At 65.1% G+C, this 113291-nt stretch carries 104 protein-coding genes (2 of these 104 running past the window's edge); 43 read left to right on the top strand and 61 right to left on the bottom strand.

The window, feature by feature from the left end; all coding sequences use genetic code 11:
- From ilvN to miaA, 3 genes are all read right to left on the bottom strand, one after another.
- Window positions 1–417, bottom strand: partial view of an acetolactate synthase small subunit gene (ilvN, locus tag K408_RS0116365; RefSeq protein WP_024339628.1) — the 5' portion only. The gene continues 126 nt to the left of window position 1, outside the view; 417 of the gene's 543 nt are visible here — the first part of the coding sequence; its start codon is at window positions 415–417; the stop codon falls past the left edge of the window.
- 24 nt (window positions 418–441) lie between these two features.
- Entirely contained in the window at window positions 442–2217 is a 1776-nt protein-coding gene (locus K408_RS0116360) for an acetolactate synthase 3 large subunit (RefSeq protein ID WP_024339627.1), read from the bottom strand.
- Window positions 2218–2546: 329 nt separating this feature from the next.
- Window positions 2547–3500, bottom strand: a complete 954-nt coding sequence (gene miaA, locus K408_RS0116355; RefSeq protein WP_024339626.1) for a tRNA (adenosine(37)-N6)-dimethylallyltransferase MiaA — start codon at window positions 3498–3500, stop codon at window positions 2547–2549.
- Between the two features lie 11 nt (window positions 3501–3511).
- Between miaA and serB the strand changes: the two genes are divergently transcribed.
- A complete protein-coding gene (gene serB / locus K408_RS0116350) occupies window positions 3512–4417 on the top strand; it encodes a phosphoserine phosphatase SerB (RefSeq protein ID WP_024339625.1) in 906 nt (301 codons plus the stop codon).
- Between the two features lie 141 nt (window positions 4418–4558).
- Here serB and K408_RS0116345 read toward each other — a convergent pair whose 3' ends face one another.
- The 12 genes from K408_RS0116345 to K408_RS0116290 form a co-directional block, all read right to left on the bottom strand.
- The gene (locus K408_RS0116345) at window positions 4559–6076 is read right to left on the bottom strand and encodes a Do family serine endopeptidase (RefSeq protein WP_024339624.1); all 1518 of its coding nucleotides are present in this window, start codon (window positions 6074–6076) and stop codon (window positions 4559–4561) included.
- 142 nt (window positions 6077–6218) lie between these two features.
- Window positions 6219–6425: a DUF2065 domain-containing protein gene (locus K408_RS0116340; protein WP_024339623.1), complete on the bottom strand. Its 207-nt coding sequence runs from the start codon at window positions 6423–6425 to the stop codon at window positions 6219–6221.
- A 71-nt stretch (window positions 6426–6496) separates the two neighbouring features.
- Entirely contained in the window at window positions 6497–7393 is an 897-nt protein-coding gene (gene hflC / locus K408_RS0116335) for a protease modulator HflC (RefSeq protein WP_024339622.1), read from the bottom strand.
- Window positions 7390–8529: an FtsH protease activity modulator HflK gene (gene hflK, locus K408_RS0116330; protein ID WP_024339621.1), complete on the bottom strand. Its 1140-nt coding sequence runs from the start codon at window positions 8527–8529 to the stop codon at window positions 7390–7392. The genes hflC and hflK overlap by 4 nt, the downstream gene beginning before the upstream one ends.
- A gap of 153 nt (window positions 8530–8682) precedes the next feature.
- Window positions 8683–9192 (bottom strand): dihydrofolate reductase, encoded by a 510-nt coding sequence (locus K408_RS0116325; protein ID WP_024339620.1) that lies wholly within the window; start codon window positions 9190–9192, stop codon window positions 8683–8685.
- Complete coding sequence (locus K408_RS0116320) at window positions 9192–9677, bottom strand: GNAT family N-acetyltransferase (RefSeq protein ID WP_024339619.1); 486 nt, start codon at window positions 9675–9677, stop codon at window positions 9192–9194. The genes K408_RS0116325 and K408_RS0116320 overlap by 1 nt, the downstream gene beginning before the upstream one ends.
- A gap of 6 nt (window positions 9678–9683) precedes the next feature.
- On the bottom strand, window positions 9684–10478 hold the full coding sequence (locus tag K408_RS0116315) for a thymidylate synthase (protein ID WP_024339618.1): 795 nt from the start codon (window positions 10476–10478) through the stop codon (window positions 9684–9686).
- 172 nt (window positions 10479–10650) lie between these two features.
- Entirely contained in the window at window positions 10651–11631 is a 981-nt protein-coding gene (locus K408_RS0116310; RefSeq protein WP_024339617.1) for a tripartite tricarboxylate transporter substrate binding protein BugD, read from the bottom strand.
- 140 nt (window positions 11632–11771) lie between these two features.
- Window positions 11772–13286 carry a tripartite tricarboxylate transporter permease gene (locus K408_RS0116305; protein ID WP_024339616.1) on the bottom strand — a complete coding sequence of 505 codons (1515 nt, stop codon included), beginning with the start codon at window positions 13284–13286 and terminating at the stop codon, window positions 11772–11774.
- 7 nt (window positions 13287–13293) lie between these two features.
- Complete coding sequence (locus K408_RS0116300; RefSeq protein ID WP_024339615.1) at window positions 13294–14055, bottom strand: tripartite tricarboxylate transporter TctB family protein; 762 nt, start codon at window positions 14053–14055, stop codon at window positions 13294–13296.
- A 94-nt stretch (window positions 14056–14149) separates the two neighbouring features.
- Window positions 14150–14680, bottom strand: coding sequence for a chromate transporter (locus K408_RS0116295; protein WP_024339614.1), 531 nt, complete (start codon window positions 14678–14680; stop codon window positions 14150–14152).
- A complete protein-coding gene (locus tag K408_RS0116290; protein ID WP_024339613.1) occupies window positions 14677–15273 on the bottom strand; it encodes a chromate transporter in 597 nt (198 codons plus the stop codon). The genes K408_RS0116295 and K408_RS0116290 overlap by 4 nt, the downstream gene beginning before the upstream one ends.
- 567 nt (window positions 15274–15840) lie before the next feature.
- On the opposite strand from K408_RS0116290, the gene K408_RS0116285 reads away from it, so the two are divergent.
- From K408_RS0116285 to K408_RS0116245, 9 genes are all read left to right on the top strand, one after another.
- Complete coding sequence (locus tag K408_RS0116285; protein WP_024339612.1) at window positions 15841–16359, top strand: SspB family protein; 519 nt, start codon at window positions 15841–15843, stop codon at window positions 16357–16359.
- Between the two features lie 87 nt (window positions 16360–16446).
- Window positions 16447–17880 (top strand): class II fumarate hydratase, encoded by a 1434-nt coding sequence (gene fumC / locus K408_RS0116280; RefSeq protein WP_024339611.1) that lies wholly within the window; start codon window positions 16447–16449, stop codon window positions 17878–17880.
- 275 nt (window positions 17881–18155) lie between these two features.
- Window positions 18156–18344, top strand: coding sequence for a DUF4169 family protein (locus K408_RS0116275; protein WP_024339610.1), 189 nt, complete (start codon window positions 18156–18158; stop codon window positions 18342–18344).
- Window positions 18341–18592, top strand: a complete 252-nt coding sequence (locus tag K408_RS0116270; RefSeq protein WP_024339609.1) for a ribbon-helix-helix domain-containing protein — start codon at window positions 18341–18343, stop codon at window positions 18590–18592. The genes K408_RS0116275 and K408_RS0116270 overlap by 4 nt, the downstream gene beginning before the upstream one ends.
- A 115-nt stretch (window positions 18593–18707) precedes the next feature.
- Window positions 18708–18983 carry a FeoA family protein gene (locus K408_RS0116265; RefSeq protein ID WP_024339608.1) on the top strand — a complete coding sequence of 92 codons (276 nt, stop codon included), beginning with the start codon at window positions 18708–18710 and terminating at the stop codon, window positions 18981–18983.
- 37 nt (window positions 18984–19020) lie between these two features.
- Entirely contained in the window at window positions 19021–20892 is a 1872-nt protein-coding gene (gene feoB / locus K408_RS0116260; protein WP_024339607.1) for a ferrous iron transporter B, read from the top strand.
- Window positions 20893–21088: 196 nt separating this feature from the next.
- Window positions 21089–21586, top strand: a complete 498-nt coding sequence (locus K408_RS0116255; protein WP_024339606.1) for a GNAT family N-acetyltransferase — start codon at window positions 21089–21091, stop codon at window positions 21584–21586.
- 234 nt (window positions 21587–21820) lie between these two features.
- Complete coding sequence (locus K408_RS0116250; protein WP_024339605.1) at window positions 21821–23335, top strand: ATPase domain-containing protein; 1515 nt, start codon at window positions 21821–21823, stop codon at window positions 23333–23335.
- Window positions 23332–25038 carry an ATP-binding protein gene (locus tag K408_RS0116245; RefSeq protein WP_024339604.1) on the top strand — a complete coding sequence of 569 codons (1707 nt, stop codon included), beginning with the start codon at window positions 23332–23334 and terminating at the stop codon, window positions 25036–25038. The genes K408_RS0116250 and K408_RS0116245 overlap by 4 nt, the downstream gene beginning before the upstream one ends.
- Window positions 25039–25084: 46 nt before the next feature.
- Here the strand turns inward: K408_RS0116245 and K408_RS0116240 are convergent, their stop codons facing one another.
- The 4 genes from K408_RS0116240 to K408_RS0116225 form a co-directional block, all read right to left on the bottom strand.
- Complete coding sequence (locus K408_RS0116240) at window positions 25085–25327, bottom strand: hypothetical protein (protein WP_024339603.1); 243 nt, start codon at window positions 25325–25327, stop codon at window positions 25085–25087.
- Between the two features lie 18 nt (window positions 25328–25345).
- Window positions 25346–26464, bottom strand: a complete 1119-nt coding sequence (locus K408_RS0116235) for a DUF2336 domain-containing protein (protein ID WP_024339602.1) — start codon at window positions 26462–26464, stop codon at window positions 25346–25348.
- 270 nt (window positions 26465–26734) lie between these two features.
- Complete coding sequence (locus tag K408_RS0116230) at window positions 26735–30361, bottom strand: AsmA family protein (protein ID WP_024339601.1); 3627 nt, start codon at window positions 30359–30361, stop codon at window positions 26735–26737.
- 188 nt (window positions 30362–30549) lie between these two features.
- Window positions 30550–31779 carry a cytochrome P450 gene (locus K408_RS0116225; protein ID WP_024339600.1) on the bottom strand — a complete coding sequence of 410 codons (1230 nt, stop codon included), beginning with the start codon at window positions 31777–31779 and terminating at the stop codon, window positions 30550–30552.
- 131 nt (window positions 31780–31910) lie between these two features.
- Here K408_RS0116225 and K408_RS0116220 point away from each other — a divergent pair, with 131 nt between their 5' ends.
- Window positions 31911–32522 carry a TetR/AcrR family transcriptional regulator gene (locus K408_RS0116220; RefSeq protein WP_024339599.1) on the top strand — a complete coding sequence of 204 codons (612 nt, stop codon included), beginning with the start codon at window positions 31911–31913 and terminating at the stop codon, window positions 32520–32522.
- Window positions 32523–32588: 66 nt separating this feature from the next.
- Here K408_RS0116220 and K408_RS42750 read toward each other — a convergent pair whose 3' ends face one another.
- On the bottom strand, window positions 32589–32915 hold the full coding sequence (locus tag K408_RS42750; protein ID WP_057196595.1) for a hypothetical protein: 327 nt from the start codon (window positions 32913–32915) through the stop codon (window positions 32589–32591).
- A 371-nt stretch (window positions 32916–33286) separates the two neighbouring features.
- Between K408_RS42750 and K408_RS0116200 the strand changes: the two genes are divergently transcribed.
- The 3 genes from K408_RS0116200 (at window position 33287) to K408_RS0116190 (ending at window position 34205) form a co-directional block, all read left to right on the top strand.
- Window positions 33287–33553 carry a hypothetical protein gene (locus K408_RS0116200; protein WP_024339598.1) on the top strand — a complete coding sequence of 89 codons (267 nt, stop codon included), beginning with the start codon at window positions 33287–33289 and terminating at the stop codon, window positions 33551–33553.
- On the top strand, window positions 33546–33842 hold the full coding sequence (locus K408_RS0116195) for a hypothetical protein (RefSeq protein ID WP_024339597.1): 297 nt from the start codon (window positions 33546–33548) through the stop codon (window positions 33840–33842). The genes K408_RS0116200 and K408_RS0116195 overlap by 8 nt, the downstream gene beginning before the upstream one ends.
- 84 nt (window positions 33843–33926) lie before the next feature.
- Complete coding sequence (locus tag K408_RS0116190) at window positions 33927–34205, top strand: DUF1488 family protein (protein ID WP_024339596.1); 279 nt, start codon at window positions 33927–33929, stop codon at window positions 34203–34205.
- 25 nt (window positions 34206–34230) lie between these two features.
- Here K408_RS0116190 and rpsU read toward each other — a convergent pair whose 3' ends face one another.
- Window positions 34231–34506, bottom strand: coding sequence for a 30S ribosomal protein S21 (rpsU, locus tag K408_RS0116185; protein ID WP_024339595.1), 276 nt, complete (start codon window positions 34504–34506; stop codon window positions 34231–34233).
- 442 nt (window positions 34507–34948) lie between these two features.
- On the opposite strand from rpsU, the gene K408_RS0116180 reads away from it, so the two are divergent.
- The 3 genes from K408_RS0116180 (at window position 34949) to K408_RS0116170 (ending at window position 35770) form a co-directional block, all read left to right on the top strand.
- Complete coding sequence (locus K408_RS0116180; protein WP_024339594.1) at window positions 34949–35158, top strand: cold-shock protein; 210 nt, start codon at window positions 34949–34951, stop codon at window positions 35156–35158.
- A 97-nt stretch (window positions 35159–35255) separates the two neighbouring features.
- On the top strand, window positions 35256–35498 hold the full coding sequence (locus tag K408_RS0116175) for a hypothetical protein (protein ID WP_024339593.1): 243 nt from the start codon (window positions 35256–35258) through the stop codon (window positions 35496–35498).
- 59 nt (window positions 35499–35557) lie between these two features.
- A complete protein-coding gene (locus K408_RS0116170) occupies window positions 35558–35770 on the top strand; it encodes a hypothetical protein (RefSeq protein WP_024339592.1) in 213 nt (70 codons plus the stop codon).
- A gap of 34 nt (window positions 35771–35804) precedes the next feature.
- On the opposite strand, the gene K408_RS0116165 is transcribed toward K408_RS0116170, so the two are convergent.
- The 5 genes from K408_RS0116165 to K408_RS0116140 form a co-directional block, all read right to left on the bottom strand.
- Window positions 35805–36041, bottom strand: a complete 237-nt coding sequence (locus tag K408_RS0116165; protein ID WP_024339591.1) for a DUF6894 family protein — start codon at window positions 36039–36041, stop codon at window positions 35805–35807.
- 249 nt (window positions 36042–36290) lie between these two features.
- Window positions 36291–36635 (bottom strand): hypothetical protein, encoded by a 345-nt coding sequence (locus tag K408_RS0116155; RefSeq protein ID WP_024339589.1) that lies wholly within the window; start codon window positions 36633–36635, stop codon window positions 36291–36293.
- 116 nt (window positions 36636–36751) lie between these two features.
- Window positions 36752–39337: an EAL domain-containing protein gene (locus K408_RS0116150; RefSeq protein ID WP_024339588.1), complete on the bottom strand. Its 2586-nt coding sequence runs from the start codon at window positions 39335–39337 to the stop codon at window positions 36752–36754.
- A gap of 158 nt (window positions 39338–39495) precedes the next feature.
- Window positions 39496–40794, bottom strand: coding sequence for an MFS transporter (locus K408_RS0116145; protein ID WP_024339587.1), 1299 nt, complete (start codon window positions 40792–40794; stop codon window positions 39496–39498).
- A gap of 162 nt (window positions 40795–40956) precedes the next feature.
- Complete coding sequence (locus K408_RS0116140) at window positions 40957–43386, bottom strand: bifunctional diguanylate cyclase/phosphodiesterase (protein ID WP_024339586.1); 2430 nt, start codon at window positions 43384–43386, stop codon at window positions 40957–40959.
- A 288-nt stretch (window positions 43387–43674) separates the two neighbouring features.
- Here K408_RS0116140 and K408_RS0116135 point away from each other — a divergent pair, with 288 nt between their 5' ends.
- Window positions 43675–44841 (top strand): ABC transporter substrate-binding protein, encoded by a 1167-nt coding sequence (locus K408_RS0116135; protein WP_024339585.1) that lies wholly within the window; start codon window positions 43675–43677, stop codon window positions 44839–44841.
- Window positions 44842–44996: 155 nt separating this feature from the next.
- A complete protein-coding gene (locus K408_RS0116130) occupies window positions 44997–46478 on the top strand; it encodes a caspase family protein (RefSeq protein ID WP_024339584.1) in 1482 nt (493 codons plus the stop codon).
- 33 nt (window positions 46479–46511) lie between these two features.
- Here the strand turns inward: K408_RS0116130 and K408_RS0116125 are convergent, their stop codons facing one another.
- The gene (locus K408_RS0116125) at window positions 46512–46877 is read right to left on the bottom strand and encodes a hypothetical protein (RefSeq protein WP_024339583.1); all 366 of its coding nucleotides are present in this window, start codon (window positions 46875–46877) and stop codon (window positions 46512–46514) included.
- A gap of 51 nt (window positions 46878–46928) precedes the next feature.
- Window positions 46929–48353, bottom strand: coding sequence for an FAD-binding oxidoreductase (locus tag K408_RS0116120; RefSeq protein ID WP_024339582.1), 1425 nt, complete (start codon window positions 48351–48353; stop codon window positions 46929–46931).
- A gap of 83 nt (window positions 48354–48436) precedes the next feature.
- On the opposite strand from K408_RS0116120, the gene K408_RS0116115 reads away from it, so the two are divergent.
- The gene (locus K408_RS0116115) at window positions 48437–48943 is read left to right on the top strand and encodes a thioesterase family protein (RefSeq protein ID WP_024339581.1); all 507 of its coding nucleotides are present in this window, start codon (window positions 48437–48439) and stop codon (window positions 48941–48943) included.
- Between the two features lie 55 nt (window positions 48944–48998).
- Here K408_RS0116115 and K408_RS0116110 read toward each other — a convergent pair whose 3' ends face one another.
- Window positions 48999–49172, bottom strand: a complete 174-nt coding sequence (locus K408_RS0116110) for a DUF1328 domain-containing protein (protein WP_008556598.1) — start codon at window positions 49170–49172, stop codon at window positions 48999–49001.
- A 236-nt stretch (window positions 49173–49408) separates the two neighbouring features.
- On the opposite strand from K408_RS0116110, the gene K408_RS0116105 reads away from it, so the two are divergent.
- The 9 genes from K408_RS0116105 (at window position 49409) to K408_RS0116065 (ending at window position 57662) form a co-directional block, all read left to right on the top strand.
- A complete protein-coding gene (locus K408_RS0116105) occupies window positions 49409–51979 on the top strand; it encodes an ATP-dependent helicase (protein WP_024339580.1) in 2571 nt (856 codons plus the stop codon).
- A gap of 8 nt (window positions 51980–51987) precedes the next feature.
- Window positions 51988–52272 (top strand): type II toxin-antitoxin system HicB family antitoxin, encoded by a 285-nt coding sequence (locus tag K408_RS0116100; RefSeq protein ID WP_024339579.1) that lies wholly within the window; start codon window positions 51988–51990, stop codon window positions 52270–52272.
- 89 nt (window positions 52273–52361) lie between these two features.
- Entirely contained in the window at window positions 52362–52778 is a 417-nt protein-coding gene (locus tag K408_RS0116095) for a hypothetical protein (protein ID WP_024339578.1), read from the top strand.
- On the top strand, window positions 52778–53443 hold the full coding sequence (locus K408_RS0116090) for an OmpA family protein (protein WP_024339577.1): 666 nt from the start codon (window positions 52778–52780) through the stop codon (window positions 53441–53443). The genes K408_RS0116095 and K408_RS0116090 overlap by 1 nt, the downstream gene beginning before the upstream one ends.
- 153 nt (window positions 53444–53596) lie before the next feature.
- Complete coding sequence (locus K408_RS0116085) at window positions 53597–54133, top strand: Mpo1 family 2-hydroxy fatty acid dioxygenase (protein ID WP_063828467.1); 537 nt, start codon at window positions 53597–53599, stop codon at window positions 54131–54133.
- 28 nt (window positions 54134–54161) lie between these two features.
- Window positions 54162–55193, top strand: a complete 1032-nt coding sequence (locus K408_RS0116080; protein ID WP_024339575.1) for an NAD-dependent epimerase/dehydratase family protein — start codon at window positions 54162–54164, stop codon at window positions 55191–55193.
- A 27-nt stretch (window positions 55194–55220) separates the two neighbouring features.
- Window positions 55221–55847 carry a methyltransferase family protein gene (locus K408_RS0116075; RefSeq protein WP_024339574.1) on the top strand — a complete coding sequence of 209 codons (627 nt, stop codon included), beginning with the start codon at window positions 55221–55223 and terminating at the stop codon, window positions 55845–55847.
- A gap of 165 nt (window positions 55848–56012) precedes the next feature.
- Entirely contained in the window at window positions 56013–56222 is a 210-nt protein-coding gene (locus tag K408_RS0116070; protein ID WP_024339573.1) for a hypothetical protein, read from the top strand.
- A gap of 135 nt (window positions 56223–56357) precedes the next feature.
- Window positions 56358–57662 (top strand): PQQ-dependent sugar dehydrogenase, encoded by a 1305-nt coding sequence (locus K408_RS0116065; protein ID WP_024339572.1) that lies wholly within the window; start codon window positions 56358–56360, stop codon window positions 57660–57662.
- A 10-nt stretch (window positions 57663–57672) separates the two neighbouring features.
- On the opposite strand, the gene K408_RS0116060 is transcribed toward K408_RS0116065, so the two are convergent.
- The 3 genes from K408_RS0116060 to K408_RS0116050 all read right to left on the bottom strand — a co-directional run bounded on the left by K408_RS0116060 (window position 57673) and on the right by K408_RS0116050 (window position 60354).
- Window positions 57673–58497: an aspartate dehydrogenase gene (locus K408_RS0116060; protein WP_024339571.1), complete on the bottom strand. Its 825-nt coding sequence runs from the start codon at window positions 58495–58497 to the stop codon at window positions 57673–57675.
- Between the two features lie 88 nt (window positions 58498–58585).
- Complete coding sequence (locus K408_RS0116055; protein WP_024339570.1) at window positions 58586–59530, bottom strand: LysM peptidoglycan-binding domain-containing protein; 945 nt, start codon at window positions 59528–59530, stop codon at window positions 58586–58588.
- A 95-nt stretch (window positions 59531–59625) separates the two neighbouring features.
- Window positions 59626–60354: a hypothetical protein gene (locus K408_RS0116050; protein WP_024339569.1), complete on the bottom strand. Its 729-nt coding sequence runs from the start codon at window positions 60352–60354 to the stop codon at window positions 59626–59628.
- 285 nt (window positions 60355–60639) lie between these two features.
- Here K408_RS0116050 and K408_RS0116045 point away from each other — a divergent pair, with 285 nt between their 5' ends.
- Window positions 60640–61563, top strand: a complete 924-nt coding sequence (locus K408_RS0116045; protein WP_024339568.1) for an ABC transporter ATP-binding protein — start codon at window positions 60640–60642, stop codon at window positions 61561–61563.
- The gene (locus K408_RS0116040; protein WP_024339567.1) at window positions 61560–62321 is read left to right on the top strand and encodes an ABC transporter permease; all 762 of its coding nucleotides are present in this window, start codon (window positions 61560–61562) and stop codon (window positions 62319–62321) included. The genes K408_RS0116045 and K408_RS0116040 overlap by 4 nt, the downstream gene beginning before the upstream one ends.
- Window positions 62322–62378: 57 nt before the next feature.
- Here the strand turns inward: K408_RS0116040 and K408_RS0116035 are convergent, their stop codons facing one another.
- Entirely contained in the window at window positions 62379–62699 is a 321-nt protein-coding gene (locus K408_RS0116035; protein WP_024339566.1) for a hypothetical protein, read from the bottom strand.
- Window positions 62700–63018: 319 nt separating this feature from the next.
- On the opposite strand from K408_RS0116035, the gene K408_RS0116030 reads away from it, so the two are divergent.
- A complete protein-coding gene (locus tag K408_RS0116030) occupies window positions 63019–63801 on the top strand; it encodes a L,D-transpeptidase (RefSeq protein ID WP_035698174.1) in 783 nt (260 codons plus the stop codon).
- Between the two features lie 38 nt (window positions 63802–63839).
- On the top strand, window positions 63840–64835 hold the full coding sequence (locus tag K408_RS0116025; protein WP_024339564.1) for a glycerophosphodiester phosphodiesterase: 996 nt from the start codon (window positions 63840–63842) through the stop codon (window positions 64833–64835).
- A 27-nt stretch (window positions 64836–64862) separates the two neighbouring features.
- On the opposite strand, the gene K408_RS0116020 is transcribed toward K408_RS0116025, so the two are convergent.
- Entirely contained in the window at window positions 64863–67145 is a 2283-nt protein-coding gene (locus tag K408_RS0116020) for a fused MFS/spermidine synthase (RefSeq protein WP_024339563.1), read from the bottom strand.
- Window positions 67146–67362: 217 nt separating this feature from the next.
- Here K408_RS0116020 and K408_RS0116015 point away from each other — a divergent pair, with 217 nt between their 5' ends.
- The gene (locus K408_RS0116015) at window positions 67363–68973 is read left to right on the top strand and encodes a phytoene desaturase family protein (RefSeq protein ID WP_024339562.1); all 1611 of its coding nucleotides are present in this window, start codon (window positions 67363–67365) and stop codon (window positions 68971–68973) included.
- A 273-nt stretch (window positions 68974–69246) separates the two neighbouring features.
- On the opposite strand, the gene K408_RS0116010 is transcribed toward K408_RS0116015, so the two are convergent.
- Window positions 69247–69402 carry a Flp family type IVb pilin gene (locus K408_RS0116010; protein WP_155248464.1) on the bottom strand — a complete coding sequence of 52 codons (156 nt, stop codon included), beginning with the start codon at window positions 69400–69402 and terminating at the stop codon, window positions 69247–69249.
- A 163-nt stretch (window positions 69403–69565) separates the two neighbouring features.
- Here K408_RS0116010 and K408_RS0116005 point away from each other — a divergent pair, with 163 nt between their 5' ends.
- Entirely contained in the window at window positions 69566–70453 is an 888-nt protein-coding gene (locus K408_RS0116005) for a 50S ribosomal protein L11 methyltransferase (protein WP_024339560.1), read from the top strand.
- Between the two features lie 114 nt (window positions 70454–70567).
- Here K408_RS0116005 and K408_RS0116000 read toward each other — a convergent pair whose 3' ends face one another.
- The gene (locus K408_RS0116000; RefSeq protein ID WP_024339559.1) at window positions 70568–70756 is read right to left on the bottom strand and encodes a hypothetical protein; all 189 of its coding nucleotides are present in this window, start codon (window positions 70754–70756) and stop codon (window positions 70568–70570) included.
- Between the two features lie 183 nt (window positions 70757–70939).
- Here K408_RS0116000 and K408_RS0115995 point away from each other — a divergent pair, with 183 nt between their 5' ends.
- The 4 genes from K408_RS0115995 to K408_RS0115980 all read left to right on the top strand — a co-directional run bounded on the left by K408_RS0115995 (window position 70940) and on the right by K408_RS0115980 (window position 76095).
- Window positions 70940–72766, top strand: a complete 1827-nt coding sequence (locus K408_RS0115995; protein WP_024339558.1) for an aminopeptidase P family protein — start codon at window positions 70940–70942, stop codon at window positions 72764–72766.
- Between the two features lie 67 nt (window positions 72767–72833).
- Complete coding sequence (locus tag K408_RS0115990) at window positions 72834–74114, top strand: multidrug effflux MFS transporter (protein ID WP_024339557.1); 1281 nt, start codon at window positions 72834–72836, stop codon at window positions 74112–74114.
- 153 nt (window positions 74115–74267) lie between these two features.
- Window positions 74268–74711 carry a hypothetical protein gene (locus K408_RS0115985; RefSeq protein ID WP_155248452.1) on the top strand — a complete coding sequence of 148 codons (444 nt, stop codon included), beginning with the start codon at window positions 74268–74270 and terminating at the stop codon, window positions 74709–74711.
- Between the two features lie 25 nt (window positions 74712–74736).
- Window positions 74737–76095 carry a radical SAM/SPASM domain-containing protein gene (locus K408_RS0115980; RefSeq protein WP_024339555.1) on the top strand — a complete coding sequence of 453 codons (1359 nt, stop codon included), beginning with the start codon at window positions 74737–74739 and terminating at the stop codon, window positions 76093–76095.
- A 21-nt stretch (window positions 76096–76116) separates the two neighbouring features.
- On the opposite strand, the gene ligA is transcribed toward K408_RS0115980, so the two are convergent.
- Entirely contained in the window at window positions 76117–78270 is a 2154-nt protein-coding gene (gene ligA, locus K408_RS0115975) for an NAD-dependent DNA ligase LigA (protein ID WP_024339554.1), read from the bottom strand.
- Between the two features lie 113 nt (window positions 78271–78383).
- On the opposite strand from ligA, the gene K408_RS0115970 reads away from it, so the two are divergent.
- Window positions 78384–78671: a GIY-YIG nuclease family protein gene (locus K408_RS0115970; protein WP_024339553.1), complete on the top strand. Its 288-nt coding sequence runs from the start codon at window positions 78384–78386 to the stop codon at window positions 78669–78671.
- Window positions 78672–78763: 92 nt separating this feature from the next.
- Here the strand turns inward: K408_RS0115970 and recN are convergent, their stop codons facing one another.
- The 19 genes from recN to rsmH all read right to left on the bottom strand — a co-directional run bounded on the left by recN (window position 78764) and on the right by rsmH (window position 103631).
- Window positions 78764–80437 carry a DNA repair protein RecN gene (gene recN / locus K408_RS0115965; RefSeq protein WP_024339552.1) on the bottom strand — a complete coding sequence of 558 codons (1674 nt, stop codon included), beginning with the start codon at window positions 80435–80437 and terminating at the stop codon, window positions 78764–78766.
- Between the two features lie 13 nt (window positions 80438–80450).
- Window positions 80451–81335 carry an outer membrane protein assembly factor BamD gene (locus K408_RS0115960; protein WP_024339551.1) on the bottom strand — a complete coding sequence of 295 codons (885 nt, stop codon included), beginning with the start codon at window positions 81333–81335 and terminating at the stop codon, window positions 80451–80453.
- 242 nt (window positions 81336–81577) lie between these two features.
- Window positions 81578–82540 carry a UDP-3-O-acyl-N-acetylglucosamine deacetylase gene (lpxC, locus tag K408_RS0115955; RefSeq protein ID WP_024339550.1) on the bottom strand — a complete coding sequence of 321 codons (963 nt, stop codon included), beginning with the start codon at window positions 82538–82540 and terminating at the stop codon, window positions 81578–81580.
- 361 nt (window positions 82541–82901) lie between these two features.
- Window positions 82902–84692 (bottom strand): cell division protein FtsZ, encoded by a 1791-nt coding sequence (ftsZ, locus tag K408_RS0115950; RefSeq protein ID WP_024339549.1) that lies wholly within the window; start codon window positions 84690–84692, stop codon window positions 82902–82904.
- Between the two features lie 90 nt (window positions 84693–84782).
- On the bottom strand, window positions 84783–86105 hold the full coding sequence (gene ftsA / locus K408_RS0115945; protein WP_024339548.1) for a cell division protein FtsA: 1323 nt from the start codon (window positions 86103–86105) through the stop codon (window positions 84783–84785).
- Window positions 86102–87130 (bottom strand): cell division protein FtsQ/DivIB, encoded by a 1029-nt coding sequence (locus K408_RS0115940; protein WP_024339547.1) that lies wholly within the window; start codon window positions 87128–87130, stop codon window positions 86102–86104. Before K408_RS0115940 ends, ftsA begins: the two co-directional genes overlap by 4 nt.
- A gap of 350 nt (window positions 87131–87480) precedes the next feature.
- The gene (locus tag K408_RS0115930; protein WP_024339546.1) at window positions 87481–88467 is read right to left on the bottom strand and encodes a D-alanine--D-alanine ligase family protein; all 987 of its coding nucleotides are present in this window, start codon (window positions 88465–88467) and stop codon (window positions 87481–87483) included.
- Window positions 88468–88610: 143 nt separating this feature from the next.
- Window positions 88611–89528, bottom strand: coding sequence for a UDP-N-acetylmuramate dehydrogenase (gene murB / locus K408_RS0115925; RefSeq protein WP_024339545.1), 918 nt, complete (start codon window positions 89526–89528; stop codon window positions 88611–88613).
- 207 nt (window positions 89529–89735) lie between these two features.
- Window positions 89736–91139, bottom strand: coding sequence for a UDP-N-acetylmuramate--L-alanine ligase (murC, locus tag K408_RS0115920; protein WP_024339544.1), 1404 nt, complete (start codon window positions 91137–91139; stop codon window positions 89736–89738).
- A gap of 216 nt (window positions 91140–91355) precedes the next feature.
- Window positions 91356–92186: a class I SAM-dependent methyltransferase gene (locus K408_RS0115915; RefSeq protein WP_024339543.1), complete on the bottom strand. Its 831-nt coding sequence runs from the start codon at window positions 92184–92186 to the stop codon at window positions 91356–91358.
- A gap of 103 nt (window positions 92187–92289) precedes the next feature.
- A complete protein-coding gene (murG, locus tag K408_RS0115910) occupies window positions 92290–93390 on the bottom strand; it encodes an undecaprenyldiphospho-muramoylpentapeptide beta-N-acetylglucosaminyltransferase (RefSeq protein ID WP_024339542.1) in 1101 nt (366 codons plus the stop codon).
- A gap of 115 nt (window positions 93391–93505) precedes the next feature.
- Window positions 93506–94657 carry a putative lipid II flippase FtsW gene (ftsW, locus tag K408_RS0115905; RefSeq protein ID WP_024339541.1) on the bottom strand — a complete coding sequence of 384 codons (1152 nt, stop codon included), beginning with the start codon at window positions 94655–94657 and terminating at the stop codon, window positions 93506–93508.
- Window positions 94658–94776: 119 nt separating this feature from the next.
- Entirely contained in the window at window positions 94777–96177 is a 1401-nt protein-coding gene (gene murD, locus K408_RS0115900; protein ID WP_024339540.1) for a UDP-N-acetylmuramoyl-L-alanine--D-glutamate ligase, read from the bottom strand.
- 112 nt (window positions 96178–96289) lie between these two features.
- Window positions 96290–97393, bottom strand: coding sequence for a phospho-N-acetylmuramoyl-pentapeptide-transferase (gene mraY / locus K408_RS0115895; RefSeq protein WP_024339539.1), 1104 nt, complete (start codon window positions 97391–97393; stop codon window positions 96290–96292).
- Window positions 97394–97559: 166 nt separating this feature from the next.
- Window positions 97560–98942, bottom strand: a complete 1383-nt coding sequence (locus tag K408_RS0115890; RefSeq protein WP_024339538.1) for a UDP-N-acetylmuramoyl-tripeptide--D-alanyl-D-alanine ligase — start codon at window positions 98940–98942, stop codon at window positions 97560–97562.
- Window positions 98939–100411: a UDP-N-acetylmuramoyl-L-alanyl-D-glutamate--2,6-diaminopimelate ligase gene (locus K408_RS0115885; RefSeq protein ID WP_024339537.1), complete on the bottom strand. Its 1473-nt coding sequence runs from the start codon at window positions 100409–100411 to the stop codon at window positions 98939–98941. The genes K408_RS0115890 and K408_RS0115885 overlap by 4 nt, the downstream gene beginning before the upstream one ends.
- An 83-nt stretch (window positions 100412–100494) precedes the next feature.
- Complete coding sequence (locus tag K408_RS0115880) at window positions 100495–102249, bottom strand: peptidoglycan D,D-transpeptidase FtsI family protein (RefSeq protein WP_024339536.1); 1755 nt, start codon at window positions 102247–102249, stop codon at window positions 100495–100497.
- Window positions 102246–102638, bottom strand: a complete 393-nt coding sequence (ftsL, locus tag K408_RS0115875; RefSeq protein WP_024339535.1) for a cell division protein FtsL — start codon at window positions 102636–102638, stop codon at window positions 102246–102248. Before ftsL ends, K408_RS0115880 begins: the two co-directional genes overlap by 4 nt.
- 3 nt (window positions 102639–102641) lie before the next feature.
- On the bottom strand, window positions 102642–103631 hold the full coding sequence (gene rsmH / locus K408_RS0115870) for a 16S rRNA (cytosine(1402)-N(4))-methyltransferase RsmH (RefSeq protein WP_024339534.1): 990 nt from the start codon (window positions 103629–103631) through the stop codon (window positions 102642–102644).
- Window positions 103632–104068: 437 nt separating this feature from the next.
- Between rsmH and K408_RS0115865 the strand changes: the two genes are divergently transcribed.
- Complete coding sequence (locus tag K408_RS0115865; RefSeq protein ID WP_024339533.1) at window positions 104069–104932, top strand: N-acetylmuramoyl-L-alanine amidase; 864 nt, start codon at window positions 104069–104071, stop codon at window positions 104930–104932.
- Between the two features lie 690 nt (window positions 104933–105622).
- On the opposite strand, the gene K408_RS0115860 is transcribed toward K408_RS0115865, so the two are convergent.
- Entirely contained in the window at window positions 105623–106336 is a 714-nt protein-coding gene (locus K408_RS0115860) for an alpha/beta fold hydrolase (RefSeq protein ID WP_024339532.1), read from the bottom strand.
- A 66-nt stretch (window positions 106337–106402) separates the two neighbouring features.
- A complete protein-coding gene (locus K408_RS0115855; RefSeq protein WP_024339531.1) occupies window positions 106403–106831 on the bottom strand; it encodes a DUF983 domain-containing protein in 429 nt (142 codons plus the stop codon).
- Window positions 106832–106910: 79 nt separating this feature from the next.
- Here K408_RS0115855 and K408_RS0115850 point away from each other — a divergent pair, with 79 nt between their 5' ends.
- Entirely contained in the window at window positions 106911–108281 is a 1371-nt protein-coding gene (locus tag K408_RS0115850; RefSeq protein WP_024339530.1) for an aminotransferase-like domain-containing protein, read from the top strand.
- 1 nt (window position 108282) lies between these two features.
- Here K408_RS0115850 and K408_RS0115845 read toward each other — a convergent pair whose 3' ends face one another.
- Window positions 108283–108546, bottom strand: coding sequence for a hypothetical protein (locus K408_RS0115845; protein WP_024339529.1), 264 nt, complete (start codon window positions 108544–108546; stop codon window positions 108283–108285).
- 226 nt (window positions 108547–108772) lie between these two features.
- Between K408_RS0115845 and K408_RS0115840 the strand changes: the two genes are divergently transcribed.
- Window positions 108773–109516 (top strand): sulfite exporter TauE/SafE family protein, encoded by a 744-nt coding sequence (locus K408_RS0115840; protein WP_024339528.1) that lies wholly within the window; start codon window positions 108773–108775, stop codon window positions 109514–109516.
- Between the two features lie 88 nt (window positions 109517–109604).
- On the opposite strand, the gene K408_RS0115835 is transcribed toward K408_RS0115840, so the two are convergent.
- Together K408_RS0115835 and K408_RS0115830 are read right to left on the bottom strand one after the other, a co-directional pair.
- Entirely contained in the window at window positions 109605–111404 is a 1800-nt protein-coding gene (locus tag K408_RS0115835; protein WP_024339527.1) for an ABC transporter ATP-binding protein, read from the bottom strand.
- A gap of 379 nt (window positions 111405–111783) precedes the next feature.
- Window positions 111784–113291, bottom strand: partial view of a DHA2 family efflux MFS transporter permease subunit gene (locus K408_RS0115830; RefSeq protein ID WP_024339526.1) — the 3' portion only. Its footprint extends 79 nt past the window's final position; only the last 1508 of its 1587 coding nucleotides appear in the window; its start codon lies beyond the right edge, outside the window; it ends in the stop codon at window positions 111784–111786.

Raw genomic sequence — 113291 nt, 5'->3', positions numbered from 1 at the left:
AAAGCTCTCGGTCGTGGCGTCGATCACGCGGGCGCGGAAAGCGTCCGCCAGCCTCAGCGCCTCGACGCGGTGCTCGCCCTGCCCGCGCACCTTCACCATGGCAAGCTCGCGCTCGATCGAACGCTTCGTCAGAGTCATGTCGACGACGCGGTAGACCGGGATCATGCGATCGAGCTGGTGCTTGATCTGCTCGATCACCATCGGCGTGCCCGTGGTGACGATGGTAATGCGCGACAGATGCTTCTGGGCCTCGGTCTCGGAGACCGTGAGGCTCTCGATGTTGTAGCCGCGACCGGAAAACAAGCCGATGACGCGCGCGAGCACGCCCGGCTCGTTCTGCACGAGCACGGAGAGCGTATGCGTCTCGTTGGGATCGTGACGCTCCTCGATGAAGTAGGCGGATGCGGGCTGGTTCATTGTCGTCCCCTCAAATGTCTCTCGTCACACCAGCGCCTTGCCGCCGGCGAATGCCCTCGCGGTGGCCTCATCATTCGCTTGCTCCGGCAGCAGCATCTCGTTGTGCGCCTTGCCGGAGGGAATCATCGGGAAGCAGTTTTCCAGCGCGGCGACGCGGCAGTCGAACAGCACCGGACGCTTGACCGAGATCATTTCGTGGATGGCGCCGTCGAGATCGGCGGGTTTGTGCACCTGAAGGCCGACACAGCCATAGGCATCCGCGAGCTTGACGAAATCCGGCAACGCCTCCGAGTAGGAATGCGACAGTCGGTTGCCGTGCAGCAGCTGCTGCCATTGCCGCACCATGCCCATGTACTGGTTGTTGAGAATGAAGATCTTGATGGGCAGCTCATACTGAACGGCCGTCGACATCTCCTGCATCGTCATCTGCACCGAGGCATCGCCCGCGATGTCGATGACGAGACTGTCGGGATGCGCCACCTGCACGCCGACCGCGGCCGGCAGGCCGTAGCCCATCGTGCCGAGACCGCCCGACGTCATCCAGCGATGCGGCTCCTCGAAGCCGTAGAACTGCGCCGCCCACATCTGGTGCTGGCCGACCTCGGTCGTGATGTAGGTATCCTTGCCGCGCGTTGCCTCGAACAGGCTTTGGATCGCGTGCTGCGGCAGGATGACGTCGTTGCTCTTCTTGTAATAGAGCGAGTTGCGGGCGCGCCATTGTGCGATCTGCTGCCACCACGACTTGATGTCGGGCTTCTTCGCCTCCGCCTTGAACACCTGAAGAATGTCGCCAAGTACGTTGCCGCAATCGCCGATGATCGGCACGTCGACCCGAATGTTCTTGTTGATCGAGGACGGATCGATGTCGATGTGGATCTTCTTCGAGCCAGGCGAAAACGCATCGACGCGGCCGGTGATGCGATCGTCGAAGCGCGCGCCCACGCACAGCATGACGTCGCAATCATGCATCGTCATGTTCGCTTCGTAGGTGCCGTGCATGCCGAGCATGCCAAGCCAATTCTTGCCCGACGCCGGATAGGCGCCGAGGCCCATCAGCGTGGAGGTGATCGGGAAGCCGGTGACTTCGACGAGCTCGCGCAGGAGCCTGGTCGCCTCCGGGCCGGAATTGATGACGCCGCCGCCGCTGTAGATCACCGGGCGCTTGGCGCTCGCGAGCAGCGAGACCGCCTTGCGGATCTGCGACGCATCGCCCTTCAGGCGCGGCGCATAGGAGCGATGCACGTCGGACTTGCGCGGCGGATGATAGGTGCCGGTGGCGAACTGCACGTCCTTGGGAACGTCGACCAGCACCGGGCCGGGACGGCCGGAGGTCGCGACATAGAAGGCCTCATGGAGCACTTTTGCGAGATCGTTGACGTCACGCACCAGCCAGTTGTGCTTGGTGCAGGGGCGCGTGATGCCGACGGTGTCGCATTCCTGGAACGCGTCGTTGCCGATCAGATGCGTCGGCACCTGGCCGGAGATGCAGACCAGCGGGATCGAATCCATCAATGCATCCGTCAACGGCGTCACCATGTTGGTGGCACCGGGACCGGAGGTCACCAGCGCGACGCCCGGCTTGCCGGTCGAGCGCGCATAGCCCTCGGCGGCGTGGCCTGCGCCCTGCTCGTGGCGGACCAGGATGTGCTGGACCTCGCTCTGCTGGAAAATCTCGTCATAGATCGGAAGTACGGCGCCGCCGGGATAGCCGAAAATGTCGGTCACGCCGTGATCGATGAGCGCGCGGACGATCATCGCGGCGCCGGTCATCTGGTTCGGATCGTGGCTCTTGTCGCTCATTGGCTTGCTCCGGATGCGCTGTTGTCAGCGGCTTCGTTCGTGTCGGGTTCGGCAAATAAAAAAGGCCCCGAAGAGGGCCCATGCACACCGCCTGTCTTCTGGATGGCAGCTAGCCATCCCCGGCGGTGTGCCTGGGTACGACGGCGATAAGGAGTTTGGTAATAATATTACGCATGGCAGGCGGTCAGCTTCCCAAAGGTTGCGCGAAACATAGCGGCCAAAGCTTGGATGTCAAGGCGATGCGGCCGTTCCCGCACGATTTTGGCAGTGTAGCGGTGTTCCCGGGGTTCGGCGAGAGGTAAATTGGGGAACCCGACCAGAAAAGCGAGTCAGCCGGTGGCACCCTCAGCCACGGTCGCGGCAAGCCATCCTCGCGCCTCCTCCGGCCGCACCCATTCGAACTCGGGCAGTTGGTGCCGAAACCAGGTGAATTGCCGCTTGGCATAATGGCGGGTGTCGGCGCGGCCGATGGCAGCTGCTTCTCCCAGGCTGAGCTCGCCGCGCAGATGCCTGATCAAAGACGGCACGCCATGCGCCTTCATCGCCGGCAGCAGCGGGTCGAGGTGCCGGGCGGCGAGCCGCTCGACCTCGCCGAGCGCTCCGGCTCCCAGCATGGCATCGAAGCGTGCGTCGATGCGGGCATAAAGCTCGTTCCGCTCAGGTGCGAGAAACACCGCGCGAAAGCTATCCTTGGGCAGCAGCGGCGGCTGTCCCTCCCGATGCCAGTCGAGCAGCGACCGTCCGGTCGCCTCAATCACCTCCAGCGCGCGCGCGATCCGGGTGCGGTCGCGCAGCTTCAATCGCTCGGCCGCAAGCGGATCGCGGACAGCCAGTTCCGCGTGCAGCGCCTCCACGCCGTTCCGTTCCAGTCGCGCACGCACGTCCTCGCGCACCTCGGCAGGAATCGGAGGTACCACCGAGAGCCCCGCCGTCAGCGCCCTGAAATACAGCCCGGTGCCGCCGATGAAGATCGGCAGGCGGCCTTCGATTCTCGCCTGTTCGAGCGCCTGCGCCGCATCGGCAACCCAGGCGCCAGCCGAGAAATTCACGGCCGCATCGACATGCCCGTAGAGACGGTGCGGAGCGCGGGCTTCCTCATCCTCTGTCGGCCGCGCCGTGATGATGCGCAGGTCGCGATAGACCTGCATGGAATCGGCATTGATGACGACACCACCGGTGGCATGCGCGAGCTCGAGGGCCAGCGCCGACTTGCCGCTGGCGGTCGGGCCTGCGATAAGCACGGCCTTGCCAGTAGGCCTTCTGCCGGCTCGCTCCTCGCTCACGAAAACCTCAAATGTCCCTCGTCGCCACGCTGATCTGCAACCCTGACAATCCCGCGCTGGACTCGACCATCGTCGACGGCGCACGCGCCGTACTGCCTCAGGCCGCTCCCGCGCACTGGCTGTTCGACGGGGTTGCGGTCGACATTCCCTTCGGCGCCGACAGTAACCTCGGAGGCGACCGTCACGCCATCGAGCAGCGGCTCCGCGAACTCCGCGGCGACCTGCCCATCGACATCGTCGTGCAGCCAGTCGGCGTCCGGCGCAAGAAGCTTTTTCTCGCCGACATGGATTCCACCATGATCGGCCAGGAATGCATCGACGAGCTCGCCGATTTCGTCGGGGTGAAGGCGCATGTCGCCGCCATCACCGAGCGCGCGATGCGCGGCGAGATCGAGTTCGAGCCGGCGCTGCGCGAGCGCGTCGCGCTTTTGAAGGGCCTGCCCGCCGGCGCGGTCGACGAGGTGCTGGCCAAGCGCATCACGCTGACGCCGGGAGGCCGGGAACTGGTCGCGACCATGCGCGCGAACGGCGCCTATACCTGTCTCGTCTCGGGCGGTTTCACGCTATTCACCAGCGCGGTCGCCGCCAAGCTCGGCTTCCAGGAGAACCGCGCCAACGAGCTTGTCGTGCGCGACGGCAAGTTCACCGGCGAGGTGAAGGAGCCGATCCTAGGGCGCGCTGCAAAGCTCGCGACGCTGGTGGATCTGATCGAGTCGTTCGATCTCGACGACATCGACTCGGTCGTCGTCGGCGACGGCGCCAACGATCTCGCAATGATTCAGGCGGCAGGGCTCGGTGTGGCCTATCACGCCAAGCCCGCAGTGGCCGCAGCCGCGGCCGCACGGATCGACCACGGAGATCTCACCGCGCTGCTCTATGCGCAGGGGTATCGGCGGGACGAGTTCGTGGAAGCTTAGCTTCCTGTCCGTCATTCCGGGGCGATGCGAAGCATCGTACCCGGAATCCCGACACTCCCAGTGCGCATTGCGCACCTGGGGCCTTGTGCTTGCGCACTATCCCGGAATGACAGTGAGTGTGAGCGCGAACAGCTCTTCATCTCACTGCACGCTCAGCGCAACAAAGCGCAGCTCGCCCTCGCCGTTCGAGACCAGCAGCAGCACCGACTTCTTGCCGTCCTTCTTGAGCTGATCGACCCGCTTCTGGATGTCGGCACCGCTGGAGACGGCCTCCTGCGCCACCTCGACGATGACGTCGCCGGCGGACAGGCGCTTCTCGGCGGCGTCCGAATTGGCGTCGACATTGGTGACGACGACACCCTTGACGCTGTCCTTGATCTTGTAGCGCGTCCGCAGATCCTTGCTCAGCGCTGCGAGATCCAGGCCGAGCGCCTTCTGCGTCACCGGCTTCTCCGGCGCCGGCCCCTCGGTCTTCACGGCGGCCTGCACCTTGTCGGGCTCCTGGAGGCGGCCGAGCGTGACCTTCTTGGTCTCTTCCTGACCCTTGCGGATGATGACGACGTCAACCTCCTTGCCGACCGCCGTGTCGGCGACGACGCGGGAGAGGTCCTTCGGGTCCTTGACGTCCTTGCCGTCGAACTTGACGACGACGTCGCCGGGCTCGATGCCGGCGGGCTTGGCCGGGCCCTTGTCGTCGACGCCGGCGACCAATGCACCACGCGCCGGCTTGATGTTGAGGCTCTCTGCGATCTCGTCCGTGACGCTCTGGATGCGCACGCCAAGCCAGCCACGGCGCAGCTCGCCGAACTGGCGGAGCTGATCGACGACGCCCACCACCGTCTTCGACGGCACGGCGAAGCCGATGCCAATGGAGCCGCCCGAGGGCGAGATGATCAGCGTGTTGACGCCGACGACGTCGCCGTCGAGGTTGAACAGCGGACCGCCGGAATTGCCGCGGTTGATGGATGCGTCGGTCTGGATGTAGCTGTCGTAAGGGCCTGAGGAGATGTCGCGGTTCTTGGCCGAGACGATGCCGGCGGTCACCGTGCCTCCCAGGCTGAAGGGATTGCCGATTGCGACCACCCAGTCGCCGAGGCGCAGCTTGTCGGAATCGCCGAACTTGACCGCGACCAACGGCTTCGTCGGCTTGATCTTGAGCACGGCGAGATCGGTCTTCTTGTCGACGCCGACCAGCTCGGCCTTGATCTTGGTGCCGTCGTTGAGGATGACGTGGATCTCGTCGGCGTCCGCAATGACGTGGTTGTTGGTGACGACGACGCCCGAAGTGTCGATGATGAAACCGCTTCCGAGCGAATTGGTCTTGCGCGGCGCGCTGTTCTCGCCGCCCTTGCTGCCGCCGCCGGGCCCTCGGCGATTCTTGAAGAAATCATCGAAGAACTCTTCGAAGGGTGAGCCGGGCGGCAGTTGCGGCATGGAGTTGCTGCCCCCGCCCTTGGCCTCGACGTTCTGCGAGGTCGAGATGTTGACGACCGCATCGATCACCTTCTCGGCGACGTCGGCAATGCCATCCGGTCCGCGCGCATCGGCCGGCGTGCCGAACATGCTGAAAGCACCGACGGCGAGCGCGGCCAGCCCAATTCGCACACCAAGTCGCACGCCACGGCGCGAGCGGGACGGGGCAGTGGTGGCAGCGGTCATTGTGATCTCCAGGCAAAGGGATTCGGCGCCAGACTGCGCTCGAACGGGGGCAGGGTGCAAGCGCGGCCGTTAACGGGCCTCAAGACCTGGATAATACGGCGAAAACCAGTCTGGCGCCTTCACTTTGGCGTTGGCCTGATGCCTAAATCGGGCGCCGTATAACCCAGATCAGCACCAGCCCGGCCACGGCCGAGCCGATCCCGACGGCCCTCAGTATGTTGTCCGGCGTCGTGATGACGCTCTTCATCGCTTTGCGCATCCAGTTGGGACTGGCCGCGAACATCAAGCCTTCCAGCACGAAAAGGATGCCTAGGCCGATGAGGAAGTCGGCGAACGCAATGGACCTCATCGGAATGGAACCTCCCGTAGTGCTGTTCTTGTCTGGACGAAGGGCGGCCAGACCGGCCGCCCTTGTCTATCTTACGGCTTCGCGAGCGTCTCGGGTGCCATCCTGCCGGACGGATTACTGAAGTACCGGAAGAAATCCGATTCCGGCCGCAGCAGGAAGCGGGTGTCGTTGGACCGCAGCCCGTTCTCATAGGCCGTCATAGACCGATAGAAGGCGAAGAAATCGGCGTCCTTGCTGTAGGCTTCGGCGAACAGCCTGTTGCGCTCGGCATCGCCCGCGCCCCGGGTCTGCTCGGCCTGCGAGTTGGCCTCCGCGATGATTACCGTCGCCTCGCGGTCGGCCTTGGACCTGATCTCCTGGGCCTTCTGGCCGCCCTGCGCGCGGAACTCAGCCGCCTCTCGCTCACGTTCGGTCTTCATGCGCTGATAGACCGCCTGGCTGTTCTGCTCCGGCAGGTCGGCGCGGCGGATCCGGACGTCCACAACCTCGATGCCGTAGCCCTCCGCCTCGCGGTCAAGCTGGTCGCGGATACGCTGCATCAGCTTCTCGCGGTCGTCACGCACCACGTTGATGAAGGTGACCTCGCCGAGCACACGGCGCAGCGCCGCGTTCAGGAGCGTGGTGAGCTGGACGTTGGCAGCCTGGATCGAGCCGATGCTCTGATAGAAGCGCAACGCATTCTCGATCCGATAGCGCGCGAAGGCGTCGACCACGAGCCGCTTCTGGTCGGACGCGATCGCTTCCTGCGACGGGTTCTCCAGGTCGAGGATTCGCTTGTCGATGTTGATCACCGAATTCCAAGGCGCCTTGAAATGCAGGCCCGGCGCGGTGACGACGTCGACGGGCCGGCCGAACTGGAGCACGATGGTCTGCTCGGTCTGCTGCACCGTGAACAGCGACATGTAGCCGACGATCACGACGAGCAGGAGCCCGAGCAACGTGACGATACCTGTGACCGGAGACCTCATCGGCTGCCTCCGCTCGACTGCGGACCGGTGGTAGGCGGCCGCTTGGTCGTCAATTCGCCGAGGGGCAGATAGGGCACGATGCCCTGGCCCGAGGCGCCGCCGCCGTCAAAAATGAGCTTGTCCGCGCCACCGAGCACGCGCTCCATGGTCTCCAGATAGATCCGTTCACGCGTCACGTCGGGCGCCTTCTTGTATTCCTCGTAAACGTTGAGGAAGCGCGCGCTCTGGCCCTTGGCCTCGGCGACCGCCTGCTCCTTGTAACCTTCGGCAGCCTGCAGGATCTGCGCGGCACGGCCGCGCGCCTGCGGGATAACCTGATTGGCGTAGGTCTGCGCCTCGTTCTGCAACTGCTCCTGGTTGGCGCGCGCCGCCTGGACGTCGCGGAAAGCGTCGATCACCTGCGCCGGCGGATCCACCTTCTGCATCTGCACCTGACTGATCTGGATACCCGCGCCGTAGCTGTCCAGAGTCTTCTGGATCAGTTCGTGCACGTTCTGCTCGGTGACGTTTCGCGCGCCGGTCAGGATCGGCTGGATCTGCGAGCGGCCAATCACCTCGCGCATCGCGCTCTCGGCGACTGCCTTCACGGTGCCTTCGGGGTTCTGGATGTTGAAGAGGAAGTCGCCGACCCCGTCCGGCTTGATGCGCCAGAGCACGGTGAAGTCGACGTCGACGATGTTCTCGTCGCCGGTCAGCATCAGACTCTCTTCCGGCACGTCACGAACGGAGCGGCCGCGCCGCGCCGGATCTTCGATCAGCGTCATGCCGATGGAGATGGTGTTGACGCGCAGCGCCTTGGGCAGCAGCACGGTCTCGATCGGATAAGGCAGATGATAGTTCAGGCCCGGCTGCACGGTGCGGACATGCTTGCCGAAGCGCAACACGACGCCGAGTTCTTCGGACTGGACGCGGAAGAAGCCCGAGAGCAGCCAGAATGCGGCGATCAGCAGGATGATCAGCGTGATGCCGATGCCGGAGAAATAGCCGCCCGGCATGATCTGCTGGAGGCGGTCCTGGCCGCGCCGCAGAAGGTCTTCCAGATCCGGAGGCCTCGGCCCGACCGGTTGCGGGCCTGAGCCCCACGGTCCCTTTGGACCCGAGCCCCATGGGCCACCGCCCTGATTCTTCCACGGCATTCGATGCTCTCCTCGGCAGGGTGGAATGCCCCCCGCCCGCTTTATCCGGTCCGGCTTTATAGGGGACAGGCAAGTCCCTTACAACGCAACCCGGGCCGTCTTCCGAGCTATGCTCGGGCACGAAAAAGTCAATGTAAACATTGACGAGTGCGGTTAATGGCCCGACCGCCGACGATATGTCACATAGGAGAAATCGACGCTGTCGTCGGGGCCGGCAGGATGACGGATGCGCGCGATCTCGTTCCATTTTGCCTTGTCGATATCAAAATGCGTGTCGCCGTCGGGCCGTGCATGCACTTCGGTGATCTCGAGGCGATCAGCGCGATCGAGCCATTGCCGGTAGATTTCCGCGCCGCCGATCACAGCGACCTCAGTGACCGAACGCCGCAGGGCATCGCCTCGCGCAACCGCGTCCGCAGCCGCGACCGACGTCGTGACAATGGCGCCTGCGGCGCGATAGGCGGCATCGCGCGTGATCACGATGTTGGTACGGCCTGGCAGCGGCCGGCGCAGGGATTCGAAGGTCTTGCGGCCCATGATAACCGGCTTGCCGATCGTGAGCGCCTTGAAGTGGGCCATATCGGATTTCAACCGCCATGGAATGGCGTTGCCGGCGCCGATGACGCCGTTCTCCGCGATCGCAACGACGAAGACGATTTCCATCAGGACGTGCTCCCGGCAAGCCGCGTCAGTGCGGGCCCGGTGACGCGGCACAGCGTCCAATCATCCATCATGACCGCGCCGAGCGACTTGTAGAAGGCGATCGACGGTGCGTTCCAGTCGAGCACGGCCCATTGCAGACGCGACCAGCCGTTCTCGACGCATTCCCTGGCCAGATAGACCAGCAGCGCCTTCCCGAGGCCCCTGCCCCGATGCGACGGCCGCACGTAGAGATCTTCGAGATAGATGCCGTGTCGGCCGCTGAAGGTGGAGAAATTCGCGAACCACACCGCGAAGCCGACCGGCTCACCGTTCCACTCCGCGATGGCGCAATAGAGTTGCGGCCTTTCGCCGAACAGCGCATCGGCGATGTCGGCTTCGGTCGCCTCCACTTCGTGGGAAAGCTTTTCGTATTCGGCCAGTTCCCGGATAAAAGCGAGAACAAGTCCGGCTTCGCCTTGGCGCACTCGGCGGATGTTGAGCGACATAGGGCGCTAGACCGCGACTTCCGCCTTGATGTGCGGGTGCGGATCGTAGCCGACGAGTTCGAAATCCTCGAAGCGGAAGGAGAAGATGTCCTTGACCTCAGGGTTGATGCGCATCACCGGCAACGCTCGCGACGCGCGGGTGAGCTGGAGCTTCGCCTGCTCCAGGTGGTTGGAATAGAGATGCGCGTCGCCGAACGAATGCACGAAATCGCCGGGCTTCAGACCGGTGACCTGCGCCACCATCATGGTGAGCAGCGAGTAGGAGGCGATGTTGAAGGGCACGCCGAGGAAGACGTCGGCGGAGCGCTGATAGAGCTGACAGGACAGCTTGCCGTTGGCGACGTAGAACTGGAACAGGCAATGGCACGGCGGCAGCGCCATCTTGTCGACCTCGGCCGGATTCCACGCCGAGACGATCAGGCGGCGCGAGTCCGGATTGCGCTTGATCATGTCCACGACGTTGGCGATCTGGTCGATGCTGCGGCCGTCCGGGGCCGGCCATGAGCGCCACTGATGGCCATAGACCGGGCCGAGATCGCCATTGGCATCCGCCCACTCGTCCCAGATGGTGACGCCGTTGTCGCGCAGGTATTTGATGTTGGTGTCGCCCTTCAGGAACCAGAGCAGCTCATGCACGATCGCCTTCAACGGCAGCCGCTTGGTCGTCAGCATCGGGAAGCCGGTCGACAGATTGAAGCGCATTTGATGGCCGAATACCGAGAGCGTGCCGGTGCCGGTCCGATCGGTCTTCTCGACGCCGTCGGAAAGAATCCGCTCGAGCAGGTCCTGATATTGGTGCATGGGCGAATAAGCCTTTGGGGAGGCAGCGATCTTAGCGACAGCCTCCGCGCTGCGACAGCGGCGATTCGCTGTCCCGGCCGATTATACCCGGAAAAGTGAGTGTTCCAGCCGCAAACGACAAGGGGCGGAACTCAGCGTCCCGCCCCTGGCCTATCGGCCTGATCGCCTTTGCTTAATTTGTCGGCTTGAGCACCGGGCTCCACTTCGCGATCTCGTTCTTGACGAGGGCCGCCAGCGCCTCCGGCGTACGGTCCTTCGGCCCGGGAATGACGCTGCCGAGTTCGAGAAGCCGCTTCTTCACGGTCTCGTCGTCGAGCGCCTTGACGGCGGCGGCGTTCAGGCTCGCCACGATCGCAGGCGAGGTCCCCTTGGGCGCGAACATCGCGTTCCAGGCCTGAGCCTGAAAAGCCGGCAAGCCGGCCTCCGCCGTGGTCGGCACGTTCGGCAGCGACGGATTGCGCTCCGCCGTCGCGATCGCATAGGCCTTGATGGTGCCCGCGTTGATCTGCGGGACGGCGTTGACGATCTGGTCGCACATGTAGTCGACCTGTCCGGCCACCAGCGCGTTCATCGCTGGGCCCGTGCCGTTGAAGGGCACGCCGACGGGCTTGATGTCGAGGATGGAGTGCAGAAGCTCGCACGAGACGTGCGAAACCGAGCCCACGCCGGCATGGGCGGCATTCACCTTCTCGGCATTCGCCTTCACGTAGGTGACGAACTCCTTGAGGTCCTTCGGCGGAAAATCCTTGCGGGCCAGGATCAGGATCGGCGTGCCCGCCAGCAGCGCGATCGGCTCGAAGTCTTTCTCGGGATGATAGGCGAGCTTCGGATAGAGCGGCACCGATGCGGCATGGGTGCCCATGTGACCGGTGATCAGCGTATAGCCGTCATTGGCCGCGCGCGCGGCGCGCGTCGTGGCGGTGGTGCCACCGGCACCGACCACGTTCTCGATGATGATGCTCTGCCCAAGCGTCTGCGCCATGTGCCCGCTAACGATGCGCGAGATCACGTCGGTAGGCCCGCCGGCCGCGAACGGCACGATCATGGTGATGCTGCGCGTCGGAAAGGTCTGTGCCTCAGCGCTTGCGGTGAATGTAGCAAGCGACGCAAGCGCTGCGGCACATGCGCCCGTTAGCGCGCGAACGAAGGTCATGGCGTTCCCCCTTTGGACACAAACAAAATGTCGGCCCCAAAGGCCGGCATTTTCATTTCATGAAGCCGTCGCACAAGTCGATTCGACTTCCGAATGCGGCGCGCCGACGCAGGTCGCGAGCCCACCCTGGGCGCGGCGACCTAGTTTTCGGACTCGGTGAATACCTCGTCACGCTTGGCACGCAATGCCGGTAGCACCGTAAGGACAAGCAGGCTCGCCGCGACTGCAAGCAGCACCGCCGACAACGGACGGGTCAGGAACACGCTCCAGTCGCCGCGCGAGATCAGCAGCGCCCGGCGCAGGTTCTCTTCCATCAGCGGGCCGAGCACCATGCCGAGCAGCAGCGGCGCCGGCTCGAAATCGTGCTTGATCAGCCAGTAGCCGACGAGACCGAATACGCCTGCCAGGATGACGTCGACCGGCGCGTTGTTCACCGAATAGATACCGATCGCGCAAAAGATCACGATTGAGGGGAACATCAGCCGGTACGGCACGCGCAGGAGCCGCACCCAGATTCCGACCAGCGGCAGGTTGATGATGATCAGCATCAGATTGCCGATCCACATCGACGCGATCATGCCCCAGACGAGATCCGGCTGCTTCTGCATCACCTGCGGTCCCGGCACGATGCCGTGAATGGTCATCGCGCCCACCATCAGCGCCATCACCGCGTTCGGCGGGATGCCAAGCGTCAGCAGCGGGATGAACGAGGTCTGCGCCGCGGCATTGTTGGCGCTCTCCGGCCCCGCCACACCCTCGATCGCACCACGACCGAATCGCGACGGGATCTTGGCGAGCTTCTTCTCGAGCGTATAAGCGCCGAACGATGCGATCGTCGCACCGCCGCCTGGCAGGATGCCGAGGATCGAGCCGAGCACGGTGCCGCGCAGGATGGCGGGCGTCGAATCGACCAGATCTTGCTTCGTCGGCATCAGGCCGGTGATCTTCTGCTGCACGAGATCACGGTTCAGCTCGGCGCCAGCGTCAAGATTGCGAATGATCTCCGCGAAACCGAATACGCCCATCGCGACGGTCGCGAAGCCGAGTCCGTCAGCGAGCTCCGGAATGTTGAAGGCCATGCGCGAGGCGCCGGTCTCGATGTCCGAACCCACCATCGAGAGCAACAGGCCGAGGACGATCATCGCGATCGCCTTCAGCACCGACCCCTTGGCCAGCACTACGGCAAAGATCAGGCCCAGCACCATCAGCGAGAAATATTCGGCCGGGCCGAACGCCAATGCGAGCTTGGTGAGCGGCGCGCCAAGCACAGCGATCAAAACGGTCGCGACGCAGCCGGCGAAGAACGAGCCGATCGCGGCGATCGCCAGCGCCGGACCGGCGCGGCCCTGCTTTGCCATCTGGTGACCGTCGATGGCGGTGACGACCGATGTCGCCTCGCCAGGTATGTTGACGAGGATCGACGTGGTCGAGCCGCCATACTGGGCGCCGTAATAGATGCCAGCAAGCATGATCAGCGCGCCGACCGGCGGCAGTCCGAAGGTAATCGGCAGCAGCATCGCGACCGTCGCGATGGTGCCGATGCCCGGCAAAACGCCGACCAGCGTCCCGACCAGGGCGCCGATCAGGCACATCAGAAGGTTGATCGGAGAGAACGCGACGGCGAAGCCGTGAGCGAGGTTGGCAAAGATATCCATCACGCCCTCACTGGATCAGGAAACGCGGGTACATCGGCATCGGCAGCCCGAGCACGTACGGAAACAGGATCGCGCAACCGACCGTCAGGCAGGCGCCGACGATCACCGCTTCCAGCCACCGCGTCTCTTGCGAGCCCGTCGCTGCGATCATGAAGCTGGTGAAAGCCGTGACCACGAGGCCGAGCGACCGGATCGACAGGGCGAAGAAGAGGATCGCGGCGACCACGAACAGCGGTCCCCGCCAGGAATAATGGGCCATCGCCGGCCCATCGGTCAAAAGGCCGGTCAAGGCGATGCCGGCGGACAAGGCGACCAGCAGTCCGCCGAACATGCGCGGCGCGGTCCCTGCGCCGAAGGAGAAGCCCCGCATGCCCTGCAAATCGCTCGACGCGTACAGAGCGAACAGGGCAACGGCCATCAAGACGACACCGCCAACATAGTCCTGCGCCGACCGGATCGTCATGAGAAGCGTGAGGATCGCCACCGCAAACAGTGGATAGGAATAGATCAGCGCCAGCAGCACCTCGGATGACATCTTCTTGGTGCCGCCGCCAAACGATCCGAATAAGGCGCTGGGCGCGCCGACGATCAGTGCTGTCGCGTGGCTGGTGACAACGGTCGCGGGGCCCCGCCCCGCGCCCCAGCCGAAGATCGTCCCGATCGACCAGATCAATTCGAAAATCTGCGGCGCAATCGCCAGCAGACAAAAGCCGAGCGCCACCTTGGTGTTCCGGATGGCAGTCGCTGAGTGGCCCATCGTGTCGGCCATGCATGTCTCCTCCGCGACCCGTAAGTCACGAGCACTGTTGTTCTAAATCGGCTGGAACTGGATCCCCCGCCGGAACACTGCCTAGCGATTTTCATCACACAATGCCAGCAAAACCCAACAGACCGCCGGCAAGCAGGAGCCAGAGTGGATTGATGCGCGAGATGGATGCGATCACCGCAACCATGGTGGTCAGAAGCAGTGCAGCAATCGTGCGCTCGGCCGACTGGGCCAGGATCAGCGCGCTGGCCGCCATCAATCCGATCGACAGCGGAACCAGTGCAGCCTGAATCACACCGGGCCATCGCGATTCGCGGGGACGGTTCAGGAGCCGGCTGACATAGTAGGCAAGCAGCGCCGTCGGCAGGCACATCGCCAACGTCGCGGCCAGCGCCCCGGGGATGCCAGCGACGGCATAGCCGATTAACGTGACGATAAGCACGTTCGGACCGGGCGAGAGCTGCGCGATGGCATAGGCGTCGGTGAACTGCCTATCGGTCATCCAGTGATTCACCTCGACTGCGATGCGGTGCATCTCGGGCACCGCCGCCGCAGCCCCGCCGACGGCGAACAGCGACATCAGACCGAAGGTGGAGATCAGCGACCAGATCGAACTTTGGCCGTTCATGCTGCTACTTTCCGCCGCAGGAAATAAGTGACGCCGACACTGACGGGAATCGCGACCAGCAGCACCGCCTGCAGAGGCAGACGGAGCACGCCGACGGTCAGGAACACGCCGAGCATCAGGAACACCGGGAGGGGATCCGTCCGCTTGAGCAGCGGCGTCATCATGCGCAAGACCACCGCGATCAAGAGGCCGATCGCAGCGCATGAGATGCCGGCAAGGATTCGGCGCAGCACCTCGAGATCGCCGAAATGGGCATAGGCGATCGCAAGCACCATCATGATCAGCGTTGGCGGCAGCAACAGCCCGGCGAAGGCGGCAACGCCGCCAGCGATGCCGCGCAGGCGCGATCCGAACACCATCGACAGATTGACGATGTTGGGGCCGGGCAGGAAGTGGCAGAGCGCAAAGGTTTCGTTGAACTCGTCCGCCGTCATCCAGCGGTGCTGCTCGACGATCGCGCGTCGGGCAAACACCAAGACGCCACCGAAGCCCGCCAACGACATCCCGGCAAACGCCAGGAATAATGCGGCCAGACCTGGCGGCGCGGCGGCGAGATCCGGCTGTTGCGGGGCCGGTGCTGAATCCGAGGACATGTCAGAAGCGTAGAACGAGGGCCGCGCCATGGCCAAGACGGTCCGGAACCTATCCAAAGGGAACCGCATCCACCCCGCTCGAAACCCCTGTTTTTCGAAAGCTTTGCGTCCTATATTAGGGATGCCGGTTCGCCGGCTATGGAAATAAACGGTCGTCGCAATAAACCATTCGGACCCGGGGGCGGTACCCGGCGCCTCCACCAAAGCCCGCTCGGTGCTTGCCTCAGCAGCGGGCTTTGGCGGGGGCGAAATAGGATCGACGAGGGCGTAAAGGGCGTACTTTTTCCCGGTATTGTTCCGCCGTTATCGGGCTACTGCAATAGTTGCCAACGACAACTTTGCTCCGGTTGCTCAGGCTGCGTAACGCAGTTTGAAAGACCATCTTAAAGTCCTAACGGGTTAAGCTCCGTTAGGCGGGGTTCGGAGGCACCTGGCAACAGAAGCCTCCACTTTACTCTTTGATTTCTTCCCGGCGGGGACTCCTGCTCACCCGTCAGGCGCGGTACTATTGCGGCTTGACGAGTCGGGACCGGCAGGGTCCGGCCTCGGGGATGCAACAGGACCACCATGGCGACCGATCATATCCGATACGATGTGCTGGCCCGCGACGCCCTTCGCGGCGTGCTGCGGAAGGTGCTGACCGATGCCGCGGCCCATGGCCTGCCGGGAGAGCACCATTTCTTCATCACCTTCGTGTCGAAAGCCGAGGGCGTGAAGCTGTCGCCGCGGCTGCTCGCGCAATATCCAGACGAAATGACGATCATCCTCCAGCACCAGTTCTGGGACCTGACCGTGCTCGAAGACCGCTTCGAGGTGGGCCTGTCCTTTGGCGGCATTCCGGAGCGGCTGGTAGTGCCGTTCAGTGCCATCAAGAGCTTCCTCGACCCGTCCGTGAAGTTCGGCCTTCAGTTCGACACTTCCGATGTCGCCGAGGTCGCGCCGGACAATCTGCCGGCGGCTCCCGCACCATCGGCGGTCGCGGTGCCGGCACCTGCCACGGAAAAGGCAGAAGCTGCCGACGAACCGACCCCGCCGAACCAGGGTGGCGCCGAAGTCGTGCGGCTCGATCGTTTCCGCAAGAAATGATCTAGATTGGGCTTGAGCCCGTCGCGCGCGGCCGAACTGCCTATATAGAGGTGCACATGAAGTCCGTGCGGCGTTTCGCGCGGCAGAATGGATGTGCTCATGGCCAAGGCTTCCCGCTCGAAAACCGCCCGCTCCGCGACCCGCATCGAGACCGACAGCTTTGGTCCCGTCGAGGTCCCGGTCGACCGCTACTGGGGGGCGCAGACCGAACGCTCGCGCCAGAATTTCCGCATCGGAACCGACCGCATGCCGATCTCGCTGATTCATGCGCTCGGCATCGTCAAGCTTGCGGCTGCGCAGTCCAATCTCGAGCTTGGCCTGCTCGACCGGCGCCGCGCCAACGCCATCATCCGCGCTGCGCGCGAAGTGATCGAGGGCAGGCTGGACGATCATTTTCCGCTGGTGGTGTGGCAGACCGGCTCCGGCACGCAGAGCAACATGAACCTCAATGAGGTGATCGCCAACCGGGCCAACGAGCTCCTGGGCGGCGAACTCGGGGCCAAGAAGCCGGTGCATCCCAACGACCACGTCAACATGAGCCAGTCGTCCAACGACTCGTTTCCCACCGCGATGCACATCGCGGCCGCAAGCCGCATCGATGCCGATCTCGTTCCTGCCCTCGGCGAATTGCTCCGCGCCCTGCGCAAGAAGGAGAAGCAGTTCTCGAAGATCGTCAAGATCGGCCGCACCCACACCCAGGATGCGACGCCGCTGACGCTGGGCCAGGAATTTTCCGGCTATGCCGCGCAGGTCGAAAGCGGCATCGCCCGGCTCAAGGTCGCGGTGAGGGACCTCTATCCGCTGGCGCAGGGCGGCACCGCTGTCGGCACCGGCCTCAACTCGAAGCCGCGCTTCGCAAAACTGTTCGCAAAGCACGCGGCCGCAATCACGAAGCTGCCCTTCACCAGCGCCGCCAACAAATTCGAGGCGCTGGCCTCGAACGATGCTTATGTGCTGGCACACGGCGCCATCAATTCGGTCGCGACGGGCCTGTTCAAGATCGCCAACGACATCCGCCTGCTCGGCTCCGGCCCGCGTTCGGGTCTGGGCGAGCTGATCCTGCCGGAGAACGAGCCGGGCTCATCGATCATGCCGGGCAAGGTCAATCCGACCCAATGCGAAGCGATGACCATGGTCTGCTGCCAGGTGTTCGGCAATCACACCGCCATCACCGTCGCCGGCAGCCAGGGCCATTTCGAGCTCAACGTCTACAAGCCCGTGCTGGCCTACAACATGCTGCACTCGATCCGCCTGCTGGCGGATGCCGCACGTTCCTTCACCGAACATTGCGTCAGCGGCATCCGCGCCGACGAAAAGCGAATCAAGGAGCTGATGGAGCGATCGCTGATGCTGGTGACGGCGCTGGCCCCGAAGATCGGCTATGACAACGCGGCCAAGGTGGCCAAGACCGCGCACGCCAACGGCAGCACGCTGAAGGAGGAGGCGCTTCGGCTCGGCTTCGTCTCGGCCGACGAGTTCGACCGTCTGGTACGCCCCGAGAAGATGACCAGCCCGGGCTAAATTCCAGATTCCGATATCCGTCCGTAATGATACGGACGCTCGGCGCCGAGAAATATGCGGCTTTGAGGGCGGGATTTGATTACCGTCAATGTTGCGGCGGGGCGCCGTGCTACGCAGCCCCTCTGCCCTCCATGGGCGAATTCATCGTTTAATGGCCCAAGAGGCCGATTGACGAGGACGAGCGAATGACGATCAAGTCTTGTGGGGCGCAACGGAGCGCCCTGTTTCTGAATGTTTCATCCGGCAAAATGAGGATCGGGTGATGGAGACGCGGCATGGGGAACGTCATCAACCTGAATCGTTTCAGGAAGCGCGCCGAGCGGGAAGCCTCGGCGAAGCAGGCGGACGCCAACCGGGCGAAGTTCGGTCGCACGAAGGCGAAGCGGTCCGCGGAGGAGAAACGGGCGGACCAGGCCAAGGAGCATCTGGACCAGCACCGGATCGATCGCGAGGAGCAGCCATGAAGTCGCCGGTCGTAAAACGGTCGATCGTCGTCGCCGGCCACAAGACCAGCGTCAGCCTGGAAGAGGCGTTCTGGAACGGCATGAAGGAAATCTCCGGCCTTCGCAACATGACGTTGTCCGAACTGGTCGGCGAGATCGATAGCAACCGCCAGCAGGGCAATCTGTCGTCGGCGATCCGCCTCTTCGTCCTGGACTACTTCAAGAGCCGCGCCATGGCCGCCCAGCCGGACAAGGTCCCGGCCCAATAGCCGACGGGGGCGCCGCCGACGGCGCCCCGGCCCCAGCACTTTAAAATCACTCTAAGGTGCTGGTTCGGCGAGCATGCGCGCTTGACCTCAATGCCCTGCGTTGAAAATACAGGGCATGACCGACACCGCTGACACGCGTTCGCACATGCCGCTGGGTCTGGCCCAGCGCGGCTACACCGGCGTCATCCAGCACCTTTCCGCCAAGGAGGCGGGCTCGGCGCTCTCGGACGTCGAGCTCGAAAGCCGCCTGATCGAGCTCGGGTTCGTCGAAGGCGCCCGCGTCGAGGTCCTGCATGAGGGGCTGGTCGGGCGCGATCCAATCGCCGTGCGGGTCGACAACATCACGATCGCGGTCCGCCGTCGCGAAGCCATGGCCATCATCGTCGCCTAGATTGCGACGGGACGCCGTATCCCGGGCCCTTGATCATATGGAATTACCCTTGCTGCATCTTGCCCTGGTGGGCACGCCGAACAGCGGCAAGACCTCGCTGTTCAACGCCCTGACAGGCAGCCGGCAGAAGGTCGCGAACTATCCCGGCGTCACCGTCGAGCGCAAGGAAGGCTTCTTCGTCACCCCGCTCGGCCGCCAGGTCTCGTTGGTCGACCTACCCGGCACCTATTCGCTGCGCGGCCGCAGCCCCGACGAGGAGATCACCCGCGACTTCGTGCTCGGCAAGGCCTCCGGCGAGACCATGCCGGATCTCGTGCTGTGCGTCGCCGACAGCACCAATCTGCGGCTGACGATCCGCCTGCTGCTCGAGCTCAAGCGCACGGGACGGCCGATGATCCTCGTGCTCAACATGTTCGACATCGCGAGCCGCCGCGGCATCACCGTCGACGTCGGGCGGCTCGCCAAGGAGCTCGGCGTGCCCGTGGTCACCTCGATCGCGGTGCGCAAGGGCGGCACGGCCGACCTGCTCAAGCTGACCGACGAGACCGCGGCCAAGCTCGCCGCTGAGCCTCGGGAGAACAGCTGGCGCGCGCTCAGCGTCTCCGAATTGCGCGCGACGCAGCGCGAGGCCGACCGCATCATCGCCGACTGCGTCAGCCTACCGGCCAGCCCCGACACCTGGACCGCGCGGATTGACGCGATCGTGCTGCATCCGGTCGGCGGCCTGATCGTGCTCGCACTGATCCTGTTCGTGATGTTCCAGGCGGTGTTCGCCTGGGCCCAGCCGCTGATGGAGCTGCTCAACTCAGGGTTCGAAGCGCTGGGCGAGCTCGTCCAGGCCACCCTGCCCGCCGGCCTGCTGCAGAGCTTCCTTCAGAACGGCGTGATCTCGGGCGTAGGCAGCGTGATCGTGTTCCTGCCGCAGATCATCATCATCTTCCTGTTCATCCTGCTGCTGGAAGATTTCGGCTACATGGCGCGCGCCGCGTTCCTGATGGACCGCATCATGGGCGGCGCAGGGCTGCACGGCCGCGCCTTCATTCCGCTGCTGTCGAGCTTTGCCTGCGCCATTCCCGGCATCATGGCAACGCGCGTGATCGACAACAAGCGCGACCGCCTGACCACGATCCTGATCGCGCCGCTGATGACCTGCTCGGCGCGAATTCCCGTCTACACGCTGATCATCTCCGCCTTCATTCCGGCCAGGGACGTCTGGGGCTTCATCAACCTGCAAGGCCTCGTGATGTTCGGCCTCTATGCGGCCGGCATCATCAGCGCCCTCGTCGTCTCCTTCCTGATCAAGTTCTTCATGCTGCGCGACTACGCGCCGGCACCCTTCATGCTGGAGCTGCCGGACTACAAGATGCCGCGGCTGAAATCGATCGCGATCGGCATCTACACCCGGGCCAAGATGTTCCTGGTGCGCGCCGGCACCACGATCTTCTCGATGATGGTGCTGATCTGGTTCCTGGCCTCGTTCCCGCAGCCCCCGGCCGGCAGTACCGAGCCCGCCATCGACTTCAGCTTAGCTGCGATGATCGGCAAGGCTCTCGAGCCGCTGCTCGCACCCGTCGGCTTCAACTGGCAGATCGCGGTCGCACTGATCCCCGGCATGGCGGCCCGCGAGGTCGCTGTCGCAGCCCTCGGCACCGTCTATGCGATCGAGGGCGGCAAGGAGGCGGCCGACCAGATCGGCCACGTGCTGGCGACGAAATGGTCGCTCGCGACGGCGCTGTCGATGCTGGCCTGGTACATCTTCGCCCCGCAATGCGCTTCCACGCTGGCCGTGATCCGGCGCGAGACCGGAAGCTGGACCTGGATGGGCGTGACCTTCACCTACATGCTGGTGCTGGCCTATGCGGCGAGCCTCGTCACCTACAACGTCGCGGTCGCGCTTGGCGCGGGTTAGCCCCGTCCAAAGCCAAACTGCGAAAACAACCCCATGCACAGTAGACGGGGCCGCGAAATCAATGACTTGCGTGCGGGCAAGCATACGTGCGGCCACGAGTTGACCTGTCGGGCAAAACAGGGGCAGGATGCCACGATCAGCCCGCATCGATTGCAGCATGAACGACGACACGCCACGGAAACGGCGATCCGTCGCCATCAACCATTTCGCCACCAGCCGACTGACGGCTGAGCAGCTACGCGAAGATCACCTAGCCGACCTCGTCGCGTTGCACCGCGATGCCGAGGTCTCCCGCTATCTCGGCGGCGTGCGGACGCCCGAGGTCACGAAGGCCTATCTCGCGGCCAACATGGCCCACTGGAACCAGCACGGCTTCGGACTCTGGACGCTCCGGACGAAAGACGGGGCGTTCGCCGGACGGGCCGGTATCAGGCACATCGTCATGGAGAACGTCGACGAGGTCGAGATCTTCTACGCGTTCAAGGGCGAATTCTGGGGCCGGGGATTCGCAAGCGAGATCGCGACCGCGCTGACGGGCATAGGGCTGTCACAACTCGCGTTGCCGTCCCTCATCGGAATCGTGAATGTCGGCAACGGCGCATCCCGCCGTGTGCTGGAGAAATCGAACTATCTGCTCGAGCGGATCACGAGCCATCACGGCGAGGAGGTCGCGATTTATCGCATCCCGCAGTGAATGCCGCGCAGGACGGACCGCAGGCGATCGCCTGTGTTCATTTTTTAACAGTCATATCCAGCTGTTGAGCAGCAACGACACGGCGCCCTCTCGCGCTCCAAGGGCGCTTCGGGTCGGGAACTCAAGCCCGGCTTGGGAGTTCCTTAGACCGCACCTTCTGAGCCAAATCCGGCTCGAGGCGTGCGCCCGGAGCGCATGGCGAGCTTTCGGAAGATTTCCGCGTAAGGGGGGTTCATGACCGGTCAATCCGCGGCTGCTCCAGGCAGCGACCTCAAGGATTTGCCGAGGGTTTCGACCGGCAGCGAAGGGCTGGACGACATCCTCGGGGGCGGTCTCGATGCCAACCGGATGTATCTCTACGAGGGGCGGCCGGGCACGGGCAAGACCACGATTGCCCTCCAGTTTCTTCTACGTGGGGTGCGCGACGGCGAACGCGTTCTCTACATCTCTCTCTCCGAGACCAAGAGCGAGCTCACTGTTGTGGCCGAGCGCCACGGATGGTCACTGGACGGTGTCGACATCTTCGAGCTCGTTCCGCCGGAAACAACGCTTGACCCCGAGCGGGAGCTTACGGTTTTTCATCCCGCCGAAATGGAGCTGAGTGAAACCACCGGTTTGATCTTCAAGGAAGTCGAACGGATCAATCCCTCCCGCGTGGTGCTCGACAGCCTGTCCGAACTTCGCCTGCTGGCGCAGAACCCGCTGCGATACAGGCGCCAGGTTCTGGCCCTCAAGCACTTCTTCACCAATCGTAACTGTACCATCGTGCTGCTCGACGATCTCTCGTCGTCTCAGGACGACTTGCAGCTGCATTCGATCGCGCACGGCGTCGTGATGCTCGAACAGCTTGCCATAGACTACGGTGCCGAGCGGCGACGGCTTCGCGTGATCAAGATGCGCGGCATCCGGTTTCGCGGCGGCTACCACGACTTTACCATCATGCAAGGGGGCCTGCGGATCTTCCCCCGGCTCGTGGCGGCCGAGCATCACAGGTCGTTCGAAGGTGACACGGTATCCAGCGGCAACGCCGAGCTCGATCGTCTCCTGGGCGGCGGGCTCGAGCGCGGCACCAACGCGCTTCTCCTCGGCTCTGCCGGCGTCGGCAAGTCGTCGGTTGCGCTGACCTACGCCATCGCGGCAGCGGCACGTGGCGAGCACGCGGTATTCTTCGCCTTCGATGAAGGGCGCGGAACGATTGAGGCACGGGCCCGGACGCTCGGCCTGCCTCTGGACAAGCATCTCGCCTCCGGGAAGATCCGGTTTCAGCAAATCGATCCCGCCGAATTGTCGCCCGGTGAGTTTGCGGCAGGCCTCCGCCGCAGCGTCGAGGTCGACAATGCACGCGTGATCATCATCGACAGCCTGAACGGCTATCTGAACGCGATGCCGGATGAACGCTTTCTCATTCTGCAGATGCATGAACTGCTCAGCTATCTGGCCCAGCAGGGCGTGTTCACAATCCTCATCCTAGCCCAGCATGGGCTTGTCGGTCCCATGGATACGCCAGTCGATCTCAGTTATCTGAGCGATGCAGTCGTCATGCTACGCTATTTCGAGTTCGCGGGAACGGTTCGGCGCGCCTTGTCGGTCGTCAAGAAGCGCAGCGGCAGCCATGAGCATGGCATCCGCGAATTCCGGCTCGGCAGCAGCGGGATCAAAGTTGGCCCGCCGCTTCACGAGTTCAGCGGCATCTTTTCCGGCAATCCGCGCTATACCGGCACGGTACTCCCGGAAGGGCCGGGCGAATGACCGCCGATCGCGATCACCGCGTTCTCGTATTCGCCCCGATCGGCCGCGACGGACCAGCCTCGGCCGAACTCTTGCGCAGCGCGAATCTCAACGCGATCAATTGCCGGGACTTGCCCGAGCTCGTCAGCGAAATGGCGGCAGGCGTCGGCACCGTGTTTCTGGCCGAGGAAGGATTGTTCGGCAAAGACACCGAACCGCTGGCGCAATGGATCGCCAGCCAGCCGCCGTGGTCCGATCTACCCTTCGTCGTTCTCACCAGCCACCGCGAGCAGCCGGCGGTCGTCGCCTGGCGGCGCAGCATCGTCGAACTTCTTCGCAACGTTTCATTGCTCGAACGTCCTGTTCAGCCGATCACGCTGACCAGCGCAATTCAATCAGCGACACGGGCACGCCGGCGCCAATATGAAATTCGTGCTCTTCTCGAAGCGCGCGAGCAGACCGCACAAGAGCTCGAGAAACTGGTTATCGAGCGGACGCGGGCACTGGAGGAAGCCAACGAGCAGCTGCGGCTGGAAATCAAGGAGCGCGCTCGGGTCGAGGAAACCCTTCGCCAGGCCCAGAAAATCGAAGCCATCGGCCAGCTCACCGGTGGCGTGGCGCATGACTTCAACAACCTCCTGATGGTGATCTCCGGCGGCCTCGACATGATCGACCGCCAGACGGATCCGAGCCGGCGTCGCCGCCTGATGGACGGGATGATCCAGGCCGCGCAGCGCGGTGCCAGCCTGACCAAGCAGCTTCTGGCTTTTTCCCGGCGGCAGAAGCTTCGGCCGCAGCCCGTCGACGTCGCCGCGCAGATCGGCGGCATGCGCGAGCTGCTCGACCGCAGTCTGAGGGGCGACGTTCATGTCGAGTTCGACTTTCCGGAGCAGCTTTGGCCTGTGGAGGTCGACCCCGGCGAGCTCGAGCTGGTCGTTCTCAACCTGGCCGTCAATGCCCGCGACGCGATGCCCAATGGCGGCACGATCGTCGTGCGTGGGGAGAATCTGCCTGATCTGAACGAGGATCAGATCTCCGGCGACTACGTCCGGCTATCGGTGATCGACACCGGCGTCGGCATGCCTCCGGAGATTCTGTCGCGCGTGTTCGAACCGTTCTTCACGACCAAGGACGTGGGAAAGGGGTCGGGGCTCGGGCTCGCGCAGGTCCATGGATTTGCGAAGCAATCCAGGGGTACGGTCCGCATTCGGTCGGAGGTTGGCCGGGGCACGAGCATCGAGCTGTACCTGCCGCGATCGTTCGATGCTCCTTCCAGCGAGCGGCATCTCATCGATCTCACCAGGGTGCGGCCGAAAAAGAGCAATCAGGGGCAAGTCCTGCTGGTGGAGGACGATGATGAAGTTGCCGCACTCGTCAGCGAGATGCTCGGCCAGCTCGGTTACGAGGTCACGCGCGCCTCCAGCGCCGCGGCAGCGCTCGGTGCCCTGGCTGACGGGCGTCGCATCGATCTGATCTTCTCCGACATCATGATGCCGGGTGGCATGAACGGGGTCGAGCTTGCGCGCGAGATCAAGAACAGACGAAGTGACATCCCGATATTGCTGACCAGCGGATACGCCGAAGCCTCGGTCAGCGACGCGGAGAGCGCGGGTATCGAGATATTGCCCAAGCCCTATCACATCGACGAGCTCGCTGCAGCCTTGGCCGCCGCGAAGTCAAACCTTCGGCGCGATGCGGAATCCAAACGCTCGAGTTCCCGTTGAGAGCAGCCCAGGATTCGCCGCGCTCCATCCAGGCTACGCGTGATCTCTACCTGAAGTACCCCAGCACGAGATCGATATCCGAGCTGCGGGCCGCCGTGCCGTTCAGCTCGGCGTCGATGACGCGGCGGCAGGCGTCCACCGCGGCATGGTCGCCGAGGTCGTTGGCCGCTTCGAGCACGAGCCAGGCGGCGTCGACCGAGGACTTGTCCGGAGCCGCGCCGCCGAGATCGGCGTTCACGGCATTGCCGGGATTCTTCTTGCGAACGGCGGTGCCGAATTGAGGCAACATTGCAGACACTCCCTCTCCTCAGTGGACCTGTAGCTCGGGCTGACGGCCCGCATCAGCACCGGCGCCGGTCTTCCGCGACTGGTAGAACTTCAAGATGCTGCGCGAGGTCTCGATCTTGAGCCGGCCGAAATCGCGCTCGTTGTCCTGCAGGTCGCGCGCCGTGATCAGGTGATCCTTGGCGCCGAGAAACAGGAGCGACATCGTCGTGTCCCAGGAGAAATCGAGCGCCTTGCACAGGACCAGGATCATCTCGCGGTTGCGGTCCATCAGCGCACGCTCGATCACGTCCACAGGCAGCGAGGACAGCAGCGACAGGCCGATCTGCACTTCGTCGAAACGATGCTGGCGCGCATAGTTCGAGATGGAGTCCTGATTGAGGTTGCCCTGCCGGTACTGCGTCGTGACCACGCGCTTGGCGACGAAATAGCTGCGCGAGGACGGGCCGAACTTGGACTGAAGATCGCCGGTCACCTCGGTCACCGAGCTCTGGATCTGCGCCATCATTTCGGGCCGCTCGGTCTCGAGGCGGCGGCGGACGTCTTCCGACGCCTTCGAGATGAGCTGCTGGAAGATGTGGCGCGGCACGTCCTTGCGCAGGCCAAGCTGTTCGGCGAGAATCGAGTCGCCTTCGGCGCGGCGGACCATGTGCAACAGGCCTGATCCGGAGAAGCGCGCGCCCTCGTTCTTTGCAACGGATGTCACGACCTCCTGGTTGCCGCGCTTGACCAGCACGTCGGTCACGGCCTCGCCGATCGACTTGCGCTGGGAGATCGCGAGCAGATGCGACTGGCTCTTGGTCAGGGCACTCTCCACCAGCATCTTCTCGTCGATACGAGTGGAGTCGCGCAGCACCGGACCCGCCACCTCGATCTCGTCGTCGAGCGCGAGCTTCTCGATGACGTTGAGAGGCGCGTGATCGCAGGCCGACATCATCTCCGAAAGCTGCGCGCGCGCAGCAACCTCGATCTCCTCGGCGAGCCGGCCGATGACCTCGCCGAACGTGGAGATCTCGTCGTCGCTGTAGCGGCCGGTGATCAGGATATCGGTTGCGTGCCACAGCGCCTTGGCCCGGCTTTCGTCGGTCCCGCGCGCGATCGCGTCGTCCAGATCCTGCAGAAGCGATTTCGCCCCGTCCATCTCGATCACCCCAGTTCTTGGTCGCCTTTTGGCGAGCCGTCCCGCCGCTGGGGCGAGACGCCGAATTCCTCGGGAACGGACGCTAGAGGCGAAACGCGAGAATTCGGTAAAATCGGCAAATCAGTTTTGCCGGGCAAAATTCATTCAAATGCGGGAGAATGGGTCAATCGGTTGAAAAGGTGCCGCGCAGGAGGTGCGCTTCCTCGCCCGTTTGCGGGAGGACGGGAGAGGTGAGCGAGGCCGCAGCTCAATTCGCGCAAACCAACGGGCTTACGGATTCTGCGGCGTCAGCACCAGCGGCGGCTTTGGCCTGGGCTTTGCGGGCGCCGGCCCCGGGGCTGGCTTCACGTCGATCGGCGGCGGCAGCGGCGCAACATGCTGGCTCGCGAGCGGCGGGCTCGGCGCGGCGGGGGCCGCCTGCGGCGCTTTCGGCGTCGGTGCGGCCTTGGGTTCAGTCCTGGGCTTGGCCGGCGCCCGGCGCGGATCCTGGCCCGGGAGCGGCACGCTGGCGGGCGGCTGCTCTGGCGCAATTTCCGGAGAGACCAGCGTCGGCAGCGCTGCGGTGGCGGGCGGCGGCTCGCCGCGCTCGATGGCATCTAGTCGTCGCGTCTCGCGATCGATGGTGCGGACGGCAAGCCATGACGACAGCGGCGTGACGTCGATGGTGCGGCTCAACCTGTCGGGCGGCCCAGCCGCGAACAGCTGAATCTCCGGGGGCGCGCCGGAAAGCCCGGTCATGATCGGCGTCAGGCTGGCGCGGATGTCGGCCTGGTCGGCGGGAATGTCGTAGCCGCCGGAAATGATGGCGCGGGCGTTCTTGGCCTCGAGCGGCGTTGCGCCGACGCGCAGGCGGCCGTCGCGGATGGTGAACGGAATCTGCGCCGAGGGTACCGCGATGCGACCTGCCGACAGCACGGGCTCGACGAGCTGCCGCAACCGGTTGTCGTCGCTGACCTGACCGCCGTCGCTGGCGCGGATCGCGATCTCGAAGGCACGGGGATTGAGGCCCGCGATCTCGGCGGACTCGAGCGTCACCGTGCCGTTGCCGGCGAGAGCGCCGGCAAGCGCCGCGACGCTGCGGCCCTGGCTGGTCAGCGCCATCTGCACCGAAGCGCGTCCCTTCGGCAGCCCGAGGTCGCGATAGCGCAGCGCCGCCGCGTCGACATTGCCGAGCTCGATGCGTGCGTTCAGCGCAAGACCAGCCGCGCCATTGCGCACGTCGAAGCTTGCGGACATCTCGCCGCCACCGACGCTGCCCTTGAGCGCATCCAGCGCGAGCGACTGGCCGTCGCTGCGGACCGTGCCGCCGAAAGGGCGCAGCTCGATGCCACCCGGCAAGGTCGCGCGCAACGCCTGGAAGGCGATGCGACCGCGCCAGTTGCTGACGAGCCCGGCACTGAGCGGCTCGCTGGAGTCATGTCCGGCCGCGCCGATGGCGATTGCGAACGCAGGCGCAAGATCGAGCGAATCGAGGCCAATCTCGCCCTCGAGGGTCCTGTCCTGATCGAGCGTCACTGAAACACGGCCGCGCAAATGCGAGCCCGCTGCGGTGCCGTCGAGATCATCGAGCGTCAGACGGTTTGCCGAGAGCGTGAGACGAGAGGACAGGCTGACATTCTGCACCGATCTGTCGCCCGGGCTAATGCCGAGCAGCGGCGCCAGATTGACGTTGCGCAGGCGCAGGTTCACGCTGCCTTTCGGTTCCGACAGATCGACGCTGCCTTGCGCATCGGCGTCCAGCCCGCCGCCGCTGAACTTTGCGTTCAACTGCACCGGACGGCGCCAGGCGCCGCTCAGCCGGCCCTCGAACTGCCCGGCGCCCTCGCCTGCCGCCACCATGCGATCGAGCCCGAGCAGCGCCAGCAGCGCACCGGCCTGCGGCGCCGACACTTTCGAGTCCAGCGTGAAGTCGCTGCTCCGCAGGCGGTCGAGGTCGACGCCGCCAATGGCGGCCGCCTGCGTCTGTGCGGTCAGCGTCGCACTGGCCTTGAGTTGAGGTGCGTCGAGATCGAGCACGGCGCGGACATTGCTGCGGTCCGCATGCTCGGCGCTGTTGTCGAGGCTGAGATCGAGCTTGAGACGGGTCGCGCCTGACGATGACGGGAGGGCATCGAGGCGCGCGCGCAGCGCCGGCGCAAACGGCTCGGTCAGCGCGGTCAGCTCGCGCAGCGAACTGGCCGAGGATTTCAGCGCGAGCTTGCCGGTGACCTTGGTGCGGTCGAAGCTGCCGCTCGCCTCCGTGGTCACGCCGCTGGCCTGGCCGAAGCGCAACTGCTCCAGCGTCAGCGATGCGGGGCTGTAAGCGAGCTTGGCTGCGAACGGCCGCAGCTCCTGACCGGCGGAGATCGCGCGGCCGATATCGAGCGAGAGCTTCGCCTCTTCCGGCCACTCGCCTTGCGGCCCCGCCAGCGCGCGCACGAAGCTTGCGGCGGCATCGAGGTCGAGACGGTCGGCCTTCAGGTCCGCATCGATCCGCGAGCCCCGGCTCGCGCCGGTCTGCACGAAGACGATACGTCCCTCCACGGCGCCGCCGTCGATATCGGCCTTCAGCCTGTCGATGGCGAGATGATTGGCGGCGATCGTGACGTCGCCCGCGAGCCGCAGCGGCCGGCTGCTGCGGCGATTGATTTCGCTGCGGCCCTGGAGCCAGGCCACCAGCGCGTCGGGGTCTGAGGACTCCACGCTGAGCCGGCCGCTGAAGCTGTCGGCGCCGGGAGCTGCGCCATTGAGCGAGAGCTGCGTCATCCCGGGCGCGCGCAGTTCGAGCCGCCGGAAGGTCCAGGATCGTCCGTCGGTCGCAAGCTCGGCCGCGATGTTCTGAAGCGGACGGCCGCCAAGCATGATCTGGTCGGCATTGAACTCGATCTGAGCCGGGATCGGCGCCTGCGGGATCGCCGCCAGCCCTGCGCGCAGCGCCGGCATGACGCGCTGCGGATCGGCATCGGTCCTGCCGGTCAGCTTGTCGGCATCGACCTGCCGCGCCGACAGCACCGTTCGCAGCAGCGGCGAGGCGCCGAACCTGAGATCGCCGACGCCCCCAAATTTCAGCGCCGCGTCCTCGGTGCCGAAGCTCGCATCGATCTGGTCGAATTTGGCGCCGGCCGGATCGGCTTTGAGCCTGGTCGCGAGCTTCCAGGGCGTCGGCCCCGCCTCGCCGGGCTTCTTGGTCTCCGGCACGGCGAGCGTCAGCGCGCCGTCGAATTTCGGCTGCCGGTTGTCGAAGGCGAGCACCCCTTCGAGGTCGGCGAGAATGGCACGCTCGCCGGGATCGATGTTGAGATGCAGACGCGTGGCCTTGCCGTCGGCGCTGGGACCGGAGGAGATGCGAAACGGGTAGCGCACCCCATCGGCGCTGAAGCTGCCGTCGCCCCGCACCGAGCCCGCGAGCGAGCGCACGTCGCCGGAGAAGGCGATGTCGTTCAATTCCAGCGTCGAGCGACTGGCGGCATCGTGCAGGGCGATGCGGCCGGTGAGATGGAGCCGCTCGATGGCGAGCGAGGCCAGATTGAAGGTGCCGCTCGCGGTGGAAGGCAAGTCGACCCGCCCGCGCGCGTCCAAGCCGAGATCGACCGCCATGCCGCCCACCGAAAGCTCGGTGGCGCGCCATTCCCCGCGCATCAGCGAGCCCAGGCTGAACTCGACGTCGAGCTTGTCGGCGCGCAGGCGCCCGAGATCGTTGTTGCCGCCGAAGGTGACGCCGCGCAGCCGCAGGGTCGGCGCCGGCAACAGCCGTGCGTCGAGTTCGCCCGCGACCCGCACCGGCACGCCGATGATCTTGGCAGCCTCCGCCTCGAACTGGGGCCTGAACTGGTTCCAGTCGATGTAGTAAGGCCCGATCAGCGCGGCCAGCAGCGCAATGATGAAGGCAATCGCCAATCCGAGCAGCGTCGTCTGCACGGGTCTCCCCTCGGCCAAACCGGCATCCGGACCAAACCCTGGCCGCAGCGGACTTCAGGCGTGCCGGAACAGCCCTTATATAGAGGGAAGTGTGGCGAAGTCACAGCGACTGTTGCGCGCGGCGGTTAACGGGACGACCCTCATGGTGAGGCGCTGCGCCCGCGATGTCAGCTCCTACCGGCCAGCGCCTACCAGCTCGCGGGCAGCCGCTTCAGGCCGCGCAGCACGAAGGTCGGCCGCCATTCCGGGTTTTCGACATCGTCGATGCGCAGATCCGGCAGCCGCCGCAGCAGCGTGGCGATGGCGATTTCGGCCTCGATGCGCGCCAATTGGGCGCCCAGGCAGAAATGGATGCCGCCGCCGAACGAGAGCGGCCTCACGTTCTGGCGGGTGACGTCCAGCCGGTCGGGCCGGTCAGGATAGACCGCGGGGTCGCGGTTGGCCGAGCCGAGCAGGCAGAGCACGGTCTCGCCCTTGGGTATCCTCACGCCGCCGAGGTCGTCGAAATCCTCCAGCGCGACGCGACCGGTCATCTGGACCGAGGAATCGTAGCGCAGGAATTCCTCGATCGCGCCCTCCATCAAGTCCGGCCGCGCCTTGAGCAGCGCAAGCTGATCCGGATTGCGGTGAAGCGCGAGCAGCCCGTTGCCGATCAGGTTGACCGTGGTCTCGTGGCCTGCGCCGAACAACAGGATGATGTTGGCGGTCAGCTCCTCGTTAGTGAGCTTGTTGCCGTCCTCCTCGGCCTGCACGAGCTGGGTGATGAGGTCGTCACCGGGATTCTTGCGGCGCAGCTCGAACAGCTGCTGGAAATACATCTGCGCCATCAGGTTGCCGGCGTTGCCTTGGCTGATCTCCTCCGGAGACAAGGGCACGGGATCAAGCAGCCGCCCGCCGTCGCGCGAGCTCTTGTAGAAGGTCTCGCGATGCTCCTCGGGAATGCCGAGCATGTCGCAGATGATGGTGACGGGCAGGCGGAAGGCGAAATCCTCGATCAGGTCCATATGGCCGCGGTCGATCACGGCGTCGATGGTCTGGTCGACGATCTGCTGGATCCGCGGCCGCATGTCCTCGACGCGGCGGGCGGTGAAGGCCTTGACCACGAGGCCGCGCAGGCGGGTATGGTCCGGCGGATCGGCTTGCAGCATCCAGTAGCTCATGCTGCGAAACACCGGCTCCTTCATGATCTCGGGGCCGTAGCGGCGCGTGGTGCGATCGACGAAATCCTTGCCGAAGCGCTTGTCGCGCAGCACGAGACTGACCTCGGCATGGCGGCTGGCGACGAACTGGCCGAACGGCGTCACGTGGATCGGATCGAGCGTGCGCAGCCGGTCGTAATGCGGGTAGGGATCGCGGATGAAATCCGGCGAGAGCGGGTTGAACAGCGGTCCGCCGGCCGGTTGCACTTGCTCGTTCATGGTGACCTCAGATCGGTTGCCGCATGACACGAATACGCAAGGCTGCCCCATGCGCCCGGCGTAACCATCCCTGAAAATTATCAACTCGATACATTCTTGTATCGAGTTGCATTCTGCCCTAGCCTTGCGCGATGTCAAGGGTGAGGACGAGACCGACCAGGGACGACACGCGCGACAAACTGTTCGAGGCGGCCGCCCGCGTGTTCGAGGCGGACGGCATCGGCGGCGCCAGCATCGAGGCGATCGCGGCGGCGGCGGGCTTCACCCGGGGCGCGTTCTATTCGAATTTTGGCAGCAAGGACGAATTGATCATCGCCATGCTGGAGGACCATGTCGAGCAATCGATCCGGCGCAACATGGACATCCTCGCCCAGCACGACAATCTCGACGATTTCATCGCGGCGCTGAAGACGATGGACCGGAGCCGGCAGGATCCGCTCGGCCGCTCGCCCCTCCTCCACATGGAGATGATCCTGTTCGTCGCGCGCGCCGAGAAGCGCCGGCCCGAACTGGCAAAACGCCTGCGGGCGCGGCGCAAGCTGGTCGCCGACATCATTGAGGCGACATTGAAGAGCAATGGCAGGAACAGCTCGGTAAACCCGCCCTGGATGGCCTCGATCGTGCTCGCGCTGGAAGACGGATTTCGCCTGCACCGGCTGATCGACCCGGAAACGACCCCGGCCGACAGTTTCCTGCGCGCCATCACGGATCTCAGGCGCAGGACGGGATTGGCCTCGGACTAGACGGCAAGCTTTCCGGCGATCCCACCGGCAAGGCCGTGAAAATCCTCAGATGCGGCCGGCCGGCTGCTACTTCTTCTTTGCAGGTCCGAAATCCGGCTGCCAGGCGGCTTCCTTGCGGGACGGTGCCGCAGCGATGACCTTGGCCTTGTCCTTCTTCGGCTTCTTGGCTTCGCGGTTGCCGCGTTGCTGGCCCTTTGCCATGTCGCTCTCCCTTGCTGGTTTGAGTTCGTCGAATTCATTCGGCTGCAGGACACGGCCACGCGGGGTGCAGACCCTGACGTCCATGTAGCCCTCGCGCAGCAGTTTTTCCGCGAGACGTAGCGCGACGGTCGCAGTTCCACGGCCGAGATTGGAGCTGCCGTATTCGTTGGTTCCGCTCACCAGATACGGCACGCGTATCGTCCTAGCCATTGAGGACCGCAGCGGCGCAGACGAGAAGCAGAAGAAACAGCGGAACGATCACCGGCGGCACGATCCATTCCGAGATGCGTACACGCGACATCGAATGCTCCTGCGAAGCCTTCGGCGGGAGCACACGTGACCCTCAGTCACCGGTCGATGCCGTTGAGAAGCGCGGTGATGCCGACGACCCTACGCCCGGGCCGAACCAATAGCGAGCGTTAAATGGGTCGCGGGCTGCCGCCGCGCCGTGACATTAACCGCGCCGGTGCGGAGACGATAGTGCTGGCTATTGCCGTGCCAAAGGCGCATGCTCGCAGGCAGCCGGCACCGGTTGGGGCTTCACTTGCGAAAGGCAGGCGTGCATGACCATCCGCTCGCGGCGAGAGACCGTCATCTTCAGGCATCCGTTTCAGATCCGCGGCATCGAGCGCATCTTGCCGGCGGGCGCCTATGAGGTCGTCACGGACGAGGAGACGATCGACGGCTTGACCTTCGCCGCCTATCGCCGGATTGCCACGATGATCACCGTGCCCGCCGAGGGTGCGCGCGGTGCGATGGAGCGACTGTCGATCGGCTCTGTCGATCTTGCGAATGCGCAAGCTGCAGACGCGAGCATGACCCATGAGTGATCAGCCGGTCGATCTCGATAGGCACCGTGGCATGGCCGCGCAAAAGGCAACCGACCTGCGCCGCGCGCTGGCCGAGGTCGAGGCCCATGTCAGAGAGCTGCGCGAGCGCGAGGCCGATCTCGAACACCGCATGATGACGGTGCCCGCGGCGTCATGGCCGGAGGCTGCGGTGAAGGCGCGCCATCTGCTCAACCTCTATGCTGCGAGCCTGCCCGCCGAGGACACGCGCCACCGCGCGCTTGTGTCGGCGCTGTTCGACGATTTCGCCCGGCTGGCCGGCGAGGGCTGAGCCGAGCGACGTCGCTCGCATTCTCTATGCGCATTCTGAATGCGGGCCGGGAAGCGAAGAGGCACTTACGCAACGGAGTGAGCCATGACGCTGACGAGCGGCCGCTTTATTGGCCACGAATACGACCGGATGATCGTCCGGTTCTCGATGCATGACGGCGCACGGGAGATCCCTTGCGCGATCTCGACGTCCGCGATGGACAATCTCGAGCGAGGCCCCCAGGTCAAGCCCGAACAGCGGGAAGCCCAATTCACCCGTCTGCGGGCTCGCATCGAAGCATGCGCTGCGAACAAGTATCGCGCCACGGAGTTCGAAGGCACGCCGCCGGGCATCGTGCTTCGAGGCATCGATTTCAAGCCATAACTCCATAAGGAGACGAAGACGGCTTCTACTCCGACTTTGATTTGATCTCCGGCAAGGGCGGCTTGCGCTCGAAAGGCTTCTTCTTCGGCGGTGCAGGCAGCAACCCTTCCCTGATCGCCTGCTTTCGGGCGAGCTTGCGGGCACGGCGAATGGCCTCGGATTTCTCGCGGGTCTTGCGCTCGGACGGCTTTTCGTAGGACCGGCGCTGCTTCATTTCCCGGAAGACGCCCTCGCGCTGCATCTTCTTCTTGAGAACGCGAAGTGCCTGCTCAACATTGTTGTCTCTGACGAGTACGTGCATTGATCCTCCTGGCGCGCGGGCTGCGAAAGCGACACGTCCTGCAGGGCAGCCAATTGCGCAGGAGCTTCATTCTCGATTCTTGGGGATAGTAGCGGCGACATTCGTCGCGGCTTCCGATGAGCCGATCTGCCTGTTGCGGGGAGCAGCTTGGTAGCATGGACGTGACCACCGTCGTGCATCGCTGTCAATCGATAACGTCCGGGTGGCAGGTCGATGGAGGCACGCAAAGCGCCTTGATCGGAGCAGACGAACCTGCCCTGCCGTAAACAAACCGGCTTCGCTCCTTGCAAATCCGCGAAACTCATATATATTGAGCTTCGTTCGATTAGCCGCTGTGCCTTGTTGAATGCGCCCGCGGGCTCCTTTTCCAAAGACATCGACGAAGTTGAAGATAAACGCGTGATTGTCACGCGGGATGCGCTTGCGCGCTTTGGAGAAGAAAATGACGACTGGTACAGTCAAGTGGTTCAATGGCCAAAAGGGCTTCGGTTTCATCCAGCCAAACGACGGCGGCAACGATGTGTTCGTTCACATCAGCGCCGTTGAAAGGGCTGGGCTTGCCGGGCTCGGAGAGGGTCAACAGGTCACTTTCGAGATCAAGACCGACAAGATGCGCGGCAAATCCAGCGCCGAGAACCTCTCGCTGGCTTGAGATCGTGGCGCCGTTTCACGGATGTACTGAAACGGCCGCTCCGCCCGCTCAATCTAGGGATTGAGCGGGTTTAGTCGTTTGCGGAGCCGAGTGAACGATGAGCACCAAGAAATCGGCAGAGCCGTCACCCACAAGCATCGCGCGTTCCGATCGCAAGCGCCTGGCCGCTGAAGAAGGCGCGCGGGCGTTGGCTGACGTCGAGAGGCAAGGCATCGAGGTTCGCAAGAACATGGCGCGGCTTCGCGAGGCGCGCCAGGCGAAGGAATCGGCCGATGAAGCTCTTCGGCTGGCGTTGCCGCCGCCGACGCCCAAGAAGCGCTTGAGGAAGCCGGCGCGATAGTCGCCTTCAGCGTCGCCGGCGAAGATCTGAAATGCCGATCACATGCCGGAGAGCAGATCGTGCCTAGACTCAAGCCAGACCACGGAACCATCACCTTCTTTCTCGCCTCCGGCGCAAATCGCCAGATGTGCCGGCTTGCCACGACGTTCAACACACAGAAGCAGGCCTTCAGCTATCTGCAGAAGCACCGAACGGAGTTCGAGCGCATGGCGCGGGCGCGAATGGCCTCAGGCGAGCTCGAAGACGGGATTGTCGTGCTTTCGATGCTCTAGCCGGAGCACGCAAGTGTGAGCACCTTGATCGATCTCAATTGACCAACCGAACTCTCTCGCGGACGAACGTCGCGCTCAAGACGGGACCACCAGCATCCCGAACATTGATGGCAACGCCATCGCTGCTGGCGGACGGCTCGAGCTGTTTGGCGATGTCGGCAAGGGACAGCGCCGCCTCGATCTCTGCGGCCCGCCGGCTGGCAAGATCGAGACCTTCCTCGTCTACGGCGAGCGCTTCACCATCCCAGATATCGAAGTAGAATTGCGACACTAGCTCGTCCTTTCGGACTGGCCTCGTCGTTCAGCCTCCCGCGCCAGCCGTTCAGCCTTCAAGCGCTCTCGATTTGCCTGGAAAGCCTGTTCCGCCTTTTCGTAATCGGTGGCGGGCTTCGCTGCGGCCTGCCTGAAGACATTGTTCGCCTCGATCGCTGCACGCGATTGGGAATGCCGTTTCATTGCTTGTTCTCCATGTCTTTGGTGATTCGAAGTCCCCGATGTCGGCGGCTTCTTCGAGCTCGGCCTATTCCCGGACCCGCTTGTTGCGCTTCGACCGATCAATTCGTACCCGGCCGAACTCCTTGGGTCCATCGAGCAAATCCCGCTTGCGGACCGCCCTACCCTCCGCCGTCGTGGTCGTGTCTCCCATGCCGTCGATCGCATCGGCGGCCATTTTGCGGGCGCGCTGCTTCTGGCGATCCGGCTCGGCGTGGAACGCCAGCCCCAGCTCCACCAGGCGGCTTATTGCCTCCGACAGGCCGGGCTTGTCGTTCTGACGAGCCACCCAGGCCGTGATGGCCCTAAGCTGCGCTTGCGAAGGTCGAAAGCCTGCCGCGCGGACGGTGGCGCTGCTTTCCGGTCTTTTCATCGAGCCCACGCAAATTGCAAACAGGGCATGGCGCGGTGCCCCTCCGGCGGAAGTCGAAGACCAAATCGCCGGATACCGATGCGTTCCAATCTGCGGGGAATATCGCCCAAAGGCAGCTACGCCGTCCGCTTCACCGCCTCGTGTCCGACTGCCGCGACATCGAGCCGTCCCAGCATCGTCCTCGCCTGCTCCGCGCAGTGCTCGATCAGCCAACGTTCGAAGGCGACCGGAGGCAGCGCCGGTGCATAGAGGAAGCCCTGGACGATGTCGCAGCCGAGCTCGGCCAGCGTCTTGCGCTGTCCCTCGGTCTCGACGCCCTCGGCGACCACGGTCATGCCGAGGCCCTGCCCGACGCGGACCACGGCGGTGGCGATCGCAAGCGCGCCCGCATCCGTCTCGATGTCGCGCATGAAGCTGCGGTCGATCTTGAGTTCGCGGATCGGCAGATGCGCGAGCCGGCTCAGGCTGGAATAGCCGGTGCCGAAGTCGTCGACCGAGAGGCCGACGCCGAGCTCGCGGATCGCGTTCATCGTCTCCAGCGCTGCGGCGCCGTCCTGCATGAACGCGCCTTCGGTGATCTCCAGCACCAGCGCGTCCGGCGGCAGATCGTATTCGGCGAGGATGTCCTTGAGCCGCGCAGCCAGCGTGACGTTGCGGAAATTGATCGGCGACAGGTTCACCGAGACACAGGGAATGTTGAGGCCGGCGCGACGCCAGCTCGCCATCTGCCGACAGGCTTCGCGCACCGACCACATGCCGATCTGCTCGATCAGCCCGCATTCCTCCGCGAGCGCGATGAATTTTGCGGGGGAGACGTCGCCGAGCACGGCATCACGCCAGCGCGCCAGTGCCTCGACGCCGTGGATGGCGCCGTCGCAACTGCGGATCTGCGGCTGGTAGCTGAGGCTCAGCGCGCCCTCCGCAGTGGCGCGGCGCAGCGCCGCGATCAGCGCCAACCGCTGCTCGGCCAGCCCGTTCATCTCGGCATTGAAGATGCGGTGGGTCGAGCGGCCAGCCTGTTTGGCCATGTACATGGCAGCGTCGGCCTGTTGCATCAGCGTGTCGATATCGGTGGCGTGATCGGGGTAGAGGCTGATGCCGATACTGGCCGACATCGGCATCAGCTTCGATCCGAGACGCAGCGGCCGGGCCAGCGCTCGGGTGATTTCGGCAGCGACGCGCTCGGCGCTCGCGGCGTTGCGTTGCGGCAGCAGAATGACGAACTCGTCGCCGCCGAGTCGCCCCAGCATGTCGCCGGGGTCGATATGCTCGCGCAGGCGCTGCGCGAGCTGCACCAACAGCTCATCGCCGGCGGCGTGGCCGAGCGTGTCGTTGACGTCCTTGAAGTGATCGACGTCGAGGAAGGCCAGTGCGACATGGCCGCCGGTCGGACAGGCATCAATGGCCGTGGTGATCAGGTGCCGCAGCTGAGCGCGGTTCGGCAACCCGGTGAGGATGTCATGATAGGCCAGCCGCGCGATCTCGGCGCGGGCTTCCTTGCGCTCGATCGCGAAGGCGCCGAGATTGACGCAAGCCTCGACAATGCGCCGGTGCCAATTGCTCGGGGCACGTGACTCCCGATAGTAGAAGGCAAAGGTCGCAATGACGCGGCCGTCCTTGGCCTTGACCGGAGTCGACCAGCAGGCGCGCAGGCCGACCCCGAGCGGCATCGCCTTGAAAGGCTGCCAGCGCGGATCAGTGTCGAGATCGGTCGCCAGCACCGGCTCGCCATAGAAGGCGGCGGTGCCACAAGAGCCCACATTGGGACCGATGGCGAGGCCGTCCAGCGCGCGGGAATAATCCTCAGGCAGGCTGGGACCGCCGAGGGGATGGATCAGGCCGGCGGCATCGATGTGAAGCAGCGAGCAGACGACGTCGGGCGCGATCTCCTCGACGCGGCGGCACAGCCGGTCGGCGATCTCGCCGATCGGCACCTCGTCCGCGAGCGCGGTCATGATGAGCTGCTGAAGTGAGCGCAGCTGCTTGGTTTCTGTGATGTCTTCGAGCAGCGCGAAGATGTGCTTGACCCGGCCCTTCCCGTCGCGGAAGGCATCGATCCGGGCAGAGACCCAGATTTCCTCGCCGTCCCTGGCATAGGTGAGGATATCGGCTTCGCCGCCTGGACCGCCCTTGATGAGACGCCTTCCGATCGTCGTCATGGCCTTCCGGTCGGTGTGGGGACCAGCCAGAAGATCGGTCACTCGCCGGCCTTCCGCCTCCGCGGCGGAGTAGCCGAACAACGATGTGAACGCCGCATTGGTGTAGCGGATGCCCAGCTCCGGGTCGGTGACGAGCACGGCGCGGTTGGTCTGGTCCGAGACGGCGTCGAGCAGCGCAATCCGCGCGCGCCGTTCGACCTCGGCGGTGACGTCGCGCGCGAACACGACGTGATGAACCCCTGTGCCGCTGTCGATGCAGGAAACCGAAATGGCCACCCGGATCCTGCTGCCGTCGCGCCGGGTGAGGCTGATCTCGTCGCGCAACTCCGCGACCGCATCCGCCTGCAGGCATCTGAGATCGAGAATTGCGGCGCCGAGACCGAGCGCCTCAGCGCGCGCGAGCTTCCAGATTCGCTCTGCGGCTGCGTTGAAATGGGTGATGCGGCGCGCGCCGTCGATGATGACGATGCCGTCGTCGGCGCGTTCGAGCGCCGCCCGCAGCACGTCCGGCGCTTCGGTCACAAGACAATCTGAGGCAGTCATCATCGGACCCAGAAGGCATCGGGAATAAATGGCATTCTCCCGACGCTAGCGCTCCGATGGTGTCCAAGACGTTTTTGCGATGCCGCGGCGGTCCCGGCAAGAGGCGGCATGCTTAACGTTCTCCCAAAAAGAAGAACGGTAATGCAGCGTTCGAGAACCTAAGTCCCGACACCGCCGCGGAGCTTGTGCAGCCGGCCGGCGACGGCGCGCACCTTGCGCGGTGCGGCCTGCCAGATCGCGAATGCCGACAGTCCGCTCATGGCGATGGCGATACCGAAGGCGAGCGTGTAATCGCCGGCGCGATCATGGAGGAGGCCGGTCACCCACGGTCCGGCCGCACCGCCGGCCAGCGCCGCCAGCATGATCGTGCCGAAGATGCTGCCCTGATGCTTGCCCTGGAATATCTCGAACACCACGGCGCCCATGATCGAGGTGAGGCCGTAGCCGAGCGCGCCCTGCACGAACACCATGACGTAAACGAGCCAGAGTGCTGGCAGGTACTTCAGCGCGATCAGCGCTGCGAAGCAGATGACGAAACCTGCGCAGCTGGTCGCCCAGACCCATTCGCGTCCGATGCGGTCCGAGACGTGGCCGAGCAGGATCTGGCCGGGAATGCCGAGCAGGCTGACAATGCCAAGTGCCCACACCGCAACGCCCGGGCTGAAGCCGATGTCGAGCAGGAATTTAGTCTGGTGCACCTGCACTGCGTACCAGATGTAGAGACCACAGAAATAGCCCAGAGCAATCCACCAGAACCGCGCGGTCGCGACGGCCCGCTTGAGCGTCCAATCGGTGCCGACCCAGGCGGGATCGACGATATTGGAGATCGGCTGGGCCGCGCCCGCCGCCGGAGCGGCATCGCCATCCGGCGAAAGACCGATGTCCTCCGGCCGCTTGTGCAGCAGCAAATTGATCGGCGCCAGCACGACCAGAATGAGCAGGCCCATCGCGGTGCAGGCGGTACGCCAACCGGTCTGCTCGATCATGTGCTGAACCCATGGCAGCAGCGTCACCGAGCCGATGCCGACGCCGGCGAAAGCGATCCCGATCGCGAAGCCGCGCTTGCGGATGAACCAGTTCGGCAGAAACAGCGACTGGCCGGAATAGCCCAGACAAACCGAGCCGGCCCCGACCATGACGCCGATGGTGACGTAGAGATGCCAAGGCGCGCTCGTCAGCGGAGCCAGCAGCAGCCCGCCGCCCATCAACACGACACCGAGCTCCATCACCGCGCGCGGACCGGCGCGATCCATCAGGCGGCCGATCAGCGGACTGACCACGCCCGAGACCACGAAGCCGAACGAGAAAGCGCCCGCGGTGACACCGCGCTCCCAGCCGAACTCGGAGATGATGGGCGGAAAGAACAGCGAAAAGGCCGTGCGCGCGTTGACGCCGATGGCCATGGTAACGAAGGTCACGGCCACCACGACCCAGCCGTAGAAGAACGGAAGCCGCATGATCAGATTGTTTCACCCCTAGACGGTTCTACCGAACATCCGGGGCCGTCCGGGTCAAGCGAATTCCGCGTGTGAGGTCTTCACGGAGGAATACCGGGCATGACGCTGCGGACGCTTCAGCGTACCGGGGTCAACTCATACGTTGCCGTTTGGACAGCGTGCTCAGGCGGCGTCGAGGCGTGAGCGTTTGACCGGCGCGTCGATCGCGATCCGCTCGATGGGCTGCGGTCGGCCGAACAGATAGCCTTGCGCGAAATTGACGCCGAGCGCCTTCAGCCGCTCGAATTCCTCGCGGGTCTCCACGCCCTCGGCGGTGACGGACATGCCGAGCCCGCGCGCCAGCGTCACGATCGCGGAGATGATCGCGAAGCTGCGCGGTTGCTGCGTCAGATTGCGGATGAACGACTTGTCGATCTTGATCTTGGCGAACGGGAACGCGGTGAGATAGCTGAGGGACGAATAGCCGGTGCCGAAATCGTCGAGCGCGAGTTCGATGCCGATGCCCTTCAGCCGCTCCATGAAGGCATGGTTCTCGGCGCCGCGCTCCAGCAACACCGATTCAGTGATCTCGATCTCAAGCCGCTGCGGCGGCAGGCCGGAATCGGCGAGCGCCGCACAGATCATCCCGAACAGCTCGGCCTCCTTGAACTGGATCGGTGACAGGTTGACGGCGACCCTGAGATCGGAGGGCCATCCGGCGGCATCTTCGCAGGCGCGCCGCAGCACGAACTCGCCGAGCGGCACGATCAACCCGGTCTCCTCCGCGAGCGCGATGAACTGGTCCGGCGGAATCAGTCCGCGCATCGGGTGCCGCCAGCGCACCAGCGCCTCGAAGCCGCGCCGGGCGCCGCTGAGCGCGTCGACGAACGGCTGGTAATGCACCTCAAGCTGGCACTGCGCGATGGCGTCGCGCAGATCCCCCTCCAGCGTGTTGCGAGCCTCCAGCTCGGCCGACATCGCCTCGTCGTAGATGGTGAAGCAGTTGCGGCCCGCCGATTTCGAACGATAGAGCGCGAGGTCTGCCTTCTTCAGGAGCTGCTCCTGGTCGCTGCCGTGATCCGGCGCGATCGCGATGCCGATACTGGTGCCGATCTCGACGCGATGCCCGGGCAGCAGGAACGGCTCGCTCACGAGCCTGGCGATCCGGGCCGCCAGCTCGGTCGAGCAGGTGCGCTGATCCTCGCCCGTTTCCTGAATGATGGCGAATTCGTCGCCGCCGAGCCGCGCCAGCACGTCTTTGGGACGCAGGGCGGATTTCAGCCGCTGCCCGACCTGGCGCAGCAGCGCATCACCGGCTGCGTGGCCGAGGGAGTCGTTGACGTTCTTGAAGCGGTCGAGGTCGAGCATCAGGATCGAGAAGGGCAGGCCCCTCACGCTCAGCTGCATGTTGATCTCCTCTAGCCGGGCGAGGAAAAAAGCGCGGTTCGGCAGCCCGGTGAGGATGTCGGTCTGGGCAAGCTCGAGCACGCGCCGGTTGGCAAGCGACAGCCGTCGCGAATTGCGGCTCGCGAGCATCAGATAGGTCGACAGCGACAGCGTCAGCAGCATGCCGACGATGAGGACGGCAACGGCGCGATCGTAACTGGTCGCCAGCGGACCGCCGGCGCTTGGAACCGCCCGCACCTGCCACTCGCTATCGCCGATACGGAGAGTGCCCGACCAGTGGCGGATCCGCGCGACGTCCGGCATCGACTGGGGCGCCGTGGCGTCCGACGAATAATCCGGCAGCGTTTGCTCCAGGCTCACGATCTGGGGCGTGAAGGGCGGATAAACGTTCATGCTGACGGCAGAGCTCGCTCCGGTGGTCGTGCGAATGGACTGGATCAGCAAAGGCAGGTCGAAGATGCCGACGACGAAGCCGGCGAGATTGCGGCGCCGGTCCGCGATCTCATCGCGCGACGTACCCTTGGCGTAGACTGGAATCGCGACGAGGACGTCGGGCAGCCGGCTCCCCTCCCGCGGCACGAACAGGCGCGTGCGCATGCCGGCGACGCGATCGTTGTCGCGCGCACGCTCCAGCACGGCCCGCCGTTCGGGAACGGTCGTGTAGTCCATGCCGTAGACCGGGGAGGTCTTCGGCTGCGTCGAGTAGAACACCGGAAAATATTCGTCGCTCTGCGGCGCGGTGGCGAAACTCTCGCCCTGGAGCGATCTGATGCGATAGCCGGACACGCCTTCCCTGATCGCTGCAGCCTCGTAATCTGCGCGCTCCTTGCGGCTGACGCGCGGCAACCAGGCAATGCGCAGCATGCCGGGATGGCGCTCGAACAGGCGCGCGCTGAAGGTCTCGAACTCGCTGCGAGTGACTTCGTCACTGGTCGATTCGAACAGCGTGCGCAGTGCGAGAAGCCTCGAGATGTACTCGTTCATACCGTTCTGCATGACGATCGCTTGGGTCTCGGCCGCGTTGCCGAACTCGATCCTGTTGACGCGATCCTCCCATCGCGCCACGGCGGCAGCACCGGCAACCGAGAATAGCAGGCCGACGCCGATCGCAACGAGCGCGGGGCGATAGAGCCCGAGCAGCGGCGCGGCGCGCCACCATCCGCTCGAACGTCTCCGATCCTGATCATTCTGATCGCGATCGCCCATGTTGAAACCGCCGTCCCCTCTCTCGACGAACCGAACCTCTGGTTGAGGTGCCGGCCCCGCTATCGGAACAAGACCGCGGTTAAGAAAATGCACAATGTCGGAACCCGATCGTTCCGCGGTGCACGAATTAGTTAATGAAGTGCGCAGACAACCCGCCAGAGTGGAAACAAATTGCCGGTTTAGCCCGGAGTAGTACGGACCTCCGACAGAGCGGCGCTTAGTGAGCGATTCAGGCTCGCAGGAATATGTTGCGGCAGGCATGTACCTCACATTCGGCAAAACCATACGATGCATCGATTCCGATCCGCGAGATCCGTCGTCCTGACAGTCGTGTTCCTGGCCGCGACCACGTTGGCCGCCAGCGGCGACGAGGCCGGCGTCAGCGAGGATGCGATCCTGTTCGGACAGGCCGCTGCGCTCGAGGGTCCCTCCTCGGCGCTCGGACAGCGCATGCGGCAAGGCATCGTCGCAGCGTTCACCGAAGTCAACGCCAAGGGTGGCGTCCACGGCCGCAAGCTCCAGCTCATCAGCCGCGACGACGGCTACGACCCTGATCGGTCTGTGGCGCAGACGCTGCGCCTGATCGAGGACGACAAGGTGTTCGCGCTGATCGGCGCGGTGGGCACGCCGACAGCGATGGCGACGATACCGATCACAAGTGCGAGGAACATTCCGTTCATCGGCCCCTTCAGCGGCGCCGAGTTCCTGCGCGACCTCGAGCTTCCCAACGTCGTCAACATCCGCGCGAGCTATGGCGCGGAGGCGGAGGCATGGATCAAGCACCTCACCGAGGATCGCCACTTCACCCGCATCGGCATCTTCTACCAGGACGATTCCTTCGGCCGCGACGGTCTCCTCGGCGTGAAGCGCGCGCTCGCGAAGCGCGGCCTCGAGCTCGCCGCCGAAGGCACTTTCGAACGCAACACCCGCGCGGTCAGCGGGGCCTGGCGGATGATCAAGCGTGCCGAACCGGAGGCCATCGTGATGGTCGGGACCTACGGGCCCTGCGCGGATTTCATCAAGCTCGCACACCGCAGCGGCTTCTATCCGACCTTCGTCAACATCTCCTTCGTCGGCGCCAATGCGCTCGCGACCGAGCTCGGCCCTGAGGGCGAAGGCGTCATCGTCTCGCAGGTCGTGCCGTCTCCCTGGGACCGTTCGCTCAAGCTGGTCGCCGACTACCAGGCGGCGCAGCGGGCGTTCGATCCGACGCTGACACCGGACTTCGTGTCCCTGGAAGGCTATCTCTCCGGCCGTCTCGTGGCCGCGGCGTTGGAGAAGGCCGGACCGCAACCGACGCGCGCAAGCCTGCTGCGCGCCATCAACGATGTCGGGCGCTTCGACATCAGCGGCAGCACCGTCACCGTGGGCATTCGCATGATCGATGCGCCGCCAAAGGTGTACTTGACGGTGATTCAGAAGGACGGGACGTTCAGGGCGGTGGATCGGCTGTAGGGCCGTTCACGGTCGCCGCCTGTCGCCTCGACGTGTCGAAACACCACCTGACCATTTTGTCGCGGCTATGAGCGTGATCCAGCGCACAGACTGCCTCATGGCGCCAACCTAGAAAAAGTGACATCATCGCGCGCATTGCCGATGGAGGTGACACCATGCGCCGCCCTACGTTATCCAACTTTCTGCTTGCTTCCGGTCTTCTCGCGCTCACGCAATTGATGATTCCGGCCGATGCCGCGGCCGAAGCGCGGCTCGCGCTGGTGATCGGCCAATCCGCCTATCGGACGGTGCCGGAGCTGCCCAACGCCGCCAACGACGCCAAGGGCATGACGGAGCTGCTCGGCAACGCCGGCTTTACCGTCACGACCGCCGCCAATCTGGCGCAGAACGAGATGCGGGCGGCGATCTCGGACTTCGCCGGCAAGGTCAGTGCCAGCGGCCCCGATACGGTCGCCTTGGTGTTCTATGCCGGCCACGGCCTGCAGATCGACGGCGAGAACTATCTCGTTCCCGTGGATCTCGATCCCAAGCGCGAGGCCGACATTCCGCTGCAGGGCGTGCGGCTGAACGACATGCTCAACACGCTCGGCGCTCTGCCGACGCGGGCGCGCATCTTCATGCTGGATGCCTGCCGCAACAATCCGTTCCCCGCGCTCCGCGGCGCCGGCCACGGGCTTGCGATCGTCGACACCAAGGCCGGCGCCCCCGGCTCCTTCATCTCCTATTCGACCTCGCCCGGCGCCGAAGCCGAGGACGGCAACGGCATCGACAGCCCTTACACCGCGGCTGTGCTGACGATCGCGAAACAGCCCAATCTGCCGATCGAGGAGATGTTCAAGCGCATCCGCGTCGCCGTGGCGCAATCGACCGACGGCCGGCAGATTCCCTGGGAAAGCTCGTCGCTGACCACCGACTTCAGGTTCTTCGGCGAGAGCAGCGGCAACACGCCCGCCCTTCCCGGCGCATCCGCGATGGCGCTCGCCGGCGGCACGCGCAGCCTCGAGGACTGGCGCAAGGAATTGCGCGGCAAGCCAGCCATGACCGCCTATGAGCTCGTGATCACCGAGGACACCGTCGAGGCGTATCAGGCCTACATCGAGCTCTACGCGCAGGACACCCGCACGCCGCGCCTGCGCACCGTGCTGGAGCGACGGCGCCAGATGCTGGCGTGGGAGCGTGCAACGGCGATCAACACGCGCGCCTCGTTCGAGGCCTATCTTGCGAACTGGGACAATAGCGACCTCGCGGCAACTGCGCGCCGGCTGCTGCTCCGCGTCCAGAACCGCAATTATGGCGTGCCTACCGCTGCGGCGGCGACCCCGGTCGCCGTCGCGACGGCACCGACCTGCCCGTGCTCGACGCCGGCGACGCCTGTCAATCCGAGTGTTCCGCCCACCCTCAAGAAGCGCGTCGACGATACCCCGCCAAAGCGCAAGGTGGTCGAGACGCCGCCGAAGCCGCGCCGGCCGCCCCCGCCCGACGAAGTGGTCGTCTACGAGCGTGCCCCGCCGCCCCCCCCACCCGCAGCCGTGGGTGTCGGCATCGGGATCGGAATCGGCATGAGCCGCGGTGGCTACGGCGGTGGCTATGGTGGTGGCTATGGCGGCCCGGCACGCGGCGACTACCGCAGATACTGATCCGACCCGCCACAATATCGCACCGGCTCGCGCTCAGGCCCGAGCCGGTGCTTCCTGCGACAGCGTCGGGTGGTCCCGCTGGACTGCTTCCCGGATCCAGCCGGCCTGGATCGCGCGAGACAGGATCTGCGCGGTCTTGAGATCATCGGCCTTCATGCAGAGATTGACGATCCGGCGCACGGCGTCATCGCGCATCAGATCGTCGGACATCTTCATCGCGACTTCCATGGCGACCCGGGCGGCGCGTTCATAGCGCTGGCGCTCGCCGGCCTGTGCCGCAATCGCTGAAGCGGAATCGCAGATGGCGCGAATGCGCGCGGCGGCTTCGATGTCGCCGAGCGGCCCTTCGATCGCCTCGTCCCAGATGTCCTGTCGCATCTTGCGCGCCAACCAGCGCATTGCCCGCTCCGTCAATGTCGGAGCGAGCATAAGCGGGGCTTGCGCTGTGCGCTATGCTTCCGGGACGATCTTGCCGGGGTTCAGAATGTTGAGCGGATCGAGCGCCTTCTTCAGCGCCCGCATCGCTTCGATCGCCTCGGGGCCGAGCTCGGCCTTGAGATATTTCTGCTTGCCCTGGCCGATGCCGTGCTCGCCGGTGCAGGTGCCGTCCATGGACTGTGCACGCTCGACCAGGCGATGCATGAACTCCTCGCCACGCGCCATCTCGTCGGGGTCGTTGATGTCGCAGACCAGCGAGCAGTGGAAATTGCCGTCGCCGACATGGCCGACGATCGGCGACAGCAGATTGAGGCGCTTGAGATCCTCCTCGGTCTCGCCGACGCAATCGGCGAGCCGCGAGATCGGCACGCAGACGTCGGTCGCGACCACGCCGATGCTGTCGCCGGGCCGCAACGCCTTCACGGACCAATAGGCGTCGTGCCGCGCCTGCCATAGCTTGGTACGGTCCTCCGGCTTGGTGGTCCAGGAGAAATCGCCGCCGCCACACTCCTTGGCGATCTCGCCGAAGGCCTTGGACTGCTCGGCGACCTCGATTTCGCTGCCGTGGAATTCCATCAGCAGGAGCGGCGTCTCCGGCAGCGTCAGCTTCGAATAGGCGTTGCAGGCCTTCACCTGCGCGGCGTTGAGCAGTTCGATGCGCGCCACGGGAATGCCGGTCTGGATCGCAAGGATAACGGCCTGGCAGGCACCGTGCACGGTCCCGAACGACACCGCGCCGGCGGCGATGGTCTCGGGAATGCCGCGCAGGCGGATGGTCAGCTCGGAGATGATGCCGAGCGTGCCCTCGGCGCCGACGAACAGATGCGTCAGGTCGTAGCCGGCGGATGACTTCTTGGCGCGCGTGCCGGTGGTGATGATCTCGCCGTCGCCGCGCACCACCTTCAGCGCCAGCACGCTGTCGCGCATGGTGCCGTAACGTACCGCGTTGGTGCCGGAGGCTCGGGTCGAGGCCATGCCGCCGAGCGAGGCATCCGCGCCGGGATCAATCGGGAAGAACAGGCCCTGGTCGCGCAGATGCTCGTTGAGCGCCTTGCGGGTGACGCCGGGCTGGATCACGCAGTCGAGGTCCTCGGCATGCACCGCGAGCACCTTGTTCATGTCGCGCAAGTCGATCGAGATGCCGCCGGCCGGCGCGTTGACCTGGCCTTCGAGCGAGGTGCCGGTGCCGAAGGCGATGACGGGCACGCGGTTTCTGGCACAAATCCGCACCACGTCCTGGATGTCGGCTGTCTCCTGCGCCATCACCACGCCATCCGGCGGCTGGTTGGGTAGCCATGTTGTGGTATGGCCGTGCTGCTCGCGCACGGCCTGCGAGGTGATGAGGCGGTTGCCGAAGCGTGCGGCAAGCTGCTCCAGCGCGCTCGCAAGGGCTTTCGGCTCCGGCCGCGGCGGATTATTGGTGATGGTGGTGCCCACGGAATTCCTCCCGACAGAAGAACCGTGGCAAAGGACATAAAACCGGTCAAGTCAAGCGACCGGACGCATAGCTGGAAGGAAACATGCCGGACACCGCCGCCTCAGCGCCCAAAGCCGAACCGTTCCGCGCCTCGATCATGCAAATCGAGCCGCATTGGATCGACTATAATGGCCACCTCAACATGGCCTATTACAACGTGATGTTCGACCGCGCGATCGACCAGCTCTGGCTCGAGCTCGGGATCGGGCCCGGCTACATGAAGGAGCGCGGCGGCTCGACCTTCACCGCCGAATGCCACGTGCGGTACTTGCGCGAGATCCATCTCGGCGATCCCGTGCAGATCTTCGTCTGGCTGCTGGAAGCGGACGACAAGCGGCTGCACACGTTCGAGGAGATGCGGCACGCGAGCGAAGGCTGGCTGTCGGCGACCTCGGAGAACATGTCACTGCACATGGACATGAGCGCGCGGCGCGTCGCGCCGTTTCCGCCCGATATCCGCGAGCGTATCGCTGTGGTCACCAAGGCCCACAGCGCCGTGGCGCGACCGGAGGGCATCGGCCGGAACGTGGCGATGCCCTCGAAGCGGTGACAGCGTCGTGCTGCCTGCGGTTGACCTCTCCCTGCGGGAGAGGTGACCATCGCTGCTATATCCTGTTGCGGCCGCGCGCCAAGCCGACCACGGCCGAGACCAGGAACAGCACCACGGCGATGAAGAAGATGATCTTGGCGATCTCGATCGAAGCGCCGGCGATGCCGCCGAAGCCAAGGATGCCGGCGATCAGTGCAATAACCAGAAACGTCACAACCCAGCCTAGCATGGTCAATCCCTCGTCCTGATGTTGTCTGCGTCGACGCGGCTTGCCGCGCCACATGCCCAGACAATCTCAAGGCGGGAACGATTGTTCCGCCCCATCCAGGCGCGAAATTCGCGTCCTTCGCGGGAACAAATCGGCTTGTCCCGCACGTGGAAAACCCGGTTTCGGCACCCCATATAGCCACCGATCCCTGTTAAGAAGGCTCCCTTCCGTCACCCCGCGGTGCCATCGTGGGGCCAATGATTCGCATGACCGAGCCAAGCAAGATCACAGCCGTTCCCGACCACCAACCCGCAGCCGGCGGCATCGCCGCGCGTGCGCGCGCCTCGGTGGGCCCGAAATACCTCTCCGGGCTCAATCCGGAGCAGCGCGAGGCCGTGGAGACGCTGGACGGCCCGGTTCTGGTGCTGGCCGGCGCCGGCACCGGCAAGACGCGCGTGCTGACCACGCGCATCGCCCACATCCTCAGCCAGGGCCGCGCCCGCCCCGCCGAGATCCTGTCGGTGACCTTCACCAACAAGGCCGCCCGCGAGATGAAGCACCGGCTCGGCCAGATGCTCGGCCATGCCGTGGAAGGCATGCCGTGGCTCGGTACCTTCCACTCCATCGGCGGGCGCATCCTGCGCATCCATGCCGAGCTGGCGCAGCTCAAGTCGAACTTCACCGTGCTCGATGTCGACGACCAGGTACGGCTGCTGAAGCAGCTGCTGCAGGCCGAGAACATCGACGACAAGCGCTGGCCGGCACGCATGCTGGCAGGCCTCATCGACGGCTGGAAGAACCGCGGCCTGATGCCCTCGCAAGTGCCTTCGGGCGAAGCTGCGATGTTCGCCAACGGCAAAGGCGGCAAGCTCTATGCGAGCTACCAGGAGCGGCTGAAGATCTTGAACGCGGCCGATTTCGGTGATCTGCTGCTGGAGAACATCCGCATCTTCCGCGAGCATCCCGATATCCTCAGGCAGTACCAGCAGCGCTTCAAATTCATCCTGGTGGACGAGTATCAGGATACGAACGTCGCGCAATATCTGTGGCTGCGGCTGCTGTCGCAGGCGCCGTCCTCCAGTTCGTCATTGCCGGGCTTGACCCGGCAATCCATCGCTTCGTCACAAGATGGATCACCGGGTCTCGACGCTGCGCGTCGGCCCGGTGATGACGAGAGACATGATGCGAGGCTTGTTTCCGCGAGCGAAAAGGGCCCCACCAGGAACATCTGCTGCGTCGGCGACGACGACCAGTCGATCTATGGCTGGCGCGGCGCCGAGGTCGACAACATCCTGCGCTTCGAGCACGATTTCCCCGGCGCCAAGGTCATTCGTCTGGAACGCAACTACCGCTCGACCGGGCATATCCTCGCCGCCGCCTCGCATCTGATCGCACACAACGAAGGCCGGCTGGGCAAGACGTTGCGCACCGAGGACCAGGACGGCGAGAAGGTCACCGTCACGGGCTCCTGGGATTCGGAAGAGGAAGCCCGCGGCATCGGCGAGGAGATCGAGCAGCTGCAGCGCCAGGGCGAGAAGCTCAACGAGATCGCCATTCTCGTGCGCGCCTCCTACCAGATGCGCGAGTTCGAAGACCGCTTCGTCACGCTCGGCCTGTCCTATCGCGTCATCGGCGGCCCGCGCTTCTACGAGCGCGCCGAGATCCGCGACGCGCTGGCCTATTTGCGCGTCATCAATTCGCCGGCCGACGATCTCGCCTTCGAGCGCATCGTCAATACGCCCAAGCGCGGCCTCGGCGACGCCACCGTGCAGATGCTGCACGACCATGCCCGCAAGCGCCGCATTCCGCTGTTCGAGGCCGCGCGCGCCGTGGTCGAGACCGACGAGCTGAAGCCGAAGGCGCGCGGCTCCTTGCGCGATCTCATCGCACAGTTCGACCGCTGGCGCGCCCAGCGCGAGGTCACCGCGCACACCGATCTCGCCCAGATCGTGCTCGACGAGAGCGGCTATACCGAGATGTGGCAGAAGGACCGTTCGGCGGATGCTGCAGGCCGGCTGGAGAACCTCAAAGAGCTGGTGCGCTCGATGGAGGAGTTCGAGAACCTGCAAGGGTTTCTCGAGCACATCTCGCTGGTGATGGACCGCGAGGGCGGCGCCGAGGACGACGCGGTGTCGCTGATGACGCTGCATTCGGCCAAGGGCCTCGAATTCGATAACGTGTTCCTGCCGGGCTGGGAGGAAGGCCTGTTCCCGAGCCAGCGCACGCTGGACGAACAGGGCCGCGCGGGCCTGGAAGAAGAGCGCCGGCTCGGCCATGTCGGCCTGACCCGCGCGCGCCGCCGCGCGAAGATCTATTTTGCGACCAACCGGCGCATCCACGGCACCTGGTCGACCACGATCCCCTCGCGCTTCCTCGACGAATTGCCGGCGGCCAATGTCGAGATCACGGAATCCAAGGGCGGCTCCGGCTGGGGCGGCAGCGGCGGCTACGGCGCCTCGCGCTTCGACGACATGGAGGCGTTCGGCTCCAGCTACTCGACGCCGGGCTGGCAGCGCGCGCAGGCCAATCGCAATCGCGGTGGCGGCAGAAGCGGCTTCGAGGAAGAGACGGCGACGTTCTCCTCGGCCTCGTCATCCGGACCGGATTTCGGCAGCTTCTCCTCGCGCCGTCGCGGGCCGATGACCATCGAAGGCGAGTTGGTCGCCAAATCCACCGGCACGACCTCGGAATTTGCGCTGGACGACCGCGTCTTCCACCAGAAATTCGGCTATGGCCGCGTCACCAGGATCGACGGCAACAAGCTCACCATCGCCTTCGACAAGGCCGGCGAGAAGAAGGTCGTGGACAGCTTCGTGCAGAGAGCGTGACGGCCGGTATGGCTCAGTACGTTGCCATCATCGAGGACGCAGCCCCGGACGCGGTCAGCCTCTGGTTTCCCGACCTGCCCGGCTGCATCTCCGGCGGCGACGACGTCGACGAGGCGCTGGAGAATGCACCCGAGGCGATCGCGTTCTACGCGCAGGAGCTGATCGCGGAGGGGCGCGAGCTTCCTCCGCCGCGGACGCTGGACGAGCTCAGGGCCGCCCCTGAATTTGCCGACGACCTCAGGAACCACACGGCCGTCCTGGTCGAATGGCCGCCCCTCCCGGCGGCGGATTGAGGACTGTTCGCCTCACCGGGCCGACTCCCGACAGTTCTCGCCCGAACAGGTCTTGACCATCGCGAACTTCCCCGTATCAGATGCGCCCCATGGTCCGGGGATCCGTCACACTGATCGTGCTTGCATTGGGGATGCCGTCGCTTGCGGCGGCGGAGACCATGAGCTTTGGTGATTCGATCGGCAAGCTGGCGGCGAGCTGCGGTGCAGAGATCATCGCCAATTGCCGCGGCGTCAACCCGGATTCGAACCGGCTGAAGGAGTGCCTGTCGCGCAACCGTGACGTCCTCTCGCCGCAATGCGCGAGCGATTACCTCGGCGCTTTCGAGGCCATTCAGAAGCGCGTCGCCGCGCGCGTGACCGTGGCGAATGCCTGTCAGCGCGAGATCGTCAAAGTCTGCGGGGGCTCGACCAAGGAGACAAGCAAGTCGATTCCCTGCCTGGTCTCGACGCCCAAGGGCATCAGCAACAACTGCCTGAAGGCCGTTGACGACGCGGGGTATCGCTGATGCGCGCGCCCAGGCACATCATGACTGGAGCGGCCGTTGCGCTGGGGCTCGCCTTGCTGCCGGGCACCGCGGGCGCGCAGACGTCAGCGCCGACCCGCGACGAGATCGTGAGCAAGCTGAACCGCTTCGAAGAAGCGGCCGAGCTCGATCTGCCGACGCTGAAGCAGCAGGTGATGGAGCGCGCCAAGACCAGGATCAAGAACGATCCAGGACCCGTGAACCGGCCGCTGATTGCGCCCGACCTGGCCAAGCTGCCCGCCTTCAATGCGCAGATCCAGTTCGACACGGACACGCCGATCATTCAGCCGGCTTCCTACCAGACCGTCGGCCGCATCGCGGACGCGCTGGTGCATTCCTCGCTGCTGCCCTACACGTTCCTGATCGTCGGCCATGTCGAATCCAATTCGAAGACGCGCGAGGCCAATGCGATCCTGAGCCAGCGCCGCGCAGATGCAATCCGCGATGTGCTGGTGAACACGTTCAAGATCTCGACCAAGCGACTGCATCCGATCGGCCTCGGCGAGGAGCAGCTTCTCGACCGGGCCAAGCCGACCTCGCCCGTCAACGGCCAGTTGCAGATCCTGACCTATGCCAAGCTGCCGGAGGAGGCGCCGCGTCCGGCTGCTCCTGCGCCTGCGGCGAAAAAACCCGCCAGGAAGCACTGAACGAACGCGGGCTTCGCTGCCGACGGAACCTGTTGAAGTGCTGTTGATTTGTAGCGTGTTCCAGGCGCGCCAATGCGGCTTCAAGCGACAAAGCACCGGTTTGTGCACCGCCCGGTCCAGTGCTATAGCCACTGTTCGCCCTTCCCGACCAACATGCTGCATGAGACCGAAATGGGTGGCTTTTTCCAGCGCCAACTTGCCGTCTACGTCGAGTATCATCGCGATCCCCGGAACACGGCGATGCATGTGATCGGTATTCTCTTGCTCTTCACCGGCGCAGTGCTGCCGTTGACGCTGGTCAAGTTTCCGCTGTTCGGTTTCGACGTCAGCTTGGCAGTGATCCTGGCCCTGCCGGTATTGATTTATTGGCTGCTGCTCGACGTGGCGCTCGGGCTCGGCATTCTGGCCGTCTCCATCGTGCTGTTTTCGGTGGCGACGACGATCACGGCCCAAGTCAGCATCGCGACGATGTGGGCGATTTTCGCCGCGCTGGTGGTGCTCGGCCTCGCCGCGCAAACCATCGGCCACAAGGTTTTTGAGGGCCGCGAGGCCTCGTTGTTCACGTTTCCCTCGCATCTTTTGCTTGGACCGATGTTCGTGATGGCAAAATTATTCATTGCCTTGGGCTTCCGTCGCGACCTTGCCGCGATTCTGGCGCCTCTTCCGACCAATTCCCTTTCCGCCCGATAACCCCAAAAGCGAAACAGCAACCTTCTGCATGGCTCTCGTCCTGGTTACCGGTGGCAGTGGCTTCATCGGACATCATCTCGTAGAAGCGCTCCGCGCCCGTGGGCAGCGGGTGCGGGTTCTCGATGTCCGTCCACCGGCCGCCGCGAACGCGGACGTTGAATATGCCCATGCCTCGGTGCTGGACCGCGATGCGGTGGATGCGGCGCTCGCCGGTGTCGATCGGGTCTATCACCTCGCCGCCCTGCCCGGCATGTGGGTCGCCAACAAGCAGGACTTCCACGAGGTCAATTGCCGCGGCACCGAGATCGTGCTCGCGGCGGCGATGAAGCGCGGCGTCTCGCGGTTCCTGCATTGCTCGACCGAATCGATCCTGTTCCCTTATTCCGACCTCAAGGGTGTTCCCGCCGAGGAAGCGCTGCAGGCGGCCGAGGCAATGCCCGGCGCCTATACGCGGTCGAAGGCGCTCGCCGAGCATCATGTCGCAAAGGCTGCAGCCGCGGGCTTCCCTCTTGTGATCGGCACGCCGACCATGCCGATCGGCGCTGCCGACCACAATCTGACGCCGCCGACTGCGATGCTCTGGTACTTCCTCCAGAAGAAGGTGCAGCCGCATCTCGACTTCCTGGTCAATCTCGTCGACGTCCGCGACGTCGCCATGGGCCTCCTGCTGACCATGGAGCGCGGCCGCGCCGGCCAGCGCTACATCCTCGGCGGCGACTGCGTCACGCTCGGGAGTGTCCTGCGGATGATGTCGGCGATGAGCGGCCGCCGGCAGCTTCCGGTCGTCGTGCCCGGAAAGCTCGCTGAGCTATCAGCCATCATGCTCGAATACATCGCCGATCACGTGACCCGCCGGCCGCCCAACGGCACCGCCGAGGGCGTGCGCATCGCGCTTGCCGCGAGCGATCTGTCGATCGGCAAGGCTCGCACCGAGCTCGGCTATTCGCCGCGTCCGATCGAGCCGGTGTTGCGCGAAACCATTACCCATCTGCTCGCCCGCAACGGCGAGCAGCCCTCCGGCGCCCTCAAGCATCACGCGCTCTCCTCGCGCGCGAGCTAGAGTCGCCGCCCAACGCAAAGAACCTTCATGTCCTTCGATTTCAGCAAACTTCTGTCTGTCGCCTGGGGTGGCTGGACCACGACCTGGCCGACGCAACTCCTCGCCTTGATCTGGCTTGCCTGGCTCGCCAGCTGGATCGGCGCCTCGTTCTGGCAGGGCCGCACGCAGAAGCAGGTGATGACGCTGGAGTCCGGCCGCTATCGCATCCCGATTCTCGTCGGTGGCATCCTGTTCACGCCGTGGACTGCGGAAGTGCTGAACGAGAAGCCGCTCTGGGTGTTCAGCAACACGGCTGTCTATGTCACCGCGCTGATCGTGCTCGCCGGCATCTCGTTCACCTGGTGGGGCCGGCTGCATCTCGGCAAGTTCTGGTCCAACACCATCACCCACAAGGAAGACCATCGCGTCATCGACACCGGCCCCTACGGCATCGTGCGTCATCCGATCTACACCGGCCTGATCGCGGGCATGCTGGCGACCGGCATCGCCGTCGGCACGGTGACTGCTATCCTCGGCGCCATCCTGATCTCGCTCGGCATGTGGCAAAAGGGCCGGATGGAAGAGGTGTTCCTGTCGAAGGAACTCGGTGAAGATGCCTATGGTGCTTATTGCCGCCGCGTGCCGATGATCATTCCGTTCCTGTCGCCACGGTAGGCCGAAGCGCGAGCCTGTAGCCCGCACGAGCAAGACGACATGCGGGACCTGTCGTCCCGGAGATCGCGCTTCGCTCATCCGGCGACGACGCTGTTGGCCAGGGAACCGCCCCTCCCCACGCCCGTTACTCCCTCGACACCTGTACCATTCGCAGAGCACCGAGCCATGTCGGACGCCTACGATTATTTTCGCGAGCACGCCATTGCCGCCGTCCGCAAGGCGCGGGCGCTTCCGCGTGGCCGGGCGAAGCAGAAGCAGCGCACGGTGGCCCGGGTCTACCATCTGTTGTCCAGAGAAGCCGCGCTGGCCCCCAACATCCACCACCTGGAAGATTTTCGCGCGGCGCGGCGGCTGGAGCGGCAGATCGGCCGCTGATCGCGGCGACGCGGCGTCGATCCCATGCAAATTCGATCGGCTGCCATTCCCCGGGAATAGGCCCCGGTGGCCGGCCGCGCAGGTTGACGTCAGCCCCGTCAGCCAGTTGGATGCGCGCGCACACGGGGGCCTGTCATGACGTTTTCCAGCATCTTCGCGCAGTTCGTCGCTCTCATCGGCGGCATCGCGCTGCAATGGCGAAAGATGTCGGGCACTGAGCCCGCGCCGGCCTGGGGCGAGACGCCGGCGATTCCCGAGGCGAAGCCGCAAGGCGCGATTCCGACGTTGAAGATGCCGACCGCGCGCGGCTGGCGCGAGGGTCAGAAGCCGACTGTTGCACCCGGCCTCAAGGCCAATGCGTTCGCGACCGGTCTCGACCATCCGCGCTGGATCGAAGTGCTGCCCAATGGCGATGTGCTGATCGCGGAAGCAACGCAGATCGCAGGTCCCCCGCGCACGGTGTTTCACTTTGCGATGCAGGCGACCATGCGGCGTGCCGCGGCGCTTGGCGTTTCCGCTAACCGCATCACGCTGCTGCGCGACAACGACGGCGACGGCGTCGCCGAAGTTCGCGGCGCCTTCATGGAGAACCTGAGCCAGCCCTTCGGCATGGCCCTGGTCGGTGACACCTTCTATGTCGGCAACACCGACGGCGTGATGGCCTTCCCTTACGTTGCCGATGCCGATCGCATCACCGCGCCGGGCAAGCGGCTCACGACGTTCAAGCCGGGCGGGCACTGGACGCGCAGTCTTCTGGCAAGCCCCGACGGCAAGAAGCTCTATGCCGGCGTCGGCTCGCTCAGCAACATCGCCGAGATGGGCATGGAGGTCGAGGAAGGCCGCGCCGCGGTCTACGAGCTCGACCTCGCGGCCGGCACGCATCGCATCTTCGCAAGCGGCCTGCGCAATCCCGTGGGCCTCGCCTGGGAGCCGAACACGGGCGTGCTGTGGACGGTCGTCAACGAGCGCGACGGCCTCGGCGACGAAACCCCGCCGGATTATCTCACCTCGGTGCGCGACGGCGGCTTCTACGGCTGGCCCTATTGCTATTGGGGCAGGACCGTCGACGACCGCGTGCCGCAGGATCCGGCGATGGTCGCCAAGGCGCTTCAGCCGGACTATGCGCTCGGCGGCCACACCGCTTCGCTCGGCCTGTGCTGGATGCCCGCCGGCACCCTGCCCGGCTTCGGAGACGGCATGGTGATCGGCCAGCACGGCTCGTGGAATCGCAGCAAGCTGTCCGGCTACAGGCTGGTGTTCATCCCATTCGAAAACGGCAAGCCGTCCGGCCCCGGTCGCGACATCCTGTCGGGCTTCCTGTCGCCGGACGAGAAGGAATCCTATGGACGTCCGGTGGGCGTCGCGATCGGCCCCGACAAGACGTCGCTGCTGATGGCCGACGACGTCGGCAACGTGATCTGGCGCGTGACGGGCGCGTAAGCCGTAAGACTTACGTCCCGACGCAGAGCGTGGCGCGCTGCTTGCGCAGCAGCGCGATCACGGACAGCGCGGTGATGATTCCGGTCTTGGGATTCTCGGACGGGATGTTCTCGATCGACATCGAGAAGCGGGCGGAATCCGCCTCGACCTCGATGCGGTGAACGTTGCGCGTCATAGTCGGGTCGGCCCAGATCTGCACCTCCGTGCGATCGGGCCCGACGCCGGCGAGCGACAGCGCGACCGCGACGTTGAGATTGGCCGGAAAGCCCTTCGCGGCCTCGCGCGCCGTACCCTCGAACAGCTTCAGCGGCTCGCGCAGCTTGTCGATGTCGATGTTGTTCTCGACGATGAACGGCGCGCCCTTCAGGCCGTCGATCGGCTTGCGCGTCACCATCTTCACGGAATGAATGGTGCCGATTGCAGCGGCGTTCACCGCATCGAGCCCGATCAGCGCGCCGGTCGGCACGAGGATGCGCCCGCCATTGGCGCGGGCGAGATCGACCAGATCGAAATTGTCGAGCAGCCCGCCGACGCTGACGACAAGTGCGGTCTTGCCCCGCTTCACGGCGGGCTCGACGATCTCGCGCAGATGCCGGCTCGGCGCGCATTCGATCACGATGTCGGCGGCACCGCCGAGCTGGTCGATCGGCATGATCTGCGGCGGGCGGCGCAGGCCGCCGATGAAAGCGTGATGCTTGGCGGGATCGCGCACGGCGACGGCGGACAGCGTCAGTCCCTCGATACCCCGATCCAGAGCAGCCGCGATCTTGGTGCCGATCGAGCCCAGTCCTGCAATGGCAACTTTCAGTTCGCCCGCCGCTCTCTGTCCAGTCATCGCGTCCCGCTTCCTCGCTGGCCGGCATCATAGCGCACCGTTTTCCGCATAGGCCAGCGCGGCCGCACGCGGGGAGCGCGAAGAGCTGTTACTTCCGCGACGTCGCCGGAGCCACCGGAGGAGCCGCCATCGCGGCGGCCGGCTCGGGCGGCGTGAGATGGCGCGGGACGATGATGGTCTGGCCCGGGGTCAGCGGCGCGTTCTCGGGCAGTGAATTGCTCTGCGCGAGCGTCCACAGCGGCACACGATTGGCAGCGGCGATGCTTTCCATAGTGTCGCCGCGCCGCACCGGCACCCGGACGCCGGAGGCCCACAATTCGACCAGCGTGTCCGCCGGGACCAGGTAGCGCAGCGGCACGGCATCGGCCTGGGTCTGCGGCGGTATGCGCGGCAGCTGCGTCACCATCTCGACGATCTGACGATGGATGTCATCCGACTTCTCGATGTTGATGTGGCTGACGCGCGCATTTTCCTTGAGGTCGTAGCTCGCGTAATGGCCGCGAAAGCCGGGCACGGCGACGACGTCGCCGCCGCCGAGCACGCTGTCGGACAGGAAGATATTGATGAAGCGCTCGACATTGAGCGGCACGTCGCCGGTCGCATGCGCGGGGTCGATGGCAATGACGAGGCTGATCGGGACGTTCTCCTTGGCCGCCATCTCGGAGATGACGATCGAGCACAGCCCGCCCATGGAGTGGCCGATCAAGACGATCGGCGCCGCCTTTTCCTTGTAGCTGGCGATGACGCGGTTGCCGATGAACCGGCACAAGGTGAATTCATAGACGTCGGCGGAGAAACCGGCCTGCGTCAGCTTCTCGCCGAGCCGGTCCATCCCGGTCGAGAAGATCGGACCCATGGCACCGCGGAAGAGGTAGACCTTCGGCGGCGGCAACGGCTCGAACGGCGGAGGCGGCGGCGCAACAGGTGTGGCCGCGGCCGGCTTCGTTCTGGCCTGTGGGGCACCGGTCGCGCCGGTGCCGAGGGCGAGCAGCCCAACCGCTGCCAGCACGAGGAGCCGCCTCAAATCAATCATCAGTCCAGCAGTCCCACCACGGGAGGCAAAGGCCTCCCCCGTGTCTTCATGACCGCGGAATTGGCAGATTTTGCGGCGCGAAACTGCCCGCCAGCTCAGTTCCTCGCCGGAGCCGCCGCTGCTGCCGAGCGCGCCTGCCGAGGCGTGCCCTGGTCGGCGACCGGGGCGACGGGCGCCGCGGGGGCGCGCGAGCGCATGATCGCTGCATCGATCTCGGCGATGACGCGACGCTGGATCGCTTCGTTCTTGTCGATCGAGATATGGCCGACGCCGGTGCCGCGCACATCGACGTTGTCGAGCTTCCCGCGAAAACCCGCTGCGGCCCGCACCGGCTCGCCGGGACCATCGCCGATATAGATGTTGATGTAGCGGTCGGCGCCGGTCGAGAGCTTGGTCTTGAAGACGGAATCGAGGCCGATCGCGAGCTTCACGGGGACGCCGAGCTGATTGAGCTTGGCGATCATGTCCGGCAGCGCGGTGGCACCCGAGGAATGCCCGACGAGGATGATGGTCTTGAGCCGGCCGGCCCGGTAGGCGGCGGCGGCTTCATCGGCGAGCGAGGACCAGGAGACGAAGTTGGCGACGGTCACCGGAACGCCCCGCGCCTGGAGCCGGGCACCGATGGTGTCGAGCCCGAGCGAGAAGATGTTGAGCACGCCGCGGAGCAAATAGACGTGCGTGGTGGCGACCGCGGCCTGGCTCGGCGCCGCCTTGGCGGCGGTCGGGCTGATGGCAACAGCTGACAGCAGGAGCAGGCCCATCGCCCACATGCGAAGGGTGGACGATTGGCTGGCGCCAGCGGTGTGACGGCCGTTCGGACTCATCGATGTTTTCCCTGGAGACGATACGCTTCGCGATTGGCCGGAATCGTAGCCACGGCCCGCTCGCAGACGCAACAAAGAGCCGCGTGAACGACCATCTTAGCAGCACGCCGTGACCATCGCGCAACACTTGCCCGGATCATGCCACTGAACGGCCTGTTTTCGGACCATTTTTCTCCGGGGAATTGCGGGGCGGCAAGCGCGTTCCTATTTCAGGGCTCCGCTGATCTGCCCATCCGGACAGGTCCGGCCCTCCCCCTTCCCCAGCCATTCAGCCTTGCGGCCATCATGCCTTCCATCATTTCCGTCGCCAATCTGTCGAAGACCTATGGGTCCGGCTTCAAGGCGCTCAAGAACGTCAACCTCGACATCAAGCGTGGCGAGATTTTTGCGCTGCTCGGCCCCAATGGTGCCGGCAAGACCACGCTGATCTCAATCATCTGCGGCATCGCCAATCCAAGTGAAGGCCGGGTTCTGGTCGGCGGCGAGGACATCCAGACCTCCTACCGCAAGGCACGTTCGCTGATCGGCCTCGTGCCGCAGGAATTGCACACTGACGCCTTCGAAAGCGTGTGGGCGACGGTGAGCTTCTCCCGGGGCCTGTTCGGCAAGCCGAAGAACCCCGCCCATATCGAGAAGGTGCTGAAGGATCTCTCGCTGTGGGACAAGAAGGACAACAAGATCATCACGCTCTCCGGCGGCATGAAGCGCCGCGTGATGATCGCCAAGGCACTGTCGCACGAGCCGCAGATCCTGTTCCTGGACGAGCCCACGGCCGGCGTCGACGTCGAGCTGCGCAAAGGCATGTGGGAGGTGGTCCGCGGCCTTCAGCAGTCCGGCGTCACCATCATCCTCACCACGCACTACATCGAGGAAGCCGAGGAGATGGCCGACCGCATCGGCGTCATCAACAAGGGCGAGATCGTGCTGGTCGAGGACAAGACGACCTTGATGCAGAAGCTCGGCAGGAAGCGGCTGACGCTGCATCTGCAGAACAAGGTCACCTCGTTGCCCGAAAGCCTCGCGCATTACGAGCTCGAGCTCTGCGATGAGGGCGCCACGCTGGTCTACGATTACGACACCCAGGGCGAGCGCACCGGTATCACCAGCCTGCTCGGCGATCTGCGCACCGCCGGCATCCGCTTCAACGACCTCGACACGACGCAATCGTCGCTCGAGGACATCTTCGTCGACCTCGTGAGGACGTCATGAATCATCGCGCCATCCGCGCCATCTACCTGTTCGAAATGGCGCGCACCTGGCGCACGCTGCTGCAAAGCATCGTCTCGCCCGTGGTCTCGACCTCGCTCTATTTCGTGGTGTTCGGCGCCGCCATTGGCTCGCGCATCAGCCAGGTCGAGGGCGTCAGCTACGGCACCTTCATCGTGCCGGGCCTGATCATGCTCTCGGTGCTGACGCAGAGCATCGCCAATGCCTCGTTCGGCATCTACTTCCCCAAATTCACCGGCACGATCTACGAGATCCTGTCGGCGCCGATCTCCTATTTCGAGATCGTGATCGGCTATGTCGGCGCAGCCGCGACCAAGTCGATCATTCTGGGCCTGATCATCCTGGCAACGGCGGGGCTGTTCGTGCCGCTGCACATCCACCATCCGGTCTGGATGCTCGCGTTCCTGGTGCTCACCGCCGTGACGTTCAGCCTGTTCGGCTTCATCATCGGCATCTGGGCCGACGGCTTCGAGAAACTTCAGATGATCCCGATGCTGGTGGTGACGCCGCTGACCTTCCTCGGCGGCAGCTTCTATTCCATCGACATGCTGCCGCCAGCCTGGCGCAGTATCGCGCTGCTCAACCCGGTCGTCTACCTGATCTCCGGCTTCCGCTGGAGCTTCTACGAGATCGCCGACGTCAGCATCGCCGTCAGCGTCGGCATGACGCTGGCGTTCCTGGTGATCTGCCTCGTCGTGATCTGGTGGATTTTCCGCACCGGGTACCGGCTGAAAAACTGACCTGCGCCCACATTTCGGATGCGACAAAGTCGAGAGTCCGGAATGAGCGCGGTGGACTCACCGATAACAATGGAAGCGGTGATGTCGGTCGTAATATCCACGACAGCCGCGGCGGGAATGACGGTGGGGAATACCGAGCACCCCCTCGACTGCGCCGACTGCGCCGCCGACGCCTGCCCCGACGACGCCACCGACTGCGCCGCCCACGGGACCCCCAATGCGATTACCCTCATAGGCGCCCTCCCGGGCGCCGCGCACGATGCCCTGGGCATGGCCCGCCTGCGGCAGCGACAACAGCGCGAGCACGAGAGCGACGGCTGCGAACAGCAGGCGGACGGGCGAACCGGCCGGCAGCGCGGCGACATGGGCTTTGTTCATGTTCATTCCAGGGTCTGTGAGGTGCTTGGCGGCATGCGCCGGTGCAGGGTGAACACGATCAACGTTCGACGCGGTGGAATGGTTGCGGCTTTTGTGACGAATTGTCGGCGTCGTGAGCGCAGGCCCGGATCGCGAAAATGTCAGCGCCGCCGCACTCTCACGCCACAAGGCGGGCTTGCTTACATCAGGCGTCGCGTTAACGATGGGCGGCCAGGTCGCTGGAACGAAAGCCGGATTGCAGGCATATTGCACGCCGGCGACGGAGAGCCGCGGCGCCTAGCGTGAACAGGCCGGAGGCCAGGACTCGATGCGTTTCCAGATGCGTACCTTTTTCATCGCTTTCTCCACAGTGCTGGTTTTGGGCACGGGCACCGCGCAGGCCAAGGTCGAGATCACCGTCGACAAGGACAATCAGCAGATGATCGTCGCGGTCGACGGCGTCGCGCGTTATCGCTGGCCGGTCTCAACCGGCGTCCCCTCGCGCGAGACGCCGAACGGATCGTTCCGCGCCTTTCGTATGGAAGAGGATCACTACTCCAAGGAATTCGACGACGCCCCGATGCCGCACGCGATCTTCTTCACCAAGGTCGGGCACGCCATCCATGGCACCGACTCGGTCGGGCGGCTCGGCTCGCCGGCCTCCCATGGCTGCGTAAGGCTGTCGCGCCAGAATGCCTCGGCGCTCTATGCGCTGGTTCAGCAGCAGGGTGTGCTCAACACCACGGTGACGTTGACGGGCTCGGCGCAGGTGGCGATGGCGCGCAATCCGCGTGGCCGCAATGCCACGACAATGGCCCGCGCACCGCAACCCGCTGAAGAGCAGTACGCAACCACCGGCGATCCCGTGAATCTGACGCCGCCCGCGCAGCCCGCGCGCCGCTACATGCCGCAGGATGACAATTACATCTATCCGGCCGACGGCAGCGACACCGGCGCGCGATATCCGGCGCCGCGCTCGGCCGGCCGGCCGCTCTATGACGCGCAAGTCTATCAGCAGCAGCCGCGACCCTATTACGATCAGGGCTACGGCCAGCAAGGTTACTATTATCAACCTCAGCCCCGGCAGTACTATCAGCCGCGCGGCTATTACTATCAGAATTGACGCGACCGCCATCAACCGCCGTTGCGGGCCGAGGCACCATGCCGTCGCGTGCCACGACCATTCTGATTGCGCTCTGGGTGTTGATGGCGGGACCGGCCATGGGATCTGATGCGACCTTCGACATCGAGGCGCATCGCGGCGGTCGGGCGCTGTTGCCGGAAAATTCCCTGCCCGCCTTCGCCAACGCATTGTCGATGGGCGTGGACACGCTGGAGCTCGACGTCGGCGTGACTGCCGATGGCGAGGTCATCGTCTCGCATGAGCGCGGGCTCAATCCCGATCTCTCACGGAGGCCCGACGGGACCTACATCACTCCGCCCGGGACGCCCTTCGTGAAATTGCGGCTCGACGAGGTCAGGACCTATGACGTCGGCCAGATTCGGCCGGACAGTGCCTACGCTAAACAATTCCCGAGCCAGCGTGCCGTGCCGGGGACGCGCATTCCCACCTTGCGCGAGCTGTTCGCGCTGGTGCGCAAGTCCGGCAACACAAAGGTGCGCTTCAACATCGAGACCAAGATCGATCCGAACCGTCCGGATGAAACGCTTGGTCCGCAAGATTTCGTCGCGAAGCTGCTTGGCGTGATCGAGAGCGAGGGATTCTCCGAGCGCGTCATGATCCAGTCGTTCGACTGGCGAACCCTGCTTGTCGTCCAGCAGCAGGCGCCGAACATCCCGACCGCATACCTGACGATCCAGCGCGGCTCGAGCCAGACCGTGGCACGCGACAGGGCGACGAACTGGACGGCGGACTTCAATCCGTCCGATCACGGCGGCTCGCTCCCACGGACGATCAAGGCTGCGGGCGGCGCGATCTGGTCGCCTCATTTCGGCGATGTCACCGCCGCGCTGATCTCAGAGGCGCACGAACTCGGATTGCGCGTCGTGGTCTGGACGGTGAACAAGCGCGAGGATATGACGCGCATGATCGAGCTCGGCGTCGACGGGATCATCTCGGACAGCCCGGACCTGTTGCGCCAAGTCGCCGGCGCGAGGGGCATTGCGCTGCCGGCGGGGACGCCTGTGGAGCCGTAGAAACGCGCTCCTGCGTCGGGAACGCCCCTACTCCCCGTTCTTCCAACGCCGATACAACGCGCCCAGGATGTTGGAATAGTCATCCGTCCAGACCCGAGCCCTGTCGTCGGCTTCGGTCTGTTCCCATTGCTTGGAGGACGCGAGCTTGCCGATGTCGGCCTCCTCGCGGGCGGAGATGACGACGTCGGTCGAGAAGATGTAGTCGGAATCGCGACCCGAATCCTCGTTGAAGACCCAGCTCTTGAGGTCATTGGCGTCGGCAATGCCGACCACGACGGTCTCGAGATCGAGATGCCGGTTGGAGACGTGCATCACCACCGCCCCATGCGGTGCGAGCTTGTCCTTGTAGATCTTCATCGCCTCCTCGGTCGCGAGGTGAATGGGGATCGCGTCGGATGAATAGGCATCGACGATGACGAGGTCGTAGGCGCCGTCCGGCTCCTTGGCGAAGGTGAGCCGCGCATCGCCGATCACGGGCTTCATGTCCGGCATGCAGCTCGATATGTAGCGGAAATTCCTGGGGTCGCGCGCCGCATCGACCATGGACTGGTCGATCTCGAAGAAGGTCCAGCTCTCTCCCGGCTCGGCCGCGCAGGCGAGCGTGCCCGAGCCGACGCCGATCGCGGCGACCTTGAGCGGCGCGCCCTTGCGCTCGCGGATCGCGCTGACGGCCTGACCGATGCCGCCGTCTTGGTGATAATAGGTGATCGGCTCGGGCCGGCCGACGACCGGCGTGCCGTCATTGTTGCGGAAGCGCTCGGCACCGTGGATGGTGGTGCCGTGCATCAGCACATGGAAATAGCCGCCGGGCGTCACCACGATCTTGTGCACGCCGAAGAAGCTGCGCACCGTCGTGACGCGGCCTTCGTCTGCGGGATAAACGCGGATCAACACCAGCGCGAGCGCGACGGTGGCGAAGATCTTCCAGCGGTCGGCGTTGAGGACCAGCGCGAGCAGCGCGGCCAGAACGCCGATGGCTCCGGCGACCCAGACGCGATGATCTTCGAACCAGGTCGTGAGGTCGCCTGTCGTATAGGAGGGAGCCACGAGCGCCACCGCGAGCACGGCGAGCGCCAGCCAGTACCATCTGGCGATGCCCGCAAGGCGTTCGTTCGCGGACGGACGGCACAGCGCGGCGAGCGCGATCAGGATCGGGTATTCGGCGATCCACGAGAAGGTGTAGGGCGCAACGAGCCCGGCAAACAAGCCGCCGACCATGCCGCCAAACGACAGCGCGACATAGAAGCCGGTGAGATATCTGGCCGCCGGCCTGGTCCGTGCCAGTTCGCCATGGCAGGCCATCGCGATCACGAAGAAGCAGAGTTGGTGCCCGCCGAGCGTCAGCAGCAGATTCTGCTCGCCGCCATAGGCCAGCAGAAGCACCACGCCGGCGATCGCGACCGGCTGGAGCATCAGCATCCATTTGTGCGGCAACAACGGCCGCGACTGGAACACGACGACCCATGTCAGCAGATACAGTGACAGCGGCAGCACCCAGAGCAGCGGCGCCGCGGCGACGTCGGTGGAGATGTGCGCGGTCACCGCGATGAGCAGGCCGGAGGGTACCGCCGCGAGGAAGATCCAGCGCAGTCGCGTCGAAAGGCTGGGCGCCGGCGCGTCCACGTCCTCGGCCCGCACATCCACCGCCACTGCCAGCTTCGGGGAACGCAAGAGCAGCACGCCGCAGGCACCGATCAGCAGGATCAGGAGGCCGTAACCCGCGGTCCAGAACCGGTTCTGCATCTGCAACGTGAACATCGGCTCCAGCAGGAAGGGATAGGACAGCAGCGCGAGGAAGCTGCCGATGTTGGAGGAGGCATAGAGGAAATAGGGGTCGTGCGCGGCGGGGTGGCCGGTGCGGACGAACCAGGCCTGCAGCAGCGGATTGTTGGCGGCGAGCGCGAAGAACGGCAACCCGATCGAGACCACGAACAGGCCGAGCAGCCAGAACGCATAGCCCGTAGCGGGCGGCTCGCCATAGGCGGATGCGATGCCGAGCGGCAGCATGACGAAAGCCGCGATCAGCAGCACCAGATGCACCGCCACAGGAACGACGCGGTTTCTGACCTGCATCAGCAGATGCGCATAGGCATAGCCCGCGAGCAGCAGCGACTGAAAGAACACCATCGCCACCGACCACACCGCCGGCGAGCCGCCGAGCCGCGGCAGCACCATCTTCGTGAACAGCGGCTGCACCGAAAACAGCAGCAGCGCGCTGACGAAGATCGCGGCCGTGTAGACCGCCAGCAACAGCCGGTTGCGCGACGAGGACGGCAGCTCCGTGGCGGCGGGTTGCACGATGGAATCCATGGAAGCTCCGGCTCGAACCCCGGCGGGCGCCGGACCGCGCGCAATGGAGCACACCGTACCGCAACGGGCAATAAAGTGTGGCGCGATGTTGCAGCCGGAGATGCTTGATATTAGAGGGTCGTTCCGGCGATGCGTAGCATCGAACCCGGAACCCCGAGATTCCGGGTTCTCGCTTCGCGAACTCCGGAACGACAGTCCACTGGCTCTTGCATCCTTCATGACAGAAACCGACGTCGTCATCATCGGCGCGGGCCATAACGGCCTCACCTGCGCGGCCTATCTCGCCAAGGCGGGCCTGCGGGTGCGCGTGGTCGAGCGCCGCAAAGTGGTCGGCGGCGCCGCCGTCACGGAGGAGTTTCATCCGGGATACCGCAATTCGGTTGCGGCCTACACCGTGAGCCTGCTCAATCCGCAGGTGATCCGCGACCTCAGGCTTGCCGAGCACGGCCTGCGCATCGTCGAGCGGCGCGCCCAGAATTTCCTTCCGGCGCCCGACGGCAGCTATCTCATCACCGGCGAGGGGCGGACGAAGGCTTCGGTCGCGCGGCTCAGCGCACATGATGCAGAGGCCCTCGACGGCTTCTCGCGCGAGCTGGAAGGCATCGCCGACGTGCTCAGGCAGTTCGTGCTGCGCGCGCCGCCGAACCTGCCCGAGGGTTTCGGCACGAGTGCGATCCGCGAGTCCGTGAACGCGTTGAAGACGGCCAATATCCTGCGCGGCCTGACGCTGGAACAGAGCCGGAGCCTGCTGGATCTCTTCACCCGTTCGGCCGGCGAAATGCTGGACGAGCGTTTCGAACATGATCTCGTGAAGGCGCTGTTCGGCTTCGATGCCATCGTCGGCAACTATGCCAGCCCCTATGCCGCCGGTTCGGCCTACGTCATGCTGCATCACGCCTTCGGCGAGGTGAACGGCAAGAAGGGCGTCTGGGGCCACGCCATCGGCGGCATGGGCGCGATCGCCCAGGCGATGGCGCGCGCGGCACGCGAGTGCGGCGCTGTGATCGACACCGATGCCGGCGTCCGCGAGGTCATCGTCGAGCGCGACCGCGCCGTCGGCGTCGTGCTGGAGAACGGCTCCGCCATCCGCGCCAAATATGTCGCCGCCAACGTCAATCCAAAGCTGCTCTACACGCACCTGGTCGCGGCCAACGCGCTGCCTGCGGACTTCCTTGCTCGCATCCGGCACTGGAAGAACGGCTCCGGCACCTTCCGCATGAACGTGGCGCTGGACCGCCTGCCTTCCTTCACGGCGCTGCCGGGCGAAGGCGATCATCTCTCTTCCGGCATCATCCTGGCGCCGAGCCTAGGCTACATGGACCGCGCCTGGCTCGATGCCCGGGCGCAAGGCTGGAGCCGTGAGCCCGTGGTCGAGATGCTGATCCCGTCCACGCTCGACGATACGCTGGCGCCCGAAGGCAAGCACGTCGCGAGCCTGTTCTGCCAGCACGTCGCGCCGCAGCTGCCGGATGGAACGTCCTGGGACGACCGTCGCGAAGAGGTCGCCGACCTCATGATCGCGACGGTGGACAAATACGCGCCGGGTTTTGCGGCGAGCGTGCTGGGTCGCCAGATCCTGTCCCCGCTCGATCTCGAACGGCAGTTTGGCCTGCTCGGAGGCGACATCTTCCACGGCGCGCTGACGTTGAACCAGCTGTTCTCGGCGCGACCGATGCTGGGCCACGCCGACTATCGCGGGCCGTTGAAGGGCCTCTACCATTGCGGCTCCGGCGCCCATCCCGGCGGCGGCGTCACCGGCGCGCCCGGCCATAACGCGGCGCGGGCGATCCTGCGAGATCACCGGTCGCTGTTCGGGCGCCGTGGATAGGCCTGTGGATTGCTTGTGGACTGGCTGTTGAAAGGCCTGTGGTCGGGCAGAGGGCGCCCGGCAATCCGGTCAGCGCCGATCCTGGGGAAGGCCAGTGGAAAATTGCGGGAAAAGCCGGTGGACAGAATGCCGGCAACGGGGCGGACAAGCTGTGGGAATCGGCAGAAACCCGCCGGGAAAGAACTCGCCCGCCAGGGGATTTCCCCTGGCGGGCGGTTGATCAGGAATAGCCTCAGAAGAAAAACTGCCCCCGCTGGGAAACGCAGGCGGAAATTACTTCAAGGAGGTGCTAATCGAAGTGAACTTCTCGTTCATGGTGGTGCCCAGGCTGTTCACCACGGTGATGATCGCCAGAGCGATACCTGCGGCAATCAGGCCGTATTCGATCGCGGTTGCACCGGACTCGTCCGACCAGAACTTTTGAACCATGCGCTTCAAGACTCGCCTCCGTTTCAATTCCAGGCTGTGCTAGCTGGATTCAACACCCGAGAATGTACGGGCAGCGACCTTCAGTCGAGTTAACCCGGGAACCGCAACTTGTCGGGAAAATCGGTACAAAAAGTTCCAAAAATTGAGCTCAACGGAACCCTGAATGCAGTCTTCTCCTACCCATCGCGCCAGCTTTTCGATCGGCAGCGAGGCCGACGCGAAGCGCGTCGTCGACGTGCTCACCGAGGTGTTTTTCGACGGCGATGCGGCGGTTGCCGCCTTCGAACGGCCGGACGGACAATGGGACGTCACGCTCCATTTCGCCGAGCCGCCGGATCAGGCGCGGCTGCGCGAACTCGTTGAAAATTCAGCAGGAAATGCAATCGCCGCGACGCTCGCCTTCGACACGATCGAGGCCAGGGACTGGGTCAAGGCCAGCCTGGAAGATCTCGTCCCGGTCCCGGCCGGGCGCTTCGTCGTGCACGGGAGCCATGACCGCGATCGCGTGGCGCCGAACAAGCTTGCCATCGAGATCGAAGCGGCCCTCGCCTTCGGCACCGGCCACCACGGCACGACGCGCGGCTGTTTACTTCTGCTTGACCATGTCCTGAAGAGTTCCAGGCCGCGGAACGTGCTGGACCTTGGCACCGGAACCGGCGTGCTGGCGATCGCCGCGGCCAAGGCGCTGCATCGTGCCGTGCTGGCCTCCGACATCGATCCCCCCTCGGTACGGGTCGCGGCCGAGAACGCGGCGCTGAACGAAGTTGGCAGCCTTGTGCGGGTGATCCGCGCCACCGGGTTTGCGGCGCCGGATTTTGCGCGGGCCGGTCCGTTCGACCTGGTGCTCGCCAACATCCTTGCCAATCCGCTGCGGCAATTGGCGAGCCCGATGGTGCGGCACCTCTCGCCCGGCGCCCGCGTCATCCTCTCCGGCCTGCTGACGCACCAGGCTCCCGCCGTGATCGCAGCCTACCGCGCGCGCGGCCTCGTCCCGTTGAGGCATCTGCGGATTGAGGAGTGGAGCAGCCTGTTGCTGAGGAAGGTGTCTTAGGTGGATCAGCCCTGCGATTGCGCGAAGCGCAATCGCCCCGCGTAACCACCACCTTGCTTTTCATACGGGTGGACGTTGCCGGGTCACACCTTCGGCGAACCTCCCGACGAAGTCTCAGCCGCCGCCTTGCTCCGGCGTCTCGTCGCGGCGCTTTGCACGCTCGTCCTGCAAGGCGCGCCTTGCGCGGCGCTCGGCGACACGGTCGATCATCTGGCTGATGAGGCCGCGTGGCTTCCGCGGTGCCGCCGCAGCCGGGGCGCCGCGCAACGGCGGTGAAATCTTCTCAAACGAAAACGCTGGCATCGTGTGTCCCCTCGCCGTTGAGATGAACCACTTGCTCAAATGTCCCTGTTATTCGGACGAAGCGCAACTGCCGCATCCTTTACTCCACTCTTCGAATGGAACTACTTCAAGCACAGTCCATGCCAGATGCGACGCAAATGCGACGAGATTGCGGATCGATCCCCATGATCCTAGAGTGTCCACATGTTCGAAGCACACTTCCAGACATTCGAGGAGCCGGAGGCGGGCGTCGCATTGACGGCCCGGCTCGCCGCGCTACGCGAAGAGCTCGCCCGGCGCAAGCTGACCGGCTTCGTCGTTCCGCGTGCAGATCAGCAGCAGAACGAATACGTGCCGCCGTCTGAAGAGCGGCTCGCCTGGCTGACCGGCTTTACAGGCTCGGCCGGGCTAGCGGTGGTGCTGCCGCAGGAAGCTGTAGTGTTCGTCGACGGCCGCTACACGCTTCAGGCCGCCAAGCAGGTCGATGCAACGGCCTGGACTGTCGAATCTCTGATCGACCAGCCGCCGGAAAGTTGGGTCGCGGCGCGTATGAAGGCCGGTGACCGCCTTGGATTTGATCCGTGGCTGCACACTTTTGCGGCAGCCGAGCGCCTGGCCGCTGCGTGCGCCAAGGCCGGCGCCGAGCTGGTCGCCGTCGACAGCAATCCCATCGACGCGATCTGGCCGGACCGGCCGCAGCCGCCTCTCGCCCCCGTCGCCATACACGGGATTGAACATGCCGGCGTCACCGAAGCGGAGAAGCTGACGCAGATCAGGGGCGAGATCGCCAGGCTCGGCGCCGATGCGCTGGTGCTGTCGGACAGCCACGCGGTGGCCTGGACGTTCAACATCCGCGGCGCCGACGTCGCCCATACGCCGCTGCCGCTGTCCTACGCACTGGTGCCGAAGGACGGCCGTCCCACCATCTTCATCGACCACCGCAAGCTCTCCAACCTGACGCGCGACCATCTCGAGCAATCCGCCGACGTGCGCGAGCCGGACGCGATGGCGCCGACGCTGATGGCGCTGGCCAAGGGCGGTGGATCGATCGCGCTCGACAACGCCACCGCGGCCGACGCGCTGAGCCGGTTGATCGCGGGCGCCGGCGGCAAGCCGCTGCGCGGCAGCGATCCGGTTGCTCTTCTCAAGGCTGTCAAGAACGCGACCGAGATCAAGGGAACCAAGACGGCTCACGTGCGCGACGCCGTGGCGCTGGCGCGCTTCCTCGCATGGATTGATCGCGAGGCCCCAAGCGGCAAGCTCACGGAGATCGACGCCGTCGAGGCACTGGAAACGTTCCGCCGCGATACCGGCGCGCTCAAGGACGTATCGTTTCCGACCATCTCCGGCACCGGCCCGAACGGCGCGATCGTGCACTACCGCGTCACCCGCAAGAGCAACCGGCGGATCGCGTCCGGCGACCTGCTGCTGATCGATTCCGGCGCGCAATACGAAGACGGCACGACCGACGTCACGCGCACCATGGCGGTCGGCGAGCCCACGGACGAGATGCGCGACCGCTTCACCCGCGTGCTGCGCGGCCATATCGCGATTGCGCGCGCGGTCTTCCCCGACGGCACCACGGGCGCGCAGCTCGACACGCTGGCGCGGCAATATCTCTGGGCTGTCGGCCTCGATTTCGAGCACGGCACCGGCCACGGCGTCGGCAGCTATCTCTCGGTGCATGAAGGACCGGCGCGGATCTCGAAACTGGGCACCACGCCGCTGAAACGCGGCATGATCCTCTCCAACGAGCCCGGGTATTACAAGACCGACGGCTTCGGCATTCGCATCGAGAATCTCGAGCTGGTGGTTGCCGCCGACATCGAGGGCGCCGAGAAGCCGATGAACGCGTTCGAGACGCTGACCCTGGCGCCGATCGATCGCCGTCTGATCGATGTGGCAATGCTGAGCCGCGATGAGCTCGACTGGCTCAATGGCTACCACGCACGCGTCCGGGCCGAGGTGCGGCCGGCGCTGGACGAGGCGACGAAGGCCTGGCTCGATCAGGCAACGGCGGAGCTGACGTAGCCTCGCGCATAGCCGCATTCCGAAACGTCGATGTTCGCAGCCTTGGCGATGCGGCTAGTGTCCGGTCATGCACGGCATGACCCGCAAGCCGCCGGAAGCGGCGCCCGACAGGAGTATGGCGACGTCGCGCGTGGTGCTGTTGCTGCTGGTCGTCATGACCGGGATCGCGCCGATCTCGCTCTACATGCTGGTTCCGGCGCTACCGGTGTTGGCGACGAATTTCGGCAGCGACATCTCGATCGCGCAGATGACTGTGTCGCTCTACATGGTCGGCATCGCGCTGTCGCAGTTGATCATGGGGCCGCTGTCCGACCGGTTCGGCCGGCGGCCGGTGCTGCTCGGAGGCCTGGCGCTGATGGTGGCGGCCAGCGTCGCGTGCATCTTCGCGCAAGACCTGCCTCAATTGATCGCCGCACGCTTCTTCCAGGCGCTGGGCGGCGCCGCCGGCATGGTGGTGAGCCGCGCCATCATCCGCGACATCTACGAGCGGGATCGCGTCGCCTCGATGATCAGCCTCGTGGTCGCAGCGCTGATGATCGGGCAGATGGTCTCGCCGCTCACCGGCGGCCTGATCGAGACCGCCTTCGGCTGGCGCGCGATCTTCTACGCCATCACCATCGCCGCGATCGTCGTCGCCGTCGGGATCGCGGTGGCGCTGCCCGAGACCCGCCGCAGCCGCGCTGCCGGCAGCGGCTTCCGTGGCGACGTCGGCGTCCTGATCAAGAGCCGCGCCTTCGTCGGCTATGTGATGTGCCAGGTGCTGGCGTCTCAGATCATCTTTACCTTCGCCGGCGGCGGCCCCTATATCGTCGTGACTCAGATGGACCGGAGCAGCGCCGAATATGGCGCCTGGTTCGCGACCACCGGATTTGCCTATCTCGTCGGCAATCTGCTCTGCGTGCGCTTTGCGCCGCGGCATTCGCTGGAGAGGCTGATCTGGCTGGGGCTTGGGCTCCAACTCTGTGGCAGCCTCTTGAATCTGCTCTGGAGCTTCATCGGCTGGAACGAAGCGCCCGCCTGGCTGTTCGGCACGCAGATGATCGTGATGGTCGGAAATGCCTTCGTGATGGCGAACTCCGCGGCCGGCGCGATCAGCATCCGCCCGGAAGCGGCCGGCACCGCCTCGGGTGCGATGGGATTCCTGCAGCAGGGCATCGGCGCGCTGATGTCGCAATTCGGCGCCTATCTCGGCGGCCACTCCGCAACGACGCTGCCGCTCACCTCGGCAGTTCTGGCGATCTCGCTGCTCTGCGCCTGCGTGATGATCTTCGTCGTTCCCCGCCGCGACATGGTGGTGAGCGAGAAGCTGATCGAGCAGGCGGAGGAGGAAGAGCGCGGCATGATGTGAGGGGGACGCCGGCTCCGGCAGCTTCGATCCAACATCCCGCTACCGCAACCATTACGCATGATCGTCGGTCGACGCTCGCCGCGGTTGACGAGGATCAATGCAAGCTGGCCGACCTTCGCCGAGCCTGACGGGGGTTCACGCAGGGAGGACGTCATGACCGAACGCCGCGCCGGCTACGACAGCAAAAGCGCAATCGATCCTCAAGACGTAGCCAACATGCTCGAGGCGATGAAGCAAATCGGTCTCGATATCTCCGTCCCCGCCGTCAACGAAGAAGCCCGGATCGGTAACGTCCTGTACGCCAGCGGCGGCTGCGACCCGCACGATTGCTCCGGCTTCAAGCCGGGAAGCTGCAGCGGCGTCACGTGCCCCACCAAGTCCAGCGCCTGTCCGACTGAATCATGCTCGACGAAAGTCTGCGCCAACCATACGTGTCAAAGTGTGAGTTGCGAAAAAGTCTCCTGCAACAACTACCACCATTGGGAATCGCGGGCATCGACGCACGGCGCCTTGGTCGAAGCAATGTCCAGCCTGCCGGACGGATCCTGGTCGCAACTGTCGTCCCGTTCGCTCTCAGCACCCGATCGCGCGACCTGACGATTCCTGCCGGGGCGGCACAGCGATGAAGATCTCGGCCTACAATTGTCTGACCTCATCTTTCGTTCCGGGCAAGCATCTCGCGTTCAACGCGCTGACTGGTGCATTCCTGTCGCTGGATGACGAACGGCTCGACGACTACGCCACTCTGCTTCGGTCGATCGACGCCACGGGGTGCCCACCCGACCCCGTCAGGCCATTTCAGAAGACCTTGATCGAGAACGGCTTCGTCATTCCGGACGAATGCGACGAACAGGCCGAGATCAGCAACCGCTACCATCGCGGCAAGGCCGCCTCGCGCGGCCTTGGCCTCACCATCGCGCCGACCATCACATGCAACTTCGGATGCAGCTATTGCTTCCAGAGCCATTCGAACACCCGCATGGACGACGAACGAATCGACGATCTGCTGACGTTCGTGGAAGCCCGGCTGGAGGCCGGGACGTCGCTCAGCGTCACCTGGTTCGGTGGCGAGCCGCTTGGTGCGTTCGACGTGATCGAAAAACTGGCGCCCCGACTTCACGCGCTCGCGGTGGAGCGCGACTGCACGTTCGGGCACAGCATCATCACGAATGGCTACCTCCTGACGGAGCCGCGCGCTGCCTTCCTGGCAAGCATCCCGGGATTCGGCGATGCGCAGGTCACGCTCGATGGCGCAAGGAAGCACCACGATGCTCGTCGACCGACCCTTGCCGGCAACGGCACGTTCGATCGAATCCTGGAGAATCTGGTTGCCGCGGCCCGGCATATCCCGATCCTGGTGCGCGTGAATGTCGACCCTCGCAATATCGACGGACTGGAAGATCTGCTGGATGCGCTCATCGAGCGTGGATTGCGCAACGTCGGCGTCTATCTCGGCCATGTCTGGCGCTACACTGACGAGGTCGGCGCGACGGATCTCCTTACCAAGGAGGAGTTCGCGGCCATCGAGACGCGATTCAAGTTTCTCAAGTTCCGCAAGGGATTCGCAATCGGGTCTTCGTTGCCGCAACCCAAACGCGGGGCGCTCTGCTCGGCGGACAGCAGCAACAGTTTCGTGCTTGGCCCGGGCGGCGGCATCTTCAACTGCTGGAATGAGGCCCACCGGGACGTGCATCAGGCGCCCGGCCGCTATAGTCCGGCGACGGAGCCGCACCCCGGCGATGTCAAGCAGCAATGGGCAGGGTATGAACCGTCGGCCAAGCCCGCATGCCGGAGCTGTCACGTCGCGCCGCTGTGCATGACGGGCTGTCCCTGGGAGGCGGCGAAACTGAACGACAGAGGCGACTGTATTTCGGCGCGCTTCAATCTCGCCGACCAATTGCGGTTGTACGATCTCGAGCAGTCCATTGCGCTCGCCGAAAAGGCCAGGCAACCGCCAGCGCGACGCACCAAGATCGTCTGAAGCGTTTCAGGGCGCCGACCGTCACTCCCCGATCAGCTTCAGCCACTCGTCTTCGGTCAGCACCTTGACGCCGTGCTTGTTGGCGTCCGCCAGCTTGGAGCCCGCTCCGGGGCCGGCGACGACGAGATCCGTCTTCTTCGAGACCGAGCCCGACACCTTTGCCCCCAGACGTTCTGCCGTGGCCTTGGCTTCGTCCCGCGTCATCTTCTCCAGCGATCCCGTGAACACCACGGTCTTGCCGGCGACCGCCGAATTGCTCTTCGGCTTCTCGGCGTCGACGATCTCGACCTCCCTGGTCAGCCGCTCGACGATGCCGCGGTTGTGGCTCTCGCCGAAATAATCGGCGATGCTCTTGATCACGGTGTCGCCGATCTGGTCGAGCGCGTCCATCTCCGCGATCGCCTCCTCGTCGCCCTTGGCGACCTTGAGGCAGGCATCGTGGAAGGCATCCCACGAGCCGTAGCCGCGTGCCAGGGCCAGCGCCGTGGTCTCGCCGACATGGCGCATGCCGAGCGCGTAGATGAAGCGCTCCAGCGCGATCCTGCGCCGGCTCTCGATCGCGCCGAACAGGTTGCGCACCGAGGTTGCGCCGTAGCCTTCGACCTCCTCGAGCTTGAGCTTGGCGTTGCGCTTCTCCAGGGTGAAGATGTCGGCGGGCTCCTTCACCCAGCCTTCATCGAAGAAATATTGGAGCTGCTTTTCACCCAGGCCGTCGATGTCGAAGGCTCGCCGCGAGACGAACAGCTTGAGGTGCTCGATCTTCTGATAGGGACAGGCGAACTCGCCGGTGCAGCGGGCGCGCGAGCCCTCCTCGCCCGTTGCCGTCTCCTCACGCACGACGTCGGTGTGGAGGGGACACGGGCACTTCTTCGGGAAGTGGAATTCCTTGGCGGTCTTCGGCCGCTTGTCGAGGACGACGTCGACCACCTGCGGGATGACGTCGCCGGCGCGCTGGATCACCACGGTGTCGCCGATCCGGATGTCGCGGCCTTCGCGCAACACCTCGCCCTTGTTGCCGATGCCCTTGATGTAGTCCTCGTTGTGCAGCGTGACGTTCTGCACGATGACGCCGCCGACGCCGACCGGCTCGAGCTTGCCGACCGGCGTGAACGAGCCGGTGCGGCCGACCTGGATCTCGATGTCGCGCAGCACCGTCATGGCGCGCTCGGCGGGGAATTTGTGCGCGATGCCCCAACGCGGCGTGCGCGAGACGAAGCCGAGCCGCTCCTGCCAGTCGATGCGATCGACCTTGTAGACGACACCGTCGATGTCGTAGTCGAGCCGGGCGCGCTGCTCCTCGATCGCATGATGAAAGGCCAGCAGCTCCTCGACGGAATGGCACAGCTTGGTCAGCGGATTGGTCCTGAAGCCGCAGCGCTCGAACCAGTGGATCATGCCGCTCTGCGTATCTTCCGGCATCGCACTCATTTCGCCCCACGCATAGGCGAAAAAGCCGAGCGGGCGCGAGGCGGTGATGGTCGGATCCTTTTGCCGCAAGGAGCCTGCGGCCGAGTTGCGCGGGTTGGCGAAGATGGTGCCGCCCTCCGCCTTCTGCCGCTCGTTGAGCGCGAGGAAGGCCTTCTTGGTCATGTAGACCTCGCCCCGCACCTCGCAGATGTCGGGGACGTTGCTGCCCTTCAGCTTCTGCGGCACGTCTTCGAGCGTGCGGATGTTGGCGGTGACGTCCTCGCCGACCGCGCCGTCGCCGCGCGTCGCGGCGGTAACGAGCTCGCCGCCCTCGTAGCGCAGCGACATCGACAGGCCATCGATCTTCGGTTCGGCCGAGAAGTTGATCTTGTCGTCATCGAGCTTCAGGAAGCGAACGATGCGGCCGACGAAGTCGCGCACGTCCTCTTCCGCAAAGGCGTTGTCGAGCGACAGCATGGGCACGGCATGCCGGACTTTCCTGAAGCGGCCTGATGGCGCCGCGCCGACCTTCTGCGAGGGGGAGTCCGCGGTGACGAATTCGGGAAAGCGCTTCTCGATCGCATTGAAGCGCTGCCGCAGCGCGTCGTACTCGGCGTCGGTGACGGTGGGCGCGTCCTCTTGATAGTAGCGCTCGTTGTGCCCCTCGATCTCGAGCGCGAGCCGCATGTGCTCGACCTTGGCCTGCGCCTTGGTGAGATCGGCGACATCGCGCGGCGGTGCTGCTTTGGATTTTGCTGCTCTGGCCATCATACTAAAGGTTCTAGCGCGTCGTTCCGGGATGGTCCGAAGGACCAGACCCGGAACCTCGAGATTCCGGGTTCGCACTTCGTGCGCCCTGGAATGATCGTAGGGAGGGGCTCATGGCTTACTACGTCTATATTCTAGCAAGCCGGCGAGACGGGGCAATCTACGTCGGCATCACCAATGACCTTGTACGCCGCGTTTACGAGCATCGAATCAAGGCCGTGCCGGGCTTCACAGCAAAATACAACATCACGCAGCTCGTTTGGTTCGAGGTCTACGATGATCCGATCTCAGCAATCTCACGCGAGAGAGAACTCAAGAGGTGGAAGCGGGCCTGGAAAATTCAGCTGATCGAGAAGGACAATCCAAACTGGAATGATGTGTACGAATCGATCTGCAGCTAAGAAGCCATTCCGGAGCGGCTTCGAAACCCGAGCCCGGAATCTCGAGATTCCGGGTTCGATGCTTCGCATCGCCCCGGAATTACGGGTGAAAACTAGGCCGTCGCCGCCTTGAGTAGCCGCTCCGCCGCCGCCCGCGCCTCAGCCGTGATCTCGGCGCCGGCCAGCATGCGGGCGATCTCCTCGCGGCGGTGGTCGGCGGCCAGCGCGTTGACGCGGGTGGCGACGCGCTTGCCCTTGTCGAGGGCGTCCTTGGAGATGAGCAGGTGCTGGTCGGCGCGGGCGGCGACCTGCGGGGCATGGGTCACGGCCATCACCTGTACCTTGCCGGCAAGCCGCGCCAGGCGGCCGCCGATCGCGTCGGCGACGGCACCGCCGACGCCGGTGTCGATCTCGTCGAAGACAAGGGTCGGCGCCGAGCCGCGGTCGGACAGCACGACCTTGAGCGCGAGCAGGAAGCGCGACAGCTCGCCGCCGGAGGCGACCTTCATCAGCGGCCCCGGCTTGGTGCCCGGATTGGTCTGCACCCAGAACTCGACGCGATCGAAGCCTTGCGGCCCTGGGGCGGCCTCGTCGGTCTCCACCTGGGTCATGAATTTGGCGCGTTCGAGCTTGAGCGGCGCGAGCTCGGCATTGACAGCCTTGTTGAGTTTCTCCGCCGATTTCTGCCGCACCAGCGACAGCTTCTTGGCGGCGGCCGCATAGCGGCTGTCTGCCTCGATCGCGGCCTGCTCCAGCTTCTTCAAACGCGAGGCGCCGGCATCGATCAGCACGACATCGGCGGCGTATTTGGCGGCAAGCGCGGCAAGGCCGTCGACCGGCGTCGAATATTTGCGCGAGGCCGCTCGCAAGGCGAACAGCCGCTCCTCGATGCGTTCGAGCTCCGCCGGATCGAAATCGGTTGCGGCGAGCGCCGCCTGGAGATGCTGGTCGGCCTCCTCCAGCGCGTTGATCGCAGCGTCGATCGCCTTGACCGCTGGCTCGACCAGCGCCGGCGAGTTGATCCCGCGCCGCTCCAGCCGCCGCACCGCGGCCGACAGCGCCGCAACCGGCGAATGATTGCCGCCGACCGCCTCCTGCGCCTCGCGCAGATCGGAGGCGATCTTCTCGCCCTGCATCATGGTGGTGCGGCGCGAGGCCAGCGCCGTCTCCTCGCCGTCCTTGGGCGCCAGCTGCTTCAGCTCGTCGGAGGCGTGGCGCAGATAATCGGCCTCGCGCGCGGCATGCTCCATGGCGGCGCGATGCTCCTCCAAAGCGGTGTTGGCGGTGCGGCGCGCCTCCCAAAGCGATTCGACCGCGGCAACGTCCTTCTCGAGGCCGGCGAAGGCATCGAGCAGGCGGCGGTGAGTGGCCGCATCGACCAGCGCGCGCTCGTCATGCTGGCCGTGGATCTCGACCAGCGCGGCGCCGACCGCCTTCAGCGTCTGCACGCTGATCGACTGGTCGTTGATGAAGGCGCGGGTGCGGCCGTCGGCGAGCTGCACGCGGCGCAAGATCATCTCGCCGGTATCGTCGAGGCCGTTCTCGGCCAGGATCTTTGCTGCGGGGTGATTCTTGGGGACATCGAACACGGCGGTGACCTGCCCCTGCTCCGCGCCGTGGCGCACGAGGCCGGCGTCGCCGCGGCCGCCGAGCGCCAGCGCAAAGGCATCGAGCAGGATGGACTTGCCCGCACCGGTCTCGCCGGTCAGAACCGCGAGGCCGGAGGCGAATTCGATATCGAGCCGTTCGATCAGGACGATGTCACGGATCGACAGACGCGCCAGCATGGAACCAAATTTCCTAGCCGAGACCCATCTTCTTGAAGGTCCGGCTGATCCAGGACCCCTGATTCTCGCTCGGCTCGAGACCGCCGGATTTTACAAGATTATAGGCGTCCTTGTACCAGCGGCTGTCAGGAAAATTGTGTCCAAGCACGGCCGCCGCGGTCTGCGCCTCGCCGACGATGCCGATCGCCATATAGGCCTCGGTCAGCCGGAACAGCGCCTCCTCGACATGGCGCGTGGTCTGATACTGCGTTACGACGGTCTTGTAGCGGTTGATCGCCGCCGTGTAGTCGCGCTTCTGGGCGTAGTAGCGGCCGACATTCATTTCCTTGCCGGCGAGCTGGTCGCGCGCGCCCTCGATCTTGGCCTTGGCCGAGGTCGCATATTCGGAGGTCGGATATTTGCGCACCACCTCTTCCAGGGCGGCGATCGCTTTCTCGGTGCGCGCCTGGTCGCGGCTGATGTCCGGGATCTGGTCGTAGTGGGAGGCAGCGATCAGGTACTGCGCATAGGCGGCGTCCGGGCTGCCGGGATGCAGCGTGACGTAGCGGGTGGCGGCGCCGATACAGCCGTCATAGTCACCGCCCTGGTAGGACGCGTAGGCGGACATCAGCAGCGATTTGCGGGCCCAGTCGGAATAAGGATGCTGGCGGTCGACCTCTTCGAACTTCTTGTTCGCCGCCTTCATGTCCTTCTTCTCGTTCATGAGGTACAGGCCCTCATTATAGATCTTGTCGGCGGGCTCCTCGACGAAGGTGTCGTCCTTGGCGGTGAACTTGTCCCAGAGAGAGCCGGTGCCGCAGCCGGCCAGCGGCAGCGCCAGCATGAAGAGGACGGCCGCCCGGACCAGTCGACCGGCTCCGACCGAGAGATATCCGCGCGTCATACGCTGTGCCGACATGAGTTCTGCCTTGACGCCCTGTGATGCGGTGCCCGCCAGCCCATGAACTCGGCCATGGGCGCGAAATGTGACCGTGGTGCCTGCCATGCGACCACGCCGATCCATCCGAAAAACGATCGCTAACTAACCGGATAGGCAGGCATTTCGCCCGGATTAAGGCGAACGCGCCGCAATCCTAGCCGATCACGGTTACCAGGAGTTTCCCGGGGGCTGCCAACCGAACGCCCAGGGAGACCGTCTCTCTAGGAGACATCCGGTCCGAACGCCGCAGCGATCCGGCCGCCGACGATCCCGCGACCGACTTCGCCGACGGGACGGGCGGTGCGGCGGGCAGCCTCGCCCTCGACCACCCGCCAGGCGGTACGGTCGGCGAGCAGCGCGGTCAGGACGGCGTGATTGAGCTTGTGGCCGCCACGAACCGAGCGGTAGGCGCCGAGCAGCGGCAGGCCAGCCAGCGAGAGATCGCCGATCACGTCCAGCACCTTGTGGCGGGCGCATTCATCGGCGTAGCGCAGGCCCTCGGCATTAAGCAGCCGCTCGTCGTCGAACACGACGGTGTTGTCGAACGAGGCGCCTAGGGCATAGCCTGCGCTCCAGAGCCGCGCGACATCGCACATCAGACCGAAAGTCCGGGCCCTGCCGACTTCGCGGCGGAAACCTTCCGGATTGAGGTCGAAGGCGTAGCTCTGCTGGCCGATGACGGGATTGCTGAAGTCGATCTCGACCTCGACGCGGAACCCGCTGGCGTGAGGCCTGATCTCGCCGAAGGAGTCGCCAATCTTGACTGAGATCGGCTTCAAGACCTGAATGAGGCGGCGCTGCGCCGGCTGGGTAACGATGCCGGCTTGATCGATCGCCGCGATGAAGGCAGCGGCGCTGCCATCCATGATCGGTACTTCGGGCCCATCGACCTCGATGGTGGCGTTGTCGACGCCCATGCCTCGCAGTGCAGCAAGGACGTGCTCGGCGGTGGATACCAGCGGACCGTTGCGATCACCGAGGACGGTCGCGAAGTCGGTCGCAATCACCTGCTCCGCCGTCGCTTGGACTTCGCGGTCACTTCCCTCAAGTCCGGTCCGGACAAAAATGAAACCCGCATCGACAGGCGCGGGCCCAAGCGTGAGAGTGACTGGGAGACCGGAATGAACGCCCACGCCTGCCACCGAGGCTTGCGCACGAAGCGTTGTTTGCCGGTTGAATTTCATCAGGAACCGCCCCACTACGACTATCGCGACTTATACGAGACCCACCTGGCCGGCCACTGCCGACGCCCCGCGAATCCGTATCCCCAAGTCACGCCAAACCATAGTCACTGCCCCAAACAGCGCCAACTCACGCTTTTTTACCGATTGTTACCCCAAACCTGCCGTATTCGCGCCAAGGCTTAACCAAATTGCGCCGAGGTTTTGGGCCGCTGCCGGCAGCTTTATTGAACCACCGAATGCATAATTAATGATTTAAAATCAGTTGCTTGGTTGCAGAACCCGAATGACCCCGGTGCAAAAGGAAAGGTCCCGGCAAGCTTGCTGCCGGGACCTTTTTTCGTCTGCCTTATTGTAACAATCCTCAGGTCGCCTGCCGCCGCAGGAAGGCCGGGATATCAAGATGGTCGTCACCCTGTGGTGCCGGCGCAACAGGTGCGGGGCGGCCGTGCATATCGAGACCCTGCGGCGCGGGACGGCGAGCGTACTCGGACACCGGCTCGTTGGATGCGATCTGCTGCGCCACGGTCTTCTGCGGCCGGCGTTCGGGCAGCGGCGGCATGGCAGGACCAGCGGTGCGCGCAGCCACCGGCGGCTCGCTTTCCTCGTCGCGGCGGCCGAGGCCGACATTGGCGAGGCGCTGCAGCAGCGACAGGCGGCTCTTCTGGGGAGTCTCATCTTCGACTTCGCCGCGGGCCTGACGAATCTCGGCTTGGGCCGGCATCGGCAGCTCCTCGATGCGCGGCATCCGCGGCGTACGGACCGGCGGACGCTCGGCCTGCGGGGGGATGAAGTTCTCGGGCGTCATCGGCTCCTGCATCGCAACCGGGGCCATCTCAGGCTCGGGGAAAAGGGTCGGCTTCTGCGCGATCGGCCGCACGGTGACATCGCCATAGGTTTGCGGCGCAGGGTTCTGCGGGACCTCGGCAACGGCAGCGGCGATGGCGGCGAGCGCAGCGCGCTCGACGTTCGGACGGGCCGGGCCAGGGGCCGGAGCCGGCGCGGCAGCCGGGGGCTGCGCTTCCAGCTTCTGGGCGCGCTCGGCCAGACGCTGGTTGTCGGCCCGGAGCCGGGCGGTCAGGTCGGCGAGACGGCTCTCGGCAGCGGCGGCCGGTGCGGCAGCCTGCTGCACCTGCGGTGCCGGGTTCGCGACCGGAGCGGAGGTCGCCTGGCTGTTGCGGGCGATCGCGGCCTGCTCGATGCCGGTGGCGACCACCGAGACGCGGATCAGGCCGTCGAGCGCTTCGTCGAAGGTCGCACCCACGATGATGTTGGCGTCCTGGTCGACTTCCTCGCGGATGCGGGTCGCGGCCTCGTCGACCTCGAACAGAGTGAGATCCTTGCCGCCGGTGATGGAGATGAGGAGGCCCTTGGCGCCCTTCATCGAGCTGTCGTCGATCAGCGGGTTGGCGATCGCGGCTTCCGCGGCAGTCAGCGCGCGCTTGTCGCCGGAGGCTTCGCCGGTGCCCATCATCGCCTTGCCCATCTCCCTCATCACCGCCCTCACGTCGGCGAAGTCGAGGTTGATCAGGCCTTCCTTGACCATCAGGTCGGTGATGCAGGCAACGCCCGAATAGAGCACCTGGTCGGCCATTGCGAAGGCATCGGCGAAGGTGGTCTTCTCGTTGGCGACCCTGAACAGGTTCTGGTTCGGGATGATCAGGAGCGTATCCACGACCTTGTGCAGCTCGGCGATGCCGGCTTCAGCCGTGCGCATGCGGCGGCCGCCTTCGAAATGGAAAGGCTTGGTGACGACGCCGACGGTGAGGATGCCCATGTCGCGCGCGGTCTTGGCGATCACGGGCGCAGCACCCGTGCCAGTGCCGCCACCCATGCCGGCGGTGACGAACACCATGTTGGCGCCCGAGAGATGATCGCGCAGCTCGTCGATCACCTCCTCCGCCGCCGCGGCGCCGACGTTCGGCTGCGAGCCGGCGCCGAGGCCTTGCGTGACCGCCGTGCCCATCTGCACGATGCGCTGCGCCTTCGACATCGTCAGCGCCTGTGCGTCGGTGTTGGCGACCACGAAGTCGACACCCTGGAGGCCCGCCGTGATCATGTTGTTGACGGCGTTGCCGCCGGCGCCGCCGACGCCGAACACGGTGATCCGGGGCTTCAGTTCGTGAATATCAGGAACATTGATGCTGATGGTCATGGTTGCTGCCTCTCGATCACGCGCGCGTGGGTTCGCCCCGGCCGGCGGCCGCGGGAGTTGGTGAAAAACGAAGATTGCGGAAAGCAGTCATTAGAAGCCCTCGCGTAGCCATCGTCCGACCTTTCCGAAATATCCGCCGGTCGCTGTCTTGGCCTGCTGCCGCGTATGCCGCGGTTCGACATGTTCGAGGTGAACATATTGCGGGTAGACGAGGAGCCCGGCCGGCACCGCGAACGCAGCGTTCTTCGCCTCGTTGGGCAGCCGGCCGAAACCGAGCGGACGGCCGACCCGGACGGGCCGGCCGAGAATCTGGGTGCCGAGCTCGACGAGGCCGGTCAACTGGGAGGCGCCGCCCGAGAGCACGACGCGGCCCTTGGGCTCCGCGGCGAAGGGCGAATCCTTCAGCTTGTCCCGAACCATTTCGAAGACTTCCTCGGCACGGTGCTTGACGATGTTGGCGATGGTGGCGCGGGAGACGATCTGCGGCAGATCCTGCTCGTCACCGGCTGTCGGCACAGACATCAGCTCACGCGAGTCCGATCCGCCGGTGATGACGGTCCCATATAACGTCTTGATTCGCTCGGCATCGGCAATGGTCGCCGAGAGTCCGCGCGCGAGATCCATCGTGATGTGTTGCCCGCCGACCGCAAAGCCGGCCGCGTGCACGAAGCGCCCGCCTGAATAAACGGCAATCGTGGTGGTGCCCGCGCCCATCTCGACGACCGCAGCACCGAGATCGGCCTCGTCGTCGGTCAGCACCGACAGGCCGGCCACATAGGGACTCGCCGCCATGGCTTCGACATTGATGTGGCAGCGCTCCACCGCCAGCATCAGGTTGCGCGCCACCGTGGCGTCGCAGGTGACCACGTTCATGTCGACGCCGAACTGATGCGCGACCATGCCGCGGGGATCGCGGATGCCCTTGACGCCGTCGAGCGTGTAGCCGACCGGCAGCGCATGCAGCACCGTGCGGCCTTCGCCGGTGGCGTGGCGCATGCCGGTTGAGGTGACGCGGCTGACGTCGGCCGGGGTCACCGCGCCGCCACGGATGTCGGCGGCGGCTTCGACCAGCTGGCCGGAGAGCCGGCCGCCCGAGACCGAGAGCAGCACCGAGTCGACCCGCACCTTGGCCATCTTCTCCGCGAGCCCGACGGCCTGGCGCACTGCCTGCTCGCATTCATTGAGATCGATCACCGCGCCGGCCTTCATGCCGCGCGACTGGATCTGGCTGTAGCCGATCAATTCCACCGCGTGGGTGCGGCCGCGCAGCGCATCGCTCGGCGGCGACGGCTTCAGCCGTGCGATCATGCAGGCAATCTTGCTGGTGCCGATGTCGAGACATGCGACGAGGCCGCCGCGCTTGTGCGGCATCGGGCGCGTCTTCGGCGTCTGGGTGCGATCGAGACCGGTCATGCGGAATCCCCGGCCTTCTTTTTCTTCTTGTCCTTGAACAGCTCCTCGCGCGCCTTGGCGGCGTCCTCGGACAGCTGCACCACCAGCCGATCGGGCAGGCGCATGTCGACGGCGACGATGTCGCGGGAGAACAGCCTGTCTTCCCGGTCGAGCTTCGAGAGCATCACAAGCGCGTTGCCGACGTCCTGCTCCGGCAGGCGAATGTCCAGGCCATCCTTGAGCCGCAGATTCCAGCGCCGCTCGCCAACGAAGATCGCGGCTTTGGTGATCGAATTGACTTGCGGATAGCGCGCCAGCAGCGCCAGGAAATCGCGGGCCTGCGTTTCGGCGCCCTTGCCGACCACGAGGGGCAACGTCAGGAAGCGGCGCGAGACGTAGGGCTCGAGCACGGCGCCGTCATCGGCGATGACGGAGAGGCGGCCGGCCTCCTGCCACAGCGCGAATGCCTTGCGCTCGGTGAGCTCGATCATGAGCCGGCCCGGATAGAGCTTCAGCACGGTCGCATCAGCGATCCAGGGATTGGCCTTGAGCTTGTCGCGCACCGCGTCGGCATCGAGAAACAGCAGCGAGGAACGGCCGCTGATGCCGCCGATCGCAAGGATCTCGTCCTGGGTGAGCTGCTTGCGGCCGTTGATCACGACGGAGGTGATGCGGAAGCCGGCGGAATTGGCCAGCGCGTTGCGCGCGTCGCCGACCGCGGTGGTGAAGTCCTGGAGATGGCCGCCCTTGACGATGCCGAAGCCGCAGCTTCCGATCAGGAGCAGCACGGTCATGCTGAGGCCGACCCGGTGCGGCAGATAGCGCTCGACCAGCGCAACCATTCGCGGCGGCGGCTCGCGCTCGACGACCGCCTTGGCGCGGCTCCTGGATTTCGCTTTGTCCTCGGCGGCAGTGCGCGCCGCGGCGCGCTTGTCCTGCACCCACTCGCGCAACAGCACGACCGCTCCGATCGCGGCCGCCTTCAGGTCAGCTTGGGGCCTCAGCGATCTGAAAAGCGACCGGGTGAGGCTTCCTGCTCCATCCATTGCACGAGCTCGTCAACAGTTTGCCCGCGACATCGCGCGGATCCTGGCGAACATGACGTCTCGGACATGCCGGGCCGGGTGCTGGTCTTCAGCAGAAGAAAACCTCTCCCCTTCAAAGCGTACGCTGGAGGTGACATCACCCGCGACAGCTCACGCGCCGGCAGCCAAAGCGCCATATGCGCCGCCAGCGTTAACCTTCGGACGTCCTGGTAAACAAAAGGTAAAGTTCGTTAACGAACTGCGCATTTTGCCCCGCGATGTGAGGCATTTGCGCCGCGATGTCCGGCATTTTACCGGTTTTGGTCGCCAAACCGGGCGGTTTCGCCCCTCCGGCCGTTAACCAGTCCCGACTATTTCCGCACGCGCTGCCCGGCGAGCTCGACCAGGCCGCGCAGGAAGTCGACGAATTCGATACCTTCGGCTTTCAGCGCCTTGGGGTAGAGCGAAGACTTGGTCAGCCCGGGCAGCGTGTTCGTTTCGAGATAGACCAGCCCCTTGTTCGAGACGATGAAGTCCGACCGGGAATAGCCGGCGCAGGACATCGCACGATGGGCCAGCATCGCCTGCTCCTTCAGCGCGGCGCTGATCTCGGGTGCGAAGCGGCCCGGGCAGATCTCCTGGGTCGACTTCAGGAGATATTTCGCCGCATAGTCGAAGCTGCCCTCGCCCGGAATGATCTCGATCGGCGGCAGCGAGATGATCGACCCATCGGGCCGCTCCAGCACGCCGCAGGTCGCCTCCACGCCGGCGATGTAGGGCTCGATGACATACTCTTCGTGCTTGGCTGCATTGCGCACGGCGACAAGATCCTGCTTGGCGTTGACGAAGATCAGGCCGTAGCTCGATCCGTCGCGCGCCGGCTTCGCGATCAATCTTCCGTATTCGGCGAACGCCTCGTCGATGTTCGCGAGCGCAATGTTCGCCGGCGGCGTCACGCCGCCGAGCGCGGCAAACCGCTTGGCCGCGATCTTGTCGAAGGCGAGATGCGAAGATGCCGAACCCGAGCCCGTGAAGGGCACGCCGCGCGCCTCGCACATCACCTGCAATTCGCCGTTCTCCGCACGCCCGCCGTGCAGGCCGAGCACCAGTACGCGCCCTTCCGACTTGGCCCTATCGAGCGCCTGTTCCAGCGGGATGCCTGATGTGCCCGGCTTGAACTCGTCCTCGAATGGACGGGCATGTTCGAGCAGCTGCTTCGAATGCACGACATGCACCTTGTCCTCGACGTCCCACCACCAAAGGTCGGCCTCGGGCAACGCCTGATGCAGCGCCTGGGCTGAGGCGACCGAAACCAGACGCTCCCGGTTGGAGCCGCCGAACAGGATGGTGATGCGCATGGTCATAATCTTTCTCGTTCGTCATTCCGGGGCGCGACGAGGTCGCGAACTACGGTGCGCAACTGCACACCTGAGAATCCATACATCCACGGCCGCCGGATCGATTCCGGGCTCTCGCTTCGCGAGCCCCGGAATGACGCTGATCATGAAACCCCGATCCGCTTGATTTCCCATTGCAGCTCAATTCCGGAATTCGCCTTCACGCGCTCGCGCACCGTCTCGCCCAGCGTCTCGATGTCGTGCGCCGTGGCCTCGCCCGTGTTGATCAGGAAATTGCAATGCATCTCGGAGACCTGCGCGCCGCCGACGCGCAAGCCGCGGCACCCGGCGGCGTCGATCAGTTTCCATGCGGAGTGTCCCGGCGGATTCTTGAAGGTCGAGCCGCCGGTCTTCTCCCGGATCGGCTGCGCCGTCTCGCGATGCGTCTGCACCTCCGCCATGCGCGCGCGGATTGCTTCCGCATCCCTGAGCTCGCCGCGAAAACGGGCGGAGGTGAAGATGATGGAGGGATCGACGCCGCTGTTGCGGTAGACGAACTTCATGTCGGCGTTGGAGAAGACATGCTTCGTGCCGTCGCGCCCCACGCCCCTCGCCTCGATCAGCACGTCCTTGGTCTCGCCGCCATTGGCGCCCGCATTCATGCGCAATGCGCCGCCGATGGTCCCGGGAATGCCGAAATAGAACTCGAGCCCGCCGATATTCGCGGACGCCGCCACTTCCGCCACGCGCTTGTCGAGCGCTGCCGCGCCGGCGGTGACGACGTCTCCGCTCGCACTCGCCTCTCCGAAGGCGCGCGGCGACAGGCGGATCACGACGCCCGCAATGCCGCCGTCGCGCACGATCAGGTTGGAGCCGACGCCGACGACATGGACCGGAATGTCGGGAGCGAGATGCGCGAGGAAATAGGCGAGATCGTCCTCGTCCGCCGGCGTGAACAGCACCTGCGCCGGCCCCCCGACACGAAACCAGGTGAGATCGGCCAGCGGCTGGTTGGCGAGCAAGCGGCCGCGCAAATTTGGCATCGCGGCTTTCAGCGAGGGGGTGATGTCGGGGAAGCTCATGCGATTGCGCCGCCTCCGCGAAAATCCAGCGCGTGTAGGGCAGGCGCATTGCTTCTATTCCCTTCCCCCTTGTGGGGGAGAGTCAGGAAGAGGGGTAGCGCCAAGCGAGGTCGGAGTTCGTGGCTACCCCTCTCGCCCACCCTCCTCCACAAGGGGGAAGGGAGCGCAGTGTGCTTCATGGCGAACAGCGAAATCACAATCACCGCCCTACCCCAGCGCCTTCAATTCGCCGGGCAATGCATACGCCCATTGCGTGATGTTGCCGGCCCCAAGGCACACGACGAGATCGCCGGGCTTCGCAAGCCCCTTGACGATCCGCGCGAGCTCCGAGGCCGCCGGCAACGGGATCACCTCGCGGTGGCCGTGGGCGTGCAGGCCCGCGACGAAATGGTCGCGATCGATGCCCTCGATCGGCGCTTCGCCTGCGGCGTAGACCTCGGCAACGACCACCGCGTCTGCATCGCTGAAACAGGTGCAGAACTCCTCGAACAGCGATTGCAGGCGCGTGTAGCGATGCGGCTGCACCACGGCGATCACCTTGCCGGTGTAGGAATCGCGTGCCGCCTTCAGCACCGCCGCGATCTCGACGGGATGATGCCCGTAATCGTCGATGATTGTGACGCCGTTCCACTCGCCGGTCTTGGTGAAGCGGCGCTTGACGCCGCCGAAGCCCGCGAGCGCCTTGCGGATCGCATCGTCGGAGACGCCGAGCTCGTGCGCGACCGCAATTGCAGCCGTCGCATTCGAGGCGTTGTGCCGTCCCGGCATCGGCAGCGCGAGGTCGGCGATCTCATGCACAGCCCCGCTCTTGCGGTCACGGATCACGACGTTGAATTTCGAGCCGCCGCCGCCCGCGGTGAGATCGACCAGGCGCGCATCGGCCTGCGGGTTTTCGCCGTAGGTGATGATGCGGCGGTCCTCGATCTTGCCGACGAGGCTCTGCACCACGGGATGATCGATGCACATCACGGCAAAGCCGTAGAACGGCAGGTTCTCGACGAAGTGCCGGAACGCGTCCTGCACGGCCTCGAAGGTCTTGAAATGATCGAGATGCTCGGGGTCGACATTGGTGACGATCGCCACATCCGTCGGCAGCTTCAGGAACGTGCCGTCGCTCTCGTCGGCTTCGACCACCATCCAGTCGCCGGCCCCAAGGCGCGCATTGGAGCCATAGGCGTTGATGATGCCGCCGTTGATGACGGTGGGATCGAGCCCGCCTGCGTCGAGCAGCGTGGCGACCATCGTGGTCGTCGTGGTCTTGCCGTGGGTGCCGGCGATGGCGACGCAGCTCTTCATCCGCATCAGCTCGGCCAGCATCTCGGCGCGGCGCACCACGGGAATGCGCTTCTGCCGCGCGGCCACCAATTCCGGATTGTCGCGCTTGATCGCCGACGACACGACCACGACCTCGGCACCGCCGATATTCTCGGCCTTGTGGCCGACCGAAACCGTCGCCCCCTTCTTGCGCAAGCGGTCGAGATTGTAATTGTCGGACGCATCCGAGCCCTGCACGACATAGCCGAGATTGACCAGCACCTCGGCGATGCCGCTCATGCCGATCCCGCCGATCCCGACGAAGTGAATGGGTCCGATCTCGCGCGGCAGTCTCATGGCTGTATCTCTGTCTATCCTTGCCCGCCCGGCATTCAAGCCTGAACCGGCCGGCGGCGAATCTCCTCCACTTCTTGCAAGACCGGACGCACCGGGACAAGCCCGGTGCTGTCGCCAAGCCCGGCAATTTCAGGCTGGAATGCCCCATTTTGGCCGGTTTCCCGGACTGCACGGCCCGCCGCCCGATCCGGGGACGGGAACGGGTCACTCTGGATGTCAGATGGCGCCGATGCGCGCGGCCGCTTCGTCCTGGAACTCCAGCACGCGAAGATAGTTGCGAAGGCGATTGGCCTCGAGCGCGCTCACGAGCCTGTTCTGGTGATACGGCAACAAGAGATCGGCGAGCGCCGCGCTCCAGGGCGCGTCGAGATCGAAGATCACGCCGAGCCCGAACACCGCCGGGATCTCGGCAAAGCCGAACTCTCTTCCATCCCTGAGCGCCTCGGCGAGAAAGTCGTCGATCGCCGTCATCACGCCATTGCGCGGGCCGCCCGAAACCTTGGCGATCGCGAACTGACCCATGCCGCGGAATCCGCGCCCGTCGACCAGCCGGTCCTGGCCCAGAACTACGCCGGCCTCGAAGCTATGGGCATGGCGATATTCCCCGGGGATTTTCTCGGGCGCGTAGTAGAGGTCGCGCCGCGCCCACGGCCAGCCGATGTCGTGCAAGAACACCAGCAGCGGCCTGCCGGCGCGACGGCTGATCGCATCGATGTGGCCGAGCTCGTTGTAGACCGTGTACCAGTTGTGATCGCCATCGACGACCCAGGCATCGGCCTCGTCGACATCGACGAGCGCCTCCAGGCTCGCTTTTGCGAGATGGCGAACGTCCGGGCTGATCTTCAGCCACTCCATGAATTCGCGCTTCGGCGACGGATCGATGGTGGTGAGCCGCCCACCGCGCGCGCGGCAATGCTCGGCGAGGAAGGGCGACATCCCGCCGTATTCCGAACCGATCTCGACGATCTCTCGTGCATCCGCCAGCGCGAGCGCCTCGAGGATAAGGTCGGAGAACTCCGAGAGGGAATGAATCAGCAGGCCTGCCACGGGCAAATCCTCCGCCTTGTAAGGGAGTAAGCAGCGTGATCGGCCCGGCCGCACGCGACCATCGAGCCGAAAGAGCTGTCCGTGATCTTGTACGGCGCGCGGCCTAAATTCCGGCGGTCTTCACCACGAGGTCGGCGAGCCTTTCGGCGGCGTCGAGCCGCCCCGCCCCCTTGGCGGCCGCGGCCATGGCGGCAAGGCGCGCGGGCTCTGCGGCGAAGGCGGAGATTTCGGACGCCAGCCGGTCGGAGGTGAATTCGGTCTGCGGGATGCGGATCGCACCGTCGACCTTGGCCAGCACGCCGGCATTGGCGAACTGGTCCTGGTCGATCGAACCCGGCAGCGGCACCAGGATGGAGGGCCGGCCGATCGCCGCAAGCTCGGCGACGGTGCCGGCGCCGGAGCGCGACACGACGAGATGGTTGGAGGCGAGCCGTGCCGGAAGGTCGGTGAAGAATGGCGCGAGCTCGGCCTTGATCTTGAGCTTGTCGTAGACCGCACGCACGCGGCTCATGTCCTCTTCGCGCACCTGCTGGGTGAGGACGAGGCGGCTCCATAAGGCGGGCTCGAGCCGCTCGATCGCGCCCGGCACGATGTCGGCCATGATACGCGCGCCCTGGCTGCCGCCGACGACGAGCAGGCGCAGCGGACCGTTCGCTTCAGGCGCGACGTAGGGCACGGCGGCCGCAGCTAGGATCGCGGGACGCATCGGCGTGCCGACCATCGTGGTTTTCGCCGACAGTGCCGGATCACGGTCGAGCACGCCGGGCAATGACGTCGCGATGGCGCGGACGTGGCTCGACAGGAACCGGTTGGCGCGGCCGAGCACGGCGTTGGCGTCGTGGATGATGCTGGGCACGCCGGCGAATTTCGCCGCGACGAGCGGCGGCAGCGTCGGATAGCCGCCGAAGCCGACGACAGCAACCGGTTTCAATCGCTTGATCAGGGCATAGGCAGAGAGCGTGCCGGCCGCGAGCGTGAGACCGGCAAAAGCGAGCTGAAACGGATTGCGGCCGCGCGCGGTCTCGCTTCTGACGACGTCGATCATGTCCTTGCTGAACAGGCCGCTGTAGCGCAGCGCGCGCTCGTCGGTGACGAGACGGACGTGAAAGCCGCGCCGGATCAACTCGACCCCGAGTGCCTCGGCCGGAAACAGATGGCCGCCGGTGCCGCCCGCGGCGAGAAGAATCAGGGGGGACGTGTCCATGATCAGGGAGTTCTACATTGTCTCGGCCGTCATTGCGAGCGAAGCGAAACAATCCAGTGTCCCTCCGTGGCGACAGGCTGAATTGCGTCGTCGTTTCGCTCTACGCAATGACGAGTCAGGCGTAACTCCGCATCGCTTCGGCGTGACCGCTCGCCTCGACCTCGGTGCGCGGGCGCTGCCGCGTCAGCGCCAGCATCATGCCGACGCCGTAAGCCAGCGACACCATCGAGGAGCCGCCATAGGAGATGAACGGCAGCGTCATGCCCTTGGCGGGGATGAGCTGGAGGTTGACCGACATGTTGATCGCCGCCTGCACGCCGAACAGGATTGCGAGGCCGGACGCGGCGAAGCGTGAGAACATGTCCTCATTGGCATAGGCCCGCGACAGCGTGCGCATGACGACGAAGGCGAACAGCGCCAGCATGGCAAGGCACAGGATGATGCCGAACTCCTCCGCCGCGACCGCGAACACGAAGTCGGTATGGCTGTCCGGCAGGCTGCGCTTGGCGACGCCTTCGCCGGGTCCAAGGCCGAACCAGCCGCCGTTGTAGAACGCCTCCATGGCCGTATCGACCTGGAACGTGTCGCCGGAGGCCGGGTTCATGAAGCGCCTGATGCGGCCGGCGACGTGAGGGACGAACAGATAGGCGCTGAACAGCCCGGCCGCGCCGAGGCCGGCGAGGCCGAACACCCAGATCATGCGCATGCCAGCGATGAAGAACAGCGAGCCCCATACCATCAGGACCAGCATGGTCTGGCCGAAATCCGGCTCCATCACCAGCAGCGCGACCAGCATCAGGAGCAGCACCACCGCCATCGAGGTCGCCGGCATCTCCGGCCGCCTGGTCGATTCCGCGAACAGCCAGGCGGCGATGACGACGAAGGACGGCTTGGCGATTTCGGAGGCCTGGATATTGACGCCGAGCAGCGTGATCCAGCGCCGCGAGCCCTTCACCTCCGGGCCGATCGCGAGCGTGAGCACGATGAGGACGATGCTCGCCGCGAAGATGATCAGGGCCGAGCGGCGGATCGCGCGCGGCGAGAGGAAGGACACCCCGAGCAGCACGATGCAGGACGGCACCAGGAACAGCACGTGACGGCTGAAGAAATGGAAGGGATCGAGCCCGATGCGGGTCGCAACCGGCGGGCTCGCCGCCAGCGACAGGATCACCCCGGTCAGCATCAGCCCCAGGATAGCGCCCATCAGCGGCTTGTCGACGGTCCACCACCACTCGGAAAAGGGGGTGCGTTCTTCACGGGAGAGCATGGGCGGCCGCTTTCGGACAGAGGTCCGTCCATTGGTCGCCGAGGTTGGTTACCGGAGGGTTAAGGAAGTGCGGATGTTTGGAGATGGAAGGGAGAGCGAACTGGTGGGACAATGCAGCCCTACACCACCGGCTTCACACCCGGCAGCGCCTGCACCAGCTCGCGGAACTTGGTGCCGCGGATCTCGAAGTTGCGGTACTGGTCGAAGGAGGCGCAGGCGGGGGACAGCAGCACGACCGCGTCTGTGAGACCCGCGGCCTCCGCATCGCGCGCGGCATGCTCGACCGCGACATCGAGGGTCTGGCTGATCTCGTGCGGCACCTCGCTGCCCAGCGTGCCCGAAAACTCCTGCGCGGCCTCGCCGATCAGATAGGCCTTGCGGATGCGCGGGAAGAAGCCCGTCAGACTGGTGATGCCGCCCGCCTTGGGCTTGCCGCCGGCGATCCAGAAGATGTCGGCGAAGGACGACAGCGCATGCGCGGTGGCGTCTGCGTTGGTGCCCTTGGAATCGTTGACGAACAGCACGTTGCCGCGGCGGCCGACCTGCTCCATGCGGTGCGCAAGGCCGGGAAAGCTGCGGAGGCCGCCCTGCAGCACATCGAGGCTGATGCCCATGGCAAGCGCGGCGGCGGCGGCACAGGCGGCGTTCTGCGCGTTGTGCAGGCCGCGCAGCGAGCCGATGCCGCCGAGCGCCGCGACCTCGCTGCTGGCCCCGCCCGAGGCTAGAACGATATTCCCATGCTCGACATAGATTCCGCTCGCCAGCGGGTTCTTGACGGAGATGCGCACGACATTCTTGCCGGCCCGGTCGAGCCGGTCGGCGATGTCGCGGCAAAAGCCGTCATCGACGCCGACGATGGCTGTTCCGCCGGCCTGCACACCGGCGACGAGGCGCTCCTTCACCGCGGCGTAATGTTCGATCGTGCCGTGGCGGTCGATATGGTCTTCGCTGACGTTGAGCAGGATGCCGACGGAAGGGTCGAGCGAGGGCGTGAGGTCGATCTGGTACGACGACATCTCGATGACGTGGACGCGGCCCATGCGCGGCGGCTCCAGCGACAGGATCGCGGTGCCGATATTGCCGCCCATCTGGGTGTCGTAGCCGGCGACTTTCGTCAGATGCGCGATCAGCGCCGTCGTGGTCGACTTGCCATTGGTGCCGGTGATCGCGACGAACGGCGCGTCCGGTGCATGCCGCCGCCGCTCGCGGCAGAACAACTCGATGTCGCCGATCACCTCACAGCCCGCCTCGCGCGCCTTCAGCACGCTCCAGTGCGGCACCGGATGGGTGAGCGGCACGCCCGGTGCGAGCACCAGCGCGGCAAAATTCGCCCACGAGACGCTGCGCAGATCGGCGGTGATGAAACCGGCCTGCACGGCCTTGGCGATGTTCTCCGCATTGTCGTCAGCGGCGATCACCTCTGCTCCACCCGCTTTCAGCGCATGACAGGACGCCATGCCGGACCCGCCGAGGCCGAACACCGCGACGGTCTTGCCGGCGAAGGATGTAACGGGGATCATGATGAATTCACCTCCGTCGTTCCGGGGCGCGCGAAGCGCGAACCCGGAACCTCGGGATTCCGGATCGCCCCTTCGCGTCGTCCGGAATGACGATCCTGGGCAGCCACTATCTTCACCGCAGCTTCAGCGTCGACAAGCCGGCAAGTGCCAGCATCACAGAGATGATCCAGAAGCGGATCACGATCTGCGGCTCGGTCCAGCCGAGCTGCTCGAAGTGGTGATGGATCGGCGCCATGCGGAAGATGCGTTTGCCGGTGAGCTTGAACGACACGACCTGGACGATGACGGAGACCGCCTCCAGCACGAACAGGCCGCCGATCACCGCGAGCACGATCTCGTGCTTCACCGCGACCGCGATGGCGCCGAGCATGCCGCCGAGCGCGAGCGAGCCCGTGTCGCCCATGAAGATCGAGGCTGGCGGCGCGTTGAACCAGAGGAAGCCGAGCCCGGCGCCGAGTAGCGCGCCGCACAGCACCGCGAGCTCGCCGGTACCGGCGACATATTTGATCTGCAGATAATCGGCGAACACCGCGTTGCCGGCGAGATAGGCGATCATCGCAAAGCTCGCGGTCGCGATCATCACGGGCACGATGGCGAGGCCGTCCAGACCGTCCGTGAGATTCACCGCATTGCCGGCACCGACGATGACGAAGGCGCCGAACACCACGAAGAACCATCCGAAATGCAGCACGGTGTCCTTGAGGAACGGAATCGTCAGCGCTGTCGAGGCGGGATCTCGGTTCAGCCGCACCAGGGCGTAGCAGGCGACCAGCGCGATCACCGCCTCGATCAGCAGGCGGAGCTTGCTGCCGAATCCGGTCGTGGTCTGCTTGGTCACCTTGAGGTAATCGTCGTAGAAGCCGACGAAGCCGAAGCCGAGCGTCACCGCCAGCACGATCCAGACATAGGGGTTGAGCGGATTGGCCCACAGCACGGTGCCGACCGTGAGGCCGGACAGGATCATCAGCCCGCCCATAGTGGGCGTGCCCTTCTTGGCGAGATGCGACTGCGGACCGTCGGTGCGGATCGGCTGGCCCTTGCCCTGGCGGATGCGCAGATGATCGATGATCCAGGGCCCGAACAAGAATACGAACAGCGCGCCGGTGACGACGGCGCCGCCGGTGCGGAAGGTGATGTAGCGGAAGACGTTCAGGAAGGTGCGAACGGCACCGAAGCCCGGAAATGTGTTGGAGAGCTCGATCAGCCAGTAAAACATTCAGACGGTCCTATGGCGCCTTTGCACACGCGGCCTTGGCCTTGTATCGGCCTCGTGCCTCACACGCATTCGCTGGTCTTTATCATCGGTCGAGCGCGACCTTGGGAGGAAACGCACGGCTCGGTGCCGCAAGGGTGGGATTCGGGAACGGCGCCTTCCAAGCAGTTTACGCCTTTGCCTGCAAGGCGGCCACCAGCCCCGGCACAAACTTGTTGACCCAGAACATCTTCTTGCTGCCCTTGACAACCACGACGTCGCCTGCCTTCAGCAGGCTCGCGACCTCGCTGGGCTTCAGCGTGGCGGGATCGTCATGCCAGCCGAGGCCCTTGCCGGCCGGGAGCACATCATAGAGGTGGCGCATCAGAGCGCCGACGCAGTAGACGGCGTCGATGCCGTCGAGATATTTGGCGAGGCCGGCGTGGTAGCTTGGTGCGTCCTCGCCCAACTCCAGCATGTCGCCGAGAACCGCGACGCGGCGGCCCTCGCCCATGTGGCGGGCCTGGAGACTTTGCAGCGCAGCCGCCACGCTGGCCGGATTGCCGTTGAAGCTATCGTCGATCACGGTGATATCACCGACGGTCTGCTCGACGCCTCGGCCGGTCATGATGCCGACGCGGTCGAGCTTGATCGCCAGCGTCGCAACGTCGAGATGCGCAGCATGAACGGCGGCGAGCGCGGCCAGCGCATTGTGGACCCGGTGCGGCGCGCCAGGGGTGAGGCTGAAGGCGATCTCCTTCTTGCCGATCGCCGCGACGACCTGCCAGCTCTCGCCGTGGGGCGCGTGCGCGACCTCGTGCACCTCGGCATGCTCGCCGCCGAAGCGCACGACCTTGCCCTTCCACTCGGGCGCCTTGAGCCCGGCGGGCAGCACCAGCACACCGTTCTCGGGCAGGCCGAGCGAGATCGACACCTTCTCGCGCCTGATGGCCTCGAGCGAGCCGAGCTTTTCCAGATGCACCGGCTGGACGTTGACGACCAGCGCGACCGTCGGCTGCGTCAACTCGCTGAGCCGCGCGATCTCGCCTTGCTGGTTCATGCCCATCTCGACGACCCAAAGGCTGGCATCTCGCCTGGCATTGCACAGCGTCAGCGGCACGCCCCAGAAATTGTTGAAGCTCGACGGGCTGGCATAGGCGTTCGGATAGGCCGCCAGGAACTCCTTGGTGCTGGTCTTGCCGGCGCTGCCGGTGAGGCCGATCACCGGCCCTTTGAAGCGCGCGCGTGCGGCACGTGCAAGGCGCCACAGGCCATCGATCAGCGTATCCTCCACGACGATCTGCGGAACGCGGATGCCTGGGATCTCGTGCGGCACGATCATCGCGACCGCGCCTGCGGCTTCGGCCTTGTCGGCGAACTCCCAGCCATCGCGCGCGCTGGCGAAGGCGGAGACGAAGCCGCCGCTCGGCGTCCCGCTCAGCGCGACGAACAGGCTGCCCGGCTTCACCAGGCGGCTGTCCTGCGTGACGAAGTCAATGGGCACGTCCGGAAACGATCCGGTAGCGCCAAGCGCTCGCGCGACTTCGGCAATCGTCCATATTGGCGCGCTCATACAACCCTCGACGCTAATGCGGCGGCAACCGCCTCGTGATCACTGAAGGGCAGAACCTCCGTGCCGACGATCTGTCCGGTCTCGTGGCCCTTGCCGGCAATCAGCAATGCATCGCCCTCCTGCAAGTCCTCGATCGCAGCGCGGATCGCAGCAGTGCGGTCGCCGATCTCGCGGGCGCCCTTCGCGGTGGCGAGGATCGCGGCGCGGATGGCTTCCGGCTTCTCGCTGCGCGGATTGTCGTCGGTGATGATGACGCCGTCGGCGTTTTCGGCCGCGATCTCGCCCATGATCGGACGCTTGCCGGCATCGCGGTCCCCGCCGGCGCCGAACACGACGACCAGCCTGCGCTTGGCATAGGGACGCAGCGCCTGCAGCGCCTTCGCGAGCGCATCCGGCTTGTGCGCGTAGTCGACGAAGATCGGCGCGCCGTTGCGCTCACCGACGCGTTCGAGCCGGCCCTTGGCGCCTTCGAGATGTTCGAGGCACGCAAACACGTTTGCGGCATCGCTGCCGGTGCCGATCGCAAGGCCGGCCGAGACCAGCGCGTTCTCGATCTGGAATGCGCCGACCAGCGGCAGCCGGACGGCAAAGCGCTTGCCGCGATGCTCGAGCGTGAGCTTTTGCGAGAAACCTTCGACCACGGCCTCGGTGAGACGGATGCCCTCGCCTGCCGCATCGCCGTTGCGGCCCACCGCCATCACGCGCAGGCCGCGCGCCTTCGCCGCCTCGATCGCTTCGGTCGAGCAATCATGATCGGCCGAAATCACCGCGGCGCCACCCGGCGGCACCAACTCGCGGAACAAGCGGAGTTTGGCCGCGAGATAATGCGCAACGGTCGGATGGTAATCCATGTGGTCGCGCGAGAGGTTGGTGAAACCGCCGGCGGAGACGCGGACGCCGTCGAGGCGGTACTGGTCGAGCCCGTGCGACGACGCCTCGAAGGCGAGATGCGTGACGCCCTCGCGCGCGATCTCATCGATCTGCCGGTGCAGCGCGATCGGATCGGGCGTCGTCAGCGAGCCGTAGACGGTGCGTTTGGACGAGACGAGGCCGATGGTGCCGATGCTTGCGGAGGCATGCCCCAGCCGCTCCCAGATCTGACGTGTGAACGCTGCGACCGAGGTCTTGCCGCTGGTTCCGGTCACCGCGGCAATCGTGGCGGGCTGCGCCGGGAAGAACCTTGCCGCAGCCAGCGCCAGCGCGCGGCGCGGATTGGCCGCCGCGATGAACGGCACCTTCGTCGCCGCAGGCGCATGATCGCCAACGATTGCGATCGCGCCAGCGGCAATTGCGGCGTCGATGAAGCGCGCGCCGTCGGTCTTGCTGCCCGCAAGCGCGAAAAACAGATCACCCGGCTTGACCACGCGGCTGTCGAGCGCAAGCCCGCCCACCTCGAGCCCCGCAACAGCGGGCTCGATGGCGGCATCATGGCCAAGAACATCCTGGCCTAAGAGGTCGCGCAGCTTCATGGTCTTCCAGTCGACATGCCCCTGCCGGAAGGCCGATTCCCGAGGAATTCCGACTCAGCAGGGGCGATGGCCATCCCGGTTGATTACTGGGTTGTCCTGGATGCTGCAAGAATAAGGCGTTCGGCCGGAGGCAGCTCAAACCGCGGCTCGATGCCCAGAAGCGGCGCGATCCGCTCGATCACCTTTCCGCCGGTCGGCACCGCGTTCCAGCCCGAGGTGATGAAACCATGCGTTTCGGGCAGCGCCTGCGGCTCGTCCAGCATGATCAGGACGTGATATTTAGGATCGTCGCAGGGCAGGACGGCGGTAAAGGAATTGAGCACGCGCTTCTTGGCATAGCGCCCGTTCACGACCTTCTCCGACGTGCCGGTCTTGCCGCCAACGTAATAACCTTTGACATCTGCCTTTCTCGCAGAGCCGACTTCGGCATTGAGCCTCATCAGAAACCGCATCTTGTCGCTGGTGTCCGGCTTGATCACGCGCTTGGCCATCGCCATGGCTTCGGCTTCGCTGCGCTTCAAGAATGTCGGCGGAATCAAATAGCCGCCGTTCACCAGCGCGTTGATGCCCATCACGGCCTGCAGCGGTGCCACCGAGAGCCCCTGGCCGAACGCGGCGGTGACGGTGTTCAGCTCGCTCCAGCGTCGCGGCAGCAGCGGCGCCGCGCTCTCGGGCAATTCGGTACGCAGCCGCGTCGTCTGGCCCATTTTGGCGAGGAACGCCTTGTGCGCCTCGACGCCCTGGTTGAGCGCGATGCGCGCCGCGCCGATATTGGACGAGTAGGTGAACACTTCCTTGGTGTTGATGAAGCGCCCGAGCGGATGACTGTCGTGAATCGTGAACTTGCCGTAGTGCAGGTTCCCGCGCGCATCCCACATCGAGTTCAGATTGATCTTCCCGGAATCCAGGCCCATCGCCAGCGTGAACGCCTTGAAGGTGGAGCCCATCTCGTACACGCCGGTGGTCAGGCGGTTGATGCGATCCGGGTCGTGCGCTTCCTTCGGATTGTTGGGATCGAAATCCGGCAGGGACACCATCGCCACGATTTCTCCCGTCTTGACGTTGGAGACGAGGCCGGAAGCGGCCTTGGCGTGGAACTTGTCCTTGGCCTTGAGCAGTTCGTCGCGCAGCGCGTGCTCGACGCGCAAATCGACCGAAAGCTCGATCGGCTTCTGCAGGCGGTCGGTGGCAAAGCCGGCGCGGTGAAGATCGGCCAGTCCCTGATTGTCGAGCCACTTCTCCAGGCCGGCAATGCCCTGGTTGTCGATATTCACGAGACCGATGAGGTGGGCGACCTCGTTGCCGGTCGGATAGACGCGCTTGTTCTCACGCAGGAAGCCGATGCCTGGAATGCCGAGCTTGTGGACGGCCTGCTGCTGCGCCGGCGTCACCTCGCGCTTCAGCCAGACGAAGCCCTTGCGCGTCTTCAGGCGCTCGCGCACCTCGGCCTCGTCGAGGTCGGGAATGGTCGCGGTCAGGAGCTCGATCGCCTCATCCTTGTCGATGATGCGACGCGGCTCGCCGAAGAGGCTCGCCGCCTTGACGTCCGTCGCCAGAATGGCACCGTTGCGGTCGACGATGTCGGGCCGAGCGGTCGCAACCACCTCCTGCGCCGCGGCGCGGCGCGCCCCGTGGGCGTCGGCGCCGATCGCGAACATCACGAGCCGGCCTCCGATCAAGGCGTAGATCGAGGCGAAGGCGACCATCGCAAGTCCCACGCGCGCGCGCGCCTTGGCGGTGCGATCGACATTGCGCCCGTACAGCACGCTGCGGATCAGCCGCTGCCGCCAGGGTTCATTCGACTTCTCGGTCGATCTTGCAGGCGTTGCAGGGCTCATTGCCTGTCCTCGGGTTGAGGCACGGAGCCGGTCACCGTGTCAGGGTCGCTAGCGGCTTCGATGGCGTTGAGCATGGCCCCGATCGGATCGGGCTCGCCCGGCCTGAACATCCGTAGCGGGCGCTCCGGCAGATTCTTCAGCGAGTCGTATTGCGTGCCATTGACCGGCTTGAGGTGCAGATGCCGGTCGGACAGGCCCTGCAGGCGATGCGGGGCATCGAGCTTGGCCCACTCGGCCCGCAGTGCCGCGATCGCGTCGCGCTCCTCGCGGATCTCCGCACGCAGACGCAGTACCTTTTCGGTGCGCGCGGTGGAGTCCATCTTGATCCGGTAGACATGGGCCGCCGCGAAGATCAGCGCGCCGATGACGAGGAGGTGGATGATGCGCATGCGCTAGCCGCCCCTCATCACGTCCGAGAGTTTCGGCCAGGACGATGCCCCGTCGGTCGCGTGCGCCGGCGCCGAAGTGCGCTCGGCGGCGCGCAGCTTTGCGGAGCGTGCGCGCGGATTTTGCGCCACCTCGTCCTCGCCGGCGACGACCGGCCGCCGCGTCAGCAGCTGGAAGCTCGGCGCGATCTGGGCAACTTCCGGCAGATGCCGCGAACCGCCGCCCGTCTTGGAACGCTCGCCGAGGAAATTCTTGACGATGCGGTCTTCCAGCGAATGGAACGAGACGACGACGAGGCGACCACCGGGCTTGAGGACGCGCTCGGCCGCGGCGAGCGCCGTCTGGAGTTCCTCGAGCTCCTCGTTGACGAAGATGCGCAGTGCCTGGAACGTCCGCGTCGCCGGGTGAATGTCCCCGGGCTTCGACCGCACGACCCTGCCGACGAGATCAGCAAGCGCGCGCGTGGTCGTGAACGGGGTCTCCTGACGGTCCGCGACGATGGCGCGGGCGATGCGGCGCGAATGCCGCTCCTCGCCGAAGAGATAGATGATGTCGGCAAGATCGCTTTCGGAGGCGCGCGCGACGACGTCCGCCGCAGTCGGCCCTGTCTGCCCCATCCGCATGTCGAGCGGACCGTCGAGACGGAACGAGAAGCCGCGGCCGGCCTGGTCGAGCTGCATCGAGGACACGCCGACATCCATCACGACACCGTCGATGGTCTCGACGCCGAGCGAAGCGCAGACGTCGGCAAGGTGGGAGAAACGGTCCTCGACCAGCGTCAGCCTTCCGGCGGAACTCTTGACTAGCTCGGCACCACCGGCAATCGCGGTGCGGTCGCGATCGATGGCGATGAGTCGGGTTCCCGGCACGTCCAGAATCGCACGGCTATAGCCGCCGGCACCAAAAGTGGTGTCGACGTAGACGCCGCCCTCGCGCGGAGCGAGATACGCGACGGCCTCACGGCCAAGAACGGGAACATGAGGAGTCGAGCTCATGCGCGTGACCTGAGGATCGCCAAGCCTGACACCCAAGCGAGATCGGCGTGGAACAAGCCCATAACGCCTCGAATGATTGCGCGTCGCGGCGGTTCCACGACAAACCCCTTGTCCAGCATGGTTACCAAGCCCGATCGTCCCGGGCCGCAAACCCAGTGTTCCCAGCAGAATTTGTCGGGCAGCCATGGGATTTCGAGCCAAATACGCTTTGGCCGCCTCCGGACGCGGGTCGGCTCTTCATCCCTCAGTAACGGTCCTTAGCGTTAAGAAAGCGTTGCTCGACTCGTCACAAGTGGAAAGGTGAAGAAAGGGTGATGCTTCATCCACACACATCGCCAAAATGAATCCGTTAACCGCGCCGCGCGATTGCGCGCGATGGACGGTAAAGGAATAGTAAAGAGAAGCGCTTGCCCGCTCTCCATCCACTTGAGCTGTTTATGCCGTCCGGTTCGTCCACGCCGTCTGGATCTGATTCGAAGCGTCCCCGCGTTCTCCCGGTTCCCAAGACCGTGGCGAACGTGCGGACGTTCGAACCCGACTCCTCGATCGTCTCGGACATCATTCCGTCGCCCAATTACGGCGAGCGCAACAAGGGACGGCAGCCCGATATGATCGTGCTGCATTACACCGGCATGCCCGATGTCGAAGGCGCGCTGGCGCGGCTGTGCACGGCGGGCACTGAAGTGTCGGCGCATTACGTCGTGCTGGAGGACGGCCGTATCGTGCAATGCGTACCCGAGGCCAAGCGCGCCTGGCACGCAGGCGTCTCCTCCTGGGCCGGCGAGGACGACATCAACTCGTGCTCGATCGGCGTCGAGATCATCAATCGCGGACATGATTGGGGCTATCCGGAGTTTCCGCTGCGCCAGATCGCGGCCGTGATCGCGCTGTGCCGCGGCATCATGCTCCGCCGCAAGGTGCCGGCCCACCGGGTGCTCGGCCATTCCGACGTCGCGCCCGCCCGCAAGAAGGACCCCGGCGAAAAGTTTCCGTGGCATTCGCTGGCCAATTCCGGCGTCGGCCACTGGGTCACGCCAGCGCCTATCGTCCGGGGCGAAACTCTGATGCTCGGCACCATCAGCGACGCCGTGCTGAGCCTGCAGCAGGCGCTGGCCAGATATGGCTATGGCGTGCCGCTGAACGGCAAATACGACGCCGCGACGATGGAAGTCGTCACCGCCTTTCAGCGTCATTTCCGTCCGGCGCGACTCGATGGCGTCGCGGATCATTCAACGCTGTCGACGTTGCAGGCCCTGCTGGCAAGTCTGCCGCAAGACGCGACAAGTGTCGCGTCGAAGTGACGGGATCGCCGAACGCTGCATCATGACGGGAGCTCTTGCGACGGCTGGGCGCGTCGCGATCTCGACTTGACGAGACTGTCACGAAGCCCCATGCGTACTCCGTCAGTCGGCCGGACGGCCGCTCCGGCAAGTGCCGAAAGGCCGCCGGGGAGGAAAGTCCGGGCTCCCTTGACATGCGGTGCCGGATAACGTCCGGCGGGGGTGACCCCAGGGAAAGTGCCACAGAGAACGAACCGCTTCCTCCTCCGAGGAAGTAAGGGTGAAAAGGTGCGGTAAGAGCGCACCGCGGTTCCGGCAACGGGGCCGGCATGGCAAACCCCACCGGGAGCAAAACCGAATAGGGACGGCATAGCGGGCTGTTCGCGCAAGCGATAACGCCGCGGGGCGATGTCAGGCCCGCCGTCCGGGTAGGTTGCTCGAGGCCATGTGCAAACACGGTCCCAGAGGAATGGCCGTCACGTATCGTTCGCGCAAGCGGGCGGTGCCCTACAGAACCCGGCTTACAGGCCGGCTGATGTTCTAAGGCGTTTTCGAGCGACGTGGACTTCCGGTTCGCGTGAGGAAAACGCGTCTTGCTGACGAAGCAGCGAGGGGTTCGGTGCCAACCGCATCGGACCCCTCACCATTTTCACCGAGCGCGCAAAATACCAGTGTCGTGCGCACCACGAGCCCCGAAATGACGGCCGCTGGCTAAGCGACGATCTTCTCCAATACCGCCATCAGCGCCTGCGGCGCGGTAACATTCGGCGCATGGCTGGCGTCGAGCTCGAAATAGCGCCAGCCGTGCTCGTTCTTCGTCCGCCTCGCGAACTGTCCGAACACGTCGCCCGGCGGAATGCGCGTGCAATAGATGTAGCTGCGCGGCATCGCCGGCTCGCCGTGTTCGAGCCGCAAGCGCGCCTCGAAGCACTTGATCGGCATCGGGACACGGCGCGCGTAGAGCCAGTCGAGATCGGCTTGCGGTGTGTCCGGAGGCGGCGGGTTCGGCGCAATGCGATAGCCGTCGCCGTCTGCAACCGCCTTGCGCATCGGCTCGCGCCCGCTTTCGTTGAGATCGAACAGCGACTGGCCGTCGCGCGGCACGAAGGCGTCGAGATAGATCAGCTGAGTCACGCGCTCGCGCATGCGATCAGCGACGCCGGTCGCGACCATGCCGCCATAGCTGTGGCCAAGCAGAACGATGTCGCTCAAATCCTCGAAGGCGATGACGTTGAGGATGTCCTGGATGTGCGTATCCAGGTCTATCGCGGGACTTGCGAGATGGGCGCGCTCGCCGAGCCCGGTGTAGGTCGGCGCCACCAGGCGGTGCCCGGCTTGTGCCACCAGCGGATGCATCTTCTTCCAGGCCCATCCGCCGGACCACGCGCCATGACAGAGCAGGAAGGTCTTCGCGCGTGCGGCCATCGGCGTTTCCATCGTTCTTGGTTGTGCGATGGAGTGTAGCGGCCGGGCGCGCGATGTAAACGCCGCTCAGGCCGCGCGCGTATCCGCTTTGACCAGCACCGGTGCAAGCTCGCCGCCCTCGCGCCGCAGCTTGCCCGCCTCGAAACCGTGCATTCCGAGCTGCCATTGCAACCCGACGATGGCGCCCTTGGTCGGCTGCAGAAGTGCGAGCGAGGCGATCAGCGTCACCGGGAGCCACACCGCGAGCTGGAGCCATTCCGGCGGCGCGTAGGCGGTCTCGACCGCGAGGATCCCCGGCACCACGAGATGGCCGACCACGACCATCACGAGATAGGCCGGAAAGTCGTCTGCGCGCTGGTGAAACAGCTCCTCGCCGCAATGATCGCAGGCGTGAGCCACTTTCAGGAAGCGGCCGAACATGTGCCCCTCCCCGCAATTGGGACATTTGCCGCTGAATCCGCGCCACATCGCCTTTGCCAGGGAGACTGTCGCCATGACCACACCTCTTCCTTTTCGATGATCCATACAATAATGTCTTGTATCCATACATTCAAAGGATATGGGCCTGATTTGCATGGGCTGGATCCCTACAATCTCCGAACTCTCGGGTCCGCGCTACCAGCGCATCGTCGAGGCCATGGAGGCCGACATCGCTGCCGGCCGGCTGGTACGGGGCCAGCAGCTCCCGACGCAGCGCGCGCTCGCAAAAGCACTCGGCATCGACCTCACCACGGTGACGCGCGCCTACACCGAGGCGCGGCGCCGCGGCATCATGGAAGCCCGTGTCGGCCAGGGCTCGTTCGTTTCGGAGACCAGCGCGCGCCGCTCGGTCGACCTGCCGCATCCGGTCTCGATCGACCTCTCGATGAACGTACCGCCGCATCCGCTCGAGGCGCAGCTCGACGAGCGCATCACCGCGGGCATGGAAGCCATCCGCGCACAATCGGGCCTGACCGCCTATCTCAATTATCAACCGCCCGGCGGCAGCCTCCATGAACGCGAGGTCGCGGCGCGCTGGCTGCGCACCCGCGTTCCGCACGCGCAGGCCGACAGGCTCGCGATCTTTCCCGGCGCACAGACGATCCTCTTCAGCCTGCTCGCCCAGCTCGCGCGGCCCGGCGAAACCGTACTGACCGAAGCCCTGACCTTTCCCGGCGTCAAGGCGGCCGCCGCGCGGCTCGGCATCAAGCTGGTCGGCGTCGCCATGGATGAAGCCGGCATCCTTCCCGACGCGCTGGCCAAGGCGTGCCGCACGCACCGGCCGAAGGCCGTCTATCTGATTCCGACGCTGCACAATCCAACCACCGCAACGCTTTCCGACGAACGCCGTGGTGCCATTGCAAGGATCGTTCGCGACACCGGTACGATCCTGATCGAGGACGACGCCTACGGCCTGCTCGACCGCTCGGCCTCGCCGATCGCAAGCCTCATTCCGGAGCGGACATACCTTGCGACCACACTATCAAAATGCATCGCGCCCGCGCTGCGCGTTGCCTACCTTCTGACGCCCGACAGCGGCGCGCAGCGGGACATGCGCATGTCCTTGCAGGCGACCGTGCAGATGCCTGCGCCGCTGATGGTGGCGCTGGTGACGCATTGGATCGAAAGCGGGATTGCCGATCGCATCATCAGCGCCATTCGCAGCGAGGCGATCGGCCGTCAGCAGCTCGCGCAACGCACGCTGAAGGGTTTTCAATTGCTGGCCAAGCCTGCCGCACATCATCTGTGGCTGCGGCTGCCCGAGGGCCGGCTGGACATCGCGGCAGATCTCCTGCGAAACGGTCTTGCCGTCGTCGCAGGCGATGCCTTCACCGTCGACGGGGCACCGCCGCATGCGGCACGTGTCTCGCTGGGCGCGGCACGGAACAGATCGGAATTGACGGAGGCGCTGCGCATCCTGATCGGCGCGCTGCAGAAGCCGGCCGACACGAGGCAGATCGTCTAGATCATCGACGATGACGGCGGTGGCCGGAGCGCACCTCCGGTGTCATCGATGACGGATGGGCCTGCGATGCATACGCATCGGCAGGCATCCCCCGCTGGCCAAGAGCCGCACGCGCCGCCGGCGTGAGCTGGCCGCCATTCAGGACATCGCGGTCAGGATGAGCGGCCTGATAGGCCGCAGGCTCGGAAAACTGAGCCAGGGCCAAGGTCGGCGCCAACGCCACCGCGAGCAGCGCGGCTGCAGCGGCAATCCTGGTAAGGGTCATCGCCGTTCTCCATATCGCCTACAGGACTGGCCGATCCGGACGAATGATCGCATCGGGTGGTCCGAGGATTGAAGTACGGCCGTCATGTAGGCGCGTCTTTCGCGAATGCCCGAACCCCGCAGATCACGCTTGCGTGCAGCATGGATTGACCTGCAAGGCAGCAGGCATGTTATGCGAGCGCTGGCGATCACCACTCGGGATCGTCCCTTGCCACAAGGCTAATCTGTTGGAAACGCTCACCTACATCCTGCTGCTGTTCGGCGCTCTCGCCGGTGGCTTCGTGTCGGGACTTGCCGGGTTCGGCACCGCGCTGATGGCGCTCGGCATCTGGCTCTACGTCCTGCCGCCCTCGCTGGCGGTACCGCTGGTGCTGATCTGCTCGGTGATTGCGCAGACCTCGACGCTGCCCTCGATGTGGAAGAGCTTCGATCTCTCGCTGGTCTGGCCGTTCCTGATCGGGGGCCTGATCGGCGTACCGCTGGGCACCATGATGGTCGCCTCGGCCGATCCGAAAGTGTTCAAGCTCAGCGTCGGTGTGCTGCTCCTGCTGTTTTCGAGCGCGCTGTACCTCAACAAGCGGCCGCTCGCCTTCAAGTTCGGCGGCCGGATCGCGGATGGTGCGATCGGCTTTGCCGGCGGCATCCTGGGCGGACTCGCCGGCCTGTCGGGGCCGTTGCCGATCCTGTGGGCCAACATCCGCGGCTGGAACAAGCACGAACGACGCGGCATCTTCCAGCTCTTCAATTTCACGGTGCTCGCCACCGCGCTGGTGCTGCAGACGGCATCGGGCCTGGTCGAACTGAAAGTGGTCTGGCTCGCCCTGGTCGCCTTTCCGGGCACCCTGATCGGCACATGGACCGGCGCGCGCGTCTATCACGCCCTGAGCGACAAGCACTTCGGCGACGTCGTGCTTGGCCTGTTGTTCCTCTCGGGGCTCGGTCTCGTCTGGAACAGCCTGGGCACGCAGTAAAGCGCGATGACATGAGGATCGTCATCGCGCTTTCTCATTCCCACCTCCGGCAGCGGCGCGTCGGAAGATTCGCCCCGCCGCCGGGGCCTCATTCCGCTGCCGCGATCCGTCCGAGCTCCACCACCTGGCGCTCGAACAGGCCGCGATAGATGCCGCCCGGCCTGGCTGCGAGCATCGCATGCGTGCCTTGCTCGACGATCTCGCCGCGGTCGAACACCAGGATGCGATCGAGACTCTTCACGGTCGACAGGCGATGGGCGATCACGATCGAGGTGCGGCCGTTCATCAGCCGCTCCATCGCCTCCTGGATCAGCGCCTCCGATTCCGAATCCAGGCTTGAAGTCGCCTCGTCCAGGATCAGCACCGGCGCATCCGCAAGGAAGGCGCGCGCCAGCGCGACACGCTGACGTTCGCCGCCCGACAGCTTCACGCCGCGCTCGCCGACCAGCGTGCCATAGCCCTTCGGCAGGCGCAGGATGAAGTCGTGCGCGTTGGCTAGCCGCGCCGCCTGCTCGATCGCCTCGAGGCTGGCGCCGGGCCGGCCATAGGCGATGTTCTCGGCGAGCGAACGATGGAACAGGATCGGCTCCTGCTGCACGATCGCGATCTGGCTGCGCAGCGACTGCTGCGTGGCCAGCGCGATGTCCTGCCCGTCGATCAGCACGCGGCCGCCGGTGACATCGTAGAGCCGCTGCACCAGCTTGACGAAAGTGGTCTTGCCGGAGCCGGAGCGGCCGACGAGCCCGACCCGCTCGCCGGCGCGGATCGTCAACGACAGCCCGTCATAGAGCGGCGCGCGATGGCCGCCATAGTGGAACGTGACGTCGTCGAACACGATCTCGCCGCCTTCGATCGAGATCGGCCGCGCGTCGGGCGCATCGGCAATTCCGATCGGCTCGTCATGGATCGCCACCAGCTCGTCCATGTCGTTGACCGAGCGCTGGAGGTTGTTGATGTGCATGCCGACGTCGCGCAAGTACGCGTGGATGACGTAGTAGCTCGTCAGCACATAGGTGACGTCGCCGGGCGAGGCGTGACCCGACATCCACAGCAGCACCGACCCGCCGATCACGGACGCGCGCAGGCACAGCAGCAGGGACAGCTGCGCCATCGCCGTGTAATTGTAGCGATACCAGGTCCGCCGCACGCGCACGCGCCAGCGGTTGATGACGCGGGCGAGCCGCGTGTCCTCGCGCAGCTCCGCGCCGAAGGACTTCACCACGGCATTGCAGGTCAGCGCATCCGCAAGCGTACCACCCACCTTGGTGTCCCAGGCATTGGAGACGCGTGCGGCCGGCGCAATGTAGCGGGTCGAGAACACCACAGTGATCGCGACGTAGACGATCGCCCCGACCGCGATCACGAGGCCAAGCGAGGTCCAGTGCACGCCGATCAGGATCATCGAGCCGACCAGCACCAGCAGCGACGGCGCCAGCGCCATCAGGATGGTGTCGTTGAGCAGGTCGAGCGCCCACATGCCGCGGGTGATCTTGCGCACGGTGGATCCGGCGAAGGAGTTGGCGTGCCAGTCGGTCGAGAAGCGCTGCACGCGCGTGAACGCGTCCTGCGCGACGTCGGACATGATCTTCAGCGTGAACGGCACGATGGCTTGAAGACCGACGAGCCGCAGCACCATCGAGGCCGCGCCCAACGCCACGATGGCGCCGAACGCGACCAGCGCGGCGTGCCGCGCATCGGGGTCGGACGGGCCTCGCGTCAGCGCATCCACCAGATGCCCGGAGAATACCGGCATGAACAGGTCGGCAATGGTCGCACCCAACAGGCCGCCGGCCACTACGAGGCCGCGCCCGGGCTGCTTCAGCCAGTGCCGGAATACGAAGGGCAGCACCACGCGAATGGCGGCAGGCTTTTTTGACAGAGCGGTCATGACATCATCCGGCCGCGCGCGCGGGCCGGCTCCATCGATGGACGCAGACCGGCCGCGAGGGCCCGGACGGCGTCACTCAAAACTGACTTTGACTTGGGGAGCGGAGCGATCGGGACGCCTGGTCTGAACCTCGGCCCAATCGAAGCTGGCGGAAGAGGCCTCTAGCAGGCCGCGTACATTCCGAGCCGAGCGATCATCGAGCGCGGGCGTACGATCTGCGAATGCGACGAAACCATGCAAATCCCTCCCGGTCCGAATGAATGAGGTGCGCTTTATAGATGTGCCGTTTTCGATTGGCAACGGGGCTCGTGCGAGATCACGCACGAGTGTTGCAGATGGGTGCGCAGGCCTTCGCCACGCTCAAGCTCGGATCGCGCCCCTAATGCGCGTCGCCGCCGGCGCCGAACGGCGAAGCCGGTCTGTCCAGCAGCGCGACCAGCAGGCTGAGGCCGAGATAGAACACCGCCAGGATGAGGAACGCGTCGCCGAAGCTCATCACCACGGCCTGGCGATGCACGATCTGGCTGAGCTGCTTCATCGCCATCAGCGCGGAATCGCCGAGCCCCTGGAACTTCTGCATGAACATGGTCAGGGTTTCGGTCGCGGTGGCATTGCCCCAGGTCACGCGCTCCTGGAGGCGCGCGATGTGCAGGTCGGTACGATCATTGAGCACGGTGTTGATGACGGCGAGGCCGACCGCGCCGCCAAGATTGCGCATCAGGTTGAACAGGCCGCTCGCGTTCTTCACTTTCTCGGGCGGCAGCGTGCCGAGCGCGACGTTGTTGGTCGGCACCATCGCGAACATCATGCCGATGCCGCGCAGGATCTGAGGCACCAGCAGCTCGTAGAAGTCGTAATCCCGGGTCATCCACGTCATCTGGTAGGAGCCGATCGCGAACACGATGAGGCCGAAGGCGATCATGTAGCGCATGTCGACCTTCGCCATGAGGCGGCCGACCAGCGGTGCGACCAGGAACATGGTGATGCCGGAGACGAACATGGTCTCGCCGATCATCAGCGCGCTGTAGCCCCGCACCTCGGCGAGATAGCGCGGATAGATGTAGGTCAGGCCGTAGAGGCCGATGCCGATGCAGAATTGCAGCGTGCATCCGACGGCGAAATTGCGATCGGAGAAGGTGCGCAGATTGACGATCGGCTCGGCCGCCGTGAACACGCGCCAAAAGAAGGCGACCGCGGAGAGCCCGCAGATCCAGGCGCAGATCGCGACCGAGGTATCCTGCATCCATTCATATTGCGGTCCTTCCTCCAGCACATATTCCAGCGTGCCGAGGAAGCCGGCCATGAACAACAGCCCCCACCAGTCGAAGCGGTCGAGCAGTTCGAAATGCGGCTCGTCGAAATCGACCAGAGCCAGCACGCCGATGGTGATGCCGATACCGGGCACGACATTGATGAAGAACAGCCAGTTCCACGACATCAGGTCGGTGATGTAGCCGCCGACCGTCGGGCCGATGGTCGGGGCCAGCGTCGCGACCAGTCCGATGATGGGCCCGACGATGTGGAACTTGGTGCGCGGGAACACGGTGTAGGCCGAGGCGAATACGGTCGGGATCATGCCGGCGCCGAGAAAGCCCTGGAGCGCGCGCCAGAGGATCATCTCCTCGATCGTCGTGGCGAGGCCGCAGAGCAGGCTTGCGGCGGTGAAGCCGGCCGCCGAGATCGCGAACAGCAGTCGCGTGCCGAAGGCCCGCGACAGGAAACCCGAGAGCGGGATCGCGATCACCTCGGCGATCAGATAGGCGGTCTGAACCCAGGAGACCTCGCTGGAGCTCGCCGACAATCCGGCCTGAATCTCGCTGAGGGAGGCCGACACGATCTGGATGTCCAGGATCGACATGAACATCCCGAACACCATGATGATGAACG

The organism is Bradyrhizobium sp. in8p8 (assembly GCF_000426845.1).
GTDB lineage: Bacteria > Pseudomonadota > Alphaproteobacteria > Rhizobiales > Xanthobacteraceae > Bradyrhizobium > Bradyrhizobium japonicum_C.
This window is presented reverse-complemented; position numbering and strand designations above follow the sequence as displayed.

Excerpts from the sequence above, each read along its gene's own strand:
- K408_RS0116360 (WP_024339627.1), bottom strand. The coding sequence starts at position 2,217 with ATGAGCGACAAGAGCCACGATCCGAACCAGATGACCGGCGCCGCGATG.
- serB (WP_024339625.1), top strand. The coding sequence starts at position 3,512 with ATGTCCCTCGTCGCCACGCTGATCTGCAACCCTGACAATCCCGCGCTG.
- K408_RS0116345 (WP_024339624.1), bottom strand. The coding sequence starts at position 6,076 with ATGACCGCTGCCACCACTGCCCCGTCCCGCTCGCGCCGTGGCGTGCGA.
- K408_RS0116340 (WP_024339623.1), bottom strand. The coding sequence starts at position 6,425 with ATGAGGTCCATTGCGTTCGCCGACTTCCTCATCGGCCTAGGCATCCTT.
- hflC (WP_024339622.1), bottom strand. The coding sequence starts at position 7,393 with ATGAGGTCTCCGGTCACAGGTATCGTCACGTTGCTCGGGCTCCTGCTC.
- hflK (WP_024339621.1), bottom strand. The coding sequence starts at position 8,529 with ATGCCGTGGAAGAATCAGGGCGGTGGCCCATGGGGCTCGGGTCCAAAG.
- K408_RS0116325 (WP_024339620.1), bottom strand. The coding sequence starts at position 9,192 with ATGGAAATCGTCTTCGTCGTTGCGATCGCGGAGAACGGCGTCATCGGC.
- K408_RS0116320 (WP_024339619.1), bottom strand. The coding sequence starts at position 9,677 with ATGTCGCTCAACATCCGCCGAGTGCGCCAAGGCGAAGCCGGACTTGTT.
- K408_RS0116315 (WP_024339618.1), bottom strand. The coding sequence starts at position 10,478 with ATGCACCAATATCAGGACCTGCTCGAGCGGATTCTTTCCGACGGCGTC.
- K408_RS0116310 (WP_024339617.1), bottom strand. The coding sequence starts at position 11,631 with ATGACCTTCGTTCGCGCGCTAACGGGCGCATGTGCCGCAGCGCTTGCG.
- K408_RS0116305 (WP_024339616.1), bottom strand. The coding sequence starts at position 13,286 with ATGGATATCTTTGCCAACCTCGCTCACGGCTTCGCCGTCGCGTTCTCT.
- K408_RS0116300 (WP_024339615.1), bottom strand. The coding sequence starts at position 14,055 with ATGGCCGACACGATGGGCCACTCAGCGACTGCCATCCGGAACACCAAG.
- K408_RS0116295 (WP_024339614.1), bottom strand. The coding sequence starts at position 14,680 with ATGAACGGCCAAAGTTCGATCTGGTCGCTGATCTCCACCTTCGGTCTG.
- K408_RS0116290 (WP_024339613.1), bottom strand. The coding sequence starts at position 15,273 with ATGTCCTCGGATTCAGCACCGGCCCCGCAACAGCCGGATCTCGCCGCC.
- K408_RS0116285 (WP_024339612.1), top strand. The coding sequence starts at position 15,841 with ATGGCGACCGATCATATCCGATACGATGTGCTGGCCCGCGACGCCCTT.
- fumC (WP_024339611.1), top strand. The coding sequence starts at position 16,447 with ATGGATGTGCTCATGGCCAAGGCTTCCCGCTCGAAAACCGCCCGCTCC.
- K408_RS0116275 (WP_024339610.1), top strand. The coding sequence starts at position 18,156 with ATGGGGAACGTCATCAACCTGAATCGTTTCAGGAAGCGCGCCGAGCGG.
- K408_RS0116270 (WP_024339609.1), top strand. The coding sequence starts at position 18,341 with ATGAAGTCGCCGGTCGTAAAACGGTCGATCGTCGTCGCCGGCCACAAG.
- K408_RS0116265 (WP_024339608.1), top strand. The coding sequence starts at position 18,708 with ATGACCGACACCGCTGACACGCGTTCGCACATGCCGCTGGGTCTGGCC.
- feoB (WP_024339607.1), top strand. The coding sequence starts at position 19,021 with ATGGAATTACCCTTGCTGCATCTTGCCCTGGTGGGCACGCCGAACAGC.
- K408_RS0116250 (WP_024339605.1), top strand. The coding sequence starts at position 21,821 with ATGACCGGTCAATCCGCGGCTGCTCCAGGCAGCGACCTCAAGGATTTG.
- K408_RS0116245 (WP_024339604.1), top strand. The coding sequence starts at position 23,332 with ATGACCGCCGATCGCGATCACCGCGTTCTCGTATTCGCCCCGATCGGC.
- K408_RS0116240 (WP_024339603.1), bottom strand. The coding sequence starts at position 25,327 with ATGTTGCCTCAATTCGGCACCGCCGTTCGCAAGAAGAATCCCGGCAAT.
- K408_RS0116235 (WP_024339602.1), bottom strand. The coding sequence starts at position 26,464 with ATGGACGGGGCGAAATCGCTTCTGCAGGATCTGGACGACGCGATCGCG.
- K408_RS0116225 (WP_024339600.1), bottom strand. The coding sequence starts at position 31,779 with ATGAACGAGCAAGTGCAACCGGCCGGCGGACCGCTGTTCAACCCGCTC.
- K408_RS0116220 (WP_024339599.1), top strand. The coding sequence starts at position 31,911 with ATGTCAAGGGTGAGGACGAGACCGACCAGGGACGACACGCGCGACAAA.
- K408_RS0116200 (WP_024339598.1), top strand. The coding sequence starts at position 33,287 with ATGACCATCCGCTCGCGGCGAGAGACCGTCATCTTCAGGCATCCGTTT.
- K408_RS0116195 (WP_024339597.1), top strand. The coding sequence starts at position 33,546 with ATGAGTGATCAGCCGGTCGATCTCGATAGGCACCGTGGCATGGCCGCG.
- K408_RS0116190 (WP_024339596.1), top strand. The coding sequence starts at position 33,927 with ATGACGCTGACGAGCGGCCGCTTTATTGGCCACGAATACGACCGGATG.
- rpsU (WP_024339595.1), bottom strand. The coding sequence starts at position 34,506 with ATGCACGTACTCGTCAGAGACAACAATGTTGAGCAGGCACTTCGCGTT.
- K408_RS0116180 (WP_024339594.1), top strand. The coding sequence starts at position 34,949 with ATGACGACTGGTACAGTCAAGTGGTTCAATGGCCAAAAGGGCTTCGGT.
- K408_RS0116175 (WP_024339593.1), top strand. The coding sequence starts at position 35,256 with ATGAGCACCAAGAAATCGGCAGAGCCGTCACCCACAAGCATCGCGCGT.
- K408_RS0116155 (WP_024339589.1), bottom strand. The coding sequence starts at position 36,635 with ATGAAAAGACCGGAAAGCAGCGCCACCGTCCGCGCGGCAGGCTTTCGA.
- K408_RS0116150 (WP_024339588.1), bottom strand. The coding sequence starts at position 39,337 with ATGACTGCCTCAGATTGTCTTGTGACCGAAGCGCCGGACGTGCTGCGG.
- K408_RS0116145 (WP_024339587.1), bottom strand. The coding sequence starts at position 40,794 with ATGCGGCTTCCGTTCTTCTACGGCTGGGTCGTGGTGGCCGTGACCTTC.
- K408_RS0116140 (WP_024339586.1), bottom strand. The coding sequence starts at position 43,386 with ATGGGCGATCGCGATCAGAATGATCAGGATCGGAGACGTTCGAGCGGA.
- K408_RS0116135 (WP_024339585.1), top strand. The coding sequence starts at position 43,675 with ATGCATCGATTCCGATCCGCGAGATCCGTCGTCCTGACAGTCGTGTTC.
- K408_RS0116130 (WP_024339584.1), top strand. The coding sequence starts at position 44,997 with ATGCGCCGCCCTACGTTATCCAACTTTCTGCTTGCTTCCGGTCTTCTC.
- K408_RS0116125 (WP_024339583.1), bottom strand. The coding sequence starts at position 46,877 with ATGCGCTGGTTGGCGCGCAAGATGCGACAGGACATCTGGGACGAGGCG.
- K408_RS0116115 (WP_024339581.1), top strand. The coding sequence starts at position 48,437 with ATGCCGGACACCGCCGCCTCAGCGCCCAAAGCCGAACCGTTCCGCGCC.
- K408_RS0116110 (WP_008556598.1), bottom strand. The coding sequence starts at position 49,172 with ATGCTAGGCTGGGTTGTGACGTTTCTGGTTATTGCACTGATCGCCGGC.
- K408_RS0116105 (WP_024339580.1), top strand. The coding sequence starts at position 49,409 with ATGATTCGCATGACCGAGCCAAGCAAGATCACAGCCGTTCCCGACCAC.
- K408_RS0116100 (WP_024339579.1), top strand. The coding sequence starts at position 51,988 with ATGGCTCAGTACGTTGCCATCATCGAGGACGCAGCCCCGGACGCGGTC.
- K408_RS0116095 (WP_024339578.1), top strand. The coding sequence starts at position 52,362 with ATGGTCCGGGGATCCGTCACACTGATCGTGCTTGCATTGGGGATGCCG.
- K408_RS0116090 (WP_024339577.1), top strand. The coding sequence starts at position 52,778 with ATGCGCGCGCCCAGGCACATCATGACTGGAGCGGCCGTTGCGCTGGGG.
- K408_RS0116085 (WP_063828467.1), top strand. The coding sequence starts at position 53,597 with ATGCTGCATGAGACCGAAATGGGTGGCTTTTTCCAGCGCCAACTTGCC.
- K408_RS0116080 (WP_024339575.1), top strand. The coding sequence starts at position 54,162 with ATGGCTCTCGTCCTGGTTACCGGTGGCAGTGGCTTCATCGGACATCAT.
- K408_RS0116075 (WP_024339574.1), top strand. The coding sequence starts at position 55,221 with ATGTCCTTCGATTTCAGCAAACTTCTGTCTGTCGCCTGGGGTGGCTGG.
- K408_RS0116070 (WP_024339573.1), top strand. The coding sequence starts at position 56,013 with ATGTCGGACGCCTACGATTATTTTCGCGAGCACGCCATTGCCGCCGTC.
- K408_RS0116065 (WP_024339572.1), top strand. The coding sequence starts at position 56,358 with ATGACGTTTTCCAGCATCTTCGCGCAGTTCGTCGCTCTCATCGGCGGC.
- K408_RS0116060 (WP_024339571.1), bottom strand. The coding sequence starts at position 58,497 with ATGACTGGACAGAGAGCGGCGGGCGAACTGAAAGTTGCCATTGCAGGA.
- K408_RS0116055 (WP_024339570.1), bottom strand. The coding sequence starts at position 59,530 with ATGATTGATTTGAGGCGGCTCCTCGTGCTGGCAGCGGTTGGGCTGCTC.
- K408_RS0116050 (WP_024339569.1), bottom strand. The coding sequence starts at position 60,354 with ATGAGTCCGAACGGCCGTCACACCGCTGGCGCCAGCCAATCGTCCACC.
- K408_RS0116045 (WP_024339568.1), top strand. The coding sequence starts at position 60,640 with ATGCCTTCCATCATTTCCGTCGCCAATCTGTCGAAGACCTATGGGTCC.
- K408_RS0116040 (WP_024339567.1), top strand. The coding sequence starts at position 61,560 with ATGAATCATCGCGCCATCCGCGCCATCTACCTGTTCGAAATGGCGCGC.
- K408_RS0116035 (WP_024339566.1), bottom strand. The coding sequence starts at position 62,699 with ATGAACAAAGCCCATGTCGCCGCGCTGCCGGCCGGTTCGCCCGTCCGC.
- K408_RS0116030 (WP_035698174.1), top strand. The coding sequence starts at position 63,019 with ATGCGTACCTTTTTCATCGCTTTCTCCACAGTGCTGGTTTTGGGCACG.
- K408_RS0116025 (WP_024339564.1), top strand. The coding sequence starts at position 63,840 with ATGCCGTCGCGTGCCACGACCATTCTGATTGCGCTCTGGGTGTTGATG.
- K408_RS0116020 (WP_024339563.1), bottom strand. The coding sequence starts at position 67,145 with ATGGATTCCATCGTGCAACCCGCCGCCACGGAGCTGCCGTCCTCGTCG.
- K408_RS0116015 (WP_024339562.1), top strand. The coding sequence starts at position 67,363 with ATGACAGAAACCGACGTCGTCATCATCGGCGCGGGCCATAACGGCCTC.
- K408_RS0116010 (WP_155248464.1), bottom strand. The coding sequence starts at position 69,402 with ATGGTTCAAAAGTTCTGGTCGGACGAGTCCGGTGCAACCGCGATCGAA.
- K408_RS0116005 (WP_024339560.1), top strand. The coding sequence starts at position 69,566 with ATGCAGTCTTCTCCTACCCATCGCGCCAGCTTTTCGATCGGCAGCGAG.
- K408_RS0116000 (WP_024339559.1), bottom strand. The coding sequence starts at position 70,756 with ATGCCAGCGTTTTCGTTTGAGAAGATTTCACCGCCGTTGCGCGGCGCC.
- K408_RS0115995 (WP_024339558.1), top strand. The coding sequence starts at position 70,940 with ATGTTCGAAGCACACTTCCAGACATTCGAGGAGCCGGAGGCGGGCGTC.
- K408_RS0115990 (WP_024339557.1), top strand. The coding sequence starts at position 72,834 with ATGCACGGCATGACCCGCAAGCCGCCGGAAGCGGCGCCCGACAGGAGT.
- K408_RS0115985 (WP_155248452.1), top strand. The coding sequence starts at position 74,268 with ATGACCGAACGCCGCGCCGGCTACGACAGCAAAAGCGCAATCGATCCT.
- K408_RS0115980 (WP_024339555.1), top strand. The coding sequence starts at position 74,737 with ATGAAGATCTCGGCCTACAATTGTCTGACCTCATCTTTCGTTCCGGGC.
- ligA (WP_024339554.1), bottom strand. The coding sequence starts at position 78,270 with ATGGCCAGAGCAGCAAAATCCAAAGCAGCACCGCCGCGCGATGTCGCC.
- K408_RS0115970 (WP_024339553.1), top strand. The coding sequence starts at position 78,384 with ATGGCTTACTACGTCTATATTCTAGCAAGCCGGCGAGACGGGGCAATC.
- recN (WP_024339552.1), bottom strand. The coding sequence starts at position 80,437 with ATGCTGGCGCGTCTGTCGATCCGTGACATCGTCCTGATCGAACGGCTC.
- K408_RS0115960 (WP_024339551.1), bottom strand. The coding sequence starts at position 81,335 with ATGTCGGCACAGCGTATGACGCGCGGATATCTCTCGGTCGGAGCCGGT.
- lpxC (WP_024339550.1), bottom strand. The coding sequence starts at position 82,540 with ATGAAATTCAACCGGCAAACAACGCTTCGTGCGCAAGCCTCGGTGGCA.
- ftsZ (WP_024339549.1), bottom strand. The coding sequence starts at position 84,692 with ATGACCATCAGCATCAATGTTCCTGATATTCACGAACTGAAGCCCCGG.
- ftsA (WP_024339548.1), bottom strand. The coding sequence starts at position 86,105 with ATGACCGGTCTCGATCGCACCCAGACGCCGAAGACGCGCCCGATGCCG.
- K408_RS0115940 (WP_024339547.1), bottom strand. The coding sequence starts at position 87,130 with ATGGATGGAGCAGGAAGCCTCACCCGGTCGCTTTTCAGATCGCTGAGG.
- K408_RS0115930 (WP_024339546.1), bottom strand. The coding sequence starts at position 88,467 with ATGCGCATCACCATCCTGTTCGGCGGCTCCAACCGGGAGCGTCTGGTT.
- murB (WP_024339545.1), bottom strand. The coding sequence starts at position 89,528 with ATGAGCTTCCCCGACATCACCCCCTCGCTGAAAGCCGCGATGCCAAAT.
- murC (WP_024339544.1), bottom strand. The coding sequence starts at position 91,139 with ATGAGACTGCCGCGCGAGATCGGACCCATTCACTTCGTCGGGATCGGC.
- murG (WP_024339542.1), bottom strand. The coding sequence starts at position 93,390 with ATGGACACGTCCCCCCTGATTCTTCTCGCCGCGGGCGGCACCGGCGGC.
- ftsW (WP_024339541.1), bottom strand. The coding sequence starts at position 94,657 with ATGCTCTCCCGTGAAGAACGCACCCCCTTTTCCGAGTGGTGGTGGACC.
- murD (WP_024339540.1), bottom strand. The coding sequence starts at position 96,177 with ATGATCCCCGTTACATCCTTCGCCGGCAAGACCGTCGCGGTGTTCGGC.
- mraY (WP_024339539.1), bottom strand. The coding sequence starts at position 97,393 with ATGTTTTACTGGCTGATCGAGCTCTCCAACACATTTCCGGGCTTCGGT.
- K408_RS0115890 (WP_024339538.1), bottom strand. The coding sequence starts at position 98,942 with ATGAGCGCGCCAATATGGACGATTGCCGAAGTCGCGCGAGCGCTTGGC.
- K408_RS0115885 (WP_024339537.1), bottom strand. The coding sequence starts at position 100,411 with ATGAAGCTGCGCGACCTCTTAGGCCAGGATGTTCTTGGCCATGATGCC.
- K408_RS0115880 (WP_024339536.1), bottom strand. The coding sequence starts at position 102,249 with ATGAGCCCTGCAACGCCTGCAAGATCGACCGAGAAGTCGAATGAACCC.
- ftsL (WP_024339535.1), bottom strand. The coding sequence starts at position 102,638 with ATGCGCATCATCCACCTCCTCGTCATCGGCGCGCTGATCTTCGCGGCG.
- rsmH (WP_024339534.1), bottom strand. The coding sequence starts at position 103,631 with ATGAGCTCGACTCCTCATGTTCCCGTTCTTGGCCGTGAGGCCGTCGCG.
- K408_RS0115865 (WP_024339533.1), top strand. The coding sequence starts at position 104,069 with ATGCCGTCCGGTTCGTCCACGCCGTCTGGATCTGATTCGAAGCGTCCC.
- K408_RS0115860 (WP_024339532.1), bottom strand. The coding sequence starts at position 106,336 with ATGGCCGCACGCGCGAAGACCTTCCTGCTCTGTCATGGCGCGTGGTCC.
- K408_RS0115855 (WP_024339531.1), bottom strand. The coding sequence starts at position 106,831 with ATGGCGACAGTCTCCCTGGCAAAGGCGATGTGGCGCGGATTCAGCGGC.
- K408_RS0115850 (WP_024339530.1), top strand. The coding sequence starts at position 106,911 with ATGGGCTGGATCCCTACAATCTCCGAACTCTCGGGTCCGCGCTACCAG.
- K408_RS0115845 (WP_024339529.1), bottom strand. The coding sequence starts at position 108,546 with ATGACCCTTACCAGGATTGCCGCTGCAGCCGCGCTGCTCGCGGTGGCG.
- K408_RS0115835 (WP_024339527.1), bottom strand. The coding sequence starts at position 111,404 with ATGACCGCTCTGTCAAAAAAGCCTGCCGCCATTCGCGTGGTGCTGCCC.